Source organism: Endozoicomonas sp. GU-1 (assembly GCF_027366395.1).
Lineage (GTDB): Bacteria > Pseudomonadota > Gammaproteobacteria > Pseudomonadales > Endozoicomonadaceae > Endozoicomonas.
The window spans coordinates 1,672,470-1,787,812 of the sequence record NZ_CP114771.1 but is presented as its reverse complement, the minus strand read 5'-3'; the positions used below and the strand labels follow the sequence as shown (position 1 = coordinate 1,787,812).

93 protein-coding genes, 10 tRNA genes and 5 pseudogenes (2 of these 108 cut by a window edge) are annotated in these 115,343 nt (G+C 49.0%); 67 read left to right on the top strand and 41 right to left on the bottom strand.

The window, feature by feature from the left end; genetic code table 11:
• From O3276_RS07185 to O3276_RS25690, 4 genes and pseudogenes are all read right to left on the bottom strand, one after another.
• Positions 1-1,523: the 5' end (the start) of a hypothetical protein gene (locus O3276_RS07185; RefSeq protein ID WP_269675017.1), read on the bottom strand. Its footprint begins 3,499 nt before the window's first position; only the first 1,523 of its 5,022 coding nucleotides appear in the window; it begins with the start codon at positions 1,521-1,523; its stop codon lies beyond the left edge, outside the window.
• Positions 1,524-1,673: 150 nt separating this feature from the next.
• Positions 1,674-1,790: pseudogene (locus tag O3276_RS25695) on the bottom strand (transposase domain-containing protein); the annotation flags it as partial.
• 154 nt (positions 1,791-1,944) lie between these two features.
• Entirely contained in the window at positions 1,945-6,057 is a 4,113-nt protein-coding gene (locus O3276_RS07175) for a hypothetical protein (RefSeq protein ID WP_269675016.1), read from the bottom strand.
• Positions 6,058-6,207: 150 nt separating this feature from the next.
• Positions 6,208-6,324: pseudogene (locus O3276_RS25690) on the bottom strand (transposase domain-containing protein); the annotation flags it as partial.
• On the opposite strand from O3276_RS25690, the pseudogene O3276_RS07170 reads away from it, so the two are divergent.
• A pseudogene (locus O3276_RS07170) lies at positions 6,315-6,494 on the top strand (IS1595-like element ISEnu2 family transposase); the annotation flags it as partial. The pseudogenes O3276_RS25690 and O3276_RS07170 sit on opposite strands and share 10 nt — an antisense overlap.
• On the opposite strand, the gene O3276_RS07165 reads toward O3276_RS07170, so the two are convergent.
• From O3276_RS07165 to O3276_RS07155, 3 genes and pseudogenes are all read right to left on the bottom strand, one after another.
• On the bottom strand, positions 6,479-10,705 hold the full coding sequence (locus O3276_RS07165) for a hypothetical protein (protein ID WP_269675015.1): 4,227 nt from the start codon (positions 10,703-10,705) through the stop codon (positions 6,479-6,481). The pseudogene O3276_RS07170 and the gene O3276_RS07165 sit on opposite strands and share 16 nt — an antisense overlap.
• Before the next feature lie 120 nt (positions 10,706-10,825).
• Positions 10,826-10,969, bottom strand: a pseudogene (locus tag O3276_RS25685) (transposase domain-containing protein); the annotation flags it as partial.
• A 154-nt stretch (positions 10,970-11,123) separates the two neighbouring features.
• Entirely contained in the window at positions 11,124-15,227 is a 4,104-nt protein-coding gene (locus O3276_RS07155; RefSeq protein WP_269675014.1) for a hypothetical protein, read from the bottom strand.
• A gap of 202 nt (positions 15,228-15,429) precedes the next feature.
• On the opposite strand from O3276_RS07155, the pseudogene O3276_RS07150 reads away from it, so the two are divergent.
• Positions 15,430-15,576: pseudogene (locus O3276_RS07150) on the top strand (IS1595-like element ISEnu2 family transposase); the annotation flags it as partial.
• Here O3276_RS07150 and O3276_RS07145 read toward each other — a convergent pair.
• Positions 15,544-20,109 carry a hypothetical protein gene (locus tag O3276_RS07145; RefSeq protein ID WP_269675013.1) on the bottom strand — a complete coding sequence of 1,522 codons (4,566 nt, stop codon included), beginning with the start codon at positions 20,107-20,109 and terminating at the stop codon, positions 15,544-15,546. The pseudogene O3276_RS07150 and the gene O3276_RS07145 overlap by 33 nt on opposite strands.
• 224 nt (positions 20,110-20,333) lie before the next feature.
• Positions 20,334-24,899: a hypothetical protein gene (locus O3276_RS07135; protein WP_269675012.1), complete on the bottom strand. Its 4,566-nt coding sequence runs from the start codon at positions 24,897-24,899 to the stop codon at positions 20,334-20,336.
• 239 nt (positions 24,900-25,138) lie between these two features.
• On the opposite strand from O3276_RS07135, the gene O3276_RS07130 reads away from it, so the two are divergent.
• The 4 genes from O3276_RS07130 (at position 25,139) to O3276_RS07115 (ending at position 27,412) form a co-directional block, all read left to right on the top strand.
• Positions 25,139-25,471 carry a hypothetical protein gene (locus O3276_RS07130; protein ID WP_269675011.1) on the top strand — a complete coding sequence of 111 codons (333 nt, stop codon included), beginning with the start codon at positions 25,139-25,141 and terminating at the stop codon, positions 25,469-25,471.
• Positions 25,471-26,550 (top strand): reverse transcriptase domain-containing protein, encoded by a 1,080-nt coding sequence (locus O3276_RS07125; RefSeq protein WP_269675010.1) that lies wholly within the window; start codon positions 25,471-25,473, stop codon positions 26,548-26,550. Before O3276_RS07130 ends, O3276_RS07125 begins: the two co-directional genes overlap by 1 nt.
• A gap of 291 nt (positions 26,551-26,841) precedes the next feature.
• Positions 26,842-27,138, top strand: a complete 297-nt coding sequence (locus tag O3276_RS07120; protein WP_269675009.1) for a type 2 periplasmic-binding domain-containing protein — start codon at positions 26,842-26,844, stop codon at positions 27,136-27,138.
• Positions 27,113-27,412 (top strand): hypothetical protein, encoded by a 300-nt coding sequence (locus O3276_RS07115; protein WP_269675008.1) that lies wholly within the window; start codon positions 27,113-27,115, stop codon positions 27,410-27,412. Before O3276_RS07120 ends, O3276_RS07115 begins: the two co-directional genes overlap by 26 nt.
• Before the next feature lie 65 nt (positions 27,413-27,477).
• On the opposite strand, the gene O3276_RS07110 is transcribed toward O3276_RS07115, so the two are convergent.
• From O3276_RS07110 to O3276_RS07095, 4 genes are all read right to left on the bottom strand, one after another.
• Positions 27,478-28,086: a glutathione S-transferase family protein gene (locus O3276_RS07110; RefSeq protein ID WP_269675007.1), complete on the bottom strand. Its 609-nt coding sequence runs from the start codon at positions 28,084-28,086 to the stop codon at positions 27,478-27,480.
• A gap of 12 nt (positions 28,087-28,098) precedes the next feature.
• The gene (locus O3276_RS07105) at positions 28,099-29,151 is read right to left on the bottom strand and encodes an NADPH-dependent curcumin/dihydrocurcumin reductase (RefSeq protein WP_269675006.1); all 1,053 of its coding nucleotides are present in this window, start codon (positions 29,149-29,151) and stop codon (positions 28,099-28,101) included.
• A gap of 241 nt (positions 29,152-29,392) precedes the next feature.
• Complete coding sequence (locus O3276_RS07100) at positions 29,393-30,067, bottom strand: type 1 glutamine amidotransferase domain-containing protein (protein ID WP_269675005.1); 675 nt, start codon at positions 30,065-30,067, stop codon at positions 29,393-29,395.
• 114 nt (positions 30,068-30,181) lie between these two features.
• Positions 30,182-30,946: a hypothetical protein gene (locus O3276_RS07095; RefSeq protein WP_269675004.1), complete on the bottom strand. Its 765-nt coding sequence runs from the start codon at positions 30,944-30,946 to the stop codon at positions 30,182-30,184.
• A gap of 240 nt (positions 30,947-31,186) precedes the next feature.
• Between O3276_RS07095 and O3276_RS07090 the strand changes: the two genes are divergently transcribed.
• The gene (locus O3276_RS07090) at positions 31,187-31,723 is read left to right on the top strand and encodes a methylated-DNA--[protein]-cysteine S-methyltransferase (protein WP_269675003.1); all 537 of its coding nucleotides are present in this window, start codon (positions 31,187-31,189) and stop codon (positions 31,721-31,723) included.
• 46 nt (positions 31,724-31,769) lie between these two features.
• Here O3276_RS07090 and rnt read toward each other — a convergent pair whose 3' ends face one another.
• Both rnt and pyrC read right to left on the bottom strand, forming a co-directional pair.
• Complete coding sequence (gene rnt / locus O3276_RS07085; protein WP_209278595.1) at positions 31,770-32,369, bottom strand: ribonuclease T; 600 nt, start codon at positions 32,367-32,369, stop codon at positions 31,770-31,772.
• 125 nt (positions 32,370-32,494) lie between these two features.
• On the bottom strand, positions 32,495-33,532 hold the full coding sequence (gene pyrC / locus O3276_RS07080) for a dihydroorotase (RefSeq protein ID WP_269675002.1): 1,038 nt from the start codon (positions 33,530-33,532) through the stop codon (positions 32,495-32,497).
• A 299-nt stretch (positions 33,533-33,831) separates the two neighbouring features.
• On the opposite strand from pyrC, the gene O3276_RS07075 reads away from it, so the two are divergent.
• The 5 genes from O3276_RS07075 to O3276_RS07055 all read left to right on the top strand — a co-directional run bounded on the left by O3276_RS07075 (position 33,832) and on the right by O3276_RS07055 (position 39,994).
• Complete coding sequence (locus tag O3276_RS07075; protein ID WP_209278593.1) at positions 33,832-35,046, top strand: argininosuccinate synthase; 1,215 nt, start codon at positions 33,832-33,834, stop codon at positions 35,044-35,046.
• 313 nt (positions 35,047-35,359) lie between these two features.
• A complete protein-coding gene (locus O3276_RS07070; RefSeq protein ID WP_269675001.1) occupies positions 35,360-36,067 on the top strand; it encodes a hypothetical protein in 708 nt (235 codons plus the stop codon).
• Positions 36,068-36,275: 208 nt separating this feature from the next.
• Complete coding sequence (locus O3276_RS07065; RefSeq protein ID WP_269675000.1) at positions 36,276-37,463, top strand: hypothetical protein; 1,188 nt, start codon at positions 36,276-36,278, stop codon at positions 37,461-37,463.
• A gap of 83 nt (positions 37,464-37,546) precedes the next feature.
• Positions 37,547-38,545 carry a TIGR02452 family protein gene (locus tag O3276_RS07060; protein WP_269674999.1) on the top strand — a complete coding sequence of 333 codons (999 nt, stop codon included), beginning with the start codon at positions 37,547-37,549 and terminating at the stop codon, positions 38,543-38,545.
• Between the two features lie 216 nt (positions 38,546-38,761).
• Positions 38,762-39,994, top strand: coding sequence for an RING finger protein (locus O3276_RS07055; RefSeq protein WP_269674998.1), 1,233 nt, complete (start codon positions 38,762-38,764; stop codon positions 39,992-39,994).
• A gap of 74 nt (positions 39,995-40,068) precedes the next feature.
• Here O3276_RS07055 and O3276_RS07050 read toward each other — a convergent pair whose 3' ends face one another.
• A complete protein-coding gene (locus O3276_RS07050) occupies positions 40,069-41,436 on the bottom strand; it encodes a hypothetical protein (RefSeq protein WP_269674997.1) in 1,368 nt (455 codons plus the stop codon).
• Positions 41,437-41,536: 100 nt separating this feature from the next.
• Here O3276_RS07050 and O3276_RS07045 point away from each other — a divergent pair, with 100 nt between their 5' ends.
• Positions 41,537-42,955 carry a glycosyltransferase family protein gene (locus O3276_RS07045; RefSeq protein ID WP_269674996.1) on the top strand — a complete coding sequence of 473 codons (1,419 nt, stop codon included), beginning with the start codon at positions 41,537-41,539 and terminating at the stop codon, positions 42,953-42,955.
• Between the two features lie 18 nt (positions 42,956-42,973).
• Here O3276_RS07045 and mltC read toward each other — a convergent pair whose 3' ends face one another.
• From mltC to purM, 5 genes are all read right to left on the bottom strand, one after another.
• Entirely contained in the window at positions 42,974-44,107 is a 1,134-nt protein-coding gene (gene mltC / locus O3276_RS07040) for a membrane-bound lytic murein transglycosylase MltC (protein WP_269674995.1), read from the bottom strand.
• A gap of 261 nt (positions 44,108-44,368) precedes the next feature.
• Positions 44,369-44,695 carry a lactoylglutathione lyase gene (gene gloA, locus O3276_RS07035; RefSeq protein ID WP_442876569.1) on the bottom strand — a complete coding sequence of 109 codons (327 nt, stop codon included), beginning with the start codon at positions 44,693-44,695 and terminating at the stop codon, positions 44,369-44,371.
• A gap of 40 nt (positions 44,696-44,735) precedes the next feature.
• Positions 44,736-45,599, bottom strand: coding sequence for a DUF3108 domain-containing protein (locus O3276_RS07030; protein WP_269674994.1), 864 nt, complete (start codon positions 45,597-45,599; stop codon positions 44,736-44,738).
• Positions 45,596-46,375: a phosphoribosylglycinamide formyltransferase gene (gene purN / locus O3276_RS07025; protein ID WP_269674993.1), complete on the bottom strand. Its 780-nt coding sequence runs from the start codon at positions 46,373-46,375 to the stop codon at positions 45,596-45,598. The genes O3276_RS07030 and purN overlap by 4 nt, the downstream gene beginning before the upstream one ends.
• Entirely contained in the window at positions 46,350-47,396 is a 1,047-nt protein-coding gene (purM, locus tag O3276_RS07020; RefSeq protein WP_269674992.1) for a phosphoribosylformylglycinamidine cyclo-ligase, read from the bottom strand. The genes purN and purM overlap by 26 nt, the downstream gene beginning before the upstream one ends.
• 345 nt (positions 47,397-47,741) lie before the next feature.
• Here purM and O3276_RS07015 point away from each other — a divergent pair, with 345 nt between their 5' ends.
• The 4 genes from O3276_RS07015 (at position 47,742) to O3276_RS07000 (ending at position 53,602) form a co-directional block, all read left to right on the top strand.
• Positions 47,742-48,905, top strand: coding sequence for a DUF2066 domain-containing protein (locus tag O3276_RS07015; RefSeq protein WP_269674991.1), 1,164 nt, complete (start codon positions 47,742-47,744; stop codon positions 48,903-48,905).
• Between the two features lie 333 nt (positions 48,906-49,238).
• Entirely contained in the window at positions 49,239-50,396 is a 1,158-nt protein-coding gene (locus O3276_RS07010; RefSeq protein WP_269674990.1) for an ankyrin repeat domain-containing protein, read from the top strand.
• A 361-nt stretch (positions 50,397-50,757) separates the two neighbouring features.
• Positions 50,758-51,474: a DnaA regulatory inactivator Hda gene (gene hda, locus O3276_RS07005; RefSeq protein ID WP_269674989.1), complete on the top strand. Its 717-nt coding sequence runs from the start codon at positions 50,758-50,760 to the stop codon at positions 51,472-51,474.
• A gap of 97 nt (positions 51,475-51,571) precedes the next feature.
• Positions 51,572-53,602: a DUF748 domain-containing protein gene (locus O3276_RS07000; protein ID WP_269674988.1), complete on the top strand. Its 2,031-nt coding sequence runs from the start codon at positions 51,572-51,574 to the stop codon at positions 53,600-53,602.
• On the opposite strand, the gene O3276_RS06995 is transcribed toward O3276_RS07000, so the two are convergent.
• Genes O3276_RS06995 through arsC form a run of 3 tightly spaced genes read right to left on the bottom strand, consistent with a single transcriptional unit; the run spans position 53,588 to position 54,704 of the window.
• Entirely contained in the window at positions 53,588-53,950 is a 363-nt protein-coding gene (locus O3276_RS06995) for a DUF2069 domain-containing protein (RefSeq protein WP_269674987.1), read from the bottom strand. The two genes, O3276_RS07000 and O3276_RS06995, sit on opposite strands and share 15 nt — an antisense overlap.
• A gap of 41 nt (positions 53,951-53,991) precedes the next feature.
• Positions 53,992-54,309 (bottom strand): antibiotic biosynthesis monooxygenase, encoded by a 318-nt coding sequence (locus O3276_RS06990; protein ID WP_269674986.1) that lies wholly within the window; start codon positions 54,307-54,309, stop codon positions 53,992-53,994.
• 47 nt (positions 54,310-54,356) lie between these two features.
• On the bottom strand, positions 54,357-54,704 hold the full coding sequence (gene arsC / locus O3276_RS06985; protein WP_101746374.1) for an arsenate reductase (glutaredoxin): 348 nt from the start codon (positions 54,702-54,704) through the stop codon (positions 54,357-54,359).
• Between the two features lie 179 nt (positions 54,705-54,883).
• Here arsC and O3276_RS06980 point away from each other — a divergent pair, with 179 nt between their 5' ends.
• The 4 genes from O3276_RS06980 (at position 54,884) to O3276_RS06970 (ending at position 57,082) form a co-directional block, all read left to right on the top strand.
• Positions 54,884-56,116: a YihY family inner membrane protein gene (locus O3276_RS06980; RefSeq protein ID WP_269674985.1), complete on the top strand. Its 1,233-nt coding sequence runs from the start codon at positions 54,884-54,886 to the stop codon at positions 56,114-56,116.
• Positions 56,117-56,126: 10 nt separating this feature from the next.
• Positions 56,127-56,258: a hypothetical protein gene (locus tag O3276_RS25455; protein WP_332328193.1), complete on the top strand. Its 132-nt coding sequence runs from the start codon at positions 56,127-56,129 to the stop codon at positions 56,256-56,258.
• 67 nt (positions 56,259-56,325) lie between these two features.
• Entirely contained in the window at positions 56,326-56,817 is a 492-nt protein-coding gene (locus O3276_RS06975; protein ID WP_269674984.1) for a TlpA family protein disulfide reductase, read from the top strand.
• A complete protein-coding gene (locus O3276_RS06970; RefSeq protein WP_269674983.1) occupies positions 56,810-57,082 on the top strand; it encodes an acylphosphatase in 273 nt (90 codons plus the stop codon). The genes O3276_RS06975 and O3276_RS06970 overlap by 8 nt, the downstream gene beginning before the upstream one ends.
• Here O3276_RS06970 and O3276_RS06965 read toward each other — a convergent pair.
• Positions 57,079-57,627, bottom strand: a complete 549-nt coding sequence (locus tag O3276_RS06965; protein WP_269674982.1) for a lytic transglycosylase domain-containing protein — start codon at positions 57,625-57,627, stop codon at positions 57,079-57,081. The two genes, O3276_RS06970 and O3276_RS06965, sit on opposite strands and share 4 nt — an antisense overlap.
• A gap of 90 nt (positions 57,628-57,717) precedes the next feature.
• Positions 57,718-59,436 (bottom strand): proline--tRNA ligase, encoded by a 1,719-nt coding sequence (locus tag O3276_RS06960; RefSeq protein WP_269674981.1) that lies wholly within the window; start codon positions 59,434-59,436, stop codon positions 57,718-57,720.
• A gap of 166 nt (positions 59,437-59,602) precedes the next feature.
• Here O3276_RS06960 and O3276_RS06955 point away from each other — a divergent pair, with 166 nt between their 5' ends.
• Together O3276_RS06955 and O3276_RS06950 are read left to right on the top strand one after the other, a co-directional pair.
• Positions 59,603-60,034, top strand: coding sequence for an HIT domain-containing protein (locus tag O3276_RS06955; RefSeq protein ID WP_442876568.1), 432 nt, complete (start codon positions 59,603-59,605; stop codon positions 60,032-60,034).
• A gap of 133 nt (positions 60,035-60,167) precedes the next feature.
• Complete coding sequence (locus O3276_RS06950) at positions 60,168-60,368, top strand: SlyX family protein (protein ID WP_209202664.1); 201 nt, start codon at positions 60,168-60,170, stop codon at positions 60,366-60,368.
• Positions 60,369-60,435: 67 nt separating this feature from the next.
• Here O3276_RS06950 and O3276_RS25680 read toward each other — a convergent pair whose 3' ends face one another.
• The gene (locus tag O3276_RS25680) at positions 60,436-61,050 is read right to left on the bottom strand and encodes a cold-shock protein (RefSeq protein ID WP_269674979.1); all 615 of its coding nucleotides are present in this window, start codon (positions 61,048-61,050) and stop codon (positions 60,436-60,438) included.
• Positions 61,051-61,809: 759 nt separating this feature from the next.
• Here O3276_RS25680 and O3276_RS06940 point away from each other — a divergent pair.
• The 7 genes from O3276_RS06940 to O3276_RS06910 all read left to right on the top strand — a co-directional run bounded on the left by O3276_RS06940 (position 61,810) and on the right by O3276_RS06910 (position 69,549).
• Positions 61,810-62,151 (top strand): HU family DNA-binding protein, encoded by a 342-nt coding sequence (locus O3276_RS06940; protein WP_101746367.1) that lies wholly within the window; start codon positions 61,810-61,812, stop codon positions 62,149-62,151.
• Positions 62,152-62,522: 371 nt separating this feature from the next.
• Positions 62,523-63,845, top strand: a complete 1,323-nt coding sequence (locus O3276_RS06935; protein ID WP_269674978.1) for an OprD family outer membrane porin — start codon at positions 62,523-62,525, stop codon at positions 63,843-63,845.
• Positions 63,846-64,253: 408 nt separating this feature from the next.
• A complete protein-coding gene (locus tag O3276_RS06930) occupies positions 64,254-64,730 on the top strand; it encodes a tetratricopeptide repeat protein (protein ID WP_163372158.1) in 477 nt (158 codons plus the stop codon).
• Positions 64,731-64,917: 187 nt separating this feature from the next.
• Positions 64,918-66,351, top strand: coding sequence for a hypothetical protein (locus O3276_RS06925; RefSeq protein WP_269674977.1), 1,434 nt, complete (start codon positions 64,918-64,920; stop codon positions 66,349-66,351).
• A gap of 213 nt (positions 66,352-66,564) precedes the next feature.
• Positions 66,565-66,837 (top strand): FmdB family zinc ribbon protein, encoded by a 273-nt coding sequence (locus tag O3276_RS06920; RefSeq protein WP_269674976.1) that lies wholly within the window; start codon positions 66,565-66,567, stop codon positions 66,835-66,837.
• Between the two features lie 120 nt (positions 66,838-66,957).
• Positions 66,958-68,742 (top strand): aspartate--tRNA ligase, encoded by a 1,785-nt coding sequence (gene aspS, locus O3276_RS06915; RefSeq protein WP_269674975.1) that lies wholly within the window; start codon positions 66,958-66,960, stop codon positions 68,740-68,742.
• A gap of 60 nt (positions 68,743-68,802) precedes the next feature.
• Positions 68,803-69,549, top strand: a complete 747-nt coding sequence (locus O3276_RS06910; protein ID WP_269674974.1) for a YebC/PmpR family DNA-binding transcriptional regulator — start codon at positions 68,803-68,805, stop codon at positions 69,547-69,549.
• 433 nt (positions 69,550-69,982) lie between these two features.
• On the opposite strand, the gene O3276_RS06905 is transcribed toward O3276_RS06910, so the two are convergent.
• Positions 69,983-72,847, bottom strand: a complete 2,865-nt coding sequence (locus O3276_RS06905; RefSeq protein ID WP_269674973.1) for an RAP domain-containing protein — start codon at positions 72,845-72,847, stop codon at positions 69,983-69,985.
• 326 nt (positions 72,848-73,173) lie between these two features.
• Between O3276_RS06905 and O3276_RS06900 the strand changes: the two genes are divergently transcribed.
• From O3276_RS06900 to nadA, 17 genes are all read left to right on the top strand, one after another.
• Positions 73,174-73,395, top strand: a complete 222-nt coding sequence (locus O3276_RS06900; protein WP_269674972.1) for a hypothetical protein — start codon at positions 73,174-73,176, stop codon at positions 73,393-73,395.
• Positions 73,396-73,684: 289 nt separating this feature from the next.
• On the top strand, positions 73,685-74,209 hold the full coding sequence (gene ruvC / locus O3276_RS06895; protein WP_269674971.1) for a crossover junction endodeoxyribonuclease RuvC: 525 nt from the start codon (positions 73,685-73,687) through the stop codon (positions 74,207-74,209).
• Between the two features lie 22 nt (positions 74,210-74,231).
• Positions 74,232-74,849 carry a Holliday junction branch migration protein RuvA gene (ruvA, locus tag O3276_RS06890; RefSeq protein WP_269674970.1) on the top strand — a complete coding sequence of 206 codons (618 nt, stop codon included), beginning with the start codon at positions 74,232-74,234 and terminating at the stop codon, positions 74,847-74,849.
• 20 nt (positions 74,850-74,869) lie between these two features.
• Positions 74,870-75,871 (top strand): Holliday junction branch migration DNA helicase RuvB, encoded by a 1,002-nt coding sequence (gene ruvB / locus O3276_RS06885; RefSeq protein WP_269674969.1) that lies wholly within the window; start codon positions 74,870-74,872, stop codon positions 75,869-75,871.
• A 181-nt stretch (positions 75,872-76,052) separates the two neighbouring features.
• Positions 76,053-79,949, top strand: coding sequence for a hypothetical protein (locus O3276_RS06880; protein ID WP_269674968.1), 3,897 nt, complete (start codon positions 76,053-76,055; stop codon positions 79,947-79,949).
• A gap of 80 nt (positions 79,950-80,029) precedes the next feature.
• Positions 80,030-83,404, top strand: coding sequence for an ATP-binding protein (locus tag O3276_RS06875; RefSeq protein WP_269674967.1), 3,375 nt, complete (start codon positions 80,030-80,032; stop codon positions 83,402-83,404).
• 216 nt (positions 83,405-83,620) lie between these two features.
• The gene (gene tolQ, locus O3276_RS06870; RefSeq protein WP_101746355.1) at positions 83,621-84,289 is read left to right on the top strand and encodes a protein TolQ; all 669 of its coding nucleotides are present in this window, start codon (positions 83,621-83,623) and stop codon (positions 84,287-84,289) included.
• Between the two features lie 15 nt (positions 84,290-84,304).
• Positions 84,305-84,766 (top strand): protein TolR, encoded by a 462-nt coding sequence (gene tolR / locus O3276_RS06865; RefSeq protein WP_269674966.1) that lies wholly within the window; start codon positions 84,305-84,307, stop codon positions 84,764-84,766.
• The gene (locus O3276_RS06860; RefSeq protein WP_269674965.1) at positions 84,767-85,615 is read left to right on the top strand and encodes a cell envelope integrity protein TolA; all 849 of its coding nucleotides are present in this window, start codon (positions 84,767-84,769) and stop codon (positions 85,613-85,615) included.
• Positions 85,612-86,010 (top strand): hypothetical protein, encoded by a 399-nt coding sequence (locus O3276_RS06855; RefSeq protein ID WP_269674964.1) that lies wholly within the window; start codon positions 85,612-85,614, stop codon positions 86,008-86,010. Before O3276_RS06860 ends, O3276_RS06855 begins: the two co-directional genes overlap by 4 nt.
• Positions 85,991-86,947 carry a Tol-Pal system beta propeller repeat protein TolB gene (tolB, locus tag O3276_RS06850; RefSeq protein WP_269674963.1) on the top strand — a complete coding sequence of 319 codons (957 nt, stop codon included), beginning with the start codon at positions 85,991-85,993 and terminating at the stop codon, positions 86,945-86,947. The genes O3276_RS06855 and tolB overlap by 20 nt, the downstream gene beginning before the upstream one ends.
• Before the next feature lie 231 nt (positions 86,948-87,178).
• Positions 87,179-87,739, top strand: a complete 561-nt coding sequence (locus O3276_RS06845; RefSeq protein WP_269674962.1) for an OmpA family protein — start codon at positions 87,179-87,181, stop codon at positions 87,737-87,739.
• Positions 87,740-87,844: 105 nt separating this feature from the next.
• The gene (ybgF, locus tag O3276_RS06840) at positions 87,845-88,693 is read left to right on the top strand and encodes a tol-pal system protein YbgF (protein WP_269674961.1); all 849 of its coding nucleotides are present in this window, start codon (positions 87,845-87,847) and stop codon (positions 88,691-88,693) included.
• A 143-nt stretch (positions 88,694-88,836) separates the two neighbouring features.
• On the top strand, positions 88,837-89,355 hold the full coding sequence (locus O3276_RS06835; RefSeq protein ID WP_269674960.1) for a 7-carboxy-7-deazaguanine synthase QueE: 519 nt from the start codon (positions 88,837-88,839) through the stop codon (positions 89,353-89,355).
• A gap of 20 nt (positions 89,356-89,375) precedes the next feature.
• Positions 89,376-90,071, top strand: coding sequence for a 7-cyano-7-deazaguanine synthase QueC (gene queC, locus O3276_RS06830; RefSeq protein WP_269674959.1), 696 nt, complete (start codon positions 89,376-89,378; stop codon positions 90,069-90,071).
• 48 nt (positions 90,072-90,119) lie between these two features.
• Positions 90,120-90,195, top strand: a tRNA-Lys gene (locus tag O3276_RS06825).
• Positions 90,196-90,451: 256 nt separating this feature from the next.
• Complete coding sequence (nadA, locus tag O3276_RS06820; protein ID WP_269674958.1) at positions 90,452-91,489, top strand: quinolinate synthase NadA; 1,038 nt, start codon at positions 90,452-90,454, stop codon at positions 91,487-91,489.
• 51 nt (positions 91,490-91,540) lie between these two features.
• Here the strand turns inward: nadA and O3276_RS06815 are convergent, their stop codons facing one another.
• A complete protein-coding gene (locus O3276_RS06815; protein WP_269674957.1) occupies positions 91,541-92,959 on the bottom strand; it encodes an ankyrin repeat domain-containing protein in 1,419 nt (472 codons plus the stop codon).
• Positions 92,960-93,141: 182 nt separating this feature from the next.
• Positions 93,142-94,308: a hypothetical protein gene (locus O3276_RS06810; RefSeq protein WP_269674956.1), complete on the bottom strand. Its 1,167-nt coding sequence runs from the start codon at positions 94,306-94,308 to the stop codon at positions 93,142-93,144.
• A 644-nt stretch (positions 94,309-94,952) separates the two neighbouring features.
• Between O3276_RS06810 and ltrA the strand changes: the two genes are divergently transcribed.
• Positions 94,953-96,215: a group II intron reverse transcriptase/maturase gene (gene ltrA / locus O3276_RS06805; RefSeq protein ID WP_269672318.1), complete on the top strand. Its 1,263-nt coding sequence runs from the start codon at positions 94,953-94,955 to the stop codon at positions 96,213-96,215.
• Between the two features lie 68 nt (positions 96,216-96,283).
• Here the strand turns inward: ltrA and O3276_RS06800 are convergent, their stop codons facing one another.
• Positions 96,284-96,748, bottom strand: coding sequence for a hypothetical protein (locus O3276_RS06800; RefSeq protein ID WP_269674955.1), 465 nt, complete (start codon positions 96,746-96,748; stop codon positions 96,284-96,286).
• A 326-nt stretch (positions 96,749-97,074) separates the two neighbouring features.
• Here O3276_RS06800 and O3276_RS06795 point away from each other — a divergent pair, with 326 nt between their 5' ends.
• Positions 97,075-98,550, top strand: a complete 1,476-nt coding sequence (locus tag O3276_RS06795; protein WP_269674954.1) for an F-box/WD repeat-containing protein — start codon at positions 97,075-97,077, stop codon at positions 98,548-98,550.
• A 116-nt stretch (positions 98,551-98,666) separates the two neighbouring features.
• On the opposite strand, the gene O3276_RS06790 is transcribed toward O3276_RS06795, so the two are convergent.
• The gene (locus O3276_RS06790) at positions 98,667-100,133 is read right to left on the bottom strand and encodes a M48 family metalloprotease (protein ID WP_269674953.1); all 1,467 of its coding nucleotides are present in this window, start codon (positions 100,131-100,133) and stop codon (positions 98,667-98,669) included.
• A 237-nt stretch (positions 100,134-100,370) separates the two neighbouring features.
• On the opposite strand from O3276_RS06790, the gene O3276_RS06785 reads away from it, so the two are divergent.
• Together O3276_RS06785 and O3276_RS06780 are read left to right on the top strand one after the other, a co-directional pair.
• Positions 100,371-100,598, top strand: coding sequence for a sulfurtransferase TusA family protein (locus O3276_RS06785; protein ID WP_279330889.1), 228 nt, complete (start codon positions 100,371-100,373; stop codon positions 100,596-100,598).
• A 58-nt stretch (positions 100,599-100,656) separates the two neighbouring features.
• The gene (locus O3276_RS06780) at positions 100,657-101,721 is read left to right on the top strand and encodes an AI-2E family transporter (RefSeq protein ID WP_269674952.1); all 1,065 of its coding nucleotides are present in this window, start codon (positions 100,657-100,659) and stop codon (positions 101,719-101,721) included.
• A 72-nt stretch (positions 101,722-101,793) separates the two neighbouring features.
• On the opposite strand, the gene O3276_RS06775 is transcribed toward O3276_RS06780, so the two are convergent.
• A complete protein-coding gene (locus tag O3276_RS06775) occupies positions 101,794-102,306 on the bottom strand; it encodes a peroxiredoxin (RefSeq protein ID WP_269674951.1) in 513 nt (170 codons plus the stop codon).
• A gap of 261 nt (positions 102,307-102,567) precedes the next feature.
• Here O3276_RS06775 and dapA point away from each other — a divergent pair, with 261 nt between their 5' ends.
• Together dapA and bamC are read left to right on the top strand one after the other, a co-directional pair.
• Entirely contained in the window at positions 102,568-103,443 is an 876-nt protein-coding gene (dapA, locus tag O3276_RS06770) for a 4-hydroxy-tetrahydrodipicolinate synthase (protein WP_269674950.1), read from the top strand.
• Positions 103,443-104,630, top strand: coding sequence for an NlpB/DapX family lipoprotein (bamC, locus tag O3276_RS06765; RefSeq protein ID WP_269674949.1), 1,188 nt, complete (start codon positions 103,443-103,445; stop codon positions 104,628-104,630). Before dapA ends, bamC begins: the two co-directional genes overlap by 1 nt.
• A gap of 81 nt (positions 104,631-104,711) precedes the next feature.
• On the opposite strand, the gene O3276_RS06760 is transcribed toward bamC, so the two are convergent.
• A complete protein-coding gene (locus tag O3276_RS06760) occupies positions 104,712-105,821 on the bottom strand; it encodes a phosphoribosylaminoimidazolesuccinocarboxamide synthase (RefSeq protein WP_269674948.1) in 1,110 nt (369 codons plus the stop codon).
• Between the two features lie 766 nt (positions 105,822-106,587).
• On the opposite strand from O3276_RS06760, the gene O3276_RS06755 reads away from it, so the two are divergent.
• Together O3276_RS06755 and O3276_RS06750 are read left to right on the top strand one after the other, a co-directional pair.
• Positions 106,588-107,451, top strand: coding sequence for a tetratricopeptide repeat protein (locus O3276_RS06755; protein WP_269674947.1), 864 nt, complete (start codon positions 106,588-106,590; stop codon positions 107,449-107,451).
• Between the two features lie 170 nt (positions 107,452-107,621).
• A complete protein-coding gene (locus O3276_RS06750) occupies positions 107,622-108,539 on the top strand; it encodes a P-loop NTPase family protein (RefSeq protein ID WP_269674946.1) in 918 nt (305 codons plus the stop codon).
• A 125-nt stretch (positions 108,540-108,664) separates the two neighbouring features.
• Here the strand turns inward: O3276_RS06750 and rdgC are convergent, their stop codons facing one another.
• The gene (gene rdgC / locus O3276_RS06745) at positions 108,665-109,636 is read right to left on the bottom strand and encodes a recombination-associated protein RdgC (protein ID WP_269674945.1); all 972 of its coding nucleotides are present in this window, start codon (positions 109,634-109,636) and stop codon (positions 108,665-108,667) included.
• 326 nt (positions 109,637-109,962) lie between these two features.
• Between rdgC and O3276_RS06740 the strand changes: the two genes are divergently transcribed.
• The 9 genes from O3276_RS06740 (at position 109,963) to O3276_RS06700 (ending at position 111,056) form a co-directional block, all read left to right on the top strand.
• Positions 109,963-110,038, top strand: a tRNA-Val gene (locus O3276_RS06740).
• A 38-nt stretch (positions 110,039-110,076) separates the two neighbouring features.
• Positions 110,077-110,153, top strand: a tRNA-Asp gene (locus O3276_RS06735).
• Positions 110,154-110,273: 120 nt separating this feature from the next.
• A tRNA-Asp gene (locus O3276_RS06730) sits at positions 110,274-110,350 on the top strand.
• Between the two features lie 44 nt (positions 110,351-110,394).
• Positions 110,395-110,470, top strand: a tRNA-Val gene (locus tag O3276_RS06725).
• 38 nt (positions 110,471-110,508) lie between these two features.
• Positions 110,509-110,585 (top strand) — tRNA-Asp (locus O3276_RS06720).
• Between the two features lie 45 nt (positions 110,586-110,630).
• A tRNA-Val gene (locus O3276_RS06715) sits at positions 110,631-110,706 on the top strand.
• A 38-nt stretch (positions 110,707-110,744) separates the two neighbouring features.
• Positions 110,745-110,821, top strand: a tRNA-Asp gene (locus O3276_RS06710).
• A gap of 44 nt (positions 110,822-110,865) precedes the next feature.
• A tRNA-Val gene (locus O3276_RS06705) sits at positions 110,866-110,941 on the top strand.
• Between the two features lie 38 nt (positions 110,942-110,979).
• Positions 110,980-111,056: transfer RNA gene (locus O3276_RS06700), tRNA-Asp, on the top strand.
• Between the two features lie 264 nt (positions 111,057-111,320).
• Here O3276_RS06700 and O3276_RS25675 read toward each other — a convergent pair.
• The 4 genes from O3276_RS25675 to O3276_RS06680 all read right to left on the bottom strand — a co-directional run bounded on the left by O3276_RS25675 (position 111,321) and on the right by O3276_RS06680 (position 112,833).
• Entirely contained in the window at positions 111,321-111,545 is a 225-nt protein-coding gene (locus O3276_RS25675) for a type II toxin-antitoxin system YafQ family toxin (protein ID WP_269674944.1), read from the bottom strand.
• A gap of 120 nt (positions 111,546-111,665) precedes the next feature.
• Complete coding sequence (locus tag O3276_RS06690; protein WP_269674943.1) at positions 111,666-111,800, bottom strand: hypothetical protein; 135 nt, start codon at positions 111,798-111,800, stop codon at positions 111,666-111,668.
• On the bottom strand, positions 111,793-112,071 hold the full coding sequence (locus O3276_RS06685; RefSeq protein ID WP_269674942.1) for a type II toxin-antitoxin system RelB/DinJ family antitoxin: 279 nt from the start codon (positions 112,069-112,071) through the stop codon (positions 111,793-111,795). Before O3276_RS06685 ends, O3276_RS06690 begins: the two co-directional genes overlap by 8 nt.
• Positions 112,072-112,293: 222 nt before the next feature.
• Entirely contained in the window at positions 112,294-112,833 is a 540-nt protein-coding gene (locus tag O3276_RS06680) for a DUF6155 family protein (RefSeq protein WP_269674941.1), read from the bottom strand.
• Positions 112,834-112,934: 101 nt separating this feature from the next.
• Here O3276_RS06680 and O3276_RS06675 point away from each other — a divergent pair, with 101 nt between their 5' ends.
• From O3276_RS06675 to O3276_RS06670, 3 genes are all read left to right on the top strand, one after another.
• Entirely contained in the window at positions 112,935-113,111 is a 177-nt protein-coding gene (locus O3276_RS06675) for a helix-turn-helix domain-containing protein (RefSeq protein ID WP_269674940.1), read from the top strand.
• 321 nt (positions 113,112-113,432) lie between these two features.
• On the top strand, positions 113,433-113,636 hold the full coding sequence (locus O3276_RS25440; protein ID WP_332328309.1) for an aspartate/glutamate racemase family protein: 204 nt from the start codon (positions 113,433-113,435) through the stop codon (positions 113,634-113,636).
• Positions 113,617-114,102, top strand: a complete 486-nt coding sequence (locus O3276_RS06670; protein WP_442876567.1) for an aspartate/glutamate racemase family protein — start codon at positions 113,617-113,619, stop codon at positions 114,100-114,102. Before O3276_RS25440 ends, O3276_RS06670 begins: the two co-directional genes overlap by 20 nt.
• 61 nt (positions 114,103-114,163) lie before the next feature.
• Here the strand turns inward: O3276_RS06670 and O3276_RS06665 are convergent, their stop codons facing one another.
• Entirely contained in the window at positions 114,164-114,991 is an 828-nt protein-coding gene (locus tag O3276_RS06665; RefSeq protein ID WP_269674939.1) for a hypothetical protein, read from the bottom strand.
• Between the two features lie 75 nt (positions 114,992-115,066).
• Positions 115,067-115,343: the final stretch of an efflux RND transporter periplasmic adaptor subunit gene (locus tag O3276_RS06660; protein WP_269674938.1), read on the bottom strand. Its footprint extends 491 nt past the window's final position; the window shows 277 of its 768 coding nt (coding positions 492-768); the start codon falls outside the window, past its right edge — the gene reads right to left on this strand; the stop codon is at positions 115,067-115,069.

The window sequence follows — 115,343 nt, the reverse complement described above, 5'->3', positions numbered from 1 at the left end:
CTGAGTTCGCCGTTCACCTTCCAGCACTGCCACGCTTTGAGCGCTTCCACCTTCGCTTTGTCGGGCAAGCCCCTACTGCTCATCATGGAGGAAAAGGCCCGCAGCAGTTCCAGGCTGAATTCGCCGTTCACCTTCCAGCACTGCCACGCTTTGAGCGCTTCCACCTTCGCTTTGTCGGGCAAGCCTTTGCCATGACACATGGAGGAAAAGGCCCGCAGCAGTTCCAGGCTGAATTCGCCGTTCACCTTCCAGCACTCCCACGCTACGAACGCTTCCACCTTCGCTTTGTCGGGCAAGCCCCTACTGCTCATCATGGAGGAAAAGGCCCGCAGCAGTTCCAGGCTGAATTCTCCGTTCACCTTCCAGCACTCCCACGCCATGAACGCTTCCACCTTCGCTTGGTCGGGCAAGCCCCTACTGCTCATCATGGAGGAAAAGGCCCGCAGCAGTTCCAGGCTGAATTCGCCGCTCACCTTCCAGCACTCCCACGCTTTGAGCGCTTCCACCTTCGCTTTGTCGGGCAAGCCCCTACTGCTCATCATGGAGGAAAAGGCCCGCAGCAGTTCCAGGCTGAATTCGCCGTTCACCTTCCAGCACTCCCACGCCACGAACGCTTCCACCTTCGCTTTGTCGGGCAAGCCTTTGCCATGACACAGGGAGGCAATCTGTTTCAAGCATGGGTTAGCAGCAACCGCCTGAATGTTTTCCTCGCTTTCTTCTGCAAACTTTTTTATCTGAGTCTTCGAGTTGAACATGCTGGTAAGGCAGCTGGTATTGGTAATCTGCTGGGGATTGACAGCTAAAAAGAACGTGTTGGCCTTGGCAAAATAGCCTTTGAAAGTCTGAGAATCTTTAACAATGCTGAAGGTTTTTAACTTGGAAAAGAGGGAATGTGCGGGCGGCTTTCCCCTGTCTCGCGCTAACTGGATTTTCCTGTCTTTGAGGTTTTTCAGAAGAGTCCCGGCATTCGTTAATATTGCTTGAATTTCTTGATTATTTAAATGTGTTCGCAGTTCATTTTGCTGGCTTACAGAAAATTCTGAAATTGATGTTTCACTGTTAATTTCTGTAGTGAGCGGTACATCCTTCATTGGTTCAGGCATGACCTGCACCATCGCTGAGGGATGTTCATTGCCAGTTAATAGCCTGTTGTCGCTGACTGTTGGTAGATTTCTTGATAGGAAACTGATCACTCCCGGAAGCCTGGAAGCTGGGTCAGCAGGCATGGCCGGTTCGGTCTCCATTGGCTCCGGATTAGCAGGTAGCGAAGTTGCAGAACAGACAATACGCCTGCTGTTGTCAGTAACACGCCTGCGCTTTATGGATGGGATGGGCCCGGATTCAGATTGCAGTTGATGCGGTGGAAATGTTCCGGTGTCCGTTGTTGTCTGTTCCACCCGGTAACCTGACATGGATCGCTTTCTTTCTTGTTTACGGCTGTTTGCTGGCCGGTACCTTCCGGCTTCAGTGGATGTTAACGGGGATGCCGTGTCTGCGGTTACTGAGGAGGAAGGTGACTGCATGGTTTCTTCCGGGATTACCTGTTTCCAGTTGGAGAATCGTCTGGGGATGACAACAATAGAACTGACCTGGTCAACCCGGTAAAGTTCCGGGCAGCCGGTATCAGGGAAGGCTGACCTGTTTTGTCAGGCAGTCTGGCTGTGAGATGTGTTTCAGGATAGCGCACCGCTGGCTTTTATATTCCAGGGCAGGAGTGCTTCCAGCTTCTCAACCGTATCCGCATATGGCAGTTCCTCCAGTACGTAACAAATGTAATGAGAAGAAGACAGAGTGTCGACAAATACCGGTCATGGTAGCCAGAGACCGCGATAATCAGACGGTTGATGGCATTCTGGAGAATCAGGGTGCAGACGAGCTTTGTCGTCATTTGCACAGTCGAATAAATATTGAAGCAGTCGTATGCACCGATGCAAGCCTTGCATATCACAGCTCTTGTAGGAACTCTTCCATCCAGTCATCGTTGTTGACCAGTTCTGACTCTGTCGCCAATGAATCCAATGTCGCCAATGAATCCAAATCCCATTCCACTATTTCATCAAGCCCAAATGGGTCTCTTCTCCTGTTCTCGCTGGCTTCATGCCATTCTTTCCGTGTTTCTGAATCCACTGCGTAGCTCATTTTGCAGATAGCAATGCTTAATTCAACATAAGTCATTCGGCTTCGGTGGGGTTCCAGCAGTTCAAGTTCTGCATTTCCCAATTCGCGAAAACGATCCAGAGCTTCCATTGCCGCGTCAAAGTCAGATAGCGGCCCTTGAATGCGACTGTTGGCAACCTGGTTCCCTTGAGTTGGTATGCTTGCCCTTGCTGGAAGTCCTTGCTGAGGGATTGATGTTACTACTGGCGTTTTTGCTGCCTCAATCTGTTCCAACTTTGCAATTACCGCTTTCTTAACGAGGTCTGAAACAATGCCGTCTTTATCATCTTTGATAACCGGGCTGAGTGCCGTGCATAAACGGGCGTTTAGCTGGCCGCTGCTGGCATAGTGTTCAAGAGATGACCAGACTGCAGGCTTTAATGGTTTATTGCAATTGATTAGTCTGATAATTAGAGAGGGTGCCACCAGGTGTGGTATTTTTTTAGGCTTGGCTTTCTTGGTGGGCTCTTTGGTTCTCGCTTTCATTTGGGCTAGTTTTGCCTCAAGCCTGATCGCATAGAGTTCGCGGTTGTCCTGAGGCTTTTTATACCATTGTTCTGTGAACTCGGTTGCCTTGAAAAAGGCGGTTAACTGTTGCAATGTCCAGTTCTTTATAACAAAGCCGGTATCTTTGAGGGTAAACTCTGGATTTTGGAGTACCACCGGATCGCCATCGGCTGGCAAAACGGTTAGTCTTTGATTCTTGAATTGATATTCTGTTTGTTCAAGCTCAATTAACATGGCCGTGATAAAGCGCCACAGGCGTTGCTGGCCCGACATGGCGGGATCACCACCGACCATCACCCCTCTTTTATCATCTGTTGACACTCGGTTTGAAAAGCAGAGATCCGGTATTTTCTCTGGTTCAGGTAGAGAGTGGTTGGTGAGCAGCATTCCTGCCAGCAACCGTTGCTGAATCGTGACATCAGGAGCGGTTTCAGGGGTAGCCTGATAGTCAAGACAGGCATCCATGAATTGCTGCATTTTGTGTGGTCCAAGCACCCGATGTAACCCGCGCCACTGTGAGATGGTGGGCAAGGTTTTGAATAGCTCATCCAGCTTATCCGCGTATTTTGAGCGGTTATCTTCTGATTGTTGCCAGAGAATCTCCAGCATCGTGCGTTTAGATTGCGTGAAGTCAAATCGCTGGCCAAGCTGTTGGCAGAGTGGTTTTAATGCATACCACTGTTCCTGAGTTGGGGCTGGCTTCAGGTTTCTGCACAGTTCAAGGTATTCCTGCCTCTCAGATTCAGGGAGTTGCGTTAGTGCAAATTTTGTTAAAGCCAGTGGTGCAGGAATGGATAATGCTTTAGTGAGTACTCCTTTGCAGCGTGGATTTTCACGATATTTTTCCATCCAGAACTGGATACCAGTTCCTCCATGGATAGCCAATATCGGTAGCAATGATTTCAGCGCAGCACGAACAGCCACTCTGTCATGTCGAGGACTCTTGTGGGCAGCCAGATATTGTTGGAATTGGGCAATTTTCATGCGCCATTTTGCGGGCCCGGAGAAGAACAGAGCCAGTGCTTTCATTTGACTCAATTCTAAAAGATCTTCATCACTATTGTCGTCTCCATGTTCAGTGGTACAACCATGCTGATTAAGACATTGGCGAAGTGTTTTCTCATTTTCAGTCAGTTTTTCTGCTGAGGGCAAACCAAAACTGGCAAATATTCGGAAAGAAAGTTTCAGAATATTCTTATTTTCATCCGAGGGTAGCCATTGAACGAACGCTTCCACCTTCGCTTTGTCGGGCAAGCCTTTGCCATTACACATGGAGGAAAAGGCCCGCAGCAGTTCCAGGCTGAATTTGCCGTTCACCTTCCAGCACTCCCACGCCACGAACGCTTCCACCTTCGCTTTGTCGGGCAAGCCTTTGCCATTACACATGGAGGAAAAGGCCCGCAGCAGTTCCAGGCTGAATTCGCCGTTCACCTTCCAGCACTCCCACGCTTTGAGCGCTTCCACCTTCGCTTTGCCGGGCAAGCCTTTGCCATGACACATGGAGGAAAAGGCCCGCAGCAGTTCCAGGCTGAATTCGCCGTTCACCTTCCAGCACTCCCACGCCACGAACGCTTTCACCTTCGCTTTGTCGGGCAAGCCCTTACTGCTCATCATGGAGGAAAAGGCCCGCAGCAGTTCCAGGCTGAATTCGCCGTTCACCTTCCAGCACTCCCACGCTTTGAGCGCTTCCACCTTCGCTTTGTCGGGCAAGCCCCTACTGCTCATCATGGAGGAAAAGGCCCGCAGCAGTTCCAGGCTGAATTTGCCGTTCACCTTCCAGCACTCCCACGCTTTGAGCGCTTCCACCTTCGCTTTGTCGGGCAAGCCTTTGCCATGACACATGGAGGAAAAGGCCCGCAGCAGTTCCAGGCTGAATTCGCCGTTCACCTTCCAGCACTCCCACGCTTTGAGCGCTTCCACCTTCGCTTTGTCGGGCAAGCCCCTACTGCTCATCATGGAGGAAAAGGCCCGCAGCAGTTCCAGGCAAAATTCGCCGTTCACCTTCCAGCACTCCCACGCTTTGAGCGCTTCCACCTTCGCTTTGTCGGGCAAGCCCCTACTGCTCATCATGGAGGAAAAGGCCCTCAACAGTTCCAGGCTGAATTCGCCGTTCACCTTCCAGCACTCCCACGCCACGAACGCTTCCACCTTCGCTTTGTCGGGCAAGCCTTTGCCATTACACATGGAGGAAAATGCCCGCAGCAGTTCCAGGCTGAATTCGCCGTTCACCTTCCAGCACTCCCACGCTTTGAGCGCTTCCACCTTCGCTTTTTCGGGCAAGCCTTTGCCATTACACATGGAGGAAAAGGCCCGCAGCAGTTCCAGGCTGAATTCGCCGTTCACCTTCCAGCACTCCCACGCTTTGAGCGCTTCTACCTTCGCTTTTTCGGGCAAGCCTTTGCCATTACACATGGAGGAAAAGGCCCGCAGCAGTTCCAGGCTGAATTCGCCGTTCACCTTCCAGCACTCCCACGCTTTGAGCGCTTCCACCTTCGCTTTGTCGGGCAAGCCTTTGCCACTACACATGGAGGCAATCTGTTTCAAGCATGGGTTAGCAGCAACCGCCTGAATGTTTTCCTCGCTTTCTTCTGCAAACTTTTTAATCTGAGTCTTCGACTTGAGCATGCTGGTAAGGCAGCTGGTATTGGTAATCTGCTGGGGATTGACAGCTAAAAAGAACGTGCTGGCCTTGGCAAAATAGCCTTTGAAAGTCTGAGAATCTTTAACAATGCTGAAGTTTTTTAACCTGGAAAAGAGGGAATGTGCGGGCGGCTTTCCCCTGTCTCGCGCTAACTGGATTTTCCTGTCTTTGAGGTTTTTCAGAAGAGTCCCGGCATTCGTTAATATTGCTTGAATTTCTTGATTATTTAAATGTGTTCGCAGTTCATTTTGCTGGCTTACAGAAAATTCTGAAATTGATGTTTCACTGTTAATTTCTGTAGTGAGCGGTACATCCTTCATTGGTTCCGGCATGACCTGCACCATCGCTGAGGTATGTTCATTGCCAGTTAATAGCCTGTTGTCGCTGACTGTTGGTAGATTTCTTGATAGGAAACTGATCACTCCCGGAAGCCTGGAAGCTGCGTCAGCAGGCGTGGCCGGTTCGGTCTCCATTGGCTCCGGATTAGCAGATAGCGAAGTTGCAGAACACACAATACGCCCGCTGTTGTCAGTAACACGCCTGCGCTTTATGGATGGGGTGGGCCCGGATTCAGATTGCAGTTGATGCGGTGGAAATATTCCAGTGCCCGTTGTTGTCTGTTCCACCTGGTAACCTGACATGGATCGCTTTCTTTCTTGTTTTCGGCTGTTTGCTGGCCGGTGCCTTCCGGCTTCAGTGGATGTTAACGGGGATGCAGTGTCTGCGGTTACTGAGGAGGAAGGTGACTGCATGGTTTCTTTGGGGATTACCTGTTTCCAGTTGGAGAATCGTCTGGGGATGACAACAATAGAACTGACCTGGTCAGCCTGGTAAAGTTCCAGGCAGCCGGTATCAGGGAAGGCTGACCTGTTTTGTCAGGCAGTCTGGCTGTGAGATGTGTTTCAGGATAGCGCACCGCTGGCTTTTATATTCCAGGGCAGGAGTGCTTCCAGCTTCTCAACCGTATCCGCATATGGCAGTTCCTCCAGTACGTAACAAATGTAATGAGAAGAAGACAGAGTGTCGACAAATACCGGTCATGGTAGCCAGAGACCGCGATAATCAGACGGTTGATGGCATTCTGGAGAATCAGGGTGCAGACGAGCTTTGTCGTCATTTGCACAGTCGAATAAATATTGAAGCAGTCGTATGCACCGATGCAAGCCTTGCATATCACAGCCCTTGTAGGAACTCTTCCATCCAGTCATCGTTGTTGACCCGTTCTGACTCTGTCGCCAATGAATCCAATGTCGCCAATGAATCCAAATCCCATTCCACTATTTCATCAAGCCCAAGTGGGTCTCTTCTCCTTTTCTCGCTGGCTTCATTCCATTCTTTCCGTGTGTCTGAATCCACTGCGTAGCTCATTTTGCAGATAGCAGTGCTTAATTCAACATAAGTCATTTGGCTTCGGTGGGGTTCCAGCAGTTCAAGTTCTGCATTTCCCAATTCGCGAAAACGATCCAGAGCTTCCATTGCCGCGTCAAAGTCAGATAGCGGCCCTTGAATGCGACTGTTGGCAACCTGGTTCCCTTGAGTTGGTATGCTTGCCCTTGCTGGAAGTCCTTGCTGAGGGATTGATGTTACTACTGGCGTTTTTGCTGCCTCAATCTGTTCCAACTTTGCAATTACCGCTTTCTTAACGAGGTCTGAAACAATGCCGTCTTTATCATCTTTGATAACCGGGCTGAGTGCCGTGCATAAACGGGCGTTTAGCTGGCCGCTGCTGGCATAGTGTTCAAGAGATGACCAGACTGCAGGCTTTAATGGTTTATTGCAATTGATTAGTCTGATAATTAGAGAGGGTGCCACCAGGTGTGGTATTTTTTTAGGCTTGGCTTTCTTGGTGGGCTCTTTGGTTCTCGCTTTCATTTGGGCTAGTTTTGCCTCAAGCCTGATCGCATAGAGTTCGCGGTTGTCCTGAGGCTTTTTATACCATTGTTCTGTGAACTCGGTTGCCTTGAAAAAGGCGGTTAACTGTTGCAATGTCCAGTTCTTTATAACAAAGCCGGTATCTTTGAGGGTAAACTCTGGATTTTGGAGTACCACCGGATCGCCATCGGCTGGCAAAACGGTTAGTCTTTGATTCTTGAATTGATATTCTGTTTGTTCAAGCTCAATTAACATGGCCGTGATAAAGCGCCACAGGCGTTGCTGGCCCGACATGGCGGGATCACCACCGACCATCACCCCTCTTTTATCATCTGTTGACACTCGGTTTGAAAAGCAGAGATCCGGTATTTTCTCTTGTTCAGGTAGAGCGTGGTTGGTGAGCAGCATTCCTGCCAGCAACCGTTGCTGAATCGTGACATCAGGAGCGGTTTCAGGTGTAGCCTGATAGTCAAGACAGGCATCCATGAATTGCTGCATTTTGTGTGGTCCAAGCACCCGATGTAACCCGCGCCACTGTGAGATGGTGGGCAAGGTTTTGAATAGCTCATCCATCTTATCCGCGTATTTTAAGCGGTTATTTTCTGATTGTTGCCAGAGAATCTCCAGCATCGTGCGTTTAGATTGCGTGAAGTCAAATCGCTGGCCAAGCTGTTGGCAAAGTGGTTTTAATGCATACCACTGTTCCTGAGTTGGGGCTGGCTTCAGGTTTCTGCACAGTTCAAGGAATTCCTGCCTCTCAGATTCAGGGAGTTGCGTTAGTGCAAATTTTGTTAAAGCCAGTGGTGCAGGAATGGATAATGCTTTAGTGAGTACTCCTTTGCAGCGTGGATTTTCACGATATTTTTCCATCCAGAAGTGGATACCAGTTCCTCCATGGATAGCCAATATCGGTAGCAATGATTTCAGCGCAGCACGAACAGCCACTCTGTCATGTCGAGGACTCTTGTGGGCAGCCAGATATTGTTGGAATTCGGCAATTTTCATGCGCCATTTTGCGGGCCCGGAGAAGAACAGAGCCAGTGCTTTCATTTGACTCGATTCTAAAAGATCTTCATCACTATTGTCGTCTCCATGTTCAGTGGTACAACCATGCTGATTAAGACATTGGCGAAGTGTTTTCTCATTTTCAGTCAGTTTTTCTGCTGAGGGCAAACCAAAACTTGCAAATATTCGGCAAGAAAGTTTCAGAATATTCTTATTTTCATCCGAGGGTAGCCATTGAACGAACGCTTCCACCTTCGCTTTGTCGGGCAAGCCCCTACTGCTCATCATGGAGGAAAAGGCCCGCAGCAGTTCCAGGCTGAATTCGCCGTTCACCTTCCAGCACTCCCACGCTTTGAGCGCTTCCACCTTCGCTTTGTCGGGCAAGCCTTTGCCATGACACATGGAGGAAAAGGCCCGCAGCAGTTCCGGGCTGAATTCGCTGTTCACCTTCCAGCACTCCCACGCCACGAACGCTTCCACCTTCGCTTTGTCGGGCAAGCCCCTACTGCTCATCATGGAGGAAAAGGCCCGCAGCAGTTCCAGGCTGAATTCGCCGTTCACCTTCCAGCACTCCCACGCTTTGAGCGCTTCCACCTTCGCTTTGTCGGGCAAGCCTTTGCCATTACACATGGAGGAAAAGGCCCGCAGCAGTTCCAGGCTGAATTCACCGTTCACCTTCCAGCACTCCCACGCTTTGAGCGCTTCCACCTTCGCTTGGTCGGGCAAGCCCCTACTGCTCATCATGGAGGAAAAGGCCCGCAGCAGCTCCAGGCTGAATTCGCCGTTCACCTTCCAGCACTCCCACGCTTTGAGCGCTTCCACCTTCGCTTTGTCGGGCAAGCCCCTACTGCTCATCATGGAGGAAAAGGCCCGCAGCAGTTCCAGGCTGAATTCGCCGTTCACCTTCCAGCACTCCCACGCCACGAACGATTCCACCTTCGCTTTGTCGGGCAAGCCTTTGCCATGACACATGGAGGAAAAGGCCCGCAGCAGTTCCAGGCTGAATTCGCCGTTCACCTTCCAGCACTCCCACGCTTTGAGCGCTTCCACCTTCGCTTTGTCGGGCAAGCCTTTGCCATTACACATGGAGGAAAAGGCCCGCAGCAGTTCCAGGCTGAATTCACCGTTCACCTTCCAGCACTCCCACGCCACGAACGTTTCCACCTTCGCTTTGTCGGGCAAGCCCCTACTGCTCATCATGGAGGAAAAGGCCCGCAGCAGTTCCAGGCTGAATTCGCCGTTCACCTTCCAGCACTCCCACGCTTTGAGCGCTTCCACCTTCGCTTTGTCGGGCAAGTCTTTGCCATGACACATGGAGGAAAAGGCCCGCAGCAGTTCCAGGCTGAATTCGCCGTTCACCTTCCAGCACTCCCACGCTTTGAGCGCTTCCACCTTCGCTTGGTCGGGCAAGCCCCTACTGCTCATCATGGAGGAAAAGGCCCGCAGCAGTTGCAGGCTGAATTCGCCGTTCACCTTCCAGCACTCCCACGCCACGAACGCTTCCACCTTCGCTTTGTCGGGCAAGCCTTTGCCATTACACATGGAGGAAAAGGCCCGCAGCAGTTCCAGGCTGAATTCGCCGTTCACCTTCCAGCACTCCCACGCTTTGAGCGCTTCCACCTTCGCTTTGTCGGGCAAGCCTTTGCCATTACACATGGAGGCAATCTGTTTCAAGCATGGGTTAGCAGCAACCGCCTGAATATTTTCCTCGCTTTCTTCTGCAAACTTTTTTATCTGAGTCTTCGATATGAGCATGCTGGTAAGGCAGCTGGTATTGGTAATCTGCTGGGGATTGACAGCTAAAAAGAACCTGTTGGCCTTGGCAAAATAGCCTTTGAAAGTCTGAGAATCTTTAACAATGCTGAAGTTTTTTAACTTGGAAAAGAGGGAGTGTGCGGGCGGCTTTCCCCTGTCTCGCGCTAACTGGATTTTCCTGTCTTTGAGGTTTTTCAGAAGAGTCCCAGCATTCGTTAATATTGCTTGAATTTCTTGATTATTGAAATGTGTTCGCAGTTCATTTTGCTGGCTTACAGAAAATTCTGAAATTGATGTTTCACTGTTAATTTCTGTAGTGGGCGGTACATCCTTCATTGGTTCAGGCATGACCTGCACCATCGCTGAGGTATGTTCATTGCCAGTTAATAGCCTGTTGTCGCTGAGGGTTGGTAGATTTCTTGATAGGGAACTGATCACTCCCGGAAGCCTGGAAGCTGCGTCAGCAGGCATGGCCGGTTCGGTCTCCATTGGCTCCGGATTAGCAGGTAGCGAAGTTGCAGAACAGACAATACGCCTGCTGTTGTCAGTAACACGCCTGCGCTTTATGGGTGGGATGGGCCCGGATTCAGATTGCAGTTGATGCGGTGGCAATGTTCCAGTGACCGTTGTTGTCTGTTCCACCTGGTAACCTGACATGGATCGCTTTCTTTCTTGTTTTCGGCTGTTTGCTGGCCGGTGCCTTCCTGTTTCAGTGGCTGTTAACGGGGATGCCGTGTCTGCGGTTACTGAGGAGGAAGGTGACTGCACTTCGGGGATTACCTGTTTCCAGTTGGAGAATCGTCTGGGGATGACAACAATCGAACTATTGACCTAGTCAGCCCGGTAAAGTTCCAGGCAGCCGGTATCAGGCAAGGCTGACCTGTTTTGTCAGGCAGTTTGGCTGTGAGATGTGTTACGGGATAGCGCACCGCTGACTTTTACATTCCAGGGCAGGAGTGCTTCCAGCTTCTCAACCGTATCCGCATACGGCAGTTCCTCCAGTACGTAACAAATGTAATCAGAAGAAGACAGAGTGTCGACAAATACCGGTCATGGTAGCCAGAGACCGGGATAATCAGATGGTTGATGGCATTCTGGAGAATCAGGGTGCAGACGAGCTTTGTCGTCATTTGCACAGTCGAATAAATATTGAAGCAGTCGTATGCACCGATGCAAGCCTTGCATATCACAGCCCTTGCAGGAACTCTTCCATCCAGTCATCGTTGTTGACCAGTTCTGACTCTGTCGCCAATGAATCCAATGTCGCCAATGAATCCAAATCCCATGCCACTATTTCATCAAGCCCAAGTGGGTCTCTTCTCCTTTTCTCGCTGGCTTCATGCCATTCTTTCCGTGTTTCTGAATCCACTGCGTAGCTCATTTTGCAGATAGCCGTGCTTAATTCAACAGAAGTCATTCGGCTTCGGTGGGGTTCCAGCAGTTCAAGTTCTGCATGTCCCAGTTCGTGAAAACGATCCAGCGCTTCCATTGCCACGTCAAAGTCAGATAGCGGCCCTTGAATGCGACGGTTGGCAACCTGGTTCCCTTGAGTTGTTATGCTTGCCCTTGCTGGAAGTCCTTGCTGAGGGATTGATGTTACTACTGGCGTTTTTGCTGCCTCAATCTGTTCCAACTTTGCAGCCACCGCTTTCTTAACGAGGTCTGGAACAATGCCGTCTTTATCATCTTTGATAACCGGGCCGAGTGCCGTGCATAAACGGGCGTTTAGCTGGCCGCTGCTGGCATAGTGTTCAAGAGATGACCAGACCGCAGGCTTTAATGGTTTATGGCAATTGATTAGTCTAATAATCAGAGAGGGTGCCACCAGGTGTGGTATTTTTTTAGGCTCGGCTTTCTTGGGCTCTTTGGTTCTCGCTTGCATTTGGGCTAATTTTGCCTCAAGCCTGATCGCATAGGGATCGCGCTTGTCCTGAGGCTTTTTATACCATTGTTCTGTGAACTCGGTTGCCTTGAAAAAGGCGGTTAACTGTTGCAATGTCCAGTTCTTGATAACAAAGCCGGTATCTCTCGGGGTAAACTCTGGATTTTGGAGTACCACCGGATCGCCATCGTCTGGCAAAACGGTTAGTCTTTGATTCTTGAATTGATATTCTGTTTGTTCAAGCTCAATTAACATGGCCGTGATAAAGCGCCACAGGCGTTGCTGGCCCGACATGGCGGGATCACCACCGACCATCACCCCTCTTTTATCATCTGTTGCCACTCGGTTTGAAAAGCAGAGATCCGGTATTTTCTCTGGTTCAGGTAGAGCGTGGTTGGTGAGCAGCATTCCTTCCAGCAACCGTTGCTGAACCGTGACATCAGGAGCGGTTTCAGGTGTAGCCTGATAGTCAAGACAGGCATCCATGAATTGCTGCATTTTGTGTGGTCCAAGCACCCGATGTAACCCGCGCCACTGTGAGATGGTGGGCAAGGTTTTGAATAGCTCATCCAGCTTATCCGCGTATTTTGAGCGGTTATCTTCTGATTGTTGCCAGAGAATCTCCAGCATCGTGCGTTTAGATTGCGTGAAGTCAAATCGCTGGCCAAGCTGTTGGCAAAGTGGTTTTAATGCATACCACTGTTCCTGAGTTGGGGCTGGCTTCAGGTTTCTGCACAGTTCAAGATATTCCTGCATCTCAGATTCAGGGAGCTGCGTTAGTGCAAATTTTGTTAAAGCCAGTGGTGCAGGAATGGGTAATGCCTTAGTGAGTACTCCTTTGCAGCGTGGATTTTCACGATATTTTGCAATCCAGAACGGGAGACCAGTTCCTCCATGGATAGCCAATATCGGTAGCAATGATTTCAGCGCAGCACGAACAGCCACTCTGTCATGTCGAGGACTCTTGTGGGCAGCCAGATATTGTTGGAATTCGGCAAATTTCATGCGCCATTTTGCGGGCCCGGAGAAGAACAGAGCCAGTGCTTTCATTTGACTCGATTCTAAAAGATCTTCATCACTATTGTCGTCTCCATGTCCAGTGGTACAACCATGCTGATTAAGACATTGGCGAAGTGTTTTCTCATTTTCAGTCAGTTTTTCTCCTGAGGGCAAACCAAAACTTGCCAATATTCGGCAAGAAAGTTTCAGAATATTCTTATTTTCATCCGAGGGTAGCCATTGAACGAACGCTTCCACCTTCGCTTTGTCGGGCAAGCCTTTGCCATGACACATGGAGGAAAAGGCCCGCAGCAGTTCCAGGCTGAATTCGCCGTTCACCTTCCAGCACTCCCACGCCACGAACGCTTCCACCTCCGCTCTGTCGGGCAAGCCCCTACTGCTCATCATGGAGGAAAAGGCCCGCAGCAGTTCCAGGCTGAATTCGCCGTTCACCTTCCAGCACTCCCACGCCAGGAACGCTTCCACCTTCGCTTGGTCGGGCAAGCCTTTGCCATTACACATGGAGGAAAAGGCCCGCAGCAGTTCCAGGCTGAATTCGCCGTTCACCTTCCAGCACTCCCACGCCACGAACGCTTCCACCTTTGCTTTGTCGGGCAAGCCCCTACTGCTCATCATGGAGGAAAAGGCCCGCAGCAGTTCCAGGCTGAATTCGCCGTTCACCTTCCAGCACTTCCACGCTTTGAGCGCTTCCACCTTCGCTTTTTCGGGCAAGCCTTTGCCATGACACATGGAGGAAAAGGCCCGCAGCAGTTCCAGGCTGAATTCGCCGTTCACCTTCCAGCACTCCCACGCTTTGAGCGCTTCCACCTTCGCTTTGTCGGGCAAGCCCCTGCTGCTCATCATGGAGGAAAAGGCCCGCAGCAGTTCCAGGCTGAATTCGCCGTTGACCTTCCAGCACTCCCACGCCACGAACGCTTCCACCTTCGCTTTGCCGGGCAAGCCCCTACTGCTCATCATGGAGGAAAAGGCCCGCAGCAGTTCCAGGCTGAATTCGCCGTTCACCTTCCAGCACTCCCACGCTTTGAGCGCTTCCACCTTCGCTTTGTCGGGCAAGCCTTTACCATGACACATGGAGGAAAAGGCCCGCAGCAGTTCCAGGCAGAATTCGCCGTTCACCTTCCAGCACTCCCACGCCACGAACGCTTCCACCTTCGCTTGGTCGGGCAAGCCTTTGCCATGACACATGGAGGAAAAGGCCCGCAGCAGTTCCAGGCTGAATTCGTCGTTCACCTTCCAGCACTCCCACGCCACGAACGCTTCCACCTTCGCTTTGTCGGGCAAGCCCTTACTGCTCATCATGGAGGAAAAGGCCCGCAGCAGTTCCAGGCTGAATTCGCCGTTCACCTTCCAGCACTGCCACGCCACGAACGCTTCCACCTTCGCTTTGTCGGGCAAGCCTTTGCCATTACACATGGAGGCAATCTGTTTCAAGCATGGGTTAGCAGCAACCGCCTGAATGTTTTCCTCGCTTTCTTCTGCAAACTTTTTTATCTGAGTCTTCGACTTGAGCATGCTGGTAAGGCAGCTGGTATTGGTAATCTGCTGGGGATTGACAGCTAAAAAGAACGTGTTGGCCCTGGCAAAATAGCCTTTGAAAGTCTGAGAATCTTTAACAATGCTGAAGTTTTTTAACCTGGAAAAGAGGGAATGTGCAGGCGGCTTTCCCCTGTCTCGCGCTAACTGGATGTTCCTGTCTTTGAGGTTTTTCAGAAGAGTCCCGGCATTCGTTAATATTGCTTGAATTTCTTGATTATTTAAATGTGTTCGCAGTTCATTTTGCTGGCTTACAGAAAATTCTGAAATTGATGTTCCACTGTTAATTTTTGTAGTGAGCGTTACATCCTTCATTGGTTCCGGCATGACCTGCACCATCGCTGAGGTATGTTCATTGCCAGTTAATAGCCTGTTGTCGCTGAGGGTTGGTAGATTTCTTGATAGGAAACTGATCACTCCCGGAAGCCTGGAAGCTGGGTCAGCAGGCATGGCCGGTTCGGTCTCCATTGGCTCCGGATTAGCAGGTAGCGAAGTTGCAGAACACACAATACGCCTGTTGTTGTCAGTAACACGCCTGCGCTTTATGGATGGGATGGGCACGGATTCAGATTGCAGTTGATGCGGTGGAAATGTTCCGGTGTCCGTTGTTGTCTGTTCCACCTGGTAACCTGACATGGATCGCTTTCTTTCTTGTTTTCGGCTGTTTGCTGGCCGGTGCCTTCCGGCTTCAGTGGCTGTTAACGGGGATGCCGTGTCTGCGGTTACTGAGGAGGAAGGTGACTGCATGGCTTCTTCGAGGATTACCTGTTTGCAGTTGGAGAATCGTCTGGGAATGACAACAATAGAACTGACCAGGTCAGCCCGGTAAAGTTCCAGGTAGCCGGTATCAAACAAGGCTGACCTGTTTTGTCAGGCACTCTGGCTGTGAGATGTGTTTATACCAACTCCACCTTCTAAATATGAACTGCGCAGCCATTTTGAACCGCTGGATCTTCGTTGGAATTCCTCGCAATAGCCCTGCTATTACTCGTCATTCCGCCTTGCCCAGCGGTCCAAAATGACTTGCTCGTTATCATATTTAGAAGGTGGAATTGGTATTACACATGAGAAGCTTGCGAGAACCTTGAGGTTCACCTTTAAAGAACGGGTGTCATCCTCTGGAATACGGGTTATAGAAGGTGTTTTTCACCGGCAACGTGTGAATGCATATTCACAGCCCTTGCAGGAACTCTTCCATCCAGTCATCGTTGTTGACCAGTTCTGACTCTGTCGCCAATGAATCCAATGTCGCCAATGAATCCAAATCCCATGCCACTATTTCATCAAGCCCAAGTGGGTCTCTTCTCCTTTTCTCGCTGGCTTCATGCCATTCTTTCCGTGTTTCTGAATCCACTGCGTAGCTCATTTTGCAGATAGCCGTGCTTAATTCAACAGAAGTCATTCGGCTTCGGTGGGGTTCCAGCAGTTCAAGTTCTGCATGTCCCAGTTCGTGAAAACGATCCAGCGCTTCCATTGCCACGTCAAAGTCAGATAGCGGCCCTTGAATGCGACGGTTGGCAACCTGGTTCCCTTGAGTTGTTATGCTTGCCCTTGCTGGAAGTCCTTGCTGAGGGATTGATGTTACTACTGGCGTTTTTGCTGCCTCAATCTGTTCCAACTTTGCAGCCACCGCTTTCTTAACGAGGTCTGGAACAATGCCGTCTTTATCATCTTTGATAACCGGGCCGAGTGCCGTGCATAAACGGGCGTTTAGCTGGCCGCTGCTGGCATAGTGTTCAAGAGATGACCAGACCGCAGGCTTTAATGGTTTATGGCAATTGATTAGTCTAATAATCAGAGAGGGTGCCACCAGGTGTGGTATTTTTTTAGGCTCGGCTTTCTTGGGCTCTTTGGTTCTCGCTTGCATTTGGGCTAATTTTGCCTCAAGCCTGATCGCATAGGGATCGCGCTTGTCCTGAGGCTTTTTATACCATTGTTCTGTGAACTCGGTTGCCTTGAAAAAGGCGGTTAACTGTTGCAATGTCCAGTTCTTGATAACAAAGCCGGTATTTCTCGGGGTAAACTCTGGATTTTGGAGTACCACCGGATCGCCATCGGCTGGCAAAACGGTTAGTCTTTGATTCTTGAATTGATATTCTGTTTGTTCAAGCTCAATTAACATGGCCGTGATAAAGCGCCACAGGCGTTGCTGGCCCGACATGGCGGGATCACCACCGACCATCACCCCTCTTTTATCATCTGTTGCCACTCGGTTTGAAAAGCAGAGATCCGGTATTTTCTCTGGTTCAGGTAGAGAGTGGTTGGTGAGCAGCATTCCTTCCAGCAACCGTTGCTGAACCGTGACATCAGGAGCGGTTTCAAGTGTAGCCTGATAGTCAAGACAGGCATCCATGAATTGCTGCATTTTGTGTGGTCCAAGCACCCGATGTAACCGGCGCCACTGTGAGATGGTGGGCAAGGTTTTGAATAGCTCATCCATCTTATCCGCGTATTTTAAGCGGTTATCTTCTGATTGTTGCCAGAGAATCTCCAGCATCGTGCGTTTGGATTGCGTGAAGTCAAATCGCTGGCCAAGCTGTTGGCAAAGTGGTTTTAATGCATACCACTGTTCCTGAGTTGGGGCTGGCTTCAGGTTTCTGCACAGTTCAAGATATTCCAGCATCTCAGATTCAGGGAGTTGCGTTAGTGCAAATTTTGTTAAAGCCAGTGGTGCAGGAATGGATAATGCCTGAGTGAGTACTCCTTTGCAGCGTGGATTTTCACGATATTTTTCCATCCAGAACTGGATACCAGTTCCTCCATGGATAGCCAATATCGGTAGCAATGATTTCAGCGCAGCACGAACAGCCACTCTGTCATGTCGAGGACTCTTGTGGGCAGCCAGATATTGTTGGAATTCGGCAATTTTCATGCGCCATTTTGCGGGCCCGGAGAAGAACAGAGCCAGTGCTTTCATTTGACTCGATTCTAAAAGATCTTCATCACTATTGTCGTCGCCATGTTCAGTGGTACAACCATGCTGATTAAGACATTGGCGCAGTGTTTTCTCATTTTCAGTCAGTTTTTCTCCTGAGGGCAAACCAAAACTGGCAAATATTCGGCAAGAAAGTTTCAGAATATTCTTATTTTCATCCGAGGGTAGCCATTGAACGAACGCTTCCACCTTCGCTTTGTCGGGCAAGCCTTTGCCATTACACATGGAGGAAAAGGCCCGCAGCAGTTCCAGGCTGAATTCGCGGTTCACCTTCCAGCACTCCCACGCCATGAACGCTTCCACCTTCGCTTTGTCGGGCAAGCCTTTGCCATTACACATGGAGGAAAAGGCCCGCAGCAGTTCCAGGCTGAATTCGCCGTTCACCTTCCAGCACTCCCACGCTTTGAGCGCTTCCACCTTCGCTTGGTCGGGCAAGCCTTTGCCATGACACATGGAAGAAAAGGCCCGCAGCAGTTCCAGGCTGAATTCGCCGTTCACCTTCCAGCACTCCCACGCCAGGAACGCTTCCACCTTCGTTTTGTCGGGCAAGCCTTTGCCATTACACATTGAGGAAAAGGCCCGCAGCAGTTCCAGGCTGAATTCGCCGTTCACCTTCCAGCACTCCCACGTCATGAACGCTTCCACCTTCGCGTTGTCGGGCAAGCCTTTGCCATGACACATGGAGGAAAAGGCCCGCAGCAGTTCCAGGCTGAATTCGCCGTTGACCTTCCAGCACTCCCACGCCACGAACGCTTCCACCTTCGCGTTGTCGGGCAAGCCTTTGCCATGACGCATGGAGGAAAAGGCCCGCAGCAGTTCCGGGCTGAATTCGCCGTTGACCTTCCAGCACTCCCACGCCACGAACGCTTCCACCTTCGCTTTATCGGGCAAGCCCCTACTGCTCATCATGGAGGAAAAGGCCCGCAGCAGTTCCAGGCTGAATTCGCCGTTCACCTTCCAGCACTCCCACGCTTTGAGCGCTTCCACCTTCGCTTTGTCGGGCAAGCCTTTGCCATGACACATGGAGGAAAAGGCCCGCAGCAGTTCCAGGCTGAATTCGCCGTTCACCTTCCAGCACTCCCACGCCACGAACGCTTCCACCTTCACTTTGTCGGGCAAGCCCCTACTGCTCATCATGGATGAAAAGGCCCGCAGCAGTTCCAGGCTGAATTCGCCGTTCACCTTCCAGCACTCCCACGCTTTGAGCGCTTCCACCTTCGCTTTGTCGGGCAAGCCTTTGCCATGACACATGGAGGAAAAGGCCCGCAGCAGTTTCAGGCTGAATTCGCCGTTCACCTTCCAGCACTCCCACGCTTTGAACGCTTCCACCTTCGCTTTGTCGGGCAAGCCTTTGCCATTACACATGGAGGAAAAGGCCCGCAGCAGTTCCAGGCTGAATTCGCCGTTCACCTTCCAGCACTCCCACGCTTTGAGCGCTTCCACCTTCGCTTTGTCGGGCAAGCCTTTGCCATTACACATGGAGGAAAAGGCTCGCAGCAGTTCCAGGCTGAATGCGCCGTTCACCTTCCAGCACTCCCACGCTACGAACGCTTCCACCTTCGCTTTGTCGGGCAAGCCCCTGCTGCTCATCATGGAGGAAAAGGCCCGCAGCAGTGCCAGGCTGAATTCGCCGTTCACCTTCCAGCACTCCCACGCTTTGAGCGCTTCCACCTTCGCTCTGTCGGGCAAGCCTTTGCCATGACACATGGAGGAAAAGGCCCGCAGCAGTTCCAGGCTGAATTCGCCGTTCACCTTCCAGCACTCCCACGCTTTGAGCGCTTCCACCTTCGCTTTGTTGGGCAAGCCTTTGCCGTGACACATGGAGGAAAAGGCTCGCAGCAGTTCCAGGCTGAATTCGCCGTTCACCTTCCAGCACTCCCACGCCACGAACGCTTCCACCTTCGCTTTGTCGGGCAAGCCTTTGCCATTACACATGGAGGCAATCTGTTTCAAGCATGGGTTAGCAGCAACCGCCTGAATGTTTTCCTCGCTTTCTTCTGCAAACTTTTTTATCTGAGTCTTCGAGTAGAGCATGCTGGTAAGGCAGCTGGTATTGGTAATCTGCTGGGGATTGACAGCTAAAAAGAACGTGTTGGCCCTGGCAAAATAGCCTTTGAAAGTCTGAGAATCTTTAACAATGCTGAAGTTTTTTACCTTGGAAAAGAGGGAATGTGCGGGCGGCTTTCCCCTGTCTCGCGCTAACTGGATGTTCCTGTCTTTGAGGTTTTTCAGAAGAGTCCCGGCATTCGTTAATATTGCTTGAATTTCTTGATTATTTAAATGTGTTCGCAGTTCATTTTGCTGGCTTACAGAAAATTCTGAAATTGATGTTCCACTGTTAATTTTTGTAGTGAGCGGTACATCCTTCATTGGTTCCGGCATGACCTGCACCATCGCTGAGGTATGTTCATTGCCAGTTAATAGCCTGTTGTCGCTGAGGGTTGGTAGATTTCTTGATAGGAAACTGATCACTCCCGGAAGCCTGGAAGCTGGGTCAGCAGGCATGGCCGGTTCGGTCTCCATTGGCTCCGGATTAGCAGGTAGCGAAGTTGCAGAACACACAATACGCCTGTTGTTGTCAGTAACACGCCTGCGCTTTATGGATGGGATGGGCACGGATTCAGATTGCAGTTGATGCGGTGGAAATGTTCCAGTGCTCGTTGCTGTCTGTTCCACCTGGTAACCTGACATGGGTCGCTTTCTTTCTTGTTTTCGGCTGTTTGCTGGCTGGTGCCTTCCGGCTTCAGTGAATGTTAACGGGGATGCCGGGTCTGCGGTTACTGAGGAGGAAGGTGACTGCATGGTTTCTTTGGGGATTACCTGTTTCCAGTTGGAGAATCGTCTGGGGATGACAACAATAGAACTGACCTGGTCAGCCCGGTAAAGTTCCAGGCAGCCGGTATCAGGGAAGGCTGACCTGTTTTGTCAGGCATTCTGGAGAATCAGGGTGCAGACGAGCTTTGTCGTCATTTGAACGGTCGAATAAATATTGAAGCAGTCGTATACACCGATGCAAGCCTTGCATATCACAGCCCTTGTAGGAACTCTTCCATCCAGTCATCGTTGTTGACCAGTTCTGACTCTGTCGCCAATGAATCCAATGTCGCCAACGAATCCAAATCCCATGCCACTATTTCATCAAGCCCAAATGGGTCTCTTCTCCTGTTCTCGCTGGCTTCATGCCATTCTTTCCGTGTTTCTGAATCCACTGCGTAGCTCATTTTGCAGATAGCAGTGCTTAATTCAACATAAGTCATTCGGCTTCGATGGGGTTCCAGCAGTTCAAGTTCTGCATTTCCCAATTCGCGAAAACGATCCAGAGCTTCCATTGCCGCGTCAAAGTTAGATAGCGGCCCTTGAATGCGACTGTTGGCAACCTGGTTCCCTTGAGTCGGTATGCTTGCCCTTGCTGGAAGTCCTTGCTGAGGGATTGATGTTACTACTGGCGTTTTTGCTGCCTCAATCTGTTCCAACTTTGCAACCACCGCTTTCTTAACGAGGTCTGGAGCAATGCCGTCTTTATCATCTTTGATAACCGGGCTGAGTGCCGTGCATAAACGGGCGTTTAGCTGGCCGCTGCTGGCATAGTGTTCAAGAGATGACCAGACCGCAGGCTTTAATGGTTTATGGCAATTGATTAGACGAATAATCAGAGAGGGTGCCACCAGGTGTGGTATTTTTTTAGGCTTGGCTTTCTTGGGCTCTTTGGTTCTCGATTTTATTTGGGCTAATTTTGCCTCAAGCCTGATCGCATAGAGATCGCGCTTGTCCTGAGGCTTTTTATACCATTGTTCTGTGAACTCGGTTGCCTTGAAAAAGGCGGTTAACTGTTGCAATGTCCAGTTATTTATAACAAAGCCGGTATCTCTGAGGGTAAACTCTGGATTTTGGAGTACAACCGGATCGCCATCGGCTGGCAAAACGGTTAGTCTTTGATTCTTGAATTGATATTCTGTTTGTTCAAGCTCAATTAACATGGCCGTGATAAAGTGCCACAGGCGTTCCTGGCCGGACATGGCGGGATCACCACTGACCATCACCCCTCTTTTATCATCTGTTGGCACTCGGTTTGAAAAGCAGAGATCCGGTATTTTTCCTTGTTCAGGTAGAGCGTGGTTGGTGAGCAGCATTCCTGCCAGCAACCGTTGCTGAATCGTGACATCAGGAGCGGTTTCAGGTGCAGCCTGATAGTCAAGACAGGCATCCATGAATTGCTGCATTTTGTGTTGTCCAAGCACCTGGTGTAACCCACGCCACTGTGAAATGGTGGGCAAGGTTTTGAATAGCTCATCCATCTTATCCGCGTATTTTGAGCGGTTATCTTCTGATTGCTGCCAGAGAATCTCCAGCATCGTGCGTTTAGATTGCGTGAAGTCAAATCGCTGGCCAAGCTGTTGGCAAAGTGGTTTTAATGCATACCACTGTTCCTGAGTCGGGGCTGGCTTCAGGTTTCTGCACAGTTCAAGGTATTCCTGCATCTCAGATTCAGGGAGTTGCGTTAGTACAAATTTTGTTAAAGCCAGTGGTGCAGGAATGGCTAATGCCTTAGTGAGTACTCCTTTGCAGCGTGGATTTTCACGATATTTTTCCATCCAGAACTGGAGACCAGTTCTTCCATGGATAGCCAATATCGGTAGCAATGATTTCAGCGCAGCACGAACAGCCACTCTGTCATTTCGAGAACTCTTGTGGGCAGCCAGATATTGTTGGAATTCGGCAATTTTCATGCGCCATGCTGCGGGCCCAGAGAAGAACAGAGCCAGTGCTTTCATTTGACTCGATTCTAAAAGATCTTCATCACTATTGTCGTCGCCATGTTCAGTGGTACAACCATGCTGATTAAGACATTGGCGCAGTGTTTTCTCATTTTCAGTCAGTTTTTCTCCTGAGGGCAAACCAAAACTGGCAAATATTCGGCAAGAAAGTTTCAGAATATTCTTATTTTCATCCGAGGGTAGCCATTGAACGAACGCTTCCACCTTGGCTTTGTCGGGCAAGCCTTTGCCATTATACATGGAGGAAAAGGTCCGCAGCAGTTCCAGGCTGAATTCGCCGTTCACCTTCCAGCACTCCCACGCCATGAACGCTTCCACCGTCGCTTTGTCGGGCAAGCCTTTGCCATTACACATGGAGGAAAAGGCCCGCAGCAGTTCCAGGCTGAATTCGCCGTTCACCTTCCAGCACTCCCACGCTTTGAGCGCTTCCACCTTCGCTTTGTCGGGCATGCCTTTGCCATTACACATGGAGGAGAAGGCCCGCAGCAGTTCCAGGCTGAATTCACCGTTCACCTTCCAGCACTCCCACGCTTTGAGCGCTTCCACCTTCGCTTTGTCGGGCAAGCCCCTGGTGCACATCATGGAGGAAAAGGCCCGCAGCAGTTCCAGGCTGAATTCGCCGTTCACCTTCCAGCACTCCCACGCTTTGAGCGCTTCCACCTTGGCTTTGTCGGGCAAGCCTTTGCCATTACACATGGAGGAAAAGGCCCGCAGCAGTTCCAGGCTGAATTCGCCGTTCACCTTCCAGCACTCCCACGCTTTGAGCGCTTCCACCTTGGCTTTGTCGGGCAAGCCTTTGCCATGACACATGGAGGAAAAGGCCCGCAGCAGTTCCAGGCTGAATTCGCCGTTCACCTTCCAGCACTCCCACGCTTTGAGCGCTTCCACCTTCGCTTTGTCGGGCAAGCCTTTGCCATGACACATGGAGGAAAAGGCCCGCAGCAGTTCCAGGCTGAATTCGCCGTTCACCTTCCAGCACTCCCACGCTTTGAGCGCTTCCACCTTCGCTTTGTCGGGCAAGCCTTTGCCATTACACATGGAGGAAAAGGCCCGCAGCAGTTCCAGGCTGAATTCGCCGTTCACCTTCCAGCACTCCCACGCTTTGAGCGCTTCCACCTTCGCTTTGTCGGGCAAGCCCCTACTGCTCATCATGGAGGAAAAGGCCCGCAGCAGTTCCAGGCTGAATTCGCCGTTCACCTTCCAGCACTCCCACGCCACGAACGCTTCCACCTTGGCTTTGTCGGGCAAGCCCCTACTGCTCATCATGGAGGAAAAGGCCCGCAGCAGTTCCAGGCTGAATTCGCCGTTCACCTTCCAGCACTCCCACGCTTTGAGCGCTTCCACCTTCGCTTTGTCGGGCAAGCCTTGGCCATTACACATGGAGGAAAAGGCCCGCAGCAGTTCCAGGCTGAATTCGCCGTTCACCTTCCAGCACTCCCACGCTTTGAGCGCTTCCACCTTCACTTTGTCGGGCAAGCCCCTACTGCTCATCATGGAGGAAAAGGCCCGCAGCAGTTCCAGGCTGAATTCGCCGTTCACCTTCCAGCACTCCCACGCTTTGAGCGCTTCCACCTTGGCTTTGTCGGGCAAGCCTTTGCCATGACACATGGAGGAAAAGGCCCGCAGCAGTTCCAGGCTGAATTCGCCGTTCACCTTCCAGCACTCCCACGCCACGAACGCTTCCACCTTCGCTTTGTCGGGCAAGCCTTTGCCATTATACATGGAGGAAAAAGCCCGCAGCAGTTCCAGGCTGAATTCGCCGTTCACCTTCCAGCACTCCCACGCCACGAACGCTTCCACCTTCGCTTTGTCGGGCAAGCCTTTGCCATTACACATGGAGGAAAAGGCCCGCAGCAGTTCCGGGCTGAATTCGCCGTTCACCTTCCAGCACTCCCACGCCACGAACGCTTCCACCTTCGCTTTGTCGGGCAAGCCTTTGCCATGACACATGGAGGCAATCTGTTTCAAGCATGGGTTAGCAGCAACCGCCTGAATGTTGTCCTCGCTTTCTTCTGCAAACTTTTTTATCTGAGTCTTCGACTTGAGCATGCTGGTAAGGCAGCTGGTATTGGTAATCTGCTGGGGATTGACAGCTAAAAAGAACGTGTTGGCCCTGGCAAAATAGCCTTTGAAAGTCTGAGAATCTTTAACAATGCTGAAGTTTCTTAACTTGGAAAAGAGGGAATGTGCGGGCGGCTTTCCCCTGTCTCGCGCTAACTGGATTTTCCTGTCTTTGAGGTTTTTCAGAAGAGTCCCGGCATTCGTTAATATTGCTTGAATTTCTTGATTATTTAAATGTGTTCGCAGTTCATTTTGCTGGCTTACAGAAAATTCTGAAATTGATGTTTCACTGTTAATTTCTGTAGTGAGTGGTACATCCTTCATTGGTTCAGGCATGACCTGCACCATCGCTGAGGTATGTTCATTGCCAGTTAATAGCCTGTTGTCGCTGAGGGTTGGTAGATTTCTTGATAGGAAACTGATCACTCCCGGAAGCCTGGAAGCTGGGTCAGCAGGCATGGCCGGTTCGGTCTCCATTGGCTCCGGATTAGCAGGTAGCGAAGTTGCAGAACACACAATACGCCTGCTGTTGTCAGTAACACGCCTGCGCTTTATGGGTGGGATGGGCACGGATTCAGATTGCAGTTGATGCGGTGGAAATGTTCCAGTGCCCGTTGTTGTCTGTTCCACCTGGTAACCTGACATGGATCGCTTTCTTTCTTGTTTTCGGCTGTTTGCTGGCCGGTGCCTTCCGGCTTCAGTGGCTGTTAACGGGGATGCCGTGTCTGCGGTTATTGAGGAGGAAGGTGACTGCATGGTTGCTTCGGGGATTACCTGTTTTCAGTTGGAGAATCGTCTGGGGATGACAACAATAGAACGTAAACGCTAATTTAACCAGCGCAATAGCCAACCCCGCCGGATCGGCTTGTTCGTTTCTCCTGTTTAGCCATAGGAGACGCAGTAGGGAAGGTTAATAGCCATACGCCTATTGTCGTCGGCAGGAAGTCGGACAAGCCCATAGTACCTGAGAAGCGCCGAACAAAGCAGAGAGATCTGTGGCGGAGGTTGTGGAGGAAAGGGGTTTAACCAAGAGGAATATCCAACAGGATGTCCGTGACCCGACTCAGCGCGGGAATAGCACTATGTCCAATCTGTTGGGTATACGTCAGGCTGCGGCAAAGGATCGTCGTTTACAGTTCACGGCCTTGTTTCACCATATTACACCTTATCTGTTGAAAGACTGTTTCTTTCAATTGAAACGGAGGTCGGCAGCGGGGGTAGATGGTGTTACATGGCAAACCTATCAGCGGGATTTGGATAACCGGCTGGCATCCTTCACGAACGATTACATAAAGGAAGCTATCGCCCCCGAGCGGCCAGAAGGATAATGATTCCGAAGGCTGACGGTGGTGAGCGTCCGATCAGTGTATTCTGTCTGGAAGATAAGATAGTCCAGCAGGCAGTAGTCAAGGTATTGGAGGGGATTTACGAGAATGATTTCCGTGGTTTTTCTTACGGTTACCGACCTTTGAAAAGCCAACATGATGCATTGGATGCTCTGACGGTGGGAATCAAACGTAATCCGGTGAACTGGGTGCTGGATCTGGATATTCGGAAATTCTTCGAACAGGTCGAACATGAGTGGCTGATCATGTTTTTAGAGCATCGGGTGAGGGACAAGCGCATTATCCGCTTGATAAGACAGTGGATACAAGTAGGGCACTACGACGGGGATGGTCGTCGTGTTCGAAGCGTAAGAGGGATGCCACAGGGATCGGTGATATCGCCGCTATTATCAAATATTTATTTGCACTACGTGTTTGACCTTTGGGTTGACCAATGGCGAAAGCGGGAAGCCTCTGGACGAATGATTGTGGTTCGCTTTGCGGATGACAGTGTGCTGGGCTTTCAGCGTGAGCATGATGCAAAGGTCTTCCTGAGTGAGCTTGGTAAAAGACTTGGGCAGTTTGGTTTGTCCTTGCATGAGGATAAAACCCGATTGATACGCTTTGGTCGCTTTGCCAAAGTTGACTTGAAGAAAAGGGAGCAGGGAAAGCCGGAGACGTTTACGTTTCTTGGATTTACTCATATCTGCGGTATTAGTCGAAGCAGTGGAAACTTCAACATTGTCAGACGAACCAGCAAAGAGCGAATGCGAGCGACATTGAGCAAGATCAAAGACTATCTCCTGAAACACAGGCATGACCCCGTGCCGGAGCAGTTGAAGTGGTTGAGACGTGTACTGCAAGGTCACATGAACTACTTTTCGGTGCCTGGCAATGGACTGAGAATCAATGCCTTCAGGACAGCAGTGCAAAAGATTTGGTACAAAGCCTTGAAGCGGCGCAGCCAGAGAAGCAGACTGAACTGGAAGAAGTTTGGTGCCTTCATCAACACTGTGTTGCCCAAAGTAAAAGTTCTTCATCCATGGCCGGAGCAACGGTTTGACGTTAAATACTCGAGGTAGGAGCCGTATGCGCTAGCAGTGCAAGTACGGATCTGCGCAGGGGGTGGCGGGTGACCGCCATTCCTACTGTGACCCATCGAAGGATGAAAGTTGTGCAAATGATCAGATTATTGCACCATTTATACGTGCGAAGCTTCTGGCTGAGATATAAAAAACCATTATTTATAACAAGTTAACAACTTGGTATAAGCATTGCTTTGTCAGGACGAGACAGCACTAGCATGACCTTATAACCATAAAAATCAACGGAAGTTCTAGTGAGAATAAAGATGACATAAGGACCCCTTTAAGATGTTGGATGCAGTAAAGAAAAGCTTAACAGTCTGTCTGCTCATCACCGCGTTTAGTAGTCAGGCAGATCAAGTCAATAGAAGTGAACAGCATAAGCCCCCTGATACCCTGATTATTGGTGTCGAAGATACCGCCTTTTATCCCCATTACACCACCTCAAAGACAGGCGAATATACCGGCTATGCACGCGATCTGTTTGATCAATTTCAACAGTATTCAGGGATTCGTATCGAATATCGTCGTGGCCAGCCATTACCTGGAAAATATTCGATTGTCGCCGCTGACCCTGGTGTTTGATCCGGGCTTGCCTCATACCCGGGGCACGTATCATTTATCCACCATCAAGTACCCCGGGATTGTGGCCCGGTTTAATGAGTTTCTACAGGAGCAGGCCGAACAGGTGGCTGACCTGAAAGACTTATATGCCGTGGAGAAGGATTTAGATAACGGCTACCTTGGCATGGAAACCTGGAAAGAGGAATGGCTGGCAAGAAAGCGTGTTCGCAGAGTGAACTCAGATCAATCATCGCTGAAGACCGTCTCCACTTACACTACAGAGAAGGCTATTTAAACATCGCCAGAGAGCTGTTCAGGTTTTGGGTTCAGCAAACTGAACAGCCCAATGACTCTTAATGGTTATCCAAAGCTCCTGGCTTTTTGATAAGCACTTCGCTGATGCATGCGCTCAAGGAAAGCCAGAGTATTAGCACGTCCTTCCAGTACGCCTTGCGATTGGGCAATCTCAAGCATAAAGGTCATCATAATATCCGCTGCACTAAAGGTATCGCCCGCGAAATAGGGTGAATTCGCCAGGGTGGATTCGATATACGAAAAATCCAGGGCAAGTTCTTTAGCAAGGTAACCGTCCAGCGGTTGGGTACCGTCTCTTTGCTCCATCTGCAGTAGCAGATTGGCAATCAGAGGCAGGCTCAGAGAACCTTCGGCAAAATGCAGCCACTCCAGGTAGCGGTAATAGCCGGGGGTGCCAGCGTCCGGGCGCAGTCTCTTTTCGGCGTCCTGATCGAGAATGTACTCCATTACGGCACCGGACTCACACATCACCACGTCACCGTCCTCAATCACCGGAGCTTTATTGAGGGGGTGAATTTTTCCAAGGCTGGCAGGTGCTAAACGGGTATTCTCATCCCGTTGATAATGCACTAACTGATATGGCATTTGCAGTTCTTCCAAAAGCCAGATCACACGGGTCGACCGGGATACATTCAAGTGATGTACAGTAATCATGGAAAACCCCTGTTAAGCCAGGTTATCGGGACCGACACGAACTACGAGCTTGCCAAAGTTCTTGCCTTCAAGAAGACCAATAAAGGCTTCAACCGAGTTTTCCAGGCCGTCCACCAGATGCTCTTTGTAATGGATTTGTCCCTGAGACAGCCACTGTTGCATAGCAGCGAAAAACTCGGGATACCGGTGGCCATAGTCGTCAAATACAATGAAACCCTGCATTTTAATGCGCTTGACTAACAGCGTACCCATCAGTGCGGACATCCGGTCCGGCCCCTCCGGTAAGGCTGTGGCATTGTATTGGGAAATCAGGCCACACAAGGGAACTCGGGCGGAAGAATTAAGCAGCGGCATAACAGCATCAAAGACACGCCCACCGACATTTTCAAAATAAACATCAATACCGTCTGCACAGGCATTGGCCAGCTGTGCTGGTAAATCTTCTGAATAATGATCAAGGCAAGCGTCAAAGCCCAATTTCTTAACTGCGTAGTCACACTTTTCAGCGCCACCAGCAATACCGACCACCTTACATCCTTTTATTTTGGCAATCTGACCGACAAGGCTGCCCACAGCACCTGTGGCAGCTGCCACCACTACGGTTTCACCCGCTTCAGGCTGGCCAATATCCAGTAAGCCCATATAGGCTGTCAGCCCCGGCATACCCAGCACACCCAGGCCATAAGAAGGCTTGACCAGCGTACTGTCAATTTTGACCAGGTCAGCACCATTGGATACGCTGAAATCCTGCCAGCCACCACCAGCAACCACCCAGTCACCCACTGCAAAATTGGCATTCCTGGAAAGCTCGACGCGACAAACACTGCCCCCAACCATCACCTCATTAATAGCCACCGGATCGGCGTACGACTTGGCATCATTCATCCGTCCACGCATATAAGGGTCGAGAGACAGATAGACCGTTCGCAATAATACTTCGCCCTCAGCCGGCTCAGGTTTGCTACTGCTGACTAACTTAAAGTTTTCAGCCGTTGGTGCCCCCGAGGGTCTGGACGCCAGCAGAATTTGTCGATTGGTGTTTTGGGATTGGTTTAAAGTATCCACGGTTTACTCCATTAAAATATTTATTAGATGAATAAGGCAAAAGCTGAAGAAGAGTGCTTTTGCCAGAAGACCTCGATCAAAAATCGCACTGTGAGACAGGTAATGGCCAGGACGGTAAAATCAGTGCTTTAAACGTAAGACACTGGCTGAATAGCCTGCTTGATTAAGCGTAATCCAGCCAGCACTCTGAAGATTACCGTCATGAACATCAATGTCTGCAGTTATGCACCTGAGTAGTTGGTTAACGACTTAACCACCGGATCATCGCAACAGCCACTGCATGAGCACTCGCCGGATTCTGCCCGGTGATCACACGATCATCTTCGATCACCAGCTCCTGCCATGGCTGAACTTTGTTGTAGCGGGCGGCATTGCGAGCGAGAGATTCCTCAAGAAGGAATGGGATGTCATTGATGGTGCCGAAATCAATTTCTTCTTCACGGGTAAAGCCAGTGACCGATTTGGTGGTCAGTAACTTCTCACCGGAACTCAGTGTAATCGGTAATAACGCCGCAGGTCCGTGACAAACCGCAGCCAGGATCCCACCTTTTTCATAGTGACTGGCACTCAACCTGGCCACCGTCTCATTTGACGCCAAATCAGACAGAAGGCCAAAGCCTCCCGGATAGAAGACCGCGTCGTAATCATCAATGTTAATGTCTGAGACCGGGATTGTGTTGTTGATACGGTTCTGGAATTCTTCATTACCCAGAACACGACTATTGATCTCATCACCATCAATATCGGTTCCATACAGTGGTGCCTGACCACCATGAATGGAGGTGATATCGTAGTTGTAACCATGCTCCATAAATACCTGTAAAGCATGGGTTAACTCGGGTGCGTAAGTACCGTTAGCTTGATCAGTACTACCCAGCGTTGCGTGATTGGTAACAGGAATCAGAATTCTTTTCATGGGATTCGTCTCTACCGACATGGATAACTATTCTTATGGCGATGACTATACTCCTGCCCCCGAGGTGATAATAGTGATTTTTTAAATTCTTTCGCCCCTGACCACCTTCGTCTATCAAGTGGTGATAATTGCTGTAAATCTTTGCAAGAAATGCGAGGATGTTATCTTGCTTTCACAGGATTCAACATCCTGCATCAGTTGTTCAATTTCTTTAGGGAATAATGCTATTGCCAATTGTCCCATGAGTCCTTCGATATCATTGAGGCGTTGAAAGGTTTTAGGTGAAAAGTCTTTTGGTTCCATCGTAAGTACTCGTTGTGACGTCCATATCTTTCTTATGTTGGATTCCGGGTTGAGCAGATCCCTGCGCAGTGATTGTGCAAGTGCAGGTTTGGTACATTGTTCAGACCATTTTCCAAACAGATCTATGATCTCTGAACTCTCAATTTCCTGTTGCTGCTTACCCGGGATGGCCGTGGGGATGCCCAATCTGATTTCGTCCAGTAACTGCGGCAGCCGTCTGTTGTCTCCATCAATCATCGCCAGCAAAAGTTCCGAACAGTGTTTATTAAATCCGGTCGCTGATAAAGCATTACTCTTCGCGACATGAACTTTGATGGTTCTGGTTTTTAATGGTTTTTCAAGCCAGAAGATAAGTTTATTGAAAAGAGTCCGGACGCTTTGCCAAATAGCGGTTTTCCTTCCATGAAATAACTTCCCGGCACTGGCTGCCCGGACGCTGTCTTTATGGGGTTGGAATTTCTGTGGTGAGGGAGAGGTTGGTTTATTGACCGGGTCCATGGCTAATCCTCTTGCTTTATTATTCGGTACCGCTAAATTGATAGTAGTTTGATCTGAGCGTTGCTTTTCCTTCTGCATCGCCCTGTTTGTTTCATCGAAATGGTGTGTTTTGTACCGACATCATTTTTTGTTGTCGTGTATTGTTTAAAGCCAGATGACTCAGTTGCTTTTTATGATAATTTATCAATCTCATAATCTACAGTAGCGGGGCATAGTGCAGCAAATGGTGCAGCAAATGGTGCAGCAAATGTTTCTGGCTACTTGAAGGATGCACGATTTTACCCTGGTCCAAAATACACTGAAATTGGTGATGCGCCTATGTACGCTATGCATAAAGAGAATCTGGTCGGTTGTCAGTGGGTGGAGTCACCTGTCGGGCGTCTCAACGTTATGGCCTCTGCTGATGGCGTTGTTTCTGTTAAGCGTACCAATAATCATGGCTTGCAGGCTGAAGCCAGCACGGCTGAACATACATCGGTTGCCGTGCAACAGGCTATTAATGGTCATCTTGTTCAGGCCAGAGATGAGTTGGAATCCTACTTTCGCGGAGAGTTGACCCGCTTTACAGTGGCGCTGGATCTTCGTGGTACCGACTTTCAGCAGCAGGTATGGAGTGCGTTACAGCAGATTGGCTATGGCAAGAGCTGTTCCTACCAGGATATTGCCAGCAGCATCCGTCGGCCCAAAGCGGTCAGGGCCGTGGGAGCCGCCAATGGTGCCAACCCGGTGGCGATCATTGTGCCCTGCCACAGGGTGATCGGAAAAAACGGTAAACTGACCGGCTATGCCTATGGGGTTGAGATGAAGAGGTATCTGCTGGATCTTGAGCAGGGTAATAGAAGGGAAGGGAGATAATCAGGGGGGGCTGGCTTTTCATGAAAAAAGCCAGCCAGGGTTGCTATCAGAGCCAGCCACCCAGGTCTTTCCAGCGGTTCACAATGGTGCAGAACAGCTCAGCGGTTTTTTCCGTATCGTAACGGGCTGAGTGAGCCTCTGATTTATCAAAATCAATATCCGCTTCGACACAGGCCTTGGCCAGCACCGTTTGTCCATAGGCCAGACCGGCCAGCGTAGCGGTATCAAAGCAGGAGAACGGATGGAACGGATTCCGTTTCACATCACAGCGCTCAGCCGCCGCCATAACAAACCCCAGGTCAAACGACGCATTGTGTCCAACCAGTACCGCCCTGTTGCATCCCTGGCTTTTTACTGCTTTACGGACGGAACGGAAAATCTTGTTGATGGCCTCCTCCTCCGCCATGGCAATGCGCAACGGGTGAAAGGGGTTAATACCAATAAAGTCGATAGCGGCCTGCTCAATATTGGCACCTTCGAATGGCTTGATATGGTACGACTCCGATGGGCCCGGGTGGATAAAACCGTGCTCATCCATTTCAATCACGGTGGCTGCAATTTCCAGCAGTGCATCTGTAGCGGCATTGAAGCCGCCGGTTTCCACATCGATTACCACGGGCAGAAAGCCGCGGAATCTGTTGGCCATGGAGTGGCTGTCATCGGCCCTCAAAGGCTTCTCCTTACTCATTAACTGTAAAAAAAATACCGCAGGTTGCCACGGGGGCAGCAAGAGCGGGATTTTTCCTCTGCGCACGGCTGTTTAGCCAATAGCTATGATTTGAGCCGCCAGGATACGGTTTCTCCGGCTCTCAGAGGTTTCACCAGGTTATCACCGAAGGCAATGGATTCTGGCATGAGCCAGTCTTCTTTCACCAGGGTAATGGTGTCCTGGTTTCTGGGCAGGCCATAGAAATCGGGGCCATTGAAACTGGCAAAGGCTTCCAGTTTATCCAGAGCGCCCATCATGTCAAAGGCCTCGGCATAGAGTTCAATGGCTGCCGGTGCTGTGTAGCAGCCTGCACATCCACAGGGGGACTCTTTGGCACCAATGGCATGGGGAGCAGAGTCGGTTCCCAGGAAAAAGCGACGATTGCCGCTTACTGCGGCTTCCAGCAGCGCCTGCTGATGCCGGTTTCTCTTGAGAATTGGCAGGCAGTAATAGTGGGGTTTGATACCACCAACCAGCATGTGGTTGCGATTATACAACAAATGATGGGCGGTAATGGTAGCCCCCAGGTTTTCTCCCCCTTCACTGACGAACCGGGCAGCATCAGCCGTGGTGATGTGTTCCATGATGATCTTCAGGGTCGGGAAGCGTTCTACCAGTTTAACCAGGTGGCGGTCAATAAAGGTCTTTTCCCGGTCAAAGATATCGATGTCGGCATCGGTAACTTCACCATGCACCAGCAATGGCAGGCCACACTCCGCCATGGTTTCCAAAGCGCCGTAAATGTTCTCGAGGTTTGTCACGCCGGCATCAGAATGGGTGGTTGCGCCGGCAGGATAAAGTTTCAGCGCCACCACATCACCCCGTTGATGGGCATTCAGGATAGTTTCAGGGGACGTTTTATCGGTCAGATACAGCGTCATTAATGGTTGAAATGCCGAATCAGCAGATACCTGTTCGAGAATACGCGTCTTGTACTGGCTGGCCAGATCGGCATCCGTTACCGGTGGTACCAGGTTGGGCATAATGATCGCCCGGCCAAAGGTTCTGGCGGTGGCTGCCACCGTTTCCGTCAGAACATTGCCATCACGAAGGTGGAGGTGCCAGTCATCAGGGCGGGTAATGGTCAGTAATTGGCTCATTTTGGAAGGTACCTGTTCCGGTTATATAAGATCGAACCGGATGGGCATCCTAGCGAAAAAAAGGCCATGTTGATAGTAGGGGCCTGAGAAAAGAGGCATAAAAGCAGTGGTTTAACCCGTATTTCTGGCCTTTTGATGTTATGATTCCCGGGCTTTATCGACACTGACTCCGGCTTAGGCCAAATAATGATGAAAGCGTCTTGGTGAAGCGCTATTTATGAATTATTATTCACAAAAAAAGAATATCTATCCTTTACTGTTGACAGGTTCCTGTTGCGGTATGTCGTTGGAGTTGAGCAATGAAAAAAATTAATAAAGTGGTTCTGGCCTATTCCGGCGGCCTGGACACCTCAGTGATCGCAAAATGGCTGGAAGACACCTATCAGTGTGAAGTGGTTACCTTTACCGCGGACCTGGGGCAGGGTGAAGAGGTAGAGCCAGCGCGGGCCAAGGCAGAAGCCCTTGGCATTAAACAGATCTATATCGATGATCTGCGCGAAGAGTTTGTCCGTGACTTTGTCTTTCCCATGTTCCGTGCCAATACCATTTACGAGGGTGAATACCTGCTGGGAACCTCCATTGCCAGGCCACTGATTTCCAAGCGCCTGATTGAGATTGCCAATGAAACCGGTGCCGATGCCATTGCCCATGGTGCTACCGGTAAAGGGAATGACCAGGTGCGATTCGAGCTGGGTGCTTATGCACTGAAACCGGGAGTTCAGGTGATTGCACCCTGGCGTGAGTGGGACCTGAACTCACGGGAAAAACTGCTGGCTTACTGCGATGAGCACGGTATTGCGGTGGAGCGCAAGAAAGGCAAATCGCCTTACTCCATGGATGCCAACCTGCTGCATATCTCCTATGAGGGCGGCATTCTGGAAGACCCATGGGCGGAGCCGGAAGAAGAGATGTGGCGCTGGTCGGTAGCGCCTGAATCCGCCCCGGATGTGCCGACCTATCTGAATCTGAGCTATCGCAAAGGGGATATTGTTGCCATCGATGGGGAAGCAATGACGCCAGCCCGGGTGCTTGCCTGCCTGAACCGGATTGGTGGTGAAAATGGCATTGGCCGTCTGGACATTGTTGAGAACCGCTATGTGGGCATGAAGTCCCGGGGCTGTTATGAAACACCCGGAGGCACCATCATGCTCAAAGCGCACCGGGCCATTGAATCCATTACCCTGGACCGGGAAGTGGCCCACCTGAAAGATGAGCTGATGCCGCGCTATGCCAAACTGATCTACAACGGCTACTGGTGGTCACCGGAGCGGGAAATGCTCCAGAAGATGATTGATGAAAGCCAGGAGCCCGTGAACGGTGAAGTTCGCCTGAAGTTGTATAAGGGCAATGTCACGGTGGTTGGCAGACGTTCTGATGACTCGCTGTTTGATGAAACTATTGCAACCTTTGAGGACGATGCCGGAGCCTACAACCAGGGGGATGCTGAAGGGTTTATTAAGCTGAATGCATTGCGGTTAAGGATTGCGGCGAATAAAGGACGAAAATTAGACTGAAAATGACAGGCCTGCATTTCAGGGTGCAGGCCGTTATCAGTATTATGGTATTAATCCACCTTTTACCAGGCTGTTCGGCCCTGTTGAGCTGAACTGATCAAAACAGGGCAACAGTTTATTTTCAACTAAACTACCCTCATCGGTGTTCATCTTGCTCAGCTATTCTCGGACAGATTCTTGGGAATGCTTCTGTCCCAGGCTTAATGCTTATTCTAATGTCGTCGTTAATGAAGAAGATTTACAGATAATGTTCCGAACGTATCATAATTTAATGCAGACAACGGGAGGTACAAACTTCGTAGAATTACCTCTTGTGACTGATAGCACCACACCATCGAGGTCTTGCTATTCAGGTCGGGACTTATCAAGACAAGAACCTGTTGAACTGACCCTCCCGCCCATTGATACATCCGGACCTTCTCCAGAGGTAGCACTCTTAAAGAGAAAAGTATCTCAACTTGCAGGTTCATTAGTAGAAGAGAAATCAAAAAGAGGACGAACAGAGCATGAAAATGAGCACCAACACAATCCGGTGATTAACGCTTTAGAACAACTGAAGGCCCTTTGCCGGAACAGAAACATCATCATCAAACCCACGTTAGATAAACTGATTCATTCCTGCCCGAATGAGTCGAAGATGCAACTGTTCTCTAAGCTTGGCATTTATTTTAGTCATTTGAACGATGCTGTTAAGAATACAGGTACGATTACCAGCATGCTATTGTGCGGAGAAGGGACCCCAAAAACAAAGCGAAAAATTAACCAGTTTTTGAGTACTGACGACTGTGATATCAAAGCAATTGCACTGTCTCCAGTTGTTACATCCATTTCTTCTATCTGTCATGCTTATGGCTTTCCCAAAGCCAGGGACGTGGATGCTCTGCTGAAGCTACCGAGCCTCCAGAAGAATGGCAAGCTTGACCGGAAACGACTGAGTTCTGTTTCTACCATCAATCATGGTAAAGGCGTTCCCAAAATTGTGGAAGAACTGCTGAAAAGACAGGGTTTACGCATCAAATAAGTACTAATAATTCCTCAAGTTTCTCATTGTCCCAGCCGGTTAAGGATGGAGAAGTTTTTTCTGTTTACTTCCTATTGAGCTTGTCCGACCAGTCGGGAAGCTGGGTTTACACCCTACTGTGTGATCACAACGCCTTTTACCTTGATCTTGAACTTTTGTTTGAAGAGATTGTCTATAACTTTTTATAACTAATTTAGGTGTTTATATTATGTATGATGCTTCTGTATCTCATCTATCAAGTCAGAGATTTGCTGAAGGTGCAACAACAGAATGTGCTGGTTGTCAGGGAGATCCTGTTGCAGAAAGTCCGGGCGAGGCAGGTGTTCAAGAGGTCGTGTCAGCTTTTGGCAGGCTTGTTACAAAACAACTTGAGCCAGTTAAAGACTCAATTAATCAGGTGAATCCTAAAAAAGTGAGTACGCTGGAAATTCTCGCCAGTGTTGCCAGTGATGGCAAACCACAAAAAACAAATTTTGAACGAATTGTTTATGTGATTGAATCTGTACCCAAAGAGAAGAGAGAGGCGGTATTGGCTTCATTAACTAAGTTGTTTAAAGCGAATAAAGTGGCTGATCGAGAAGGGGCTGAAGCCATTAAAGCGCATATAAGCGATCTCTTCCAGTCTCATGGTGATTTTGAAGTACCTAATGAAATTAAGGGATTACAAAAGCAACAAGAGCTATTAGCGCAACAGTGGACAAAAGAAAGATCTGAATTTTTGAATAAATTAGAAAAACATGTCGATGAATTAGAGCCTGAATGGTTTGAGGATAGAACCGTTGTTAAGCGGGAGGGGGGAGCGTACAATGTCTCGATAGGCTACGGAGGCAAGAAAGAGTCTTCGGATCTATTTTTGCATATTCCAGAGGGGGCAATAGACGGGGTTACCTGTAGAAAAAATGCAGTTACTTTTAAAGCAGGCGTTATGCATGGCACTACCGTGCAAAAGGAAGTCGACTTACTTATCCGTTCGCTTCGCAGAAAAGAACTTGCACATGCTGAGTGTGCCAGATTAGCGGATTACTCTACAACCAGGATGAGTATTTCCCTGAGGAGTGAACATCTATTTTCCGTGTATCTTTTACCTGAAGATAAAGGCGTTAAGATGGAAATTCTGCTACCGGGAGAAAACAGATTGGACTTGCCGGCCAGTGGTGATTTTAATACGAAAGTTCAGGCAAATATTGAGGATCAGAGAGTCTTCAGTGCTTTAAGCTATTGTCTTGGTAAAGGCGTTGAATTCTGTTTTGATCCAATGATAAACATGGATAATTTTCTGAAATATGAACTGATAACATTCAAGGGTGAAAAACAGGTATTTTTGGATGTGATGAGCCTGTTCATGAAAGCCAGATCGCCAAAAAATATTTCCTCTACCTCATTGATAGCTCATTGATATCTCATTTTTAATAATTAAATCTGTGAAATTGAAAAAGCAGGCCATACTGGGTAATCGGTTATACAATGAGGTCATATAAAATGCCACCGGTAACCAGTCAGCCTGCTGTAAAAGTGCCTCAATCTTGCCGGAGTAAACAGCAGAAACTCCGCGCTGCCGGGGCATTTGCCTCCTCAGCCAAGGGGCTTTCAGGCCGTTCAGGAAAACCCATTAGCACCAGGACAGTGGCATCATCACCCAAACGATGCGCCATGAATCCAGAGCAGGCAAAGTTCAGAGAAATAGCAACGAATACAGTAGATATATTGAACGATCAAGCGTTCAGGTTACATGGCAAAACAATAGATCTTAAAACAATCATTGACCGGTGTATTGACAATACCCTGTTCTATGCTCCCAACGACGCCATTACCCTTCAGCCCCGTGCAGATTTCTTCTTTCCCGATACTAATATCCAGGTTATCAGGGAAACCTCTCTGGCAGCGTGTCACCGGCTTGTCAGGGAGGAAGGCAAAGACCACGTGGCTTGCCTGAATTTTGCCTCTGCTGTTGAACCCGGGGGGATGTTCCGGGAAGGAACCAACACCCAGGAAGATAGCCTGGCAAGAGCCTCTGCGCTGTTTGCTTCTCTGGACAGTGACACAGGAAAGCAGATGTATGCTTATAACAACCAATATCAATACACCAATCGAGGGCTTTATTCTGATACGATCCTGTATTCACCGGATGTACCAGTCTTTAAAGATGATAACGGCAATCCGGAAGAACCTTACCTGGTCTCGTTTATCACCGCTGCGGCAGTGGACCTGCCTTATTGCAAAGGAATCCAGCAAAAGACTCTCCAGCAGACAATGTATACCCGTGCAAGAAAGATCCTGGCCGTCGCTGCCAATAATGGTGTGAAACATTTGATTCTTGGAGCCTGGGGCTGTGGGATCTTTGGCCATGATGCAGCTGATATTGCGCGGTTGTTCGCGTCTCTTTTGGCTGAGGATGACTTTAAAGAGCGGTTTGTCTCTGTGTCGTTTCCTATCACTGATCCGCAAATGCTGCGGGTGTTTGAAGGCCATCTGTCGTGAACAGGGTATAGAAGTCCTGGTGTTGCGGAAGTGTTGGTTATCTTGTCAATGATCATGCCTCTGTTTCTATCTGGCCTCACATTTCGTGGAGCCCGGTTTTATCCGTTTTCTTATGAATACTCATCCTCTGAATCCGAGTCTTTTACTCGCGTCGCCGGGATAAAAAGCAAATTTTGATGGTCTGAAGAAGCAAACAGGATCAGAGGTTTCAGAGCTATGAATATTGCCGGTGCAAGTCAGACGACAACAATCGATTATTTGTCGTTAAAGGGTAATCGAAAATCATTAACATCAGCAGAGGATGGGTCAGAAAAAGCTGCTGCTGTAAAGTTTCTTGCAAAGCTTGAATGCCTGTCATGTGAGGATGTATATGAAAAACCACTATCTACTCGTTGCTGTGGTAAAGTTTTATGCGCAGATTGCTACCTGTCATTTCCTGATCCCAAAAAATGTCCAATCCACGGGTTAGAGTTTAAGGGCTCAATTCAAGATGACTTAAAATGTCACGATCGTATAATTAATAATCAAATAGAGGAAAGTGTAGGCCTTTTTAAGGATGTTCCATCTACCGTAACAAGTATCGATAAGCGTAAAGGTAAGGCGCAGAATGACGCGATACAACTGATTAATTCCAGTGCCACGCCAAGTCCGGATAGAACCCGCCAGCCAGTCAGGCAAAATGAAAGGGTGGAGAATGCTGGAGGCTATGATAATGTAAATTCTTTGTCATCTTCAGAATCGGGTCATATTTCCTCTTCCTTTGGCAATAGAGCCTTCAACTTTCAAGCTTCAGGCCCTTACTCTGTGAACTCTTTTCCTGACATTGGTATGAGCATCCGATCAGCCGGTAATCTTCTCCATGTAGTAGCCGGAGATGGTATCAATTTTAATGGAAGACAGATTCGAGGTTCAAATCTGGTTATTCATAATGGTGAGGTTGTGTCTGGTCACAATGTAACGGTTACAACTCCGGGCCGTCAAAGAGCCCCTGTCAGCGAATATGAGTTTAGAGAAGATAATGTTGATTTTATTGATATACATACCAATCAGGGAGATATCCTTATCAAAGGACAATGCCTCGTAAACCAGCATCAGGTGTCAGTTATATCATCCAGAGCACCAAATCTCAGAAATAATAATCTTAGCCTCCATTGTAATGAAAATGTTCAGCTGAGAATCCCGGAGTCATTTGTTGGCGGAATGCAATTACATACTAATATGGGAGATATTGTTACCCATCGGAGCTACAGAATTAAATCCGGAGGAAGGCTTCATACCAATATGGGAGATATAAATGTTAAAGTTGATAGTTTGCTTGTCAATGCATTTGGAAGAACTAATTTGGGGGGTAGTGTTGTAAATGTACAGAATCAATATGTTCATTGGGGGCGTCAGGTGTTAAATTGTGAAAGTAATGCGGGTGATGTTTATATATGTGATCAGGGTTAATCGGGTATGCTTCTAAAACGCCCAAATTATCTCAGGTGTTTCATAAACGTTGTCACCGTCGTGCTGGCTATTGCTTATTTTTCTTCATCGATACTTTTTTCCTTTAACCATTTTTTCCAGAAATCCTTATCCCCTCTATCTGCAAATCGACTGTTCTTTGACCATTCTTTATGTTGGGACAGGAATTCGTTTATCATCTCATCCACTTTTTTAGTATCTTCATCACTGCTTGCTTCTGATTTTAAGTTCATCATAAGAGTACTGTTTGGTAGTGGGTATTCAAAATGACCATTAGTGTATAGCTCTTTGATCTGAGTTATCAGGCGAACAATTGTCGATAACTTTTTGTTATTTGTTGCACCCTCTTTAATCTTTTTTAACTGGTTTTCTAATGGTCTGATGACCCTTTTGACTTTAATTCCTGCATCAAATTGTAAACCTGCTATTGAATAGATCAGGTTTTTATCGGTGTTGCGGGTAATTAATTCATCAATGTCGTCGATGTTTTCCAAAATATCTTCAAGTCTGTCAGCAATGTTCATTTTCAGTGTTTCAATAAGGTCAGATAACTGATCCAGTCGATCTTTATCAGGGGTCAATTCTTCAGGATTGATAGCTTTCAGTTTTTTAATTTGATCCTTTGCAAATCCAGTGTAGGGTAAAAAATTCGTGTAAAATGTATCTTTATGTTCTCTTAATTCTGAAAAAAAACCATCACCTCCCTCATATAAAATCAACTCGTCACTAATATGCAGTAAATCCAGAGCGGCAGGGTTATAGTTCAAGCACTGCCAAATAAATACAGGCAAAGAGCATATCATGACATCGATATTTTTTTCTGTGTTTTTTTCAAACCTGTGACACGTACCACGAATTTTTGGCTGATATTTTTTTGGTAATATTTTTGTATCAAAATTAAAGTCACAAAAACGTTTAACAGGCCTGGTGTTTTTTGTGATTATATATAAATCAATATCGGAAGAAGCAGTTGTAGTACAGTGCATACTGCTTCCATTAAAAGCAATTACTACAACATCATGGATATTGATCGAATAAAAGTCTAAAAAACTGAAGGTTTCAGGGTTTTGTCTACGTAATAATGCTCTCATTCCACTTGAATAAGAGGAGTGGTTATTTTTTAATTTGATGGTGCTGATTTCTCTTTGAATCAAACGGGTGTATCGTCGTATATGGTCAAGGGAGAGGTCAGTATCTTTGGGCTCAGATTCCATTAATTCAATACACATTCTTTTGGCCATTTCAAGTGTATTTGTATATTCCAAAGAGTGGGAGCTGTCAGGAATTTCCCTATCTTTTTCAAAAAATGACACTGATTTACAGCTAAATTCGGGTAGTAGATGCTTTTCTTTTATATGCTGTTTTAATTCATTCTTCGATGGGGAAAGGTTATTACAAAAGCATTGAATTCCTGAAGGTGTCATATGCCTGATCCTCAATATAATTACAACATTCCAAGATTACAGAATATGCATCGACATATATTTATAGTCCAATTATCACAAAGTTTACTGAGAATTTACCATGAATACATTAGCAATTAATGCACTACGCCCAGAGTTTGATAGTTATCATCATAACGAAATTCAAAGTAAAGCCGCTAAACTATGGAATCGGATATGTCGGGCTTATTCGCCCAGGTATCAACACATTAAAACGGTTCTTACGGACAATTTGGTTGAATACTTTAACCAACATTTAACAGCTGATCAGCTGCCGATCAATCGTCTTGTTTTTCCTGTGTCAGATGAAACACTTAAAACCTTTTTGTCACACTATGATGCTATTGAACAATGTTGGTCCTGTTGCTCCGGTTATCTATCCCGGCACAATTTACCTGAATCTGATTATGAAGAGTCTATAAGACAGCTGTACGATGGTGAAGAACAATCGGCAGAGGTAAAAATTTTATTCGGTATCCAGGGAATGGGTAATGGTCATTTGACGCGCTCTCGACTTCTTGCCAAAGCATTGGCCGATCGTGGGGCCAAAGTTCAATATCTTGTTTCAGGTCGTCAGAAGAATACACTTAATGATATGGAGGTGTTTGGTGATTATTTGCACCGCAATGGATTTACTGTTATATCGGAAAATGGCCGTTTGAATTTCTTTCAGACATTCATGCATTTAATGCATGACAGCTTTGGATTTATACGTGATATCTGGACGTTAAATGTGAAGGACTATGACCTTATTATCTCTGACTTTGAACCGGTCACGGCCTGGGCTGGGTATTTAGCTAACAAGGCAGTTGTTGGCTTTGGTCATCAGTATTCGTTTGACTTCGATGTGCCTGTATTGCAGAGATTTTCAATTTCAAGGTTGGCGGTAAAACTCTTTGCTCCGGCCACAGAAACTATCGGGCTACATTGGGTTAATTTTAACAATCAGCCCATCTTGCCTCCGATCATCGACACAACAATGCAACCATGCCCGGATAAAAATCATCTTGTTGTCTATTTGCCCTTTGAAAATCAGGATACGGTTGCTCATTTATTGAATAAATTTTCGGGATACCGGTTTAAAATTTATGGCCCCAGGGCACCGGAGGTTGTTGGCAATGCGGAGTTTTTTCAAATGGGCGTAAAAGGCTTTAAAGCAAGTCTACAGTCATCCAGAGGGGTGATTTGTAATTGTGGATTTACGCTTATCGCCGAATGCATGCACATTGGATTACCCATTCTGACTAAACCACTCAAGGGGCAAATAGAACAATTATCCAACGCCTATACACTTGAAAATCGACACCTGGCTGAAGTGTTCTATTGTCTGACTTATGAAAATCTGAAGCCCTTTATAGAGACCGCCCGGCGTAAAGAGGCTAATCCATATCCCAATGTAGCGGATGCATTGGCCGACTGGGTTGTCTCTGGTCGTAGAGAGACGGTTGCTGAATTGTCTGAAAAGCTCTGGCAGAGTCAACGAGCCAAGTGCACATTATGATATCGAAAAACGCAACCGTTAAATATTTCCCTGATAAAAATCCTTCTGAGCGGTAGAGACTTTTTCCAGGTAACGCCTGCTTTCTCCCCGAGGGTGTTTCTGTGTCAGTGCCCAATATACCTGGTTTGGCTTCAGGCCGTTGATTTTCTGTATGGCACGATCACGGCTGTTGCGATCAAAGGTGGCGAAGACATTACCAGCACCGCCATTATAGGCGGAGATGATCGTATATTTCCGTGACAGTGGATCACGGATCTGCTTCAGGTAATGATTTTCCAGCAGCGACAGGTACGCTGTTCCGGTATCAATATTGTTATGGGGCTGAAAGAGCCAGTTTTTGCTGGGCTGCCCGGGCAGTTTTTTCACTCTTTCAAACACATCCCGACCTGCCGTTTTGGGTATGATCTGCATCAGGCCATAGGCATTTGACGAGCTCACGGCATAGGGGTTGAAGCTGCTTTCCGTGCGAATCACTGCGTAAATCAGGCTCTCTTCAACATCATAAATGCGGGCGTATTTGCGAACCAGGCTGGCGTATTGATATTGTCGTTGTGATAAGTGGTCTTCCACCAGTTCAAAGTCCACGGCGTAAATCCGTCCCTTTGGGGATCGCCGGGTGGTCAGCTGGTTTTGAATCAGGTAATCGGCATACCTCAAGGCGCGCCACTGCCAGCGGATGGGCTGCTTTTCATGATCCAGTACCTGTCCATACAGCATGGGCTGTTCACCAACCGGCACATCTCTGTCGCTGAACAGATCCACCTGATCAGGGGCATAGGGCGTCAGTAGAATAGCAGCAATCGCTTTTCTTAAGTCCGAACGATCCTGGGTTTCCACATGAACCTTACCGGAGTCAAAATCAACAAATACCCGGGTTCGGTAGTGGTTGGTGTATTTCACATACTCTTTACTGCTGGCCTTTTTCTCATCCCCCCAGGCCACCCTGGCTTCCTTGATTAAGATGCGAACCAGTGCCTCAAAAGCAATGACGTCCTTTTCCCGGTCCATGGCATTGCCGACAGGGCCAAGCTCCTCCAGTGCCGCGTTAGTGACGTAATTGGCTCCATGGCTATTGGCCTGCCCGGAAGAGCAAGCGGTGATCAGAGGTGATGATAATGCAGTCAATAAGATGAGGGTGCAAAGACGGGGCATTATGGCATCCATGTCGTTTATCGGTTCTGTGATTACTTTTCTGGATTTTGTAGCCGTCCGGGTCCTCTGCAAATGTTATTGCCGAATCGAATACACTAAAGCAGAAGTATTAATTTTTTCTAAAAAGTTTCAAAAACTGCCGTCCTCGCTACGGGCGGGCGCTATTCTCGAACAGCCTCTTAGCCGTTAAGCCCTTCAGAAGCGGCTTTGGCTTGAATCAGCTCGATTTTGTAACCGTCCGGATCTTCCACAAACGCTATTTCAGTGGTCCCCCCCAAGCACCGGACCCGGTTCCCGGGTAATTTTGCCGCCAGCCTTACGGATGGCATTACAGGTGGCATAAATATCATCAGCGCCCAGGGCAACATGACCAAAGGCGTTGCCCAGGTCGTACTGATCAGTGCCCCAGTTGTAGGTGAGTTCAATCACTGCCTGCTCCGACTCATCGGCATAGCCAACAAAAGCGAGGGTGTACTGGTACTGTTCGTTGTCGTGCTTTCTCAGCAGTTTCATGCCGAGAATTTCCGTATAAAACTCGATGGATCGATCCAGGTTGCCAACACGCAGCATGGTGTGAAGAAATCGCATTTCAGGCTCCTTCAGGTTGCAGAAATAAGAAAAATAGTGATCAGGGATGTTTGGGGCGTTCTGACAGTCTGGTGGTTGGTTTCTTTTTCAGTGGCTTGCCGTCAATGGCAGCCTCTTTGATCTCAATGGTATAGGCCGTGCCTTTTTCTTCCTGCAGCAGCTTTACCAGAAAGTAGTCATGGTTTTTGGCAAACCAGATCCAGGTGGCCCGTTCATCACTGTCTCTGCGTATTTTGACTCTGACGGTTTTCAGGTTGCCAAGGTCCGTTTTTAATATCTCTTCACCTTCGATGGTGAATTGGCGTTGATAGACTTCATCGTCATCGGCAACGACATAGTTTAGCGGTTGGCCATGGGCAGCCGCCAGATCCATACGCAGTTTCAGCTGGTAACTCAGGTTGTCCAGGGTTTCCGGTTTCAGGTCCATCGACCACTGCCGGTCCCCCTGTTGCCAGTTGACCTTATTGCTGGACCAGTCAAAGGTGGCATATTCCGTTGGTTTGTTGCCCAGCCCGGTTCTTTGTTGCACGTATTGGCTGGTGATCAGTTGCACACCTTGACTGGCAAAATGGCTGGTCTCTTTCATCCCGAAAAATGCCGCATCGGCACTGAACTCAAGGGTCCAGGTGCCATCAGCATTTTGTCTCAGGGATCTTTCGCCGGATCCACCAAAGGGCATCCCCTTGATGGATGCTTTATAGGTTGCGGAGTATGGCTTGAGCGTGAAAGCGCTATCCGGTTTTTTCGTCTGGGAGGCAGCAAAGCCGGTATTGCCCGCCAGCACCAGGGTCAGGGCTAGTGCCGCTCTCAGAGTGCCCGGGCCATAGTTGCCGGGATGGGTTGTTATGGATTCTTTCATGCTCACTGTGTGGCGATGAAAAAGCGTATGAATCGAATTGATCATGCCAGTTCCAGGGCGTTTTCCTGCAGTTGGTAGCCCAGTGGGTCAATAGGGTGATCATCCAGTAGCACGTTGTCACCCTTCAGTTGCAGCCTGCCGGAGGTGATCAGATGTACGGCCAGGGGGTAAATCTGGTGCTCCATGGCCTGAACACGTTGTTTCAGACCCTCTTCATTATCGCCGGGCCCGACACTCATTGAAGCCTGAATGATATGGGCACCGCTGTCCAGTTCTGGTGTGACAAAGTGAACAGTACAGCCATGGCGGGTTTTCTTATCCGCAAGTACCCGACGATAGGTGCCAAGACCTTTGTATTCCGGGAGCAGGGAGGGGTGAACATTGATCAATCTGCCAGCGAATTTTTCCACAAACTCGGGGCCTAGAATTTTCATATATCCGGCCAGTACCACAAGGTCCGGCTCAAAGCGGTTAACCTCTTCCACCAGTCTCTGGTCAAAGGCACCCCGGGAGGAAAAGATTTTGTAGTCCAGGCCAAGGGCAGCCACTTTGTGCTGTCTGGCCCTTTCCAGCCCGTAAGCCTCTGGTACGTTGCTGACGACCCCGACAATTTGATAACTGTAGTGATGTTCTTGATCCAGAAGTGCCTGAAGGTTACTGCCGTTGCCTGATAACAGAACGACAACTCGCTTTTTCTCGCTCACTGCTGTTTCCTGAATGCTGTCAATGGTTTTGTGATTGGAATCCGGTTGGCCAGAGTGACATGGCACCCGGGCCAGATATTGGTCAGGACGGTTATTGAAACACCACAGGATCGCCATCGCTGTCTGCGGATTCAATATGGCCGATAATGACGCTTTCTTCTCCCAGCGCTGCCAGACGCCGGATTGCCTGCTCCCGATGGCCTTGTGGGATGCAGAGCACCATACCGATACCACAATTGAAGGTACGGTACAGTTCAAAGGTCTCAATATTGCCTTTTTCCTGCAGGAAACGGAAGATGGCCGGGATTTCCCAACTCTGTGTGTTGATCACCGCACGACAGCCCTTGGGAATAACCCTTGGCAGATTCTCTGGCAAGCCGCCCCCGGTAATGTGAGCCATGGCGTGGATCGGCAGTTCCTTTTGCAGCTGCAGCAATGATTTGACGTAAATGCGGGTTGGAGCCATCAGGTGTTCTGCCAGAGGCTTGCCTGCCAGCGGGGCGCTGAGGTCTGAACCGGCGACTTCCAGAACCTTGCGGATCAGTGAATAACCGTTGGAGTGTGGTCCGCTGGATTTCAAACCGATTAACACGTCACCGGGGGAGACGTTGCTGCCATCAATGATTTCAGACTTTTCCACCACGCCGACACAGAAACCCGCCAGATCGTAATCGTCACCCTGGTACATCCCGGGCATCTCCGCCGTTTCACCCCCGATCAGGGCGCAGCCAGACTGTTCACAGCCTTTGCCAATCCCGGTGACCACGCGTTCAGCCACATCCACATTTAATTGGCCGGTGGCGTAATAGTCCAGAAAGAACAGGGGCTCGGCACCACAAACCAGCAGGTCGTTGACGCACATGGCCACCAGATCAATGCCGATATGGTCATGCATCCCCAGGTCCATGGCCAGCTTCAGTTTGGTACCCACGCCATCGGTGCCGGAAACCAGAACCGGTTCTTTGTATCCGGCTGGCAGTTGGCACAGCGCTCCAAAACCGCCCAGGCCACCCATTACCTCAGGGCGGGAGGTGGCCTTTGCTACCTGTTTAATGCGCTCAACCAGAGCGTTGCCAGCGTCGATATCGACACCTGCATCCTTGTAACTCAGGGAGGTTCTGGAATCCGATTTGTTCATTGATATCAATCCGCTTGTTGCCAGAGCTTGTTACCACCGGCGGTGCCGACAGTGTTTTAATCCGGACTGTTCACTGACCGGGGGCGGTGTTCAGTCCAACACGGTTTGGGTGGATGAAGGCGGCTATTCTAGGAGGCTGTGGTATTTATCGCAATGCTGTTACCGCATTGTCGCTGATGTCTGGTGGTAATTTTTGGTAATTTGGATCTGATTTCAGGGTGAGAAGTGATTACCATAGTGCATTTTCAATGCCCGCAGTTGTCCAGACGTTGGCAAATGCAGTATTTTTTGCCGGATTTATGGCAGAATGATGTTCATTTGATTTTTATGTACAGGATTTTATTGATGCCTGTGGCTAAGCGATGCAACGCTCTCCTGCGAAACCTGATCAGTCCGCTGACCTTACTGTCTGCCCCTGAAGCCCGTTCAGCCGTTAAGGCGGCCGGTCTTGTAGTGGGTCTTCTGGTATTGTCCATATTGCCTGAAAATACCCATGCGGCCTTGGTCAAAGGGCTATACAGTCAGGAAGTGCCAGTGTCCGGACAAGGTTACCAGGAGCGGGCGGATGCCATGTCTCAGGCACTGGCAGAGGTGCTGGTGAAAGTGGCCGGACAGCGTGAGGTGCTGGCCAACAGTGTGATAAAAAGTGCGCTGGCCAAGCCGGAAGCCTACATTCGCAAGTTTGGTTTTCGCAGCTCTTCTGCTGATCAGGCGTCCTCCCTCAACCGTCAGCAGTATTTGCAGGCGGTATTTGATGACCAGGCAATTAACCGCCTGCTGCGCAGTGCCGGTGTGGCCATCTGGGGGCAGAGCAGACCATCGACACTGGTGTGGCTGGCGGTGGAGAGCGTTGGGCAGCGCTCAATCGTCAATGCTTCAGGGACTCTTCCCGCAGTGTTTGCCGAGAGCTTTCAGGGGCGTGGCTTGCCGGTGCTCTTTCCGTTGATGGACTTTGAAGATGCCGGGGCGATTTCCACCGTTGATGTATGGGGCGGCTTTACCCACAAATTGCAGGACGCTTCCCGGCGTTATGGTTCTGAATCGATTCTGACCGGGCGTTTGTCCCGTGCTCTGTCACCGGACGCTCTGGCGCAAAACGAACGCTACAATGGACGGTTGACGCTGATATTCCGGGGAATAAGTCAGTCTGTGGCGGTTAATGGCCTGGATGCTGTTGCGTTGACACAGCTGGCCGCTGATCTGGTAGGCACAACCCTGTCCCGGCACTATGCTATTGATGCCTCCGATGCCAGTGGCAAGACTCTGCTGGTGGTTGAGAATGTTGTCAGTCTGGACGATTATGCCGCTTTGAATAAATACCTTGAGCGGATCACCGCCATTCGTGATGTGTCTGTTCATCGGGTGGCAGGTTCAACAATTGAGTTGGAGCTGGTTATTGATGGCTCTGAAAGCCAGTTGGCCGATGCCCTGGCCCTGGGTCGAAACCTCCGGCCGGTTGCACCGGGTTCTGACTCTTCGGCAACTATGCGCTACAGTTGGTCTTACTGACAGGCTCCTGGCTGTTTGCTGTCAGAGTTATACTATGCGGTGGTCCATGTGATTAGTAGTGATAGTTCTTGCACAACCGGCTGGAGTTATTTGCGGTATCAAGGCAGTACCCGGGATGCACAGGTTGCAGCTCCTGTAGTCAGAAATACCAAACCATTATCGTGTTTTAACCGGTCGCTTTGGTCTCTGGAAAATACCCCGGCCTGCCCTGGCTTGAGCAATCGTTTTTCAGAGATTGGTGAACCGGTCAGAAGATCGGTTTCCTTACCCGATTTGACCACTTGCCCTTGTGAAAATAATGAGCCTTCCCGGTGTAGCAAGAAGAGGATGCCAGTGCTTTTGACGCAGGGGGAGGCAAAGCAGTGGGGCAGGGAATCTGAGTTAAAGAGTGATGGAGGTAATGCTGCCAAACGTCTACTCACAGCTATCGAAAATAACGATAGTGAAGTAGTCCAATCCTTAATCCACGAGCCTCTTCTTGATTTTAATATGGAGGTAATCAGTAAAACTTCGCATCGCTGGTGCACTCCTTTAATGCTGGCGATTGAAAGAAATTTCCTGGAGCTTGCCAGGATTATACTCAAGGTTGAGACGGTTGAGATTAATAGGGTTTTGGGTTCGAATGCTTTGCATGTGGCGGTACAAGAGGGCAATGCTGACGCTGTTAATCTGCTATTGCGTTCAGGGGCAGACGTTAATATCCAGGATGTGAATGGCTGGACAAGTCTGATGAAAGCCTGCAAGACAAAAAATGAGGATATTGTCAGATCGTTGCTTGATTATCAGGCAGATGTGACATTGGTTAATCTGTTCGGATTATCGGCCCTCAATATACTGGTTAATGATTATGGTGCTGAGAGACCCGATCTATTGGCGTTGCTGATTGAACATGGGGCTCCTGTTGATCAATGCGACATGAATGCCTGGTTTCCGCTGATAATAGCCATCAAGAATGGGAGCTTGCAGTATCTTCAAATTTTGCTGGGTGAAGGCTGGGAAAAAGCGACCTGTCAAAACGAAGGGCTGGTTTTTTTGTTTGCAGCTGTGTATGGGAATGAGTCCTTACTCAGGTATTTGTACGAAAAAATGCCGAAGAACTTTTTATCGTTTAAGGATATCGATAAGTATTGTTCATTGCGAGGCGTTGATGTTTCGCACTACAAGACGGTATTAACCTTATTAAAAGAAAGGTATGGGGATCTTTTATCGCCTGAACTACCAGAAACTTTTTTTTCTCTGAAAAGCCAGTGTTGTCGAGTCATTCAACGACAGATGTTAGATAGAGGTTTTGATCAGCTTCCCCTGTCGGCAAATTTGAAAAACTATTGCGCTCAGATTCAATTACCCATTCTTGTGGATAACGAGGAAGAACTCCGGGCCTTTTACAGATCTGAATATGAAACTGAAGATCGTGAAGATGGGGCTTTGGCATGGGGCAGTCTACCTCCGGTTGATTCGGTGGATTGGTTTCATGAAGAATTCTGGGGGTAGCGTATATAACCATCGCCTTTGAAGTTACTACTTGCTTATAGCCCTGCCCAAGGCCGAGATAATTATGGTACTCTTGCACCACCTGCATAGAAACGACAAGGCCAGCAATCTTTGCCATGCCGGAGCAGCCGAAGAGAAAGACTGATACACTTTTGTTGTCCTGTTTTTGTCATACTCTTTCTCTGTTAACAAACAGCCCATATAGTGTCATAACGGTTGCAAAGCAGGGCTGAAGACGATTTATTGACCGGTCTATTGATATCAGTCAATACCGGTTGATAATTGAACGGTTTTATTGTGTTACTGTCTTTTGTAATGTTGCAGTTTCTGTTGTCAGTATCACACTACCTTTACGGATTTGATGTCCATTATGAGTTTGCCTGTGCAGCTACCGCTCAGTGTCCAGTTAAGAGACGATGCCACGTTCGCCAACTTCTACAGTGGGCGAAATGAGACGCTGGTCAATCTTCTGGATATGGATAGATCGGTTCCCGGCATCGAATCCGAGCAGTTTATTTTCCTCTACGGCCCCAAAGGGGTTGGCTGCAGCCATCTGCTTCAGGCGGCCTGTCATCAGGTGGACCGGCGCAGCGGGCGAAGTATTTATCTGCCCATGAAAGAGCTGGTTTATTACTCGCCAAAGCTTCTGGAAGGTATCGAGCGGCTGCAGCTGGTGTGCCTTGACGATATTGGTGAGGTTGCCGGTATCGATGAGTGGGAAGAAGCGCTGTTTGATCTGTTTAACCGCCTCCGGGACTCCAGAACCCGGTTTCTGGTGGCGGCGGACAATCCTCCCAGGGCGCTGGGGATTCAACTTCAGGACCTGGTCTCCCGCCTTGGCTGGGGCTTGGTATTTCAGGTGCACCCACTGGATGATCGGGACAAAGTCGCAGCGCTCAAACTTCGGGCCCATTACCGTGGCTTTGACCTGAGTGATGACGTTGCCCGCTTTATTATTCACCGTGGTTCCCGGGATATGGGCAACCTGTTTACCTTGTTGCATAAACTGGACAGTGCCTCTCTGCGCGCCAAGCGCAAGCTCACCATTCCCTTTGTTAAGGAAGTCATGAGCTGGTGACCATAAAATTCCGCATCAGGTGTGGTGAAAACCTTGGGGGTTGGTTGTTGCGGAATTTTTAGGGTTAAGGAGTGGTTATCAGGTTTGGAGCTGGCCTATGTGGTTGAGACAGGTTGGTGGTTTTCAGTTTGTGGGGCTTTTGGGGCTGCTTTTTCTGGGGGGGCTTTCTATTTCTGGGTGGTGGTGGTTTGCCCAGGTTTCTGATCGGGTTTTGAACAGCTTTTATCAACAGACAGGGCAACGCCTGTCTGGTAAAGACATTACTTTTGATCCATGGCAGCGTCGATTGACTGGCAGTGATATTCGGGTGGAAGAGCAAGGGATTCAGTTTACTGCTCAGAAGGTCAGTGTCGTGTTGAACTATCGCCATTGGTGGGGGGCGTGGTTTGGTGAGGATGTTGAATCGTTAAGTGGGGTTGAACTGGATGATGTCAGCATCGCTATTGATCCGGAGTTGATTGCCTTGCCTCTGCCGACGCTCTTTCAAAGGCTGTCCATCAATCGTGGCCGCCTTTCCGTCAGCGGAATAGATCAGCCACTCTCTTTTGACCAGCTGACGCTGGTGAAAGAAGAGGAAGGCAGAATCAGGATTTATTCAGACAGTCGTGATGGTGAGAGCTGGAGCTTCTCAGGCGTTTATGAGGTCAGTAAAGGCTTGCTGGATGGTGAAGTGAGGCTGGTCGAACTGCCTTTGTCCGCGCTGGTTAACGCAGTGCCTTTTAATGTATTGGCGACGCAGAATAATGAGCTGTCTGCCAATGACCGTTTTTCCGGGTCAGTGAGTGCCACATTATCACTGTCCTGGGATAAGCCGGGCGGCCTGATCCTGAAGGGCGATGCAGAAGGGCACAGTGGGCAGCTCTTGTGGTCGGGACTATCTGCCCAATGGCAGCAGTGGCATCTGAATAACCTGCAATTTCATGGCAATGATCCTGCACAATCTACGGCAGAGCTGGCTATTTCAGGTCTTGATCTGAGAGTGCCAGAAACACTGGCAGGAGAATTTTCCGTTCAGTTAATGCCAACCTTACCTGCTGGCATTACTCCGCTTGCTATTAACGACAGTCGTCTTGAACTGGCAAACGGCCATTCACCTTGGCTATTTGAAAACGTAAATGGAAGGCTGGTTGCCGATGGTATTTCGGGGAAAGAAAAAAATTCCCGAACCTATCAGTTCAGTGCTGCACTGGCCAATATTGGGGATTTGCAGTTGAGTGGTCGATTATCCGGCTCTGATAATGATTTTGCGTTTCAGCTCAACGATGCTCGTCTTGCAGGTCCTTTAAAAAAGTATTCGGCTGTTGCTGGTTATGATATGCAGGGTAGCCAATTTGACTTGAGTTATAACAGTCAAATACATACGGGGCAGCTTGATATTTCTGACTTGCAGGCAAAAAAGATCGCAAACAGCTTGCCGGTTTCATCCATCCATTTATTAAAAGCCCTGATAACGGATTCATCAGGTAGAGCGGCTATCCCGTTTTCCCTTGAGCCCGGAAAATCGAGATTATCACAGCGTATCTATCGGGCGGTTGAGCAACGTGTTATGGCCATTGTCCAAGCTCCGTTCGACTACCTTTCCCATACCACAGGTCATGCACTTGAACCTGTGCTTTACCATGAAGCGGGTAAAGCGAAATTAACACAGCGATCACAAAAGAACCTGGTAAACCTTAAGAAAGCGCTTATCGAGAGGCCAGAGTTGAATGTGTTGATTAATGTGGGTGTTTCTGAATCCAGAGATTGGCCAGAGCTCTCACTTTATGAACTGGAAAAGGCATTGCTGGAACTGTACGCCGCAACCAGTTCAGTGGAGCCTGCTGAGGTGATCGCTATTCCACCCGGGGTGCGGGCATCGCTTGTGGAGCAAATGTATCTGGCTACCCGACGTCACCAGAAAATCCCTGAAGTGGGTGAACAATCACCCGGGCAGAGGGTTCAGGAAGCCGAACGCTGGTTGTTGAAAAACTGGCCAAAGACGCCTGGTCAACTGGAGCGCTTGCAAAAGGCCAGATACGACTATCTGAAAAGTGAAACTGGCACGGCGTCCGGGCATATTGAGTTGCAGTTATCATCAGGCCCGGACCGAAAAGGGAGGGAGCCGGTGTCGATACTAACTCTCCAATAACCTGTTCGCCTGAGCCTGCCAGCGCACAAACATCATGGAAGTAATAAATAACAGTACGCTGAATCCGGTGATCAGCCAGCCCTGGGGTTGTTCCGGCCTGAACCATGCTTCAAGAACGCCGCTGATAAAATAAAAGCAAAGGATAAAACAGAGCCAGGAGGCTGCTCTCAGGCCGCGCTTCAGAAGGCCGGGAAGTGGCAAAAGCAGTGGCAGTATCTGCAGGGCGGAGATACCAAAGATCGAACCCGGTGGCGGATTCAACCACCAGGTTTCTGCCAGTAGAGAGAGAATCAGGCCAGCATAGAGGGCAAGGCAGACTTGGTAGATTTGGTTGGCTTTTTGCTGCATATACATCTCGGATTAAGGGGCTGATGGGAAAGTGATCAAGCTTATGCTGCTGAAGATGTCTGCAAATAGTCGTCGCTTACTTCCAGCTGGTATACGATCTTTAATTGAACAAGACAATCTTTCATTCTCTGGCGAGCCTCAAGGTATAGAGCATCGGTCAGATCATGATCCTTTTCCCATTGTTGGCGATCTGGCCATTGAGCATAACCGACCATAATGTTTGGGTTATCTGAAGTGTGCAGTCTTGAGCCAAAGCTGCCACATTTCTGGTAGATGACTTTTGTCACTTCCAGCCATGCTTTGCGAAACTCAGTCTCATTACCTTGTTTGATCTCAAATTCATAAACCGCTATGAACATGCCGGTGTCCTGTCGCCAAGTATAACTGTTATTCTTTTGGCTATCTCTTAGAGAATCTCAAGCACAGACTCAGGAGGGCGGCCAATTCTGGCTTTTTCGCCGTTGACCACAATGGGGCGCTCAATCAATCTGGGAAACTCGCACATAACGTTGATCAGTTGCTCTTCCGTCAGGGATGGATCTTTGAGGTTATTATCCTTGAACTCCTGTTCACCTTTACGAAGCAGGTCCCGGGCATTGATGCCCAGTTTGCCCAGAATGGCTCTCAGCTGATCCGCATCCGGCGGGCTTTCCAGGTACAGCACCACCTCAGGACTGATTCCCTGTTCTTCCAGAATACTCAGGGTTTGACGGGATTTTGAACAGCGTGGGTTGTGAAAGATAGTAATGCTCATGATGACCTTGCCTGGTGTATTTCACAGGACTATAGATATTTTCCGCAAAGCCTACCAATCTCTATGGATGCTCTGCAAATCATTTGTAATAGATGTCGGATGTACAGTCAGGAAGTAAACCTGTCTCTTTCAGCCTCTGAATTCGGTACACTTATCTCTCGTTTGACAGGGAGTTCATCATGGCACCGGTACTGCAATTCTGGTCATCTTTCCAGAGTTTTTTCACGGCGGTTATTAAACGCTTTCTTGATAACCGCTGCATTGAAAATGCTGCGGCACTGACCTATACGACGCTGTTCGCCGTGGTGCCACTGATGACGGTCACCTACAGTATCCTGTCTGCGGTGCCCAGTCTTCAGGATGTTGGAGACACCATTCAGAACTTTATCTTTACCAGTTTTGTGCCTTCGACGGGGGAGATGGTTCAATCTTATCTGAACGATTTTTCCCAACAGGCAAGAAAATTAACCAGTATTGGTATCGCTTTCCTGCTGGTCACTTCCTTTCTGATGCTGAGAACCATTGATAAGGCATTGAATACTATCTGGCAGGTGGCGCATGTGCGCCGTGGCATGACCGGTTTTCTGCTGTACTGGGCCATTCTCAGCCTGGGGCCTGTGCTATTGAGTGCCGGGTTTCTTACGACTTCTTATCTGGCATCCTTCAAACTGGTTTCTCATACCACAGCCATACTGGGCGCAGAACAGTGGCTTTTGCGCCTTATGCCGGTTGTTCTCAGTACATTGGTTCTTACTCTGCTGTATACGGCGGTGCCCAACAGAAAAGTGCCGGTTCGTCATGCGCTGGCCGGTGCGGTTTTTGTGGCCATTCTGGTTGAACTGGCCAAGGCAGGCTTTACCTTATTTATTACTCTGTCGCCTACCTATCAGCTGATTTACGGTGCTTTTGCCGCTGTGCCTCTGTTTCTGCTCTGGGTGTATTTGAGCTGGCTGATGGTGCTGTTTGGTGCGGTTCTGGTTCGATCCCTGGATCTTTATGGCAAACAGGCCGGTGGTGAGCGGCCGCACCCGTTAATCTCGATTTTATTAATCCTTAAGCAGTTGCAGGAAAAGTTTGAACAGGGTCGGGGGTTGCATTACAGCGATCTGCGCAAACGTGATCTTCCGGTTTCTCTTGATGATTGGGAGGGTCATACTGCCCGGCTGATGGCCATGGGGTTGATCAGCAAGAGCGATGACGGCGAATGGCTCCTTGCCAGGGATCTCAGACACATCAGTCTGTTTACTTTTTGTGAGCAGTTGCCCTGGCCAATGCCTCAGGATGAGCAGCTCCGGAATATTCTTATCGCTGATGATCCGAACTGGTTATCTGATCTGATTCAGAGGTTGCAGACAGTAAACAGTGCCAGACTGGAAGCGCTGGAACTGTTCGCTGGATCAGCTACTGTCTAAATAGCGGGTATTGGCAGCTTTTGGTCAACTTGATCAGGTGCTGACTGTGGCTAATACTGAATTGCGATTGCCCGGTAAGCCGGACCTTTATGGAACCCGGCGGCTGAGTGTGGTTCTGGCTCTTGCTATGGGCATCAGCTAGAGCGGGTTAAACGGGAGTTGCATAACATAGTGTGTCCTTCCCGATGAATGTTTTTTCGGAGGTATTCGTGAGGATAACAAAAACATTGGAATACTTTCTGGTGTTTGTACTGTTGGGGGCTCTTGTGGCCTGTAGCAAGCCAGTGACTTTTGCGGATTTAAACGGCAACCCTGTTGCCATTGCCAGCGAAAATGGTCAATGGCTCGCGTTGAATTTCTGGGCAGAATGGTGTGACCCTTGCCGGGAAGAGATTCCGGAGCTGAATAAGCTGGCCAATGACGGTCAGGTCAGGGTGCTGGGCGTTGATTTTGACAACAGTCAGGGGGAGGCGTTAATCAAGAAGGCAAAAGCCCTGGATATCCGTTTTCCGGTGCTTCGGGAGTCGCCACTGACGGTGTTGAACGAGCCTCCTCCCCAGGTGTTGCCCGCCACATATATTATTTCGCCGGAAGGTAAAGTGGTGACCAAATTGTTTGGACCACAGACCAGGAAAAGCCTTGAAGAGCAGATTCACAAGTTAAGTAAACACCAATTACAGGAAACCTCGTCCAATGGCTGATGTATGCAAAAGAGCCTTTGTTGAAGGCAGGGTACAGGGTGTCTGGTTTCGAGGTTCAACCCAGGAGCGAGCCCGTCGCCTGGGCATTGGTGGCTGGGCAAGAAATCTGCCGGATGGACGGGTTGAAGTGTTAATGTGTGGCTCAGAAGAAGCCGTTGCCAGGCTGGAAGAGTGGCTTCATAAAGGACCACCTCTGGCCAGGGTGGTTAATATTGCCATTACCGAAGAGTCGCTGCAGGCGTTTGACTCGTTTACCACGGGTTAATTCACAACCCAGTGACGTTCCCAGTTGGTCAGTACGCGCTCCGGATACCAGGTTTTGCCCAGGCTGCCATTATATCGGGCCAGAGCCCTGGTCAGATTGCCATTTTCTTTCTTAAGGTAATAACTGAGAATGGTGCAGCCATAGCGCAGGTTGGTCTGGATAGTGATGAGGTTGTCCTTATCCCGGCCAATAACATTTTTCCAGAACGGCATAATCTGCATTAAACCCAGGGCACCAGCCGAAGACACCGCATACTGGTCAAAGGCAGATTCTGTCTGAATCAGTGCCAGCACCAGCTCCGGTTGTAAATCTACCTTGGATGCTTCGAAGTGAATCATCCTGAGCACCTCAAGCCGAAGGTCCGGGTCTTTAATAAACCGGGCCAGACGGGCAGACATATCAACCAGCCAGACCTCGGCGTCAAACTGATCGTCAAAGCTGCTGGGTTGATCCAGTGAGCGTGACAGCACTTCCTGTAAAATCGGGTCGTGCCATTCCGCCTGACTGGCTGCTGGCATAACAAGAGCCATGACAAGAACGGCCACAATCCCAAAGCCCGGAATCGGGCTTTGGGCATGGCAGTTTTCAGCAAGCTACTTATAGCGGGTAAAAGGCTGTCAGCAGTTAAAGTACCGTTAGCGATTTGTGCGTTTTTTAAGCAGTTCGATAATTTCACTGAGCTGAATATCTTCTTTATTGTTTGCAGTGCGGTGCTTGTATTCCACCATGCCATCGGCCAGGCCACGGTCGCTGAGAACCACGCGGTGCGGAATACCGATAAGCTCCATATCGGCAAACTTAACTCCGGGGCTGGCTTTTCTGTCGTCCATCAGCACTTCAAAGCCTGCTGTGGTCAGTTCCTGGTAGAGTTTTTCGGCCGCTTCACGGACTGCTTCGGATTTTTCGATCTTCAGAGGTACCAGGGCGATCTGGAAAGGCGCGATGGCTTCCGGCCAGATAATGCCACGGTCATCGTAGTTCTGCTCAATGGCGGCAGCGGCGGTTCTGGAAACGCCGATGCCATAGCAGCCCATGGCCAGCGGAATGCTCTTGCCATTTTCACTGAGAACCCTGGCGTTCATGGATTCGCTGTATTTGGTACCCAGCTGGAAAATATGGCCCACTTCGATACCACGCTTGATAAACAGCTGCCCTTTACCACAAGGGCTTGGGTCACCTTCCTGAATATTGCGCAGATCTTCAACGCGGCTGAAGGTGCAGTCACGCTCCCAGTTGATGCCGAAGTAGTGTTTGCCTTCGATATTGGCACCGGCACCAAAGTCGGCCATTTTTGCTACGGTTCGATCAACAATCACCGGCATTGGGCAGTTAACCGGACCAAGTGAACCAGGGCCGGCACCCATGATGTTTTTAACTTCTTCTTCGGTGGCAAAGCGCAGGGGAGCGGCCACATCCGCAAGGTTTTCCGCCTTGACTTCGTTAAGCTCGTGATCGCCACGGATCAGCAGGGCAATGAACTCGCTGTCAGCGTCCTCTGCAGCCGCAACAATCAGGGTCTTGATGGTTTTTTCAACAGGCAGGTTGAACTGTTCTACCAGTTGATCGATGGTCCGGGCATCCGGAGTGTCCACCAGTGTCATCGCTGCAGAGGGGGCAGGGCGGTTACCAGCAGGGGCAATGGCTTCTGCTTTCTCAATGTTGGCTGCGTAGTCGCTCTGGTCACTGAATACGATGGCATCTTCACCGGACTCGGCCAGTACATGGAACTCCTGGGAACCACTGCCGCCAATGGCGCCACTGTCAGCCTGCACTGCACGGTATTCAAGACCCAGACGGTCAAAGATACGGCAGTAGGTCGCGTGCATATTCTGATACTCAGCTTGCAGACACGCTTCAGTGGCATGGAATGAATAGGCGTCTTTCATCAGGAATTCGCGGCCACGCATCAGGCCAAAACGTGGGCGACGCTCGTCACGGAATTTGGTTTGGATCTGGTACAGGTTGATTGGCAGCTGCTTGTAGCTGTTCAACTCGTTACGGGCAATATCGGTAATGACTTCTTCATGGGTTGGGCCAATCACAAAATCACGACCGTGGCGATCCTGAAAGCGCAGCAGTTCAGCGCCAAATTGATCCCAGCGACCGGTTTCCTGCCACAGTTCCGCCGGTTGTACTGCAGGCATCAGGGTTTCCAGTGCGCCAGAGCGGTTCATCTCTTCACGGACAATGTTTTCTACTTTTTGCAGGACCCTGAGACCCAGAGGCAGCCAGGTATAGAGGCCGGATGCCAGTTTGCGGATCATACCGGCACGCAACATCAGCTGGTGGCTGATGACCACGGCATCGGCAGGCGTCTCCTTAAGGGTTGGAATCAGATACTGACTGGTTCTCATGTGCTCATTTACCAGGCTGTTCAAAAAAGCGTGTCAAAATTTGACGTCAATTAATGCGGCATTTTAAGGCCAATCGGTTATTATACCAACCGCTGTTGCAAAATCCCCTGATTGGTTGTTCTGAAAAATACCCTCTCTATTCTATTTTCTCTGGATGGGCTGTACCGTGAGTAGCTTTGAACTGGATCCCCAGCTGGCAAGAGACTGTGTGGTTATTGGTGATTTTCCTGTTTGTCGCCTTTTGCTAATGAACGATAGCCAGTATCCCTGGTTTATCCTGGTTCCCCGTATCCAAGGGGTGGAAGAGATTTATCAGTTGGATGAGGCGGCCCAGCAACAGCTGCTTTTTGAATCCTCATATCTGGCAGAAATGCTGCAGGTGCTGTTCTGTGCAGACAAGATGAATGTGGCCGCGTTGGGTAACGTGGTTCGACAGCTGCATGTGCATCATGTCGTCCGTTTCACGGCGGATGCTGCCTGGCCAGCGCCGGTGTGGGGCAGGCATCCAGCCCGGCCTTATACGGATGAACAGCTCGCAGAGGTGATGCACAAGCTGAAAACGGGCATTACCGATATGCCTTCTTTCCAGTGGGCTTGACAGGTAAGGTAAATTTGGAAGGCAGAAGCTCAAGGAGTAGACTGCGCAGATTAATCTGCTTCCGGTTGCCTGTAACCGATCTTGTTTAATGACCGGAAGTGGTTTGGCTGGCTGCCTGTGGGAGTAACAAACGATGCAAGATGAACTGCTTGAACTGCAAACCCAGTTGAGTTTTCAGGAGGATACGATTGCTCAATTGAATGAAGTGGTTACCCGGCAGCAGAAAGATATTGACCGGTTAACAGAAGCCATGGCGCAACTGAAAAAGCAATTTGAAGAGATGGTGGCTGAACAGCTGGAAAGCCAGGAAGAGTTACCTCCTCCCCACTATTGATTGATGATTAGACGGCTCCGGATTCTTCTGGCCGGAATAACGCTTGCCAGCCAGAAGACCGGAATGCCTATCTTCCTTTCGGTGCGGCAATCACATCTTCCGCCTGAAGGCCTTTGTCCCTTTCAACCACAATAAACTCAACCCGCTGTCCTTCACTCAGGGTTCGGTGTCCTTCACCACGTATGGCACGGTAATGGACAAAGACATCTTCACCCATATCACGGGTAATAAAGCCAAACCCTTTGGTGATATTGAACCATTTGACCGAGCCGGTTTCCCGTCCGGAGTCATCAAGCGGTTCCGCCGCTGAGCCGGAGCTGCCGGGCAGGTTGGCGATAACATGAAACAGGGTGCCGGTGCTGACTGAAAACAGCGTCATCTGGTCGAGAGTCACGCCAGAGATCATCAGGGTGTTGTTATAGGCGAAACCCACCGCTGCGCAGAGCGCTGAAAACAGCAGGACGGAACCGGCTATCTGCAACCACCGTTGGAAGCCAGTGCGTCTGCTCAGGTAGGCTCCTGTCATTAAATTTAATGAGGCGGCCATCAGTAATAGTGCAACCACCGGGTTGGTTGGGTTGGCAGCGGCTGTTGATGGCTGGTAGAGGTTGGTCATGATGGCAATGACGAAAAAAAATGCCAACAGGCCGGTTAAAAGATGAGCTATTTTTAAATGTTTCAAGGCATGTTCCCTTAATTTGTTATCAGTATCAGTTGAAAACATCGAGCCCTTCTACGCATAGGCTTTTCAGAACCACAAGCCATCCGTGAAAACAGAATCTGGTGTAAAGCTGTCGTGCATTTTTTAATCATGACCAGACAACATTGAGCCCGACAAACACGTTGTGCAACTTATTATGATGGAACACATGGTTTCCCATATCAGTGTTAATGTACCTTTATGATGTTTATTTCTCAAATATTGACAGGCCTGCCTGGCATTTAACATTAGTCGAGACACTTCACGGACGGTGCAGGCAGGCGTGAAAGAGTCTGTAAACAGCGCTGTGAGCCTTCTGGTGAGTTGTTGGAAGGGTTGATTGACTCTGTTATTTGTGTGTGAATCTTTTGGTAAAAAATGCTCGACGTGGAAAAATACCGATATTATAGTGGTATTCAGTACCTTGAATATCTACTGCTGCCGTCTTCTATTAAGCATGGTGTTCGTAAAGTTGTAGAAATGTTTAGAGGTTGTTAATAGATAACGTTGTACTCATGGAGTGATAAGGCAACTCTGGTCATGTCTTATTGAGAAAGGGAGGTACCGAATCCGCCTGGTGCTGTGGCAGATAATGCAGTCGCTGATAGTTGTCGTTAGCTGGTCAAAGCAGATCGCTTTAATCAGATAACAGCAAAAACATTGGCAAGCGCTCAATGCCCTCTTTAAAAGGGAAAGCCTAAGGGAAGGCTTAAAAGGAATTTTCATCAGGAGAGTACGACTATGGCTGGGAAAAAAGCACCCGCAATCAAGGAAAAATACAGCAAAACCCAGATGCTGGCAGAAATTGCCGAGAATACCGGGCTTAGCAGAAAGCAGGTCAGTGCGGTAATGGATGAACTGAGTGAACTGGTTGAACGCCATATTAAAAAACGGGGGTGTGGTGAGTTTACCTTGCCCGGTCTGTTAAAAATCGTGACCAAGAAAAAACCGGCGCAAAAAGCCAAAAAAGGTGTGCCAAACCCTTTCAAACCTGGCGAATTAATGGATGTGCCAGCCAAGCCCGCTTCTATTCAGGTGAAGGTAAGGCCGTTGAAGAAGCTGAAGGAGTTTGCAGCATCGTAGTGCATCATTTCAATGAGTTTGATGTGTACAATCTCCGTTCACCCTGAGCGGAGTCGAAGGGTGGTTGGCACAGTCTTTATTCAGGGTATGTAGCTTACGCCCTTCGACTCCGCTCAGGACGAACGAAGTATGGAGGTCAGTGAAGGAACCCATCAATTGCATTGAAACCATTTACCAGGCTGCTTATAAGAGCTGCAAAACCAAAGGAGCTTACCGGCTCCTTTTTTTATGGTTGCAATTTGTTCAGGGTTGTAGAAAAATAATTTCTCGTTGCGAACAGGATGTATATCACCAAGGGGAACTGCTTATGTCAGTTGGTGGTAGTCGCAATAATAAACACAACACAAAGTACTCAGGGAGCAATTCTGATTATGAAAACCCTCGCTAAAAGCGCACTGGGTGTAGCCGTTGCTACAGCTGTCGCCGCTACCTCTGTTCAGGCTTCTGAAGCTGTGACTATGGATCCGAGTCTGACGTTTACTTATAAGAACTACTACTGGAAAGAAAAAGCCAAAGATAACAATGGCTATGAGCGTAATGAATGGGCGCATGGTTTGGTAGCTGACTTTGACAGTGGTTATGTTAATGATCTTGTCGGTGCGGTTGTTACTGCTGGTTATGCAGGGCCTTTGAAAGTGAAAGAAGGTCTGAATTACTCTGCGTCGAATGTATCTGGTTCATACATTGATGCTAATGGTGATGATATTGCTGATACCTTAACTGATTCCCATTCTATCTCTGGCTTTCAACAGGCTTATTTGAAAGCAAGGCATACTTTTAGTGGAGTAGAATTGGTCGGCACTGTAGGTGTCAAGAAGCGTAGTACTGAAACATACTCAGATTCTGGTTCTCGAATCCTTGCAGCTAGTTCTACTGGTTACGATCTTTCCGTAGGTTTTGAAGGTGCAAATGTTTACTTTACTGAAATTACAGGTTTCAGTGATCGTAATGACTCATCCTTCAGTAATGATCTTTACGTAGTAGATGATAAAGGCACAGATGGTGAGTCTGATGACGTCAAGGTCCCTGTCAAAAACATCCGTATTTTTGGGGCTAATTATTCGTACGAAGGTTTAGGGTTGACTGCGGAGTATGGCAAGTCGAAAGATTTAATTAAGCAGAGCTTTCTGAAAGCGGAGTATAGCTTTGAGTTAGATGAGATGAGCTCTGTTGATCTTGATGCACGCTACGGTAAAGTGAAAAGTGATGTCTCTGGTGATGACTACCAATCGAAGTACTATAACCTTAATGCAACTTACAATTATGGCAATGCGTATGTTGGTTTAGGCTATAACAAAACCAAAGATGGTAACTTTAATCCTAATTATGTAGCTGGTAACAATGATACCTTCAACTCTAGTCTTGACCAGTGGGAGAAGTATGCTAAGGAAGGGGAAAAGGCTTACGTTGTATCTGGTGGTTTTAACTTTGCAGATCAAGGATTGGAAGGTCTGAGTTGGGATTTATGGTATGCCAAGGGGGACGATGCTGATAACATCGCCAACTTTAAGCGTCGGGAATATGGTAGCTTCGCTTCTTACGCATTTGATGGATCCTTGGAAGGTTTGTCTCTTGCTTGGCTGTACGTAAATTACAGAGCAAATGGTACTGATGCAGGTGGAAATGTTCCGGGCGATTTGTACGATGAAGACGTTAACCGTCTGTACCTGACTTACTCTGTTGCTGCATTCTAAGCAGTTAACTGCTTAAGTTAAAAAAAAGAGGGCGTATGCCCTCTTTTTTTTGCTTAAAAATTAGTGAATCAATATTCCAGATGCCTTGTAATCAGAGTATGCCAGTGCATACAAATCTTTCATTATCTGAATTGCTTATTCCGGTGATGGCTTTGTCAATGAGTTGTTGTATGTTCTGAGACCTCAGTCCACCTGTAAGTATCCGCAAATTCCATACGACTGATTTTTTAATTCAGGTGCTGAGTGAAAAAAAGAAAGCACAGAGTTTTATATAAACATCTGATTTTTAAAGCGATTGGGTCGGTTTTCAGCCTTGCTGCTATTAATGATAAATAGGTATAAATATAAACTGGTTATAATGGAATAATACCTTACACAATTTTATCAGGGATGAGGCTTTTGAGGGTTATGGATAATAAGGCTGATCAGCCGTCCTCAGCGTCACTTTGGCTCGCTTATCTGGCTAAAGGTGGCTCCATGAAAGAACTTCGTAATTTGGATCAATGTCAGCTTGATGCTATGTACAGGTTGGCTTTTGCCCAATTTAATTCCGGCCATTTTACCGATGCTTTAAAGGTCTTTCGACATCTTTGTCTGCTTGATCATACCAGCTATTCCTATTTTCTTGGCCTGGGCTTGTCTCAGTATGAGCTTTCCCTGTTTGCCGAGGCAGCGGCAACGCTGGCTCATGGGGAAAAGCTTGATCAGAAGGACCCAAGAGCTTCACTGATGATGGCTAAATGCTTTATTGAGATCAAACGCTGGTCTCTGGCTCAGAAAGCTTTATCTGAGGCGGTGACAAGAGCGAGCCAGTCCGCCCGTTGGAAGGATGAGCTTCAGCAGGCGAAAAAATTGACCAGTTTTGTTCGTGGCAAATTGCAGTGAAGATGTTTCAGGGATTGTTTGTTGCCCGGTAAGGAATACCGGGCAGGGTGATTTTCAGGCGTCAGAGTCAGGGAGGGCGTTATTATGTCGAACACAGTTGGAGAACCGGGTGGTGTACAAACAGGAATAACGTCTGCTCCGGGCACACCGGGCAATGTTTCGGCAAATCCCGGGAATGGGGTAAGCAGTGGCTACAGTCCAGCAAATTCTGTCTCACAATCTGGGGGGGGCAGGTCCGGATGGAAGTCAGGCGGGTGTCCAGCTGAATGCGCCGGCAAATAGTGGCAACAACGGTGTTGACTATCTGGCAAGAACCTTGCAGTCGAGGCTTGATGCGTTTCGTGCCACGATTGCCCAGAATAATGCCATGACTCCGGGGGAGCTTGATCTTTCTGATACCCAGAACCTGCTGTTGTCCTTAAGAGGTGCGATTAATGACCTTAAGGTACTTAACAGTGTGACAACCATTGAAATACGGGCTGCGGACCGACAGGCACAAGTCTCTCTTTCATCGGACATTAGTGCAATGAGAAAAACGATTGAGTCTACGCAGCATTCGATCAACAGCAAACAGTCAGAACGGGACAGGGCTCCTGACCATCAGAAGCCAGCACTGGATGCTGAAATAGAAGCATTAAAAGGGAGGAAAATGGCCGCGGAGGTGCGACTGACTGCAAAAGAGGCGCTGCTTTCGAGTTCTGATGATAATGCGGTCAGGGACCTGTCGGTTCCCCTGGTGAAGGCTATCAGTCCGGAATCTCTGGAATCCGGTGAAGAGCAGCTGGATGAACTTAAACATGAATTAAAAGTATTGGAAAAGCGTTTTGACAGTGACGAGGTTCGCTCCAGGCTGACCAGTCTTATTGCTGCTGACTATGACAGGGAGGTTCTTCGGGTATCGGATCGTGACATTGAAAGTCGTCAGCCCCGGGGAGGTAAAGGTTCTCCTGAGGCCTTGAAATCGCTGGTAAGCCCGGAGGTCGTTGATAACCTGTTCAGTTTCTTTTCGGCCCGTGACACCTCTGCGCTGGACTCTGTGCGCAATCAGGCCGCTCCATCTGAGCAACAGTTAGCCGATGCTGCTGAAGGTCTGGCTCTGGTGCTGCTTGCAGAGCCTCCCGTGACAGCCCGTGAAAAAAATACCGTCAATCGGTCATATCCTGGCGATAGTACCAGTATTGAGGATGCCGATAATTCACAGGCTCCAATGCTGCGTGCAGAGCCACCAGTAACGGCCAATGATAAAAATGCAGCTGATCAGTCAAATCCTGACGATAGTCTTGAAGGCACCAAACATGCACAGTCTCCGATACCCCCGGCAGAGCCACCATTAACAGCCAGTGAAGAGAATCCCGTCGATCAGCCCTATCTTGGCGACAGTCTCAGTCTTGAAGGGGCTAATAATCCACAGGCATTTACAATGCTCCTGTTAAAAGAGCGAATGGCTGATATGCAAGAGGCGCTGGAAAAGAGATCGGATGGGGGCATGGTTGATTCTGTTGGGACCAATCAACTTGCCCAGCTTCTTGAAGCAGAGCGAGAGGTCGAGGCCATGGTCGTCGAGGCGATCAGGGATCAGGAGCGCTATGAGGCGGATATGCTTAAATCTCATCCGGTTTAAGAGGCAATATCTACGATAGGGATTCAGTGTTGTTCGTTCTGTTTGATAAGCCGTACTGGTGACCAGTGCGGCTTTTTTTGTCTGGCAACGGCTGACTCTGCCGGTCTTTGGGGTATAATGGCCGTTTTTCTGCGAATCAGTATACGTAGGCGCCCAATTCAATACGATATCGATGGTGCTTACTGTTGTAAGTGAAAGGGTAGGCCAGCGTCAATGCCGATCTATGAGTATCAGTGTGAGCAATGCTCCGAAGTGACGGAAGCGATTCAAAAATTCGGTGATGCACCGTTGCGTGATTGCCCGGTCTGTGGTCAGGCCGCACTGAAGAAGCTGTTAAGCGCGCCTGCCTTCAGGCTGAAAGGTGGTGGTTGGTATGAAACCGACTTCAAAGGAGGCAGTAAGAAAAACCTGTCTTCCAGTGATAACCACTGTCCTGGCAAAGACAGCAAGAGCAGTTGTGCCGGTTGCTCTGCAACCAGTCAATAAAGAGTTGCCCTGCAACCAGTCAATAAAAGCGTTGCCCGGCAACCAGTGATTGATCCAAATCCTTTCAGCCCGGCGGCTGAAGAGATGAAATCCAGTTGAATTCCTGATTTGAGGTATATTATGCGCAGCCATTATTGCGGCGAACTGAATCTTTCCCATGATGGGCAGGAAGTCACCCTCTGCGGTTGGGTACATCGCCGTCGTGATCACGGTGGCGTGATTTTCCTGGACCTGCGTGACCGTGAAGGCCTGGCTCAGGTGGTGGTCGACCCTGATACTGAAAAAGCGTTTGCACTGGCTGACAAGGTACGTAGCGAATATGTCCTGAAAATCACCGGTATTGTTCGTCCCCGTCCGGAAGGCACTGTGAACAGCAATATGTCTACCGGTGAGATTGAGGTGCTGGGTAAGCAGGTGGAAATCCTTAACCAGGCCCAGACTCCGCCTTTCCAGATCGAAGGTTATACCGACGTGGGTGAAGATGTGCGCCTGCGTAACCGGGTCGTTGATCTGCGTCGTCCTGAAATGCAGGAAAAGCTGATTATTCGCAGCAAAGCCACCGCTGTAGTGCGTCGCTTTATGGAAGAGCACGGCTTTCTGGATATCGAAACACCGATGCTGACCCGTGCAACTCCCGAGGGTGCCCGGGACTACCTGGTGCCCAGCCGTGTGCATCCGGGGCACTTCTACGCACTTCCCCAGTCTCCTCAGTTGTTCAAGCAGATGCTGATGGTGTCTGGCTTTGATCGCTACTACCAGATCGTCAAGTGTTTCCGTGATGAAGATCTGCGTGCTGACCGTCAGCCTGAATTTACCCAGATCGATATTGAGACATCCTTCCTGGATGAAGCTCAGATCATGGGCATTACCGAGTCCCTGATCAAAAAACTGTTCATGGAAGTGAAGAGCGTGGATCTCGATGCCGAATTCCCACGCATGACCTATGCCGAAGCCATGAGCCGTTATGGTTCTGACAAGCCAGACCTGCGTATTCCCCTGGAGCTGGTGGATGTGGCAGACCTGATGGCCGACGTTGACTTCAAGGTATTTAAAGGCCCGGCAGAAGATCCTAAAGGCCGTGTTGCCGCACTGAAAGTGACCGGCGGTGCCGAGTTGAGCCGTAAGCAGATTGACGACTACACGAAGTTTGTCAGCATCTACGGTGCCAAAGGTCTGGCCTGGATCAAGGTGAATGAGCTGGAGAAAGGGGTTGAAGGCCTTCAGTCGCCAATCATCAAGTTCCTGGGTGATGATGTCACCATGAGCATCATGTCCCGTATTGGCGCTGCCAATGGCGACATCGTCTTCTTTGGTGCAGATAAAGAAACAATTGTGAATGAGGCGCTGGGTGCTTTGCGCTGCAAGGTGGGTGAAGATCTGAATCTTTATACCTGCGACTGGGCACCGTTGTGGGTTATTGACTTCCCGATGTTTGAAGAGACCGATAATGGTTCCCTGACTGCGCTGCACCATCCGTTCACAGCACCAACCTGTTCTCCCCAAGAGCTGGAAGCTAATCCGTCTCAGGCACTGTCCCGTGCTTATGATATGGTTCTGAATGGCTATGAAGTGGGTGGTGGTTCCGTCCGTATTCATCGTCAGGAAATGCAGCAGGCGGTATTCCGTGTGCTGGACATCCAGGAAGAAGAGCAGCGTGAGAAGTTTGGCTTCCTGCTGGACGCCCTGAAGTACGGTGCGCCTCCTCACGGTGGTCTGGCGTTCGGCCTGGATCGTCTGGTGATGCTGCTGTGTGGTACCACTAACATTCGTGAAGTGATTGCCTTCCCGAAAACCCAGTCAGCTTCCTGTTTGCTGACCCAGGCTCCGGGTGAAGTGGAAAGTCAGCAGCTCCGTGATCTGAATCTGCGCATTCGTCGCGATCCGGCAACTGCAACCAGTCACTGATTTATCCTGGCAGCCTCTCAGTGGAGCGGCTGCCAGCCAAGCGTTTAAATAGAGGTTTTTATGGCAGGTCATAGTAAATGGGCCAACATCAAACACCGTAAGGCTGCGCAGGACGCCAAGCGGGGCAAGGTCTTTACCAAAATCATCCGGGAACTGACCGTTGCCGCCAAGCAGGGCGGCGGAAATGTTGAGGATAACCCGAAGCTGCGAGCGATCGTTGATAAAGCCCTGGCTGCCAATATGACCCGGGATACCATTAACCGCGCGATTGCCCGTGGTGCCGGTGGTGAAGATGATTCCAATATGGAAGAAGTCACCTATGAAGGGTACGGGGCTGGTGGCATCGCGGTGCTGGTTGAGTGTCTGACGGATAACCGCAACCGGACGGTGGCTGAAGTTCGTCATGCTTTTTCCAAGCATGGTGGCAATCTCGGAACCGATGGTTCCGTTGCTTATCTGTTCGAGCGCAAAGGCCAGATTTTCTTTGAAGAAGGTGTTGATGAAGAACAGCTGATGGACGCAGCTCTGGAAGCCGGTGCTGAAGACGTCGTCACTAATGATGATGGCTCAGTAGAAGTGCTGACCGAGTGGACTGAGTTTATGGCCGTCAAGGACGCTCTGGAAGCGGCCGGGCTCACTCCTGCCGGTGGTGAAGTCGCCATGATCGCTTCTACCCAGACAGAGCTTGATCTGGCCGGTGCCGAGAAAATCATGAAACTGATTGATCGTCTGGAAGATCTGGATGATGTTCAGAATGTCTATACCAATGCTGACATTTCTGCAGAAATCATGGAGCAACTGGGCTGAGTCCGGGTTGTGTTAACTGAAAGCCCGGATTGCTCCGGGTTTTGTTTTACATCAAACCGGGAGGGAGTCGTTAGCCCGGGATAAGTCTGGAGGAAACCTGTTTGCTGTCCAGATGGCATCCGGCGTGGAGAAGGCATGAACTTAACACAGGCTTCTGTGTGGAACGTGGGGACATGTCGCCTTGATGTTATGGAGCCACTCAAGCAGAGACCCTGCAAGAGTCTGAGTGCCAATGCAAGGCACAGGGGCTGACGATCCCGTAGTAGTGATGAAGATGCTGTAATGGCGCTGGAGCAAAGGGGGTCGATCATCCCGTTGAATTTGGAAATCAACCAATGGTAACTCATCGCTGCCGGTGGGAGGGATTTTTGGTAACAACAAGTCCCTGGGTTTATGCTTCACTGGCAGATACGTCAGAAACTTTCTCCGGTCATTATCCCCATAATGAGTTTTTACTGGCTTTTTTTCTCTTCCTTTTTCTCTTTTTTGGATTACCTGTCTGTTCTTCTAAATATTCTTCCGCAGTAAAGTAACAGTCATCTGAGAATTGCTCTCCTTCATCGGCAGTAACGCATGCCTCATCGTCTGCCCCCCCGCCGCTATTAAGTGACACAGAGCCATGGGGCTCTGGCAGGACTGCTAACTTTGTCTTTATTTGATCAATAACGATTTTCATTGAATTCTGGTTATCAAGCTTGTTCACCGGGATTTCAATGACATCAAATCCCAGTTTTTGCAGCAGGGCGATTTTAAGCAAAGTCGAACCATTCCTGGTTTTGAAATCACCACTCACGTAATGAGAAGGTCCCTGAACATCGATAACCATGTTGTAATCTGGCAGTCGCAGGTCAACCGGAGGTAATGAGTTCAGACTCTTTTCTTCTTCAATCTGCAACGACGGAAAGCTTGATTGAAGGTGATCGCGGAAGGTGGATTGAGATTGTGAAATGATTGTTCGGTAATGGGGGACCACCGGACACGTTCTCCCTAGCCAACTTGCAGCCATGGCAATGATGTATTGATCATCTGTATTGCCTGAGGATGTATTTTCCAGGCGAGAAAATAGTTCACCTATGTGCTTTTCAAGCGAGTTTTTATCACTGCTACCTGTGTCCAGATAAAATCTGGCACAGAATACCATTACTCCCCAGAGAGACATCGATATACTCTGCTCAGAGAGCTGAGGGTTTTCACTGATTCTCTCGACAAGAGAATCGAACATTGATTTAACCGCGTTCAGCTCAATAGCCTCACCCAGTTTTGCCAGGGACCACAGCAGATTGGCGACTTCCTGTGGCTTGAAGTGGTCTTTCTCTTCTTTTGATTCGGCTTTGATTTTCACATGTGGCAATAGTGCGACCACGGCCTCTTTGAGTTTCGGTGTTTGCTCCAGCCCATTGTCCGCCAGTTTCGCCAAGGCCCACAGCAAGTTGGCGACAGCCTGTGGCTTGAATTGGTCTTTCTCTTCTTTTGATTCGGCCTTGGTTTCCACATGGGGCAACAGCGCAGCCACGGCCTCTTTCAGCTTCGGTGTCTTCTCCAGCTCCAGCCCGTTGTCCACCAGTTTCGCCACGGCCCATAGCAGGTTGGTGACATCCTGTGGCTTGAAGAGGTCTTTATCTTCTTTTGTTTCGGCTTTGGTTTTCACATGGCGCAAAAGTGCGGCCACGGCCTCTATGAGCTTCGGTACCTTCTCCAGCTCCAGCCCGTTGTCCACCAGTTTCGCCACGGCCCATAGCATGTTGGCGACATCCTGTGGCTTGAAGAGGTCTTTATCTTCTTTTGTTTCAGCTTTGGTTTTCACAAGGCGCAAGAGTGCGGCCACGGCCTCTATGAGCTTCGGTATCTTCTCCAGCTCCAGCCCGTTGTCCACCAGTTTCGTCACGGCCCACAACAGGTTGGCGAACTCCTGTGGCTTGAAGTGTTCTTTCTTTTCTTTTGATTCAGCTTTGGTTTTCACATGGGGCAACAGCGCGGCCACGGCCTCTTTGAGCTTCGGTGTCTTCTCCAGCTCCAGTCCGTTGTCCACCAGTTTCGCCAAAGACCACAGCAGGTTGGCAATATGCTGAGGAGTGAAGCGGTCTTTCTCTTTTTTTGATTCGGCTTTGGTTTTCACATGGGGCAACAGCGCGGCCAGGGCCTCTTTGAGCTTCGGTGTTTTCTCCAGCTTGAGCCCGTTTTCCACCAGTTTCGCCACGGCCCACAGCAGGTTGGCGATATGCTGAGGAATAAAGTGGTCTTTCTCTTCTTTTGCTTCGGCTTTTTTGGTTTTCACATGGGGCAACAGCGCGGCCACGGCCTCTTTGAGCTTTGGTGTTTTCTCCATCTCCAGCCCGTTGTCCACCAGTTTCGCCACGGACCACAGCAGGTTGGTGATACCTTGAGCGTTGAAGTGGTCTTTCTCGTCTTTTGATTCGGCTTTGGTTTGCACATGGGGCAAAAGAGCGGCCACGGCCTCTTTGAGCTTCAGTGTTTTCTCCAGCTCCAGCCCGTTGTCCACCAGTTTCGCCACAGACCACAGCAGGTTGGCGATACCTTGAGTGTTGAAGTAGTCTTTCTCGTCTTTTGATTCGGCTTTGGTTTTCACATGGGGCAACAGCGCGGCTACGGCCTCTTTGACCTTCGCTGTCTTTTCCAGCCCGTTGTTCACCAGTTTCGTCACGGACCACAGCAGGTTGGCGATACCTTGTGTATCAATAGTCCTGACTTCAGGTTTTTGGTTGCACTGTATTATTACCGCATCAAGTAAAGTTGACAGTAAAGCAGCTTGAGTTTCCTTACCCAACTCATCCATGTATTTATGAGGGGTCAAAACACCCGCTGAAGTAAAGGAATGAAGCGTTGTCGTCAGGCTTCGCCAGGTCCACCCGGGTGTCGCTTTAAAATCGTGCAACAATGGTATCAGTTGGCTTTGTTCACTATGATTTAAAGGTCGTTTTGACCCTAATGTGTATTGTTTAATTGAACTGGCAAATTGACTGTGTTTTCTACCATCATAGCGATCACCATAACGAGCAGATATCCTCACCAGGCAACTCATTTTTTCGTGTGTAATGAGAGCATTAAAATCATAAACAGGTTTTACTGAATGTCTTGGTGGATAGTGAGAAGAGCATGCGTCAGAAGTATGATAAAATTCATTACACCTTGAGATATAGGGGGGTGGAGTATTCACCTGTCTGACTGTGTCATGCCGATATCGCCCACTCCTTGAAGCATTGGTATGACCATCCGGTGGTTTATAATCATTACCTGATGTCGTGTATTTCCAACCTATACCAGCAGTGTCTCTATCCATAATTATATTTCATTAATTCATAAAAAATATGAAAAGTGTACACTGTTCTGTTTATAGTTCATCTTGCTGAAATGTCTATAAACTCTGGTTTAATTGGTGCTTGCGACGAATTTTATAGATTAAATTCGAAACTTGTCTTTATTTGATCAACACTGGGTTTTTTAGACCAATTTGCTGCCGCCGCAGTAGGGCAGTCTATTCTCGGACAGCCCCCCGGGAGCCCTGATAAAAAAGGCTGAAACCAGTGACAAAGAAGAAGATGAGACATACCGACAGGAGACCGGATACGGGGTATCCCGGGAGACCTGAAGTTCAAACAGCAGCGGTTGGAAAAAATCCAGAAGGCCAAAAAAAACCTTGAAGAACGAGAGCAGGCACTGAATCCGGACAAGCCAATAGACGACAAAAAACAACTCAGTTTTGCCGACCCCCATGCCCGGATGAGGCAGGTATTGACGCCTATGTGGCCACTGATCGTAAGGAAAATCATCGAAAGAACTGCTGGAAAACTCAGACAGGAAGTTTATCAAAGCCGATTTTATTTATAACTCTGCCAGCACAGCCAAAACCATTATCAGAGAGCCTTAGGCTTCCATTAAAGATTAAAGGCCAGTGTGATTAGAAACAGCACCAGGGTGACACTGGCAATGGTCAGTAATGTTTTCATTTGATGGTTCATCTGGCAGGCTGTCTCCTCAAAACTCATGTTCAAGAGTAAGTCGCAACCGGTGAGTTTCGTAGCCTGTTTTGGTAATGCCGTGTTTCAAAATTGTAATGCTGGCAACGTGTATGTATATACAGTATTCTTTTTAACGACAGGTTTGGAACAGAAATGGAATGGCCATATTGTTGGGGATTGATCCCGGGTCCAGGATTACCGGGTATGGAATCATTGAGGAAATCGGCTCCCAATGTAAATACGTAGCATCCGGCTGTATCCGAATTCAGGATGGGCCACTGCCAGAAAGACTTGCCCAAATTTTTCAGGGTATCAATACGGTGATTGAAATGTACAGTCCGCAATCTGTCGGTATTGAGCAGGTGTTTATGGCCCGCAATGCCGACTCTGCCCTGAAGCTTGGGCAGGCCCGTGGCGCGGCGATTGTTGCCGCGGTAAATCATGGGCTTGAAGTTGCAGAGTACTCGGCACGACAGGTGAAACAGGCGGTGGTGGGTAAGGGCTCTGCGGAAAAGTCCCAAGTACAGCACATGATTACTTCAATTCTGAAGCTGGATAACCCCCCTCAGGCCGATGCCGCCGATGCGTTAGCAGTGGCATTGTGCCACTCCCACACACGGGCAAGCCTGGTGCGAATGGCCGGAGCAACGGGCAGTAGAAATCGTCGGTTATTAAGTAGTTAAGTCGTTAGAAGAGATACTGAATATGATAGGCAGACTCCGCGGTATTTTGCTGGAAAAAAAAGCCCCATACCTGCTGATTGAGGCTGGTGGAGTGGGGTATGAAGTTGAAGCGCCGATGTCGGTGTTTTACCGCCTGCCAGAGGTGGGTGTTGAGGCAACGCTTTATACGCACTTTGTCGTTAGAGAAGATGCGCAGCTGCTCTATGGCTTCAGCGACGCCCGGGAAAGAGAGCTGTTCCGTACCCTGATTAAAGTGAATGGAGTGGGGCCGAAACTGGGCCTGACACTGCTCTCCGGAATAGAAGCGTCTGTATTTGTCCGTTGTGTCCATGATGGCGACAGTTCTACCCTGGTGAAATTACCCGGGGTTGGCAAGAAAACTGCGGAACGCCTGATTGTGGAGTTAAAAGACAAACTGTCAACATGGGATAGCTCTGCTGCGCAATTTGATGGTTTGACTGGAACGCCCCTGGGGCAGGCCCTGGCAAAACAGGCCGCTGATACTGAACAGGAAGCCGTCAGTGCCCTGGTTGCCCTGGGCTATAAGCCTCAGGAAGCCAGCAAGGTGATTGGGCGGATTAAAGTAGAAGGTCTGTCCAGTGAAGAACTGATCAGGCAGGCATTAAGAAGTATGATTTAACATCATTCCCGGGAAAAATTATGATTGAAGCGGATCGCTTAATATCAGCCAGTGAGCGCCCGAGCGAAGAGGCCCAGGATCGGGCCATACGACCTGTCCGGTTGCGTGAGTACACCGGACAGCCAAAAGTCAGGGAGCAGATGGAGATATTTATCCAGGCGGCCCGAAAGCGTGGTGATGCTTTGGATCATACGTTGATATTTGGTCCCCCGGGGCTGGGCAAGACCACGCTTTCCCATATTGTTGCCAATGAAATGGGCAGTAATATCCGTTCGACTTCCGGGCCAGTGATTGAAAAAGCCGGAGACCTTGCCGCCCTGCTCACGAACCTTGAGCCAAATGACATCCTGTTTATTGATGAGATCCATCGTCTCAGCCCGGCCGTTGAAGAAGTGCTCTATCCGGCCATGGAAGATTATCAGTTGGATATTATGATTGGTGAGGGGCCTGCAGCACGTTCGATCAAACTGGATCTGCCACCCTTTACTCTGGTAGGCGCGACCACCCGTGCAGGGCTGCTGACTTCACCTTTAAGAGATCGGTTTGGTATTGTTCAGCGGCTTGAGTTCTACAATGTGGCGGATCTCAGTGCCATTGTGCTCCGTTCTGCTGGTATTCTCGCAGTGCCGATGAATAGCGAGGCGGCCAATGAAGTTGCCCGCCGTTCAAGAGGCACACCCCGTATCGCCAACCGGCTGCTGCGAAGAGTCAGGGATTACGCGGAAGTAAAAGGCGATGGTTCGGTAACCCGTGAACTGGCAGACGCCGCCCTGAATATGCTGGATGTGGACGCCAGCGGTTTTGATCATATGGACCGTCGACTGTTGCTGGCCATGATTGAAAAGTTTGATGGTGGTCCAGTGGGCGTGGACAACCTTGCCGCAGCCATCAGTGAAGAGCGGGACACCATTGAAGATGTGCTTGAACCCTACCTGATTCAACAGGGTTATATAATGAGAACACCCAGAGGCAGGGTATTAACTAAGAGCGCTTATCTACATTTTGGCTATGATTACCCCTAGGGGCTGTTCAGGTCATATTGTGAACTAGACTTCAGTTCATGCTCGGAGGACCTGTCAGTCCTCTTTTTTTATTCTTACGGCATTTGGAAATATCGTAACAGGAGTACCTGATACCCTCAGTATGCAACTAAACTTCAACAGGCCACAGTCCGGCCATATCTAAACAGACAGGATGTATAATATGCTCCCAGCTGGAACGCCTGAAACTTCCTACGGGATGCAGGTACGCTCAAAAATTGATAACCCAGAGTCAGAGGATCCATCAGGAGAGGTGCAAACTGCTACCGGTATCAAAAGACGTGTTATCCCTTTTGCAGTAGACGATCATGTCTTCAATGATAATCGGATAGAAGGATTGATTAATCACAATGGAATGGGGAGACTGGCAGGGGTAAAAGACAGGGGATGTCGCCTGGTTGAGCGTCCTGAGTTAATTCAGTGGTTAACGACTGAAGCTGTGCAAAGTCGTTTATCGGCATCTGATGTCATTTGGCCTCACAGGGGGATCAAGAGACCGAAATCAGATTACAGTACTCTCAGCCAACTTGAAGACCTGGCCGTGTTGATGGGGTTTGCGAAAAGTTTAGGGTTCACCAGTCATTCAGTTCAGGATGGCAGCGCACCGTTATGCAGTGACCTTCATCCGGTCATGGAGAAATTTGTTGCGTTGTTCGACAGCGACAATCTCGCGTTGAATTCTTATTATGAGGTGAGCTTTTATGCAAGGGATGATGTAGATAAACTGTATTTACAATTAAAACATTCACATGCGGTGACGCTATTAACCCCTGATATTATTCCCGACCAGGAAGACCCCTTTGGTTGTCATAACTTTGATCGGGTTATACGTCCTGACCCAATGTATAGTCCTGATGGTATCTATATTGAACTGGATGGTGCTGAGGATGACAGGGCGTTTGCAGGATTGATTAATCGAGTAAGGCTGCTGGATCCATTTGAGGAAAAATCCAGCATGAATTTCCTGATTCGCTTTCGGAAAAATATTCCTGAGGATCAAATTATTTCTGATATTGCCAACTATCGGCTGGTCACAGGAAGTGAGGACAGGAATCAACTGTATTTCTCCTGCAGTGTCCCTGTAACAACTCTGAAAAAAGGAGAATTATTTATTGAGTTGCAAGCTCCGTTTATTAACTGTCCTGAACCCGATCTTGATGAAATATTTGATGTCGAAAAGGAGTGCAAATCAACCAGGGATAAGCTGCAAAGAAATCTGGATGGCAGTATAAACAATAAAACCAACAGGGATCTTCTGCGCCAGAAGTCGATACCCATTGTCAGAAATACCCGGCAAACTACGCCTGAGAAAAATGGCTTTGTCGGTGAATATCTTGGTTCAGGAATTGCGCAACGTGTCTTTGCCCATGCCGAGTTTAACAAATTGGCAGCAAAGGAAATCATGCACACCATGAACCAGGCTGCTTCTGGAGCAACCATCAGGACACTGTTTAGTACACAGAGAATGTGCTCGTGTGTGATGACAGACCCCCTGCTGGGCAAAAATGGAGAAATCAAGTTTGCACTGAGTCCTATAGAATACATAGCGGTGCCATATCGGGATGGTGCGATTGGTGCTGATCAGGTGTATGAATTTGATTTTCCAGAAAAGAATGCTGCCTGTGGTGTCGCTGCTTTTAATCATCCGGTGACGGTCAGGAGGATAAGAAACAGTACATCAGAGTCGGATGTTTTTAATAACCTTGATTACCTGCCCGTCCTGCCCAGAGAAGAGTGCGATGAACCTTTCTTGTCCGACCACCATTACAGGATGGAAGCAATGGAGGTTAATGGTGATTCAATGAAACCGGAGTTTTATGAACAGGACCAGGTGACAGTGTTAGGATTACAGAGGAAATACGATCAGGAAGAGATGGTTGAATGTATATTGAAAGATCCTAATGAAAAGCCTGAGGTTAAATTTGAAATCATTAAAGGCATTCTGGATTTGATAGACCGGTGTGACCGTTTTAACAAGATGATTGAGGAGAAAGGCAATGGCTGGGTAATCAGATGTGTTATTGATGGTAATTTTGCAAATTTTGCCTATGACCGGAAGAAACATCAGCTTATTTATCTTGATGTTGCCCCGGCAACGGTTACCATCGATGGACAGATTTTGCCGGGGAATCAATTTATGATGGAATGGATTAAGGAGCGCCATGACTTTATTTCCAAAATGTCTGAAGATCCACAGATGTCAAAATTGTTTGTGTTGGTGATGCTGACCAATGATCTTCGTCAACTTGAAAAAATACAATCCAGACTGGTAAGAGAGTTGGTCAGTCATGATTCACATAAAGAGGAAACCTCTTCCCTGCGAGATGTGGTCAGCAAAGTGTCCTCTTTGCTGGCGGAAGATGATCGATTTTTATCCTGGTGTGCCTGCCATTTTTTCTCAGACTCTGAAATGACTATGGAAAGCCTCAGTTACCATGAAGACGCGTCTTCGGGGGGGCAGTTTTCTCAAGTTGTATCGAGTTTATTTGAACAGTATATACAAAAACCCCTGGTTGATTTTGATCAATATGTAGATAAGACTGATCCGGTTGAATCGGAAAAAATAAAGTCATTACCCTTATCAAGAAGAATGGAGTTGCTTCGACAGTTGTCTGATGTGGCTTTTGGGTACATGAAACATATAAAAAAGAGTCTGGCGGAGAAAACATCGAAACAGTTGAATGGTATTGATGACAACAAAGAAGATATCTTATCCAAAATTGAATACGAAAAAATGATGAATAAGGCTATAAAAGGTGATGTTATTCATTGCTTTCCAACTACTTGCCCTAAAGAGGATATGTTTAACGAATCTGCTTTTGCCTGGCTAAAAGAATGGGAAGATGTTCATGGCTATAAACCCATAGAGGGTGGTAGCGTTGATAGTGTTTTGGGATTAAGTCGTCAGTTATTGCTGGATGCCGAGTTTGACGAAGCCAGTGATTCTCTAATGATCACCATACCTTGCTTTCAACGACTGGTCAGAAGGATTTATGGTAAAAAAGTGGATGTGCTCCTGGTTGAGCCTTTTCAGGGGCGTGATAAGAAATTTCGAACGGCTTTATATCAGTGGCGGTCTATGTGTCAGGATAGATCTCTTCGCCTGGAAGAATGCACAGGAGTTGAGGCATTTCATGATACTCTGGAGAATTTGACATTGGATACAATGATACTTGTTAATCGTCAACCGGAGAATTCCTATCTGATTGGCAATGTCAGTGAACACCCATGGTCCAGTATCTTCGTCAAGGGCAAAGGAGAGCAGGCCAGTAAGCTAAATTGCTCATTACCGGTTACCTATATGCCATGCCAGGATGGTTATGAAAAATTATTTTTTGAAAAAGTGCTTCGGGGTTTGAAAGAATTATACGAAATCAGAAAAGCAATAAGTCTGGGAAATGACAATAGTGAGAACATCTCTGATGAAGATTTCCTTAAGAAGCTCGTCGTATGGCTCCCGGGCAGCTGTGCGGAAACCAGGAAGGTAGAACGGGATGTTGAACGTGTCTTTATCAAAATGAACTTGTCGTCCAGTATCATGACTCGATTAAAGCCATGGCTTCGTGGTTATGTCGATATGATACAAGATGAATTTGGTCGGGAGCACTCTCCAAGAGTGTACCTGATGATGCCACTACCTTCAGAAGATACCAGAGAGTATGCCCGTTGGATGCTACGTGTCACGAAGGATAGAAATGGCAATGACATATCATTCATGAACTTTACCAGTGAGCTTACCATGAATATGCTTCAGGAGAAGATTAAGGCAAGTATTAATGAAACCTCATCCTCCAAACCGGACTTTATGTTTATCGAGGGTGGGTATGGGTACCGGTCGGGGCATTTTCTACTGCATGATACGCCAGTCGTCAGAGTATGCAGTGGTTATGATGAGGGCTTTTTCAAAGAAATAGACCACATGGGTTCTGTGGAAGATCTATCCTTGAAATCAGTATCTGTCAGTATACGGTATACTTCCCTTATCAACGGGGATCCCGTCAGCAGGGGTTCTATGGAGTGCCTGAATGCCCCCCGTGGGAGATTCTTCAGTGATCGATAATGCGGGGCATATTGGATGATGGTTGTCTGATCAACACGGCTGCAGTACCTATGAAATATTTCCGGATGTAATATGGTGTTATGGCTACATCTATCCGTCAGAAGATTACGCTGTTTAATCTGCTACCAGCGATAGTGTTCTACAGTATTATTACGTTTGTTTTTCTATATTTTACCTTTCGGACGGCCTCTGAAGAAATCGGCAGAAGGCATCTCAATGAGACGTTGCGATATGCAGCATCCGTCGATACAAGAATGAGTAAAGTGATCCTGGCTGGCAAGGCCTTATCCCTGTCTGCCAGTGAGATTTCCTATCATGACCTTTCTGCAAAGGTTATTTCAATATTCAGAGATATGCCCTATGTGAAATCGTTATCCATTGTCGATTTTGAAAAGAAAGGCGGGGTGTTGGTTAAAAGTAAAGAGTCAGTTTATTTTGATTGGATGGTGAAGAAATTTGTTTCTGGGGATCAAGACTCAGATTACTCCATTCCTGATCAAATCTATTTATCAATCAACAATAATCTGGAGTATGACTGGTATGTTAATACTGAATTAACCGGGCCGGTATTTTATACCAGCTTTCTGGTCAAGGTGTCGGATGATAACCATCGGAGCCGCTTTCTAAGGCTCGATCTCGATGCCGCCAAGCTGGTCAATATGCCGATAAATCTGGATTTTCGGGTCCGCCTGATTATTGCCGACCCTTTCGGGCACATCGTGTATGCCAATGGCATATCGCTACTGAAGTACAGAACCATTGAAAAATTCTCACGGCTTGGGCCTTGTGAGGGCAGTGGCGAACTCTATTTTCCCTCAGAGAATGGCGGTTCGTTCAGGCATTTGCTGTATAGCCCGATTAAACCTTCCTGGCCTGATGAGCCGTGCGGCTTTATGAAAGATGTTTTGCACAATGTTGTTAAAGAGGGCAGGCTGGTCAGTGTCCGTATTCTAACCAGGGGCAGCTACAAGTGGTCGGCAGCTGTGCCTGTTAAATCCACCGGTTGGTTTTTCAGTTACAGTATAATGGAAACTGACATTATGAAGCCGGTGTATAAACAGGCCTTTTTAAGCGCAAGCCTGATTGGCCTGGCCATGGTGTTAGCCATTATATGCTTATGGGGTGTGTCTGGCAGGATTACGCGTCCCCTGAATGAATTAAAGCGTGAAATGAATACCTTTGGCTTTCTGCCCAGTGATTCAAGTGATAATTTCCAGGATTCAAAGGATGAAGCGGTTAGCCTGAACCGGAGCTTTATCCGGCTAAAGGAACGACTGTTAAACCGGGAAGAGGCTTTGCAAAAAGCCCGGGCACAAAATATGGCCAGCCTTGTCCAGCAGTTAAGAGGACGTTATTTCTATTTTCATCTGGCTACTTCCGGGGATATTACCTATGTCAGTCCATCAATTACTTCAGTGCTGGGTTTCGACGAAGACGAGTTTTCTGGAAAAATTCAGGGCTTCATAACGGATTCGGTGGTTAACGATACCTTCAGAAGCGTCCTGAAGCAGTTGCCCAAAGGGGTTTGGCAGGAAACATTTGAACTGGATTTTTTTCATAAAGACGGTTCCATACGCTGTATTGAAGTGGGGTGTGCTGGGCACGCCAATAAAAGCTCTCTAACCCAGAAAAACACCGGCCAACAGCTCGATAGCATTGAGTGTATGGGAAATGATATTACCCACCTTGTTCGTGATACGGAAAAATTCAAGGCATTGATAGCCGGTTCGCCGGATGCCATTGTTATCACCGATACGGCGGGGGTAATCACCCTGGTAAATACCAGGGTCGAAGATCTCTTTCGTTATCATGAGTGTGATTTACTGGGCCTGCCATTAGCGCTGTTAATTGACCCTGAGTACCGGTCAGATCTGATGCTGCTGAAGGAACTCGACTCCGATGACATCGATAGCCATTGCCTGGAGGCAAGGCTCTCCCGTGGGGTTGATAAGTATGGCCATGGATTTCCAGTGGAAATATCCAGCAACGTGCTGACCACAGCCGATGGTTTGCTGATCTCCATCGTCTTTCGTGACATTACCCAGAGAAAGCGGATTGAAGGCGAGCTACTGAAGGCGAAAGAAACGGCCGAAAAGGCCAGCCAGGCAAAATCTTTATTCCTGTCACATATCAGCCATGAACTGAGGACCCCGCTTAATGGCGTCCTTGGCTATGCCCAGCTGCTGTTGGCTGACAGAGATGTTCCCGATAAATACCGGGAAAGTCTGTCATCCCTTGAGGCCTGTGGTTTGCATCTTTTGACCATGATTAATGACATTCTCGATATCACCAAGATTGAAAGCGGCATTGTGAGAACCCGGGTGGTGCCTTTTAATATCCAGGTGACGCTGGATATGGTGTTTGCCAATTTTCGCGAAGCTGCAAAAGTCAAAGGCCTGAACTTGCTGCTGGATATTCTGCCCAATGTAGAGCTTGAGATCGTTGCTGATAATGTCAAACTGCGCCAGGTGTTGATCAATTTGGTTGGCAATGCCGTCAAGTTTACTGACTCTGGCAGTGTCTATCTAAAGGTGTTTGTCAAAGGTGAAAAGCTTCAGTTTGAAGTGCTTGATAGTGGCGTGGGTATTGTTTCATCGGATTTGACGCAGCTGTTTCAGCCATTCACTCAGCTAAAGAAAGGGCAAGAATGTGGCGGTGCCGGTTTGGGGTTGTCTATCAGTTATCGTCTGGTGGAAGCCATGGGGGGAGAGCTTCAGGCTGAAAGTGAACCTGGCAAAGGGAGTCGTTTTTATTTCAGTATTCCCTATCAGGTTAGCCATGGTGAAAGCAGAAAAGTGTTAGCCGACTTACCCCCGGGAAACGGCGGAGTTGATTTACAGCCAGAGCACTTTAATCAACATCAAATTCTGGTGGTTGACGATAGCATTAATAATAGAGATATGTTGGTAAAGGCCCTTAAGTCTAAATCTTTTCATGTTGAGGCAGCAGAGGGAGGGTTGGAAGCAGTGGAAAAATGCAGAACCACTCGCTACGACCTTATTTTGATGGATCTCAGAATGCCCGGCCTGGATGGCTTTGATGCTGCCAGAGCGATTCACCGTATCGGCCGATACCCATCCATTAAGATTATGGCCGTATCTGCCAGTGTGTCAGAACAGGCGAGAGTACAAATTGCAGATTCCGGTTTTTGTGGTTTTATTGCCAAACCCGTGCGCTTTGATGAACTGTTTAATTGTATTTATTACCATTTGGAAAATGATAACGGCTTGTCTCCTGATTTACCGGTTTCCGGCGTTTGTCAGAAGGAAATGGTCACTGCTTTGCAGCGTCTGCTTGAGATCGGTGACCTGAAAACACTGGAAGAAAAAGCCGAAGGGTGGTCTGTACAGCCGGGTTATGGTTCCGTCCCTGAAAAAGTTATTGAGCTGTGCAAGCTGCTGGACGTTATGGGGCTGGAGACACTCTATAACGCTTTAGTGGAACATTCTGGCTAGGAGCCTGTCCGAGAATAGACTGCCCTACTGTAGTGTGTGTGTAAATCTGATTTGATCTCCCTCACTGACGTGCTATCAAACAGTTATTCACGGGATACAATTACCTTGATGGACCTTGATCGGGTGGTTCTGATCCCCATTGTGGTTTTTGGTGTTATGATCAGTCCTTTTCGACTTCATAATTGATGGGTAGAGAGGTTGTCGGTGGCAGAAAGCATGTCTCTATGGGCTCTGGTGGGTAACGCCAGTTGGATTGTGCTACTGGTGTTATTGTTACTGGTAGCTGCATCGGTTGTTTCATGGATGATAATTTTCCAGCGGGGAATCCTGCTGAGAAATGCGCAGCAGACCATGATTGAGTTTGAGGATCGTTTCTGGTCGGGAATGGATCTGATTCTGCTGTACAAGGAAGTGCAACAAAATGAACAGTCCGGCTCAGGGGTGGAACATATCTTTAAAGCCGGTTTTGCCGAATTTACCCGCCTGCGAAACCAGGGGACTGTTGATCCTGATGCGGTTATGGAAGGTGCTCAGCGGGCCATGAGGGTGGCCATTTCCAGGGAGCAGGAGCGCCTCGAAGGAAACCTTCCCTTTCTTGCCAGCGTTGGTTCTACCTGCCCTTATCTTGGTCTTTTTGGCACAGTTGTCGGTATTATGAACTCTTTCCGGGGGCTGGCAGTGGTTCAGCAGCCAACCCTGGCTTCGGTTGCACCAGGCATTGCCGAGGCTTTGCTGACCACTGCTGTTGGCCTGGTTGCCGCTATCCCGGCGGTTGTCGCCTATAACCGCTATGCTTCAAGGGTTGAAGCCCTGGTGTCCAATTACGAGATATTTGCGGATGAGTTTTCCAGTATCCTTCACCGTAAAGTTTACAGCCGGACATAAAGGGATCTTACCGCAATGTCACCGATGATCAGTGGGGCAAAGATAAGAAGTCGTCGTAAACCCATGTCTGAAATAAACATGGTGCCGTTTATCGATATCATGATGGTGCTACTGGTCGCTTTTATGATCACTGCGCCCATGATGACCCAGGGCGTGAAAGTTGAGCTGCCCAAAACCAGTAGCGATAATATTGCTCTGCCAGAAGATAAAGAAGTCCTGGTTATCTCTATCAAGGCGGATGGCAGTTATTATATGGACGTCGGATCTGACCATGACAAAGCCGTGAATCTTTCGTCCCTGACAGAGAAAGTCAGTAAGGTCGTGAGTGCCAGACCCGGTACTCAAGTGTTGATTCAAGGAGACACCAGCGTTGCCTATGGATCAGTCGTTCAATTAATGGCTGGCCTGCAAAACTCAGGTATCAGTCATGTTGGGCTGGTCACTGATCCGGTGGCGGTTGGCATGGAAGAGCGGTAGATGAAGAGATGGTTTAACATTGCTTTTCCAGCCGTTATAGCAAGGGTGACCGAAGGTTATGGGTTTGCTGTAGCCCTGTCTCTGATTCTGCATGTCATGATGTTCGGTGTGCTTTTAGTCAACTGGAGTGCCGACGCCCATCCAAAAATAGCACCGCCGGTGCCCATCAGCGCCGCATTGGTATCGTTGCCTGAACCGGCGGCAAAGCCGCAAACTGTCAGGAAGCCTGCGCAGAGTCAGGTGGAACAAAAGCGCAAAGAAGAAGCAAAAAGGCGGGCGGAAGCCAAAAAAACAGCAGAGACAAAGCGCAAAAAAGCGGAACAGCAGCGACAGGAGCAGGAGCGGCAGAGAGCCCTGGCCTTGAAGCGGGAAGAGGAAAGAAAAAAAGATGAGCTGCGCAAAAAGGAAGAAGCTGCCCGGGAACGTCAGGAGCTGGAGAGGCGTCAGCGGGAAAAGGCGCAAAAGCGCAAAGAGCAGCAAGCGCTTGAGCAGGCCATGGCAATGGAGCAACAGGCTTTGGCAGCTGCTCAGCAGCTTGAGCATGACCAGCTGCTGCAAGCACAATATGCCGCGCTGATTAAAAGCCTGACCTCACGGTATTGGAGCAGGCCGCCCAGTGCACGCAATAACATGGTGGCAGAAATTCGAATCAGTCTTTCTCCCTTTGGGGATGTGCTGGATATTACTATGCTGAAGTCCAGTGGTAATGATGAGTTTGATCGCTCCGTTATTCAGGCTATACGCCGAGCGTCGCCCTTTTCGGAGTTGAAGGGTCTTGAACGGCGAATTTTTGAACAACACTTCCGACGAATTACCTTCCGATTCAGGCCCGAGGATCTGGTTAAATGAGGCACTTATTCAAAACCTGTTTATTATTTTACTGTCTGCTCTGGGGGATGAGTGCTCAGGCAGAGCTTGTCATTGAGGTCACCCAGGGGAATGACCAGGCTGTGTCCATGGCAGTTTCCCCCTTCAGCTGGACAGGGGGGAAAGTGTTGCCGGAAGACCCGGCAGCAATCATTGATAACGATTTGAAACTCAGCGGTCTGTTCAAGGCGCTGCCAAGAACCAGTATGCTCAGCTTCCCGGCCAGTGAACCGGAAGTTTATTATCGTGACTGGAGGTTGCTTGGGGCTTCTTACCTGATAACAGGGCAGGTGACCCTCAGGGACAGAGCTTACACCATGAACTATCAGCTTTATGATGTTGTCAGGGGAAAGCGCATTGCCAAGGGGGGGATTTAGCGGAAACAGTGCCCAGCTTCGGGAGATGGCCCATCGCATCAGCGATGTTGTCTATGAAAAGATCACGGGCCTGAAGGGCGATTTTTCCACCCGGATTCTCTACGTAACTGCCCAGAGGCACGACGCTGAAAGAACCGATTATCAGCTGAATTATGCCGATGCGGATGGTAAACGTAACAGGAAGGTGTTCAGCTCCAGCGAGCCGATTTTATCGCCCAGCTGGTCGCCAGATGGAACCAGGGTTACCTATGTCTCCTTCGAGCAGGGTCGCCCTGCCATCTATATGCAGGAACTGGCAACGGGCATTCGCAAAAGACTGACCGGTTTTAAAGGGCTGAATAACTCGCCGGTATGGGCACCGAACGGTAAATCCATTGCCATGGTGCTTTCCAAAGATGGTAATCCGGACATTTATATTCTTGACCTGGCAACGAACAAAATCAGCAATGTCTCGACTCATTACGCCATAGACACTGAACCGGACTGGATGCCAGATGGCAACAGTCTCGTGTTTACCTCAAACCGGGGTGGGAGTCCTCAGGTCTATCAGCAGGAGGTCAGCCGTAAAAGTGATGGTGAATTTATCACAACAGGCAAACCCCGTCGTCTAACCTTCGAAGGGCGATTCAATGCCCGGGCCAAGGTCTTTCCGGATGGTAAGTCGCTGGCTCTGGTGCATAAAGGGGAGGGAGCCGCCGACTTTAACATCGCGGTGCTCGACCTGGATACCGATAGACTGCGGCTGCTGACGTCATCCAGCCTGGAAGATTCGCCCAGTATTGCCCCGGGTGGGCGCAGACTGATCTATTCTGTACAGGGTGGCAAGAATGGCGAGCTGGGTATAGTTTCAGCTGATGGGCGGGTGAAACAGCGATTGCCTTCTGCCAAGGGTGATGTCCGGGAGCCTGCATGGGGCCCGGCTATTGAACTCAGGTAACGTACAGGCAGGGTGACCGCTCTGAAGTTCTGTGAAGCAATCGCAGGCAGTCATTTTTGCCCTGCCGATTTTCCGACTTGCTGCTATGCTCGTTTAAACTGCTTTTTTCCGGTAGCCCTTTCTCTGAGGAAACCCCACAATCCCTTGCTATTCGGGCTAGTCGGGTGACTTCAGTTCTGATAATGTACCGCACAAATCTTGAAATCCCGTAGAGAATGATTGGAGTTAAAAATGCAAATCGCCAATGTTGTTAAAGCGGCTTCTATGGCTGTAGCCGCTCTCTGGCTGGCAGGGTGTGCTTCCAGGAAAGAGCCAACCACAGCAGAAATCCAGCCGCCGGTTGTTACTGTTGAAGAAGAGGTGCTGGTTGAAGTCCAGCCTGTTCTGGATCCTGCAGTTCAGGCAGTGGTTGACAGTGGCCGAATTGATGAGTCTCCGGAAGAGATTCAGGCGCTTCTGGAGAAGAACACCTATTTCTTCCCATTTGACAGCGCCAGGCTGGATAATGACGCATACAAGGCTCTGGATGTGCATGCTGCCTACCTGACTTCTGATATGGGTTACATGAAAAATATCGTCATTCAGGGGCATACTGATGAGCGTGGTACCCGTACTTACAACCTGGCCCTGGGGGAGCGTCGTGGCAAAGCGGTGATGGATTACCTGGCCGCTAAAGGTGTAGCAGCTAACCGTATTGAAGTGATCAGCTTCGGTTTTGAGAAGCCTCTGGATCCTGAGCACAGTGAAAGTGCGTGGGCTTTGAACCGTCGTGCGGTAATTGTTACTGAGTAAGTAATAATACCAGTCATATTCTCGGTCAGCCTCCCAGGGCTTGCTGAAAAGCAGTCCGGTGTTAAAGGAGAATACGACTGGTATCATTTTTCGTCCGGGGGATAAATGCGTAGAGGAAACACTAACCCAAAGCTGATGGCGGTGCTGGCTCTTCCAGTGTTGCTTGCTGGTGCTCTGAATGGCGTGGCAATTGCCGCAGCCCCGGTTGAAGAACCGAGACCTCTGGGGCTTTCAGCTGAATCTCAAACGGTTGTCAGTCAAATCTCAGATGGTCCTGTTACGATTTCATCCTCATCGGATAGTGATGCTGATTACAATGGTACAGCTCATCTGCTGAATACGATTGATCAGCTTCGACAGGAAATGATGGAAATGCGCGGGCAGCTGGAAGAGCAGGCCTTTCGCATTGAGCAACTGCAGCAGGAAGGTCGGGACAGGTATCTTGACCTTGATGATCGAATCTCTCGATTGAAAGATCAGTCCGTGCCCCCGGCTCCAGTTGCCAACGTAAAGCCACCAATGGTGAGTGCACCAGTGGCAGAGGCGGCAGAAAAAAACAATCAACCGGTGTTGAAAGCCGAGGAAGCAACTTACCAGTCAGCATTTAACCTGATTCGCTCCAAACAGTTTGATAAAGCGAAAAACGCACTTCGGGAGCAGCTGAAAACCTACCCTGAAGGCCGTTACGCAGACAATGCCCATTATTGGCTGGGTGAAGTTGATATGGCTCAAGGGCATTACGATGCCGCCAAAGTCTCCTTCCAGATCATTTTGAATGAGTTTCCAAAAAGTCCAAAAGTCCCGGATGCCAGCTATAAACTTGGGCGAGTGCACGACTTGCTCGGCAATCAGAAAGAGGCAAAGAGACTTCTTGAGCTGGTTATTCAGCAATATCCTGATAGCTCGGCAGCCAGGCTTTCCGATACTTATTTGAGAACCATGGGCGATTCCTGATACCTGATGGCAGTCATCCTCAATGCTGAGAATTACCGAGATATTTTACTCATTGCAGGGAGAGACCAGAACCACTGGGTTGCCTACGGTATTTGTGCGCTTAACCGGTTGTCCCCTCCGTTGTCGCTGGTGTGATACGGAGTATGCCTTTAAGGGGGGGGGAGTTATTATCCGCTGAAGAAATCCTGGACAAAGTATCAGAATATAACCCCGGGTACGTCACCGTGACGGGAGGCGAGCCACTGGCCCAAAAAGCATGCCACGGGTTGCTGACTCTTCTGGCTGACCAGGGTTATGAGGTCTCTCTTGAAACCAGTGGCGCAATCAGCCTCTCTGAAGTTGACGCCAGGGTGGTCAAGGTAATGGATCTGAAACCTCCAGCCTCAGGCGAGTCCCATCGTAACCTGTATGAAAATATCGGTTTTCTGACCAGACAAGACCAGTTGAAATTTGTGATTGCCGATCGCGGCGATTATGAATGGTCTGTCTCCAAGCTGATCCAATACGACCTGGCGACCAGGGTTTCCGATGTGCTTTTTTCTCCGGTCAGCGGCACCCTGTCTGCCCGGGTATTGGCGGGTTGGATCCTTGAAGACAGGCTGCCGGTGAGATTTCAATTACAGCTGCACCGGATGATCTGGGGTGATCAGCCGGGTGTCTAGGACATAAAAAGGTATTGCAGATGAACAGAGCAGTAATCCTATTATCCGGAGGGCTGGATTCGGCCACCGTTCTGGCGATGGCTTTAGAACAGGGATTCGAATGTTACTCGGTCAGTTTTGATTATGGGCAGCGTCACCGTTGTGAACTTGAGGCTTCCCGCAAGGTAGCTGAGGCTCTGGGGGTTAGTGAACACAAGGTGTTAAAGCTGGGGTTGACTGATATAGGCGGTTCAGCGCTGATTGATGATGATATTGCAGTCCCGGATTTCGACGATCCCCTCAAGGAGGCCCAGAGCCAGGTTCCGGTCACTTATGTTCCTGCAAGGAATACGGTTTTTCTCTCTCTTGCCCTTGGCTGGGCAGAAGTGTTGGGGGCTTGTGATATTTTTATTGGTGCCAATATCGTTGATTACTCGAATTATCCTGACTGTCGCCCGGAGTACCTGAAAGCATTTGAAGATATGGCGAATCTTGCCACCCGGGCTGGCGTTGAAGGTGATCTTTTTCGGATCAGGGCACCACTGCTGAATTTAACCAAGTCTGAAATAATTTCTGAAGGCGTCAGGCTGGGGGTGGATTATGGGATGACCGTCTCTTGCTACCAGGCCGATGAATACGGCGCTGCCTGCGGTGTTTGTGATAGTTGCTGTTACCGGCGAAAGGGGTTTATTGAAGCAGGGGTCGATGACCCGACGACTTATCGCATTGCGGTTTAACTCGAATCACTTGTAAAACGAATTCTGGCGCGTATAATTTCGCTGATTGGGTCGTTAGCTCAGTTGGTAGAGCAGTTGGCTTTTAACCAATTGGTCGTAGGTTCGAATCCTACACGACCCACCACTTCCTGCCAAACCCTCTTATTTACCTCTTCACCATAATTATTATTAGTGGTGATGCTGTGTTAGAATACTGCCACATTTTTTTTAGAAAATTGCGGTGCAGAAATAGTGCGGAGCTGGGCTTCCTGCCATTGTGGGGAGAGCGGCAACGTAATATTTTCGGCTCATGGCTGATTGATAGAGGAAGTTGCAGACACTTACCTGCCGTGAAACAGTTCATCCTGGAAGGGTAAAGTGCTTTGCCGGATGCAAGCTTTATGAATGCAGTGATAGACAGAGAGCTCGTTCAGGGCCATTTGCAGAAGGCTCCATTAGCGGTGGATCCGGTTGCGAAGGAAGCCAAAAAAAACAGAATCAAACAGCTCCTGAAAGAGAGGGCAGCGGTTCTGGTTGCCCACTATTATACAGATCCTGTCGTTCAGGAACTGGCTGATGAGACCGGTGGCTTTATTGCCGACTCATTGGAAATGGCTCGCTTTGGTGCCCGGCACGATGCCAACACGCTGATCGTGGCTGGTGTTCGTTTCATGGGGGAAACCGCCAAAATTCTCAGCCCGGAAAAGCGGGTGCTGATGCCGACCCTCGAAGCAGAGTGCTCCCTTGATCTGGGCTGCCCTGTAGAAGAATTTTCCGCTTTTTGTGATCAACACCCTGACCGGGAAGTTGTCGTCTATGCCAATACGTCTGCTGCCGTAAAAGCACGGGCAGACTGGGTAGTAACCTCCAGCTGTGCGCTTGATATCATCGAAGATCTTGATGCCCAGGGTAAAGCCATTATCTGGGGGCCGGATAAATACCTTGGCAGCTATATTCAAAAAAATACCGGTGCCGATATGCTGCTCTGGGACAGTAGCTGTATTGTTCATGAAGAGTTCAAGGCGAAAGGTATTGAAGACCTGAAACGTGTTTATCCTGATGCCGCCGTACTGGTTCATCCGGAGTCCCCTGACTCAGTGGTTGATATTGCTGATGTGGTGGGCTCGACGAGTCAGTTATTGAAAGCTTCTCAGGACATGCCCAACAGCGCATTCATTGTGGCTACGGACCGTGGGATTTTCTATAAAATGCAGCAGGCTTCACCTGAGAAACGTTTTATAGAGGCTCCCACCGCAGGCAGCGGTGCCACGTGCCGCAGTTGTGCCCATTGCCCATGGATGGCAATGAATACCCTTGATGCTCTGCTGGAGTGTCTGGAAGCTCCGGGTGAACTGAATGTCATTGAGGTCAGTGATGAGTTGCGGGATAAGGCACTGAAGCCCTTACAACGCATGTTGGACTTTACGGCGGCCGGTTAACATTAATTATCTTCCCGATTTCCTGGGAGGTCGTCCGAGAATGGATGGCCTTCAGGCATTGTTTGATAAGTTCTTCCTGCGTTTTTCCATGTGATTGATCAAACTGGCCTGTAACTCAGCTCGTGACTCAGCTTTCGATTCAAGGGGTAGCCCTAAACAGAGATCCAGTGGTGTACCGCCATAAAGGCAGAAGGGCATTTTCTCATGCAAATCTTGTCTTGTCACAGGAGTATGAGTAATGGAGGGGAAGGTGCCCTCTTCGCAGTAGAAAAAGCGGGCAATGTTGGCTTTGCCTTCATACAAATTGCCACCATTGTCAATAAGCTTGAACATTGCCTGCAGGTGGCCCTCTAAGGCGGCAAAATGCATGGGGGTAGCTCTGCCATGCCGCCAACCGGTGCTTTGGTTTATCCTGGCATTGCGTTCTATTAGATGGTCGATCATTTTCAGGTTGCCAGACCAGGCTGCCAGGTGGAGCAGTCGAATGCCGCCTTCAATGATTGGCTTATTGACATCCTTGACGGCGCTGATCAGCGTACGAATAACATCGTTATTGCCTCGCTTAAAGGCCTTATAAAAATAGGAACTGGCGATGTCATCATAAAATATTTTGACATTGGCTCCAGCCGATAATAGTACCCTCATTGTATCGGTATCTTCGATGTCCATGCTTTTCTGTAGCGCTGTCTGGCCATCCGGGTAAAGCAAGTCCAGGTCAAGTGAGTCCGGGTAAAGCGATTTCGGGCAAGGCGAGTCCGGGTTAGCGTTACCCTCTTTGCAAAGAATCTCTACCGATTGCGATTGTTTGTTTTTCACTGCCCAGTGTAGCGCTTCTTGTTTTTCTATCTTGGCATCGGGAAAAGTTGCACACAGAGAAGATAAAACTTTCTTATTACCCGATATGGCCGCCCTTGCAAAAGGATTTAAGACAGGATTTTCGCCTGCACCCGTTGTTGTCAGGCGCATAAACGTCGAAGAAGGCACGGATTGTGCCAGATGGTTGATGACATTTGCATTATTGTTTGAGCATGCCCACAGGAATAACGACTGAAAATCCTCCACGCTGATTTCCTGTCCATCATCCAGAGGTAATTTGAATGGTAATTGGGGAAAGGGCAAGGTTGATTCAGAGGCATTTTCAGATGTAGTTTCATCGTCATCTAAATCGATATCAAGGCAGGGCGTGTAGGCCGCCTCCCTGGCAAAAGGAGAAAACCGGGCAATTCTCTGGAAGAGGGTCTGGGTAAAAGATTCATGGGGTTGGACGGTGGGGAGATTTCCTGTACGCGTTGTTTCGCGAACCCGCTTACCGTTGAAATTGACTCGAATGGTCTCCGGGTGTGTTCCAGAGGGGGGCGAATCAGAATTGCTATTTGTCCTGCGGTTAGTTGTCCTGGGATTAAGTGTAAAGCTGCACTCCAGTGTGTATCTTCTGGTGGCTGATGAGTGAGTAAAGGAGAACTTGGGCATTATTAGAGTCCTTCTTAATTTTTGACTTAGATAATATTTAACTTCTTTGACCGTTTAGATGGCGGATAGTTCCCAAGGATGACGTGAGCCTGATAATTATTTTGAGGTCAAACGGCGTTATTTATAGTCCGGCAGGGCTTTATTCTGAAAGTAACAGCAGCACAATTCTCGCCCAAAGCCTGCTACCTGGCTTGGGTAATGTCCTCACAAGACAGTTCCTGTAGCTGCGCCAATATTTCGTTCCCACACTCGCTGATTTGACGATAGCGGGGATCACTGCCGTGCAGCTTCTCCCATGGGAATGGGGTTGCAAGCCGGGCTAAAAACGGACAATGTGCAGAAGCGGATGATGAGTGCACATTGATGCTTTGGTTGAGCAAATCCAGGATGTGCTGACGTTGTAATGCCACTTTTTGGATAATGGGTTCAAGTAAACAGTGCCAATTTCTTTCAGTATTCTCTTTAAGTATCATCAGCTCCCTCATTAAGTGACACCAGGCGTAGAGTTGACAGAATTCCCTGTTGGCGTTAGCTAAAAATTCAGTAATATCGTGCTCTGTCGGGGATTGGGGGGCGGGAAGTTCTTGCCATAGCTTCTGATAAGTTTCAAGCGCCAGGCAAAGGGCTGATGAAGGATATTGCGTTTCATAAGCCTCAGTTGCTTCATGCAGTTGTTGTTCAAATTTCCTGACAGCTCTGGAGAACTCGGCATATTTCAGCCTCTTCTGTTCTAATCCAGTGAGGGCTCTGGAAACCCTGAGAGCTGAACTGTTAATCATTTCCCTCAGCTTTCTATTGTTCTCCTGATGGATGATTTCAGCTACCTCCCTGTGGGAGGCAAACAGGGAGCCTGCTTTTTGTGTGTCATGGGGATGGAGCACAAACACCCGGAGGTAGGGGCAGGATCGATCCATTTTATCAGGCTCATTTGATCTGCTTTCCTGTACGGGATCCGCAATAAAGTACATTTGGGTGGCTCTGACATTGCCCTCAGCATCAATTATCTGCACCAGAGGCTTGTCGCGATAGATGTTTCTTAAACAACAAGAGTCGTGCAGTCCATCCCTCCGCAGCCCCCCCGTTTTCAGATAACTTCTGATAACATTCTCTGCCTCAATAGGGTTTTTCTGTTTTTTTTGAAAAGTCTCGGTTATCCCGGGCGCGACAAAGCGTGAATTCTTCAGACAAAAAGCGCAGGTTAATCGCTCATCAAGCCCTTTGACCCCGGGAGCTGCGGCCTGAGTTTGCAGCAGGGATTTGTCTGCTGCTTTATCACAGGCATAGCTTCCGGAAAAGAACAGGCCTTCATCAACATAGTGGCTGAGCAACTCGGGGGTGTTTAATAACATACGACATAGTCCAGATTCATCCTTGTGCTCGGTAAAAGTCTTGGTACGCCCGGCATGGGCATGAACTGATGGGGTGAAAGTCCCCTGTGGGAGAACCTACATCTGACTGGCGGTAAAGACGCCTGCTGATGACAACCACTAGCTTAAGGCAAGTGCAGTCCCGCGAGGGGCTGTGCGGAGGCAGTCTGAGTGCAAAGGTGCGAGCCGACGTACAGAAATCGCATACAAGGCTGAGTCTCTGGGCGAGTGAGCCAAGGATCACAAAGCCCTCTGGTTCGTGAGACACGGTAAATGCGGCGGTTGTGCACTGAAAGTCCATGTTCTTATCCGGGGAGATCTGTTCAACATGCGATTGGTAAGTTCCCAGTTCTCAGCCACTGGTTACAACAGGCTCGGCGAACAGTGACTCATCATCCTGTTCGAGCAAACCCGATGGCAACCAATAGCGCCAGCAGAGGTAACCCTGCGTGGTGATTGGACAGAAGTCAGCAGAGGCCATAGTAGCTGTACGACAAAAGTCATTAATGGACGGGAAGTCGTCAGCGAAGGGCCGAACATCGATGACAAAGAGGAGACTGATTCCCTCAGGGCGATGCAGCCGTCCGGCGACTCACCGTACCTGGCGACAGAATCTTTGACCAGCTTTGAACCATGATCTACTAAATTGCGTACTTGAACCGGCTAATCTGGCAAGCGCATGGAAACAGGTCAGAAGCAACAAGGGTGCTCCGGGTATCGATGGAGTCACCATTGAAGCTTATCCAGACTTTGCCAAACAGCATTGGCCTTCAGTGCGTCAAGCCTTATTGGACGGAACCTATCAGCCGTCACCCGTGCGCCGGCATGTAATAGAAAAGCCGGACGGCGGTGAACGCTTGCTGGGAATCCCAACCGTGATCGACAGGGTCATACAGCAGGCCATTGTGCAGGTGCTGACGCCTGTCTTTGACCCGGGATTTTCCCCAAACAGCTTTGGCTACCGACCGGGACGGTCAGCACACGACGGAGTCCGTCAGGTTAAGCAGTTGATCAACGGGGGGCTACATTACGCCGTTGACGTTGATCTGAGTAAATTCTTTGATACGGTTAATCACGACGTTTTGATGTCGAGGGTCTCCCGTAAGGTCCGCGACAAACGCCTTCTGAAACTGATTGGTCGCTACCTGCGCTCCGGAGTCATGATTGAGGGCAATGTCTACCCGACCAGGGTTGGCATGCCACAGGGTGGGCCTTTATCACCCTTGCTGTCTAATGTGGTCCTCGACGAACTCGACAAGGAGCTTGAATATCGGGGTCATTGCTTTGCAAGATACTGTGATGATTTTGTGATTCTCGTCAAAAGTCAGCGTGCAGGGGATCGGGTGATGCACAGCATTACCCAATTCATTGAACGCAAATTGAAACTGAAGATTAACTCCCGGAAAAGTAAAGTTGTGAAAGCAACAGAAAGCGAATTCCTGAGTTTCACCTTCACAGGGAAGAAAGTTCGCTGGGCCCAGAAGTGTCTGGACCGATTCAAATACCGGATACTCAAGTTGACCAGTCGTCGCTGGGGTGTCTCAATGCAACATCGGTTACGCAAACTGGCGCAATATATCCGGGGTTGGATGGGGTATTTTCGGTTATCGGAATATTACCGACCAATTCCCCTGCTGGATCAATGGATACGTCGGCGAATCCGTTGCTGTTTTCTGAAGCAATGGCGCAAGCCAAAAACCCGTTTCAAGAATCTGGTCAGGTTAGGCGTTGATAAAGTGAACGCCGCCAAGATCGCAGCCAGCAGCAAAGGGTATTACCGTCTGAGTAAAACTTATGCGGTACAACAGGCACTGAATAACAATTACCTCGCGAAAATTGGGCTTGTTTCATTGAAAGACTTATGGATCAGGTTTCACCATCATCGTTGAACCGCCCGGTGCGGACCCGCATGCCGGGTGCTGTGGGGAGGGCTGGAGAAAGACCAGCCCTTACCCGATTATCGATCAGCAGTAGTGTTGGGCAGCGAGCAGCGTCCGGCGTTGCAATGATTTTCATACCAAATCACCGGGTCCATCCAACAGGAATCATCTTTAATGCGTGGCTCTTTCGGGTTAGTAATAGCATCTATTTTGCGGGTTACATCAAGCCAGCTTCGCACGACCCAGATATCTCGCTCCTGGAGTGTTTTGATAACCAGGTCCAAACCTTGCACAAAGCCCTTGTGCTCATCAACAAGATAAAGACGCTTGTCAGGGTTCAGTGGGATGACGGTGTAACCCGGACCATTGCAGGTAAGAAGAAAAAAGCCAACGACATCTGAATCAAGTTTAGCCTCCAGATAATGTCTCGGGGCGGTGCTAAGGGAATTTGGCTTGGTTAGCGGTACTGATTTATGTCTGGGGTCTTTTTCCAGATTGGCACTGGCCGGACACATATCAAAATCACCATGGTGGTTCATCATTCTGTCGATTTCTGAATCAGATTTTGGGACGCATCGAACAAGCATATTCGACCTTGACCTCATACTTTATATAAACGTTAGTAGCCATTGTGCAGACTGTTTTTTCATTGGATAGTTCCAAACTCTTTGTCATCTAAATTCCATAGTCTGAAGAAAATATTGTCTAATTAACGGGAAAAGCGTGTGCAGTTAAATTCCTGCATCTTCTGGAGGCAAAATTTTGCTTAACTATTTATCGGGGCAAAAATCGGACAGAGTCTTATAACTTGAATTCACTATTTCATACTCGGAAATAAACTCCAGAGTTGTTAACGGTCAGAGGTTTTATGAACAATAAGATTGAGATTGGTGATAATGCTAACTGTTCCCTTCACAGCTGCGGTAGAACAAGCCCGTGTCACAATCAGGCAGGAGAAAAAACGTCAGAGAGGGTTTCGGTTGTTCCCCCGGAACAGGTGTCGCCTTTATTGGCATTACCCGATGAACTCCTGGTTAAAATTGCTGACTATCTGAGTTTTGTTGATTGGCGAAGCCTGGATTTGACCAGCAGGCGGTTAAATACACTTTTTAACACCGAAGAAAGGCTGAAAATCCTATTCGTTCGATATTATGGATCTCCCTCCGAAGCCTATAGAAAAATAATTGAAAACAGGGGGATACCTGCTGTTCCACACAATGAAATCAAGAACCCTTTTTTACGACTTGCCTGTGGCAGGTACTTAAGCAATAACTACCTGGCTTCTCTGGGAAATGATGCCTCGCAAACCTGTGTGAAGACGCTGTCCGGGCATACTGGCGAGGTGATGTCAGTCACGCCACTGGCTGGTGGGCGGCTGGCTTCTTGCGCTGCTGACGAAACCGTAAGGGTGTGGGATCTGAGCAAGCCCGATGGGTCGCAATGTGTGATGACGCTGAATGGACATACTGGCATTGTACACTCAGTCACGGAATTGCCTGATGGGCGGCTGGCTTCCTGCTCTGCTGATGAGACCGTAAACCTGTGGGATCTGAGTAAGCCCGACGGGCAGCAATGCGTGGCGACGCTGCGTGGGCATTCCTATCACGTGCGCTCAGTCATACCATTGGCCGATGGTCGGCTGGCTTCCTGCGCTACTGACGGAACCGTAAAGGTGTGGGATCTGAGTAAGCCCGACGGGCAGCAATGCGTGGCGACGCTGCGTGGGCATACCAAGGGGGTGAGTTCAGTCACGCAATTGCCTGATGGGCGGTTGGCTTCCTGCGCTGGTGACCATACCGTAAAGGTGTGGGATCTGAGTAAGCCCGACGGGCAGCAATGCGTGGCGACACTGAATGGGCATACCCAGTGGGTGGAATCTGTCACGGCATTTGACGATGGGCGGCTGGCTTCCTGCTCTCTTGACAAGACCGTAAAGGTGTGGGATCTCAGCAAGCCTGATGGGCAGCAATGCGTGGCGACGCTGAATGGGCATACCAGCTGGGTGAGATTTGTCACGGTATTGGCCGATGGTCGACTGGCTTCCTGCGCTGGTGACTATCATGAAGTCTTATCTGGTGACGGCTCTGGTGACAAGAGCATAAAGGTGTGGGATCTGAGCATGCCCGATGGGCAGCAATGTGTGGCGACGCTGAATGGGCATGAAAGCTGGGTGAACTCAGTCACGCAATTGCCCAATGGGCTGCTGGTTTCCTGCTCTGACGACATGGACGTAAAGGTGTGGGATCTCAAGGCGGGGGCCATGCGTGTCGACGCACAAGGGCATACTGACGGGGTGAGCTCAGTCACGGCAATAGCCGGGCAGCTGGATTCCTTCTCCCTCTGAAAGAAGAAAAATCGTTGCTTGATAATGAAAAAAATACCAGTGCTATCAGTCACCGTGCAGCGGCCTGCCCTGGAGCAATTTTTCAGGACCAGGCAGGAGCGTCTTCTGGATATTGATTATGAATTTCTCATTTTCTGGCGATAGTTTTGCATATCCGTCAGCTTTTGCTGAAGTTTTGATTTGAGCGAGAAGTTATCCCCTGACATCTTTAATGCATACTGCAGGTGTCTGATAGCATCATCCAGATTGCCATTCAGGAAGAAGTACTCAGCCCTTGACTGATGCAGGCCAACAATGTCTTCTGCCAGCCCCTGAGCTTCCGCCAGCTCAAACCAGATGTCCGGATCATCCGGACGGAGGCGGCTGAGTTTCTGCAGCTCATCCCGGGCGCTGGCATAATCCTGTTGTTGCAGCAGAATTTCTGCCCGGGTGGCCAGCAGCGGGTAGCTTTGTGGGTTGGTACTCAGTGCCTGGTCGATGCGTTTAAGACCCTGGCTGGCTTTGCCGGAGGCGGCTTGGAGCAGAGACTGGGTCATAATCAGATAAGGGTTATCAGGGTATTGTTGCAGCAGAAGATTCATTTGCTGCTCTGCGACCGTGAAGTTTCGGGTTTTCATGCTGGCCAGCACCAATCCATACCGAGTGGGAGCCAGGCTGGCTGCTGATGTGGCGGTTAATCCGGACTCTAATTCCTTGTTCAGCTGCCTGGCCATTTCATGATGGTTGTTGCTGTTCAGGACGGCGGCACGCACTCGCATGAATTGGTAGTTTTGTGAGCCTTTCGTAGTTTTTAACGGCTGGTCTGACATCTGGTCAGCCCGGGCCCGGGAGTCTGCAATCCGGTTTTCTGTCACCGGGTGTGTCAGCAGGAATTCCGGAGGACGGCTGCCGTAGCGGCTGGCTTTGTTCATTTGTTCAAAGATTTCAGGCATGGCCTGTGGGTCAAGGCCGGCCCTGGCAAGGGTGGTGATGCCGATGTTATCCGCTTCCCGTTCAAACTGGCGGCTGAAACGAAGCCGCGCACTTTGCATTCCTGCCACGGTTGAGGTCAGTGCTGCGGCACCGGCGTCTCCCCCTGCGGTGGCCATGATCAGTATGGACCCAAGAATGGCGGCGGCATTGGGGATGCTTTTGTTCCGTGCCTCTTCAACATTGCGGGCGTAGTGACGCTGGCTCAAGTGTGCCAGTTCGTGTGCCAGAACGGCGGCAAACTGGGCTTCGGTTTCAGCATTGAGAAACAGGCCGGTGTTGACGCCAACGATGCCGCCCGGGGCGGCAAAAGCATTCAGGACCGGGCTGTCAATCACCAGCGGGACCAGCCGGTGATCTTGCAGTTGGCTGGCAGCGGCCAGTCGGAAGATAAGGTTTTCCAGGTAGTCTTTCAGTTGCGGGTCAGAAACCATGGGGGTCTGATTGCGCAGGGCTTTTAACCATGACCGTCCGAGCTCATGCTCTTCCTGTTGGGAAATAATACCCGACGTGCTATCACCCAAACTCGGCAGGTTGAGGTTGCTGCTCATGGTGGCGCTGGAGTAGGTCGACAGTACCGCGGTCAGTGCTGTGGCTAAGATAAGTACTGACAAAAAGCCCGCTCGTTTCATAGAATATCCATACCCGTGTTTTCTACAGTACACTTTATCACGAATCTGTTTATGGTTAGCTACTTAAGTAGTCATAATAGTGGTTGTTCATAGACGGGATATTTCCTCTTTTAACCATTTGCCCGCTAAAGTGCTTAAACAGTTTTGACGTTTACACTGTCGTTGATATTAACGTTGGGCATTTATACTGTTGCAGCCTGTAAAGAATGAGTCGTTATTATGGATGTTGATCAGGAGCTTGATCTTAAAGGTATGAACTGTCCACTGCCACTGCTGAAAGCCAAACAGGCAATCAGTCGCATGCAGTCAGGCCAGGTTATCAGAGTGTATGCGACAGATCCCGGCTCGGTCAGGGATTTTGCCAGCTTTGCCAATATCAGCGGGCATATCCTGCTGGCCAGTGAAGAAGAGCACGGCGTTTATATCCATACATTGCAGCATAAGTAGTAAGGGATTTGCGTTGAATAATGAATCTTGAGTCGTTGAATAACTAACGGAGCATTTGATGCTGAATGTCATTAAGGGATGGTTGCACAGCTATCTCTCGGATCAGGAAGCGATTGTTCTTCTGATCCTGTTGCTGGTTGGCTTTGTTGTTGTGCTGACCATGGGGAAAATGCTGGCACCGGCATTGGCCGCTTTGATTTTTGCGTTTCTGATGCAAGGCCTGGTGAACTGGCTTGAGCGACAGCGAATGCCGCATCTTCTGGCCGTTAACCTGGTTTTTACCGGATTTGTTGCCGCGTTGTTGCTGGTGATTTTTGTGGTGGTGCCGCTGGTGTGGGAACAGGTGACACACCTGTTAAATGCCATGCCAGGCATGGTTCGCCAGGGGCAGGCGTTGCTGGTGAGTTTGCCAGATCTATACCCGGGCTTTGTTTCTGAGCACCAGGTTAGCCTGCTGGTCACAACCATTAATAAGCACCTGGCCGACTTTGGGCAGTGGGCATTGTCTTTTTCCCTGTCCAAGCTCCCCGGTATTGTTGCTCTTCTGGTCTACCTGATTCTGGTGCCTATCCTGGTTTTCTTTTTTCTCAAGGATAAAGAGGTTTTGCTGGGCTGGATGGCCAGCATTCTTCCTCGCCGTCGCAGGCTGATTGACCAGGTTGCTGATGAGATGAATGACCAGATTGCCAACTATATCCGGGGGAAGGCGATAGAAATTGTTATTGTCGGGGGTGTCAGTTATGTGCTGTTTGCCCTGTTAGGGTTAAGCTATTCTGCGCTTTTGGCGGTGATGGTCGGTTTCTCGGTGGTTGTGCCCTATATCGGGGCGACCGTGGTAACGATTCCCGTTGCCATTATTGGTTTTTTCCAATGGGGATTGGATGATCAGTTTGTGATTCTGATGGTGTGCTATGGGATCATTCAGGCGCTGGATGGTAATGTGCTGGTGCCGCTGCTGTTCTCTGAAGCGGTGAACCTTCATCCTGTTGCCATTATCATTGCCGTTCTGGTGTTTGGCGGTTTGTGGGGGTTCTGGGGGATCTTTTTTGCCATTCCCCTGGCAACCTTGTTAAAGGCGGTGATGAATGCCTGGCCGACAGTGGCGGATGTGGAGTTAAGTTAAAACAAGCACTGAAAAGTGGGCAAGGCCCACTTTTCAGTTTGCAAGAGAGCGTTTTTATTACTCCGCTTTTTATTACTCTTCTTCGTTGCTGTTGTCACTGCTATCGGTCTGCGCCTGAGTGTCTACCATTTGTGCGGCCTGCAGAACATCTTCCACATGCCCTTTAATGCGAACCTTGCGCCACTCGTGTTGCAGTACACCATTACTGTCGATCAGGAAGGTGCTTCGCTCGATCCCCATATACTCCTTGCCATACATCTGCTTTAACTTGATGACGTCAAACAGTTTGCAGAGTGTTTCATCTTTATCGGAGATCAGCTCAAAAGGGAACTCGTGTTTGGCCCGGAAGTTTTCATGAGCCTTGATGCCATCTTTGGATACGCCAAAGACCAGCGTGTCTGACTCTTGAAATTGGCTGTAATGATCTCTGAAGGCCTGTCCTTCACTGGTACAACCTGGGGTATTGTCTTTTGGGTAGAAAAACAGGACGACTTTACGGCCTTTGAGTTCAGAGAGTTTGACCGTCGTGTCACTGGTCGCTTGGGCGGTAAAGTCAGGAACGGGTTGGCCCAGAGTTACGCTCATGTTTTATCCTTAGTCGCTCTCATTAGTCATTATTAATTTCAGGGGAGTTAGTTTAAACCATCACTGAAAAAAAGGCAGGTCTTAAAAGGTATTCAAATATCTTAAGCTTTTTCTCTTCTTTTTTTCTCAGCGTTTTATCTTGTTCGACTTCAGTTTTTCAACAAAGTTCAATAAACAGCCGGGCCGGGATGGATTTCGGCCTTGTGAATGTAAAAGGGCGTTAGTAACATTACGCAAGATTCTGCCTTTAGGAGTGAACTGATGATTACCGGGAGCCTGGTGGCTATTGTTACCCCCATGTATGGCAATGGTGAGCTGGACTGGGAGAGTATGCATGCCCTTGTAGAGCATCATATTGACCAGGGGACGGATGGGATCGTGGTGGTGGGTACCACGGGTGAGTCAGCCACTCTGACGGTGCAGGAACATTGTGAAGCCATAAAACGCATGGTGGACCAGGTGAATGGCCGGATTCCCGTGATTGCCGGTACCGGGGCCAACTCAACCGCAGAGGCCGTCCACCTGACGGCGGAAGCCAAGGCATTGGGCGTGGATGCCTGTTTGCTGGTGACCCCCTATTACAACAAGCCGACTCAGGAAGGGCTTTACCTTCATTACCAAACGGTGGCTGAATCGGTGGCGATTCCCCAGATCCTCTATAATGTTCCCGGCCGAACGGCGGTGGATCTGCTGCCGGGAACCATTGGTCGCCTGAGTCAGCTGGACAATATTGTCGGCGTTAAGGAAGCCACGGGCATTGTTGAGCGTGGCCAGCAGATTCGGGCGTTGTGTGGTGCAGACTTTGCCATCTACTCCGGTGATGATGCTACCGGTATGGAGCTGATGCTGCAGGGAGCAAATGGCGTTATCTCTGTGGTCAATAATGTTGCACCAAAGATTATGCATGAATTGTGTGTTGCTGCCACGGCGGGCGATCGCAGTACAGCAGAAGCGCTCAATGCCCGGATTGAAGCATTGAGCCGTCAGCTCTTTCTGGAAGCCAATCCGATTCCAGTAAAATGGGCATTAAAGGAGATGGGGATGATCAAGGACGGTATTCGTTTACCATTGACGCCCCTGTCGGAGTGTTATCACTCCGATGTTAGAAGTGCACTGCAAAAGGCGGGGTTGATTTGATGGTTCCAGGTCAAAGGATCAGTGAGTTGCCAAGGCATGCCCGGTTGGGCCTGTCTGTTGTGATCAGCGCATTGGTGCTGACAGGTTGTGCCAACCCTTTTGGCCAGCAGGGGTATCTGCGGGATCGTGCCGGAGACTACATCAAGGCGCAGACCGCTGAGCCCATCACCTTGCCTGCGGGAACTCAGGCCAGGGAACTGGGGGATATTCTGGTGATTCCAGAGGCTGGCCTGACTGACCAGAAACTGCCACGGGAGTTTGAAGTTCCAAGGCCTTCCCAGCGGTTGATGTTAAAAGAAGGTGATCATTACAGCCTTGAACGCAATGGCAGTCAGGAATGGTTGTCCGTTGATCGTGAACCCGGTGAAGTGTGGCCCGGTGTGCTGGGCTATATTGAGAAGCTGGAAGAAGAGCAGGGTGTTGGCATTGCGGGCACAGAGTTTGCCAAAGGTGTTGTTGAAACCCAGTGGCAGAACTTTGCCCAGGATAAAGATCACGGTGTGATGTACCGGACATTCGGTAAGTTATTTGGTGCTGATGATCTTGAGCCGATGGAAGAACGCTTTCGCTTTGAGGTTCGCAATGGCCTGAAAGGCGGAACCACGGAGGTTTATGTCTATCATCAGAGTCGGCCATTGGCTAAAAAAGGGCAACCGGCTGCGGCTCCTGAGAACTGGGATAACCTGGGAGAGCCAAGCAAGCGAAAGGCAAACGATGTGCTCTCAGAGATGCTGGTTTACCTGGCACGGGATGATGTTCAGTCATCGGTTTCTCTCCAGGCTCAGGGGCTTGATATTGCTTCAGTCACGGAAGCGGGCCGGGATGGTAATGGTAACCCGGTGCTGACGGTACGTGGTTTGTCCTATGCCCGTGTTTGGGACGCTGCTGCCAACGCTATGGATAACGCTGGACTGAAGGTTGTTGATCGTAACCGTTCCGCCGGTCTCTTCTATCTTGCTGACAGTGTGCCACAACTGGAACAGGAGCAAGAGAAAAAGAGCTTCTGGTCAGGTTGGTTCAGTGATGAGCAAGACACTGATGTGTCTGATGAGCAGAAAACGCTGACGGTCAGGGTGAGTAATTACTCTGAGGCGGTTCAGCTTTCGGTAGAAAAGGATGTGAATACCTCAGCGCCTGCAGATGTCAGTCAGAGACTGCTCAAGGTGATTCAGGACAATCTGCAATAAATAATGATCTTCAATAAATAAAGCAGGCGTAAGCCTGCTTTATTGCATCTATCCCTGAACGACAGTTGTTCCTTTTATGGTTTATCTGGCATCGATCAAACCATATTCCTTATCCAGAATTTCAATCATCTCGACCTTGGGGTTGTCAGAGAGTTTCAGAGGCTTTCCGGTAATCTTTTCAGCAATCGCTGTGTAAGTTCTGGAAAGGTCCATTAATGCGCTTTCCGGCAGTGCGTGATCTCTGGCAAGGGCTTCCCGCTCCGGCATTCGCTCCTTATTCAGCAGGATATCAGGCTCAGGGAAGTGATTAAGCAGAAACTGCCGGAAGCTCTCTTTTGAATTTTCAATCACCTCGCCCTGACGATAGGCTTCACCGTCCCAGATTCTGGAAGAGTCCGGCGTGCCAACCTCATCCATATAAATCAGCTTTTCCTGTCCACGGGCATCGGTGACGTAACCAAACTCAAATTTGGTATCAACAAACATCTGGTCCAGGGCGGTCAGGGACTGGCTGATAACCGTGAAGCCTTCCTGAAGCAGGGTTTCGTAGCGGTCAATATCGTCAGGATGGCGAAAATTGAAAGCCCTGTAATTATCTTCCAGGTCCTTGCGGGTAATATTGACGTCATCCGCTTCAGGGACTCCGGGAATGCCTGTTAACACCCCCTTGGTTGATGGGGTAATCAGTAGCCCCGGCAATGGTTGATCTTTCTCCAGCCCTTCCGGCAGTCGTATACCGCAGAACTCGCGCTCCCCTTTGCTGTAGGCCCGCCACATTGAGCCGGTAATATACTGACGACCGATGGCTTCAATCATTACCGGTTGCGCTTTCTGGACAATCCAGACCAGTGGGTGAGGGATCGCCAGGATATGGCTGTCCGCCAGGCCATGTTGTTTGAAGAGATTGAACCAGTGGTTCGAGATCGCATTCAGCGCTGCGCCTTTGCCAGGGACACCGTTCAGCCCCCCCTCACCATGCCAGATACAGTCAAAGGCACTGATTCGGTCAGAAATAACCATAATGGCCAGTGGTGCATCGGCAGCGACATCATAGCCTTGTTCGTTGATCAGTCGTCGGCTGTCCGCTTCGGTCAGCCAGTAAACGGAGCGTACCTTGCCGGAGTGAATAGGAAGGTCGGTGCGAATCGGGAGATCGTTGTTAACGGCCAGGACCTTATCAGCAAGACTCATTGCGGCTACCTGTTCTGTATTCTGTTTGGTAATGTCGATTTATCACCCATGATGGTGATACAGCTCTACCCGACGCTGGGAGGTAAGGGTCGAAATCATAGCAAATAACCCATGTTCGCTGTACAGGAAAAAGCAGCAAAACCACTCTGCAGATCGGGAACCTGCCCAGCTCGGATCGGGTTCATTAATAACTGTTTGTTATTTAGACATCATCCCGGAGTTTTCGGCGGAGGGCTTATGGCTCTTGTTCGAGGGGGCTGGCAAAATTTTTTATGCACAAATGTCAAGCGATTGACGTGTATTTTTTTTCGCTGCCATAAGTGACTGATTTTGTAAGTACTTATCCTAAGTGCATGAAAAATATAGGAAAAAAATAGATCAAAAAATAACCAGTTTAATAAGGGGGTAGTAAACATCGGTCTTTGTGACGGGTTGTGAGTGATCATCCACAAACTTATCCACAGATTCTGTGGGTAAAGTAATGATCGCGATGTCGGCTTGAAGTCTGGTAATACAAAGTACTGTTAATTCCAAGATATTCTTAAAGAAAAAGTTTGTGCTGCCGGGTCTGTTCTCCGCTGGCTTGCGGCGAAGTGTTTAATCACATTGCTTCAGACGGAACCGGGTGTAAAAAAAACAGCGGGTTAAAAATGCTGACAAAGGCCTTATCGTCAGTTGAAAGTATCATTATTATTGCCTCATCGTTTAGTGGTCATTGCTGCTGCAAAGGCCCTGATCCCAGCAGAATTTCAAGGTGGCAAATGTGATGAATGAGCAAAGCTTCGTGGTGGATGTAACAGAAGCGAATATTCAGGAAGTGCTCCAGCAATCCGCCGATCAGCCCGTGCTTCTCTATATAGGTATGCAGAGTGATCCGGCCTGTTCGGCGCAACTGGGTGTTCTGGAAGCATTGGCTGCTGCTTACCAGGGTAAGCTGATACTGGCGAAAGTGGCCGCAGAAACCGAGCAGATGCTGGCGCAGCAGCTGGTGAGTCAATTGCAGGTAAGAGCATTACCCGGACAGGTGGTTTTGCACCAGGGAAGACCGGTTAAGGTGTTCAGTGGGCCCCAGTCAGAAGAGCAGCTGCGTGAAGTGCTGGATCCCTTGACCATGAGTCCGGCAGAAATGATTCGCCAGCAGGTTGAAGCGCTGATGGCTGAAGGCGAGGCTGGCCGGGCACTGGAGTTGCTCCAGAACATTTTGCAGGATGAGCCTGATAACCATGCCCTGCAAGTGTTGCAGGTAAACCTGCTGCTGGAACTGGGGCGTATCGACGAAGCCCGGCAGTTGATGGCGGTGCTCCCCGCCGATGCAGAAGGCATTGCCCAACCGAAAGCCAAACTGGCCTTCTACGAAATGGTTGCGGATGCCCCTGCCCGGAATGAATTGGCAGCCCGGCTGGTGGACAATGACAATGATCATGAGGCTCGCTACCAGCTGGCGATCCGGTTGGTGATTGCTGACCAGAATGAAGAGGCGCTGGAGAATTTGCTGACGATTGTTCGTCGGGACCGTGAATTCCGTAAAGACGGTGCCAGGCTGCTGATGTTGCAGGTGTTTGATCAGCTGGGGCAGGGTAATCCGATCGCCAAGCGTTATCGCGGCAAGCTGTTTGGTTTAATGCACTGATTTCGTCTCACCAAATCTTGATCCTCCACTCGCATTCCCGGACTCAGTCTCCTGGAATGCTCGTGCTATCTTTTCTGAACTTTATATTGATCCTGTGGTCAAAAAAATAAGTGGGGCCATTCTATCGCCCGGATTGGTATCGAGATAGCAGCTGAATCAGGAGGTAAATAATGAATTGTTTGTACGATGGAGCAGCTGCAATCGGCAGTGCTGTCGCTTACGTCCTGAAACAACCGTTGCGCCTGATCAGCTATTTTTGCGGCCGGGTTGTAGCGGGATTATCAGCAGTCAAAAAAAAACTGTTCAGCACCGGCGGGGAAAGTCAGCCATCCACCATTGACCTGTACCAACGGTCGGTTTCAATACCAATAGCTGGCCAGTCTCCTGTGACGGGCGAGCCATCGGTAATGGTCGAGAATACTGACCGCTCAAAACCTGCTGCCGGTCACGATGTTGATCTGAAGTCTGATCCCGGGTCACCGGTTAATTTCCCCCGGTGCATCAACATAGGGTTTCTGGGGGCCGACTGCGGGGGAAAATCGACTTTGATTAATCTTCTGCGTGAAGTGGATGCTAATGCGACCGACGCAGCCCGGGAAACCGTTGTGTGTTCCAAACAACGGGATACCCAGCGCTACCGGCTAAATAAGACACCTGTTTATTTGTGTGAACTACCAGAGATCAAGGCAGATCATAACCCGGAGGCAATGGCCAAACGTTCAGGCCTCCTCGCCTATGATGCGGTGATTGTTCCTCATTGTTTCAACACCGTACGTTCTGATGCTCTTGCTACTATGATAAGTCAGGTGAAAGAAGCGGGTATCCCACTCTATTTCGTTTACACCAAAATGGATAACGCTATTGCGAGTATTCGCAGTGAAGCAAGAAAGTCGAGTCCCTCTTTTTATCAGGATCTTGCTAGCGGGGTTAAGGCGCAGATAAAGCGTAATTTCCAACACGCCATCGGATCAGATTTCAGCGAAGACAATATTTTTATCAGCGGCTTCCCTTCCGACAGCAGAGAATTTGATGTGCCAAAACTAAAACAGCTTCTCGGTAGCGTCCGGAAAAGAACAGGGAATGGTTGAGGGGGTCGCTTTTGCTACTTGTTAGCGTTGGCTGTCGTCAAAACCAGCAGGCAATTCACAGGCAAAAATCATCAAGCGCACAGAGGGAAACTCTCTAACCGTCGTGCGCTTTTCAGGTCAACCGCTTAAACGGTCTCTTTTTCCGGGATTTCCACTGAGAAGTTGGCCACCTCCTGTCTTTCCAGTGCTTCTTCGCTTATTCCGCCAAGGTTTTCCACCAGTTCATCCAGCATTTGTTGCAGCGTCAGCGTCATGATGGCGAAGTCTGCGTCAAACTGTTCGGCCGCCGTTTCAGCGTTGACTTCATCTAGCTGTTCCTGAACGGAGTCGGTGAACTTCAGTTTACGAATGACCAGATCATCACCAAGCACAAAGCTCAGGGCATCATTCCATATTAGCGCCATTTTGCTGACCTGTTTTCCTGCCTGAAGATGAACCTCAACCTCTTCACCAATCAATTCCTGTTTACTGACTTTTACCTGTCCCCCTTCATCGCCGGGCTCACGCAGTTCACACTCATCACCGAGCACCAGCTTGTCAGGCATGGGGATCTCCTGGGCCAGCCAGCGTGTCATGGCATGGGATGGCATGTTTTTCAGTGGTGGGTTAATAATCGGCAGACTGCCAAGGCATTCACGCAGACAGGAAGTCAGCTCTTCAGCTTTCTTGAATGAAGAGGCATCCACCACCAGCCAGCCTTTTGCCGGATCAATATAAGCAAAGGTGTTCTGGCTGCGGCTGAATGCTTTGGGCAGCAGTTCCATCAGTACATCGTCTTTTAATGCTTTCTTCTCTTTGCTGAAAACCTGGCGGTCCTGTTCCTGTTCAATCTGTTCAACTTTTTCTTCCAGTGCTTCATTGATCACGCTGGCGGGAAGAATTTTCTCTTCCTTGCGGGCGGTGATCATAACGAACCCATTGCCGGCATGGGTCAGCAGTTCACCCTGTTTGCCCAACGGAGGAACCCAGCCATAGGTGCTCATATCCTGACTGCCGCAGCTGCGAAAGCGTTTCTGGCGGAGTTGCTCTTCAAGGTCGTCAACGGACGTTTTGAATGGCTGGGTAAACCGGTAAAAGATAAGATTTTTAAACCACATGATCGTTTCAGAATCCTGATTGGTCGGAAGTTTGGCCGCTTTCCATATCGTCCCATCCCTGTTGTCCCTCCCTGTTCTCCCATATGGTCGGGCTGCACTTCCAAGTATGGGCTCAAGGCTGTGATGGAAAGCACATGTTAACAAAACCTGGCCGTAAATTAGTTATTGATGTTGATAAAGAAACAGAGGGTATAAAAAAAAGTTTTTAATAACTGTTGCGTATCAACAGGTTAGCTGCTTATAATTCGCCGCGTTGTTGAGAAGCGCTCTCGGGAAGCTTGAGAGAACAAAGTAAAGTTCTCAACAATCTCTTTGATAAGAGTTCAGGGTGATTAGCTCAGCTGGGAGAGCATCTGCCTTACAAGCAGAGGGTCGGCGGTTCGATCCCGTCATCACCCACCAGCTAGAAACTAGTATCAAGATACTGGAAACTAGACAGCGGACCGGTAGTTCAGTTGGTTAGAATGCCGGCCTGTCACGCCGGAGGTCGCGGGTTCGAGTCCCGTCTGGTCCGCCATTTCTATTGCGTTGTTGATGTTAACAAGTCCTGAGTGGGACTTGATATCGGGGAGAGTTCTGGTAAAGTCTCCCTCCCTCAGTACTGATGACAGTGCTGGGATGATTGAAAAGTTTCAGCGGACCGGTAGTTCAGTTGGTTAGAATGCCGGCCTGTCACGCCGGAGGTCGCGGGTTCGAGTCCCGTCCGGTCCGCCATTTTATGCCTGCGTTGAGAAGCAGGTAAACAGAGCAAAAAAATTGGGTGATTAGCTCAGCTGGGAGAGCATCTGCCTTACAAGCAGAGGGTCGGCGGTTCGATCCCGTCATCACCCACCAGCTAGAAACTAGTATCTGGATACTAGAAACTAGACAGCGGACCGGTAGTTCAGTTGGTTAGAATGCCGGCCTGTCACGCCGGAGGTCGCGGGTTCGAGTCCCGTCCGGTCCGCCATTTTATGCCTGTGTTGAGAAGCAGGTAAACAGAGCAAAAAAATTTGGGTGATTAGCTCAGCTGGGAGAGCATCTGCCTTACAAGCAGAGGGTCGGCGGTTCGATCCCGTCATCACCCACCACCTAGAAACTAGTATCTGGATACTAGAAACTAGATAGCGGACCGGTAGTTCAGTCGGTTAGAATGCCGGCCTGTCACGCCGGAGGTCGCGGGTTCGAGTCCCGTCCGGTCCGCCATTTTATGCCTGCGTTGAGAAGCGGGTAAATAGAGTAAACAATTTGGGTGATTAGCTCAGCTGGGAGAGCATCTGCCTTACAAGCAGAGGGTCGGCGGTTCGATCCCGTCATCACCCACCAACTAGAAACTAGTATCTGGATACTAGAAACTAGACAGCGGACCGGTAGTTCAGTTGGTTAGAATGCCGGCCTGTCACGCCGGAGGTCGCGGGTTCGAGTCCCGTCCGGTCCGCCATACAACTTAGCCCTTACGATATATGTCGTGAGGGTTTTGTCGTTTATAGGGCCTGTAAACAAAGGGTTAAACACATGATGCTGTGGTTTGTGGTCTTTCGTTTTCAAAGCTATTTTCCCCCGTTTTTCTTACTTTTCTCTCTCCTCTCTGAAAACTTTGGTCTGAGGCCTTCCGAGAAATCAGGTGAGAAATGGCTTTTTAGTGGCTTTGCGGGCTGAGAGTGACCAGTACCTTCTTACCCTGCGATTACTGACTGTTTAACCCCTAAAATAAGTCACTGTGAGAACCAATGCGAGCCAATTGCAATTTTCTGTCGTGAATGCGGTAGATCAGTAACAAATCGGGTTTGATATGGCAGTCCCGTAAGCTGAGCCAGTCGCCAACCAATGCATGATCTACATAAGTAGCTAACCATATGAAATCATATATTTCTGACTCCTTGTTCAGGCACTCCCGGCAACTGCTCCTGCGTTGCTCTAGCTCCTGCATCCATGCAGTCGTGCTTCGTTACAACTCCGGTCACATAGCTACGGCTATGCTCCCTCCGTTGTGCCTCGCATAGCACCTGCCCAAGTAGCCAGAAATATATGATTCCATATGGCCAGCTACTTAACGGGCATCCAGCGTTTGGGCTTGCTGTAAAGTACCAATAACATGACCTACGGTAATAATATCTGCAATGGCCAGTCTGGTGATCTTTTTAAAGTCCTTCTTGAACTGATTGGAATATTCCAGGCTATACATCACTTACCTTGCCATCAGTCAGCTCATTCATTAAGGCGCTGACAGATACGGCGCTGTGGCCTTTGCCTTCATCAAGTTCTTTCATTGCTGCCACCGAGGTTTTATTGGGCTGCTGAACTCGCACTTCAAACGGGATGCCACCGTGATTGATGACCGCTTTGGCAAAGAGCTTAATGGCTTGAGAAGTACTTAAACCAACGGCTTCGCAGATATTAGTAAAGGCAGCCTTGGTATCGTGATCGATACGGGCGCTGAGCATTTCCTGCTTCATTTTTCACTCTCCATAAGTTAAGTATGTCTTACATTGTTATACATTGTATGACAAATTATAGAAAGATATTGGAGATATTCAAGTGCAGTGGATGCCGCTTCCCTGATTAAAGAAAAGGAAATCCGATGGCCATTAACAATAGCGAAGCCAGCGGATTCTCTGTGATATTGCCTGAAAAGTTTGAACTCGATTAGGCTAAAGTAGAAAGCACGCCATGACTCGTCAATCAGCGCTGATGGCATAGGTGTCGTATGTTTCTGATAGCATGTCATGGAATCCCCAGCCCATGCCATGAGTATCTCTTAAGATGCTACGCAATCGGTCATCAAAATCATGAAAGAGATCTTCTTTGACAATGAATTTGATGGCACTTTCATACATGCTTTCCATACTGCAATAAAAAGGTTCATCAATATCACCATACTCCTTGGTGCACCAGACGCCAGATTCCACAAATGTGAGCATGATGTCGGCAAGACCAGCATTAGAACAGGATATTTTCTTGTAATCTGAGATCGCTTTTCTGGCAACGGATGCTCTCATGGAGGGGAATTGCCTGCGCCCCGATGGTATGTATTCATCCCTGACGATCTTTTTGTATTTTTCCAACACTGCGGAATCGTCATTAAAGAATGAGGCTTGGTAGAATTCTTTTACGTTGGCAAATTTCTTATAGAGATGGGCAATTTCTTCGACCAATTCATTCTGGCTCTTTTTCCTTAACTGTTTCTTCAGTTCAGTCAGTGTTGGCTTTTTGGACATTTGTATAATCGCTCATTAAGAGACAGGGCCAATGTTAGGGTGGTTACATATAGCCTTATGAATGGTCAATTTCAACTACTTCTGGTCTGCTGGATAAGTCAATGTTTGATGAGCTGCTGGCCAGCGTTCAGGAGCTGGATGATATTCGAGAAGGTAAAAAGCCAGCTGCAAGAGTGACTGGGTTTCCAGAGGTTGAAGTAAGAGCAATTCGTGAGAAGGTAGGCTTGATTCAGGCGAAGTTTGCCTTGCTGATAGGTGTCAGCAAAAAGACTCTGTAAACAAAGGATTAAAGGCACCCCACTGGAGTTTTCGCACTCCCCATAAACAAGTTATTTTCCTCCCATTTTTGCCGTTTTCTCTTTCCTCTCAGAAAAAGTGGAGGAATTGGCCCTTCGAGTCCTCCACTTTTTTTGTATTTCAGTATCAGTATGTTAGTTTACAATTTTCCAGAGGTCGCGTTGGAGGTTTCAGAATTCTCATTTGATAGGCTCTCGGGACTGCGGACGAACTTTTATACTTTTTTTTGCGGAGTTTGTGCAGAATCTCTCTGGTTATATCAGTAAATATTAATAATGAAAACGATAGGATTGATTGGTGGAATGAGCTGGGAGTCAACTCTAAGCTACTACAAGGGAATTAATAAAGGCGTTAAGACATCTCTTGGGGGGTTACATTCAGCCAAGGTCGCCCTTTACAGTGTCGATTTTGCTGAAATTGAGAAGCTTCAGCACCAGGGTGAGTGGGATAAAACAGCAGAGATCCTGTCCGCTGCGGCTCGTTCTGTTGAAGCAGGTGGGGGCTGATTTCTTTTTAATTTGCACTAACACCATGCATAAAGTGGCAGAGGCTGTTGAAAAATCCGTTGCCATTCCTCTGGTGCATATTGCTGATGCAACCGGCGAGCTTCTCGTTAAAGATGGTATAAAACGGGTTGGTTTATTGGGCACTCGCTTCACCATGGAGCAAGCGTTTTATAAAAATCGTTTGTCGGACAAGTTTGGTATAGACGTTGTTATTCCGGATGAAGCTGAACGGGAGGTAGTCCATCAGGTTATGTACACAGAACTCTGTCTTGGTCAGACCAACAGCGCTTCCCGCAACCAATATTTGAAGATCATTAGCAGCCTGCATAACCAAGGGGCTGAGGCAGTAATTCTCGGTTGTACTGAAATTGCCTTGTTGGTTCAACAGACCCAGACGGCCATACCACTGTATGACACAACAGAAATACATGCGCAAAAGGCAGTGAAGTTAGCGATCGGTGAATAAAATCTACTCAAATTTGATGTGGAAGGTTTTGGCACATATCAATATGTGAGGAGTAAAGTAATCAATCTTCGACATATATGGAGAGAAAAGGCTGATTATCTCGCCCCAATCCTCCAGAAATATGCCCGAGAGAGCGTGTACTGTATTTGGGCAGCACTTTTAACAAGTCATTTCTAATATGCCATTGCTGAGCCAGTTCCAGGAGGAAGGGTAATGCATCTGCCACTGATAACTGTCCCTTATAGCAATTGATATCAAAGGATTGTCTTGCATTGTCTTTCCCGATAACTTCAAGATAAATGAGCTGTGACCCTGCCAAAGATCGGTTTTGAAAAAGTACAGGGTTCAGGAAGTATTTGAAAATCGCATCATTAATAACTGTGAGCGATTTTATGCGGTTATGTATTTCAGTCAGTGTTAAAAGCGGGTAACACCAGTAAATATCTTCCTTCCAATGTTCTGAACTGTCAGCTTCCCATTTATATCCACGATTCAGGGCAAAAGGTTGCCGATCATGTTTACCTTGTTGAATGAGGGAAACAAGAAAGTCCCAGTATTCCAAATATACTTTTAATGTTGCTTTATCATCCATCTCCTCTATTCCAAATAAAAGTGTGTCTGCATTTTGAATATTGTTGAGGATTTGACGTGTGACCTCCTGCGGGACATTGAGAAATTTTAAAAATAAAGACCACTCCTCAATGGTTTTCTGCTCTTTTGCAAAACCCATCAGTATTCTGCGGTCTATGACTTGGCCGGGCTTCAACTTAATAGATCGTTCTTTATGGAATACAGACTGGATGCTGCAACAGCCATGAAAAAATTTCTTTGTGTCGAGTCGCTGGAATAAATCATCGAATTTTTTTGGGGTTGAATTAGCAGATAGCATAATTGGTTCTCATGGCCATGATAGTATTGAACATTAGGATACCGATGCATTTTGATTTTCTATCAAAGCAAAGAATCATTGAATGCCACTCGGTATTGCTGAAATTTCTATACGACACCGTGAACCTGCAACGAGTTGCTGTTGTTCATTGTTGACCTCAACGGTGATACCAAAGGTATCACTGGCCGCATCAATAATAGGGTCAAGAGTTTTTATCCGAGCTGTGAATCCTTGCTCAGAACCTTTGGTAAACAACGTTATGGGGGTATCTTTTTTGATGTGTCCGTAAAGATCTGCCTGAAAAATGACCTGGGCATGCAGTGGGTCGAGACTTACCACCTGTAGAAAATGA

Bases quoted from the DNA above. Each gene is read 5' to 3' on its own strand.
- O3276_RS07090 (WP_269675003.1), top strand. From the start codon at position 31,187: ATGTACGCTATGCATAAAGAGAATCTGGTCGGTTGTCAGTGGGTGGAG.
- O3276_RS07120 (WP_269675009.1), top strand. From the start codon at position 26,842: ATGTTGGATGCAGTAAAGAAAAGCTTAACAGTCTGTCTGCTCATCACC.
- O3276_RS06835 (WP_269674960.1), top strand. From the start codon at position 88,837: ATGCCTTTAAGGGGGGGGGAGTTATTATCCGCTGAAGAAATCCTGGAC.
- O3276_RS06690 (WP_269674943.1), bottom strand. From the start codon at position 111,800: ATGTATAGCCTGGAATATTCCAATCAGTTCAAGAAGGACTTTAAAAAG.
- nadA (WP_269674958.1), top strand. From the start codon at position 90,452: ATGAATGCAGTGATAGACAGAGAGCTCGTTCAGGGCCATTTGCAGAAG.
- tolQ (WP_101746355.1), top strand. From the start codon at position 83,621: ATGTCTCTATGGGCTCTGGTGGGTAACGCCAGTTGGATTGTGCTACTG.
- O3276_RS06680 (WP_269674941.1), bottom strand. From the start codon at position 112,833: ATGTCCAAAAAGCCAACACTGACTGAACTGAAGAAACAGTTAAGGAAA.
- O3276_RS07100 (WP_269675005.1), bottom strand. From the start codon at position 30,067: ATGAAAAGAATTCTGATTCCTGTTACCAATCACGCAACGCTGGGTAGT.
- gloA (WP_442876569.1), bottom strand. From the start codon at position 44,695: ATGCGATTTCTTCACACCATGCTGCGTGTTGGCAACCTGGATCGATCC.
- O3276_RS07175 (WP_269675016.1), bottom strand. From the start codon at position 6,057: ATGCAGTCACCTTCCTCCTCAGTAACCGCAGACACTGCATCCCCGTTA.
- O3276_RS07065 (WP_269675000.1), top strand. From the start codon at position 36,276: ATGTATGATGCTTCTGTATCTCATCTATCAAGTCAGAGATTTGCTGAA.
- pyrC (WP_269675002.1), bottom strand. From the start codon at position 33,532: ATGAGCCAATTACTGACCATTACCCGCCCTGATGACTGGCACCTCCAC.
- rnt (WP_209278595.1), bottom strand. From the start codon at position 32,369: ATGGCCAACAGATTCCGCGGCTTTCTGCCCGTGGTAATCGATGTGGAA.
- O3276_RS06665 (WP_269674939.1), bottom strand. From the start codon at position 114,991: ATGCTATCTGCTAATTCAACCCCAAAAAAATTCGATGATTTATTCCAG.
- O3276_RS07145 (WP_269675013.1), bottom strand. From the start codon at position 20,109: ATGCAGTCACCTTCCTCCTCAGTAACCGCAGACCCGGCATCCCCGTTA.
- O3276_RS06950 (WP_209202664.1), top strand. From the start codon at position 60,168: ATGCAAGATGAACTGCTTGAACTGCAAACCCAGTTGAGTTTTCAGGAG.
- queC (WP_269674959.1), top strand. From the start codon at position 89,376: ATGAACAGAGCAGTAATCCTATTATCCGGAGGGCTGGATTCGGCCACC.
- O3276_RS06995 (WP_269674987.1), bottom strand. From the start codon at position 53,950: ATGCAGCAAAAAGCCAACCAAATCTACCAAGTCTGCCTTGCCCTCTAT.
- O3276_RS06775 (WP_269674951.1), bottom strand. From the start codon at position 102,306: ATGAGCGTAACTCTGGGCCAACCCGTTCCTGACTTTACCGCCCAAGCG.
- O3276_RS06780 (WP_269674952.1), top strand. From the start codon at position 100,657: ATGCTGAATGTCATTAAGGGATGGTTGCACAGCTATCTCTCGGATCAG.
- O3276_RS07095 (WP_269675004.1), bottom strand. From the start codon at position 30,946: ATGCAGAAGGAAAAGCAACGCTCAGATCAAACTACTATCAATTTAGCG.
- O3276_RS06795 (WP_269674954.1), top strand. From the start codon at position 97,075: ATGAACAATAAGATTGAGATTGGTGATAATGCTAACTGTTCCCTTCAC.
- O3276_RS06760 (WP_269674948.1), bottom strand. From the start codon at position 105,821: ATGAGTCTTGCTGATAAGGTCCTGGCCGTTAACAACGATCTCCCGATT.
- ruvC (WP_269674971.1), top strand. From the start codon at position 73,685: ATGGCCATATTGTTGGGGATTGATCCCGGGTCCAGGATTACCGGGTAT.
- O3276_RS06920 (WP_269674976.1), top strand. From the start codon at position 66,565: ATGCCGATCTATGAGTATCAGTGTGAGCAATGCTCCGAAGTGACGGAA.
- O3276_RS07015 (WP_269674991.1), top strand. From the start codon at position 47,742: ATGCCTGTGGCTAAGCGATGCAACGCTCTCCTGCGAAACCTGATCAGT.
- purN (WP_269674993.1), bottom strand. From the start codon at position 46,375: ATGGCGATCCTGTGGTGTTTCAATAACCGTCCTGACCAATATCTGGCC.
- O3276_RS07030 (WP_269674994.1), bottom strand. From the start codon at position 45,599: ATGATCAATTCGATTCATACGCTTTTTCATCGCCACACAGTGAGCATG.
- O3276_RS06905 (WP_269674973.1), bottom strand. From the start codon at position 72,847: ATGGATAGAGACACTGCTGGTATAGGTTGGAAATACACGACATCAGGT.
- O3276_RS07135 (WP_269675012.1), bottom strand. From the start codon at position 24,899: ATGCAGTCACCTTCCTCCTCAATAACCGCAGACACGGCATCCCCGTTA.
- O3276_RS06860 (WP_269674965.1), top strand. From the start codon at position 84,767: ATGAAGAGATGGTTTAACATTGCTTTTCCAGCCGTTATAGCAAGGGTG.
- O3276_RS06675 (WP_269674940.1), top strand. From the start codon at position 112,935: ATGTTTGATGAGCTGCTGGCCAGCGTTCAGGAGCTGGATGATATTCGA.
- O3276_RS06935 (WP_269674978.1), top strand. From the start codon at position 62,523: ATGAAAACCCTCGCTAAAAGCGCACTGGGTGTAGCCGTTGCTACAGCT.
- dapA (WP_269674950.1), top strand. From the start codon at position 102,568: ATGATTACCGGGAGCCTGGTGGCTATTGTTACCCCCATGTATGGCAAT.
- O3276_RS06750 (WP_269674946.1), top strand. From the start codon at position 107,622: ATGAATTGTTTGTACGATGGAGCAGCTGCAATCGGCAGTGCTGTCGCT.
- O3276_RS07110 (WP_269675007.1), bottom strand. From the start codon at position 28,086: ATGATTACTGTACATCACTTGAATGTATCCCGGTCGACCCGTGTGATC.
- O3276_RS25440 (WP_332328309.1), top strand. From the start codon at position 113,433: ATGAGCTGGGAGTCAACTCTAAGCTACTACAAGGGAATTAATAAAGGC.
- O3276_RS06810 (WP_269674956.1), bottom strand. From the start codon at position 94,308: ATGTTATTAAACACCCCCGAGTTGCTCAGCCACTATGTTGATGAAGGC.
- O3276_RS06685 (WP_269674942.1), bottom strand. From the start codon at position 112,071: ATGAAGCAGGAAATGCTCAGCGCCCGTATCGATCACGATACCAAGGCT.
- O3276_RS06960 (WP_269674981.1), bottom strand. From the start codon at position 59,436: ATGAGAACCAGTCAGTATCTGATTCCAACCCTTAAGGAGACGCCTGCC.
- bamC (WP_269674949.1), top strand. From the start codon at position 103,443: ATGGTTCCAGGTCAAAGGATCAGTGAGTTGCCAAGGCATGCCCGGTTG.
- ruvB (WP_269674969.1), top strand. From the start codon at position 74,870: ATGATTGAAGCGGATCGCTTAATATCAGCCAGTGAGCGCCCGAGCGAA.
- arsC (WP_101746374.1), bottom strand. From the start codon at position 54,704: ATGAGCATTACTATCTTTCACAACCCACGCTGTTCAAAATCCCGTCAA.
- O3276_RS07055 (WP_269674998.1), top strand. From the start codon at position 38,762: ATGAATATTGCCGGTGCAAGTCAGACGACAACAATCGATTATTTGTCG.
- O3276_RS06980 (WP_269674985.1), top strand. From the start codon at position 54,884: ATGGCACCGGTACTGCAATTCTGGTCATCTTTCCAGAGTTTTTTCACG.
- O3276_RS07060 (WP_269674999.1), top strand. From the start codon at position 37,547: ATGCCACCGGTAACCAGTCAGCCTGCTGTAAAAGTGCCTCAATCTTGC.
- O3276_RS06755 (WP_269674947.1), top strand. From the start codon at position 106,588: ATGAATGAGCAAAGCTTCGTGGTGGATGTAACAGAAGCGAATATTCAG.
- hda (WP_269674989.1), top strand. From the start codon at position 50,758: ATGTCCATTATGAGTTTGCCTGTGCAGCTACCGCTCAGTGTCCAGTTA.
- O3276_RS06970 (WP_269674983.1), top strand. From the start codon at position 56,810: ATGGCTGATGTATGCAAAAGAGCCTTTGTTGAAGGCAGGGTACAGGGT.
- rdgC (WP_269674945.1), bottom strand. From the start codon at position 109,636: ATGTGGTTTAAAAATCTTATCTTTTACCGGTTTACCCAGCCATTCAAA.
- O3276_RS07050 (WP_269674997.1), bottom strand. From the start codon at position 41,436: ATGACACCTTCAGGAATTCAATGCTTTTGTAATAACCTTTCCCCATCG.
- ruvA (WP_269674970.1), top strand. From the start codon at position 74,232: ATGATAGGCAGACTCCGCGGTATTTTGCTGGAAAAAAAAGCCCCATAC.
- purM (WP_269674992.1), bottom strand. From the start codon at position 47,396: ATGAACAAATCGGATTCCAGAACCTCCCTGAGTTACAAGGATGCAGGT.
- O3276_RS06800 (WP_269674955.1), bottom strand. From the start codon at position 96,748: ATGATGAACCACCATGGTGATTTTGATATGTGTCCGGCCAGTGCCAAT.
- O3276_RS25675 (WP_269674944.1), bottom strand. From the start codon at position 111,545: ATGCAGGAGCTAGAGCAACGCAGGAGCAGTTGCCGGGAGTGCCTGAAC.
- O3276_RS06930 (WP_163372158.1), top strand. From the start codon at position 64,254: ATGGATAATAAGGCTGATCAGCCGTCCTCAGCGTCACTTTGGCTCGCT.
- O3276_RS06875 (WP_269674967.1), top strand. From the start codon at position 80,030: ATGGCTACATCTATCCGTCAGAAGATTACGCTGTTTAATCTGCTACCA.
- O3276_RS06880 (WP_269674968.1), top strand. From the start codon at position 76,053: ATGCTCCCAGCTGGAACGCCTGAAACTTCCTACGGGATGCAGGTACGC.
- O3276_RS07000 (WP_269674988.1), top strand. From the start codon at position 51,572: ATGTGGTTGAGACAGGTTGGTGGTTTTCAGTTTGTGGGGCTTTTGGGG.
- aspS (WP_269674975.1), top strand. From the start codon at position 66,958: ATGCGCAGCCATTATTGCGGCGAACTGAATCTTTCCCATGATGGGCAG.
- O3276_RS07075 (WP_209278593.1), top strand. From the start codon at position 33,832: ATGAAAAAAATTAATAAAGTGGTTCTGGCCTATTCCGGCGGCCTGGAC.
- O3276_RS06785 (WP_279330889.1), top strand. From the start codon at position 100,371: ATGGATGTTGATCAGGAGCTTGATCTTAAAGGTATGAACTGTCCACTG.
- O3276_RS06940 (WP_101746367.1), top strand. From the start codon at position 61,810: ATGGCTGGGAAAAAAGCACCCGCAATCAAGGAAAAATACAGCAAAACC.
- O3276_RS06815 (WP_269674957.1), bottom strand. From the start codon at position 92,959: ATGCCCAAGTTCTCCTTTACTCACTCATCAGCCACCAGAAGATACACA.
- O3276_RS06910 (WP_269674974.1), top strand. From the start codon at position 68,803: ATGGCAGGTCATAGTAAATGGGCCAACATCAAACACCGTAAGGCTGCG.
- O3276_RS07125 (WP_269675010.1), top strand. From the start codon at position 25,471: ATGATTCCGAAGGCTGACGGTGGTGAGCGTCCGATCAGTGTATTCTGT.
- O3276_RS07045 (WP_269674996.1), top strand. From the start codon at position 41,537: ATGAATACATTAGCAATTAATGCACTACGCCCAGAGTTTGATAGTTAT.
- ybgF (WP_269674961.1), top strand. From the start codon at position 87,845: ATGCGTAGAGGAAACACTAACCCAAAGCTGATGGCGGTGCTGGCTCTT.
- O3276_RS06845 (WP_269674962.1), top strand. From the start codon at position 87,179: ATGCAAATCGCCAATGTTGTTAAAGCGGCTTCTATGGCTGTAGCCGCT.
- tolR (WP_269674966.1), top strand. From the start codon at position 84,305: ATGTCACCGATGATCAGTGGGGCAAAGATAAGAAGTCGTCGTAAACCC.
- mltC (WP_269674995.1), bottom strand. From the start codon at position 44,107: ATGCCCCGTCTTTGCACCCTCATCTTATTGACTGCATTATCATCACCT.
- O3276_RS06990 (WP_269674986.1), bottom strand. From the start codon at position 54,309: ATGTTCATAGCGGTTTATGAATTTGAGATCAAACAAGGTAATGAGACT.
- O3276_RS06855 (WP_269674964.1), top strand. From the start codon at position 85,612: ATGAGGCACTTATTCAAAACCTGTTTATTATTTTACTGTCTGCTCTGG.